98 protein-coding genes (1 of these 98 cut by a window edge) are annotated in these 113,422 nt (G+C 73.2%); 63 read left to right on the top strand and 35 right to left on the bottom strand.

Translation table 11 applies throughout. From position 1 onward, the window contains the following. Positions 1-407 carry the 3' portion of a FecCD family ABC transporter permease gene (locus ACZ4NB_RS29715; protein ID WP_467666129.1) on the top strand. It extends 679 nt beyond the left edge of the window, so only the last 407 of its 1,086 coding nucleotides appear in the window; its start codon lies off the left edge, out of view; it ends in the stop codon at positions 405-407. A 121-nt stretch (positions 408-528) separates the two neighbouring features. Beyond that, the gene (locus tag ACZ4NB_RS29710; RefSeq protein ID WP_467666128.1) at positions 529-1,398 is read left to right on the top strand and encodes an ABC transporter ATP-binding protein; all 870 of its coding nucleotides are present in this window, start codon (positions 529-531) and stop codon (positions 1,396-1,398) included. Here ACZ4NB_RS29710 and ACZ4NB_RS29705 read toward each other — a convergent pair. Then, positions 1,382-1,729, bottom strand: a complete 348-nt coding sequence (locus tag ACZ4NB_RS29705; protein ID WP_467666127.1) for a sterol-binding protein — start codon at positions 1,727-1,729, stop codon at positions 1,382-1,384. The genes ACZ4NB_RS29710 and ACZ4NB_RS29705 overlap by 17 nt on opposite strands. 74 nt (positions 1,730-1,803) lie before the next feature. Here ACZ4NB_RS29705 and ACZ4NB_RS29700 point away from each other — a divergent pair, with 74 nt between their 5' ends. The 3 genes from ACZ4NB_RS29700 to ACZ4NB_RS29690 are packed head-to-tail and all read left to right on the top strand — an operon-like array spanning position 1,804 to position 3,909. Then, on the top strand, positions 1,804-2,148 hold the full coding sequence (locus tag ACZ4NB_RS29700; RefSeq protein ID WP_467666126.1) for a hypothetical protein: 345 nt from the start codon (positions 1,804-1,806) through the stop codon (positions 2,146-2,148). Between the two features lie 7 nt (positions 2,149-2,155). Beyond that, positions 2,156-2,971, top strand: coding sequence for a TlyA family RNA methyltransferase (locus ACZ4NB_RS29695; RefSeq protein ID WP_393501446.1), 816 nt, complete (start codon positions 2,156-2,158; stop codon positions 2,969-2,971). Next, positions 2,968-3,909 (top strand): NAD kinase, encoded by a 942-nt coding sequence (locus ACZ4NB_RS29690; RefSeq protein ID WP_467666125.1) that lies wholly within the window; start codon positions 2,968-2,970, stop codon positions 3,907-3,909. The genes ACZ4NB_RS29695 and ACZ4NB_RS29690 overlap by 4 nt, the downstream gene beginning before the upstream one ends. 54 nt (positions 3,910-3,963) lie before the next feature. Here the strand turns inward: ACZ4NB_RS29690 and ACZ4NB_RS29685 are convergent, their stop codons facing one another. Both ACZ4NB_RS29685 and ACZ4NB_RS29680 read right to left on the bottom strand, forming a co-directional pair. Next, complete coding sequence (locus tag ACZ4NB_RS29685) at positions 3,964-5,523, bottom strand: S41 family peptidase (protein WP_467666124.1); 1,560 nt, start codon at positions 5,521-5,523, stop codon at positions 3,964-3,966. Between the two features lie 21 nt (positions 5,524-5,544). After that, positions 5,545-6,894, bottom strand: coding sequence for an FtsX-like permease family protein (locus ACZ4NB_RS29680; RefSeq protein WP_467666123.1), 1,350 nt, complete (start codon positions 6,892-6,894; stop codon positions 5,545-5,547). Between the two features lie 175 nt (positions 6,895-7,069). Between ACZ4NB_RS29680 and recN the strand changes: the two genes are divergently transcribed. From recN to ACZ4NB_RS29665, 3 genes are all read left to right on the top strand, one after another. Further along, positions 7,070-8,806, top strand: coding sequence for a DNA repair protein RecN (recN, locus tag ACZ4NB_RS29675; RefSeq protein WP_467666144.1), 1,737 nt, complete (start codon positions 7,070-7,072; stop codon positions 8,804-8,806). A 188-nt stretch (positions 8,807-8,994) separates the two neighbouring features. Continuing rightward, positions 8,995-9,789 (top strand): hypothetical protein, encoded by a 795-nt coding sequence (locus ACZ4NB_RS29670; RefSeq protein ID WP_467666122.1) that lies wholly within the window; start codon positions 8,995-8,997, stop codon positions 9,787-9,789. Positions 9,790-10,240: 451 nt separating this feature from the next. Further along, the gene (locus tag ACZ4NB_RS29665) at positions 10,241-11,404 is read left to right on the top strand and encodes a glycosyltransferase family 4 protein (RefSeq protein WP_467666121.1); all 1,164 of its coding nucleotides are present in this window, start codon (positions 10,241-10,243) and stop codon (positions 11,402-11,404) included. Between the two features lie 42 nt (positions 11,405-11,446). Here ACZ4NB_RS29665 and ACZ4NB_RS29660 read toward each other — a convergent pair whose 3' ends face one another. Both ACZ4NB_RS29660 and ACZ4NB_RS29655 read right to left on the bottom strand, forming a co-directional pair. Further along, on the bottom strand, positions 11,447-13,084 hold the full coding sequence (locus ACZ4NB_RS29660; RefSeq protein WP_467666120.1) for a PucR family transcriptional regulator: 1,638 nt from the start codon (positions 13,082-13,084) through the stop codon (positions 11,447-11,449). 82 nt (positions 13,085-13,166) lie between these two features. Beyond that, positions 13,167-14,243: a LacI family DNA-binding transcriptional regulator gene (locus tag ACZ4NB_RS29655; protein ID WP_467666119.1), complete on the bottom strand. Its 1,077-nt coding sequence runs from the start codon at positions 14,241-14,243 to the stop codon at positions 13,167-13,169. Positions 14,244-14,385: 142 nt separating this feature from the next. On the opposite strand from ACZ4NB_RS29655, the gene ACZ4NB_RS29650 reads away from it, so the two are divergent. Both ACZ4NB_RS29650 and ACZ4NB_RS29645 read left to right on the top strand, forming a co-directional pair. Further along, positions 14,386-15,450: a glycoside hydrolase family 16 protein gene (locus ACZ4NB_RS29650; protein ID WP_467666118.1), complete on the top strand. Its 1,065-nt coding sequence runs from the start codon at positions 14,386-14,388 to the stop codon at positions 15,448-15,450. Continuing rightward, the gene (locus ACZ4NB_RS29645; protein WP_467666117.1) at positions 15,447-16,622 is read left to right on the top strand and encodes a beta-1,3-glucanase family protein; all 1,176 of its coding nucleotides are present in this window, start codon (positions 15,447-15,449) and stop codon (positions 16,620-16,622) included. The genes ACZ4NB_RS29650 and ACZ4NB_RS29645 overlap by 4 nt, the downstream gene beginning before the upstream one ends. A 120-nt stretch (positions 16,623-16,742) precedes the next feature. On the opposite strand, the gene ACZ4NB_RS29640 is transcribed toward ACZ4NB_RS29645, so the two are convergent. Further along, on the bottom strand, positions 16,743-18,545 hold the full coding sequence (locus tag ACZ4NB_RS29640) for a glycoside hydrolase family 15 protein (RefSeq protein WP_467666143.1): 1,803 nt from the start codon (positions 18,543-18,545) through the stop codon (positions 16,743-16,745). A 412-nt stretch (positions 18,546-18,957) separates the two neighbouring features. Here ACZ4NB_RS29640 and ACZ4NB_RS29635 point away from each other — a divergent pair, with 412 nt between their 5' ends. The 10 genes from ACZ4NB_RS29635 (at position 18,958) to ACZ4NB_RS29590 (ending at position 31,469) form a co-directional block, all read left to right on the top strand. Beyond that, complete coding sequence (locus ACZ4NB_RS29635) at positions 18,958-20,613, top strand: CTP synthase (protein ID WP_467666116.1); 1,656 nt, start codon at positions 18,958-18,960, stop codon at positions 20,611-20,613. Positions 20,614-20,721: 108 nt separating this feature from the next. Further along, positions 20,722-21,348: an NUDIX domain-containing protein gene (locus tag ACZ4NB_RS29630; protein ID WP_467666115.1), complete on the top strand. Its 627-nt coding sequence runs from the start codon at positions 20,722-20,724 to the stop codon at positions 21,346-21,348. Between the two features lie 164 nt (positions 21,349-21,512). After that, positions 21,513-23,696, top strand: a complete 2,184-nt coding sequence (locus tag ACZ4NB_RS29625; RefSeq protein ID WP_467666114.1) for a tetratricopeptide repeat protein — start codon at positions 21,513-21,515, stop codon at positions 23,694-23,696. A 168-nt stretch (positions 23,697-23,864) separates the two neighbouring features. Further along, a complete protein-coding gene (gene ald / locus ACZ4NB_RS29620; RefSeq protein WP_467666142.1) occupies positions 23,865-24,980 on the top strand; it encodes an alanine dehydrogenase in 1,116 nt (371 codons plus the stop codon). Positions 24,981-25,472: 492 nt separating this feature from the next. Further along, entirely contained in the window at positions 25,473-26,489 is a 1,017-nt protein-coding gene (locus tag ACZ4NB_RS29615) for a ParA family protein (protein ID WP_393494890.1), read from the top strand. Then, positions 26,486-27,139: a hypothetical protein gene (locus tag ACZ4NB_RS29610; protein WP_467666113.1), complete on the top strand. Its 654-nt coding sequence runs from the start codon at positions 26,486-26,488 to the stop codon at positions 27,137-27,139. The genes ACZ4NB_RS29615 and ACZ4NB_RS29610 overlap by 4 nt, the downstream gene beginning before the upstream one ends. Before the next feature lie 184 nt (positions 27,140-27,323). After that, positions 27,324-28,484, top strand: a complete 1,161-nt coding sequence (locus ACZ4NB_RS29605) for a segregation and condensation protein A (RefSeq protein WP_467666112.1) — start codon at positions 27,324-27,326, stop codon at positions 28,482-28,484. Further along, positions 28,481-29,182: an SMC-Scp complex subunit ScpB gene (scpB, locus tag ACZ4NB_RS29600; protein ID WP_467666111.1), complete on the top strand. Its 702-nt coding sequence runs from the start codon at positions 28,481-28,483 to the stop codon at positions 29,180-29,182. The genes ACZ4NB_RS29605 and scpB overlap by 4 nt, the downstream gene beginning before the upstream one ends. Next, positions 29,182-30,303, top strand: coding sequence for a pseudouridine synthase (locus ACZ4NB_RS29595; RefSeq protein WP_467666110.1), 1,122 nt, complete (start codon positions 29,182-29,184; stop codon positions 30,301-30,303). The genes scpB and ACZ4NB_RS29595 overlap by 1 nt, the downstream gene beginning before the upstream one ends. A gap of 119 nt (positions 30,304-30,422) precedes the next feature. Further along, the gene (locus ACZ4NB_RS29590) at positions 30,423-31,469 is read left to right on the top strand and encodes an ADP-ribosylglycohydrolase family protein (RefSeq protein ID WP_467666141.1); all 1,047 of its coding nucleotides are present in this window, start codon (positions 30,423-30,425) and stop codon (positions 31,467-31,469) included. A gap of 14 nt (positions 31,470-31,483) precedes the next feature. Here the strand turns inward: ACZ4NB_RS29590 and ACZ4NB_RS29585 are convergent, their stop codons facing one another. Continuing rightward, positions 31,484-32,215 carry a nucleotidyltransferase domain-containing protein gene (locus ACZ4NB_RS29585; protein ID WP_467666109.1) on the bottom strand — a complete coding sequence of 244 codons (732 nt, stop codon included), beginning with the start codon at positions 32,213-32,215 and terminating at the stop codon, positions 31,484-31,486. 232 nt (positions 32,216-32,447) lie between these two features. On the opposite strand from ACZ4NB_RS29585, the gene aroH reads away from it, so the two are divergent. From aroH to der, 5 genes are all read left to right on the top strand, one after another. Next, positions 32,448-32,810 (top strand): chorismate mutase, encoded by a 363-nt coding sequence (gene aroH, locus ACZ4NB_RS29580; protein WP_467666108.1) that lies wholly within the window; start codon positions 32,448-32,450, stop codon positions 32,808-32,810. Further along, entirely contained in the window at positions 32,807-33,892 is a 1,086-nt protein-coding gene (locus tag ACZ4NB_RS29575) for a prephenate dehydrogenase (RefSeq protein WP_467666107.1), read from the top strand. Before aroH ends, ACZ4NB_RS29575 begins: the two co-directional genes overlap by 4 nt. A gap of 86 nt (positions 33,893-33,978) precedes the next feature. Further along, a complete protein-coding gene (gene cmk, locus ACZ4NB_RS29570) occupies positions 33,979-34,710 on the top strand; it encodes a (d)CMP kinase (RefSeq protein ID WP_467666106.1) in 732 nt (243 codons plus the stop codon). Positions 34,711-34,817: 107 nt separating this feature from the next. After that, positions 34,818-35,405 (top strand): lysophospholipid acyltransferase family protein, encoded by a 588-nt coding sequence (locus ACZ4NB_RS29565; protein WP_467666140.1) that lies wholly within the window; start codon positions 34,818-34,820, stop codon positions 35,403-35,405. Positions 35,406-35,499: 94 nt separating this feature from the next. After that, positions 35,500-36,960: a ribosome biogenesis GTPase Der gene (gene der / locus ACZ4NB_RS29560; protein ID WP_467666105.1), complete on the top strand. Its 1,461-nt coding sequence runs from the start codon at positions 35,500-35,502 to the stop codon at positions 36,958-36,960. 78 nt (positions 36,961-37,038) lie between these two features. On the opposite strand, the gene ACZ4NB_RS29555 is transcribed toward der, so the two are convergent. Together ACZ4NB_RS29555 and ACZ4NB_RS29550 are read right to left on the bottom strand one after the other, a co-directional pair. Beyond that, on the bottom strand, positions 37,039-37,383 hold the full coding sequence (locus ACZ4NB_RS29555) for a hypothetical protein (RefSeq protein ID WP_467666104.1): 345 nt from the start codon (positions 37,381-37,383) through the stop codon (positions 37,039-37,041). A 119-nt stretch (positions 37,384-37,502) separates the two neighbouring features. Continuing rightward, complete coding sequence (locus ACZ4NB_RS29550) at positions 37,503-38,312, bottom strand: hypothetical protein (protein ID WP_467666103.1); 810 nt, start codon at positions 38,310-38,312, stop codon at positions 37,503-37,505. Positions 38,313-38,596: 284 nt separating this feature from the next. Between ACZ4NB_RS29550 and ACZ4NB_RS29545 the strand changes: the two genes are divergently transcribed. The 5 genes from ACZ4NB_RS29545 to ACZ4NB_RS29525 all read left to right on the top strand — a co-directional run bounded on the left by ACZ4NB_RS29545 (position 38,597) and on the right by ACZ4NB_RS29525 (position 43,463). Next, on the top strand, positions 38,597-39,295 hold the full coding sequence (locus ACZ4NB_RS29545) for a transglycosylase family protein (protein WP_467666102.1): 699 nt from the start codon (positions 38,597-38,599) through the stop codon (positions 39,293-39,295). 157 nt (positions 39,296-39,452) lie between these two features. Continuing rightward, positions 39,453-40,706 carry a glycosyltransferase family 4 protein gene (locus ACZ4NB_RS29540; RefSeq protein WP_467666101.1) on the top strand — a complete coding sequence of 418 codons (1,254 nt, stop codon included), beginning with the start codon at positions 39,453-39,455 and terminating at the stop codon, positions 40,704-40,706. Further along, a complete protein-coding gene (locus tag ACZ4NB_RS29535; RefSeq protein ID WP_467666100.1) occupies positions 40,703-41,695 on the top strand; it encodes a hypothetical protein in 993 nt (330 codons plus the stop codon). The genes ACZ4NB_RS29540 and ACZ4NB_RS29535 overlap by 4 nt, the downstream gene beginning before the upstream one ends. A 126-nt stretch (positions 41,696-41,821) precedes the next feature. After that, positions 41,822-42,835 carry a helix-turn-helix transcriptional regulator gene (locus tag ACZ4NB_RS29530; RefSeq protein ID WP_467666099.1) on the top strand — a complete coding sequence of 338 codons (1,014 nt, stop codon included), beginning with the start codon at positions 41,822-41,824 and terminating at the stop codon, positions 42,833-42,835. Between the two features lie 412 nt (positions 42,836-43,247). Further along, a complete protein-coding gene (locus ACZ4NB_RS29525) occupies positions 43,248-43,463 on the top strand; it encodes an I78 family peptidase inhibitor (RefSeq protein WP_467666098.1) in 216 nt (71 codons plus the stop codon). 107 nt (positions 43,464-43,570) lie between these two features. Here ACZ4NB_RS29525 and ACZ4NB_RS29520 read toward each other — a convergent pair whose 3' ends face one another. After that, positions 43,571-44,608: a phosphatase PAP2 family protein gene (locus tag ACZ4NB_RS29520; protein ID WP_467666097.1), complete on the bottom strand. Its 1,038-nt coding sequence runs from the start codon at positions 44,606-44,608 to the stop codon at positions 43,571-43,573. A 288-nt stretch (positions 44,609-44,896) separates the two neighbouring features. Beyond that, positions 44,897-46,090: a hypothetical protein gene (locus ACZ4NB_RS29515; protein WP_467666096.1), complete on the bottom strand. Its 1,194-nt coding sequence runs from the start codon at positions 46,088-46,090 to the stop codon at positions 44,897-44,899. Between the two features lie 211 nt (positions 46,091-46,301). Between ACZ4NB_RS29515 and ACZ4NB_RS29510 the strand changes: the two genes are divergently transcribed. Next, complete coding sequence (locus ACZ4NB_RS29510; RefSeq protein WP_467666095.1) at positions 46,302-47,945, top strand: MFS transporter; 1,644 nt, start codon at positions 46,302-46,304, stop codon at positions 47,943-47,945. A gap of 129 nt (positions 47,946-48,074) precedes the next feature. Further along, positions 48,075-49,280 carry an acyl-CoA dehydrogenase family protein gene (locus tag ACZ4NB_RS29505; RefSeq protein ID WP_467666094.1) on the top strand — a complete coding sequence of 402 codons (1,206 nt, stop codon included), beginning with the start codon at positions 48,075-48,077 and terminating at the stop codon, positions 49,278-49,280. Between the two features lie 13 nt (positions 49,281-49,293). Here the strand turns inward: ACZ4NB_RS29505 and ACZ4NB_RS29500 are convergent, their stop codons facing one another. Next, a complete protein-coding gene (locus ACZ4NB_RS29500; protein WP_467666093.1) occupies positions 49,294-49,746 on the bottom strand; it encodes a cell division protein SepF in 453 nt (150 codons plus the stop codon). Between the two features lie 282 nt (positions 49,747-50,028). Between ACZ4NB_RS29500 and ACZ4NB_RS29495 the strand changes: the two genes are divergently transcribed. The 4 genes from ACZ4NB_RS29495 (at position 50,029) to ACZ4NB_RS29480 (ending at position 54,613) form a co-directional block, all read left to right on the top strand. Beyond that, positions 50,029-50,814, top strand: a complete 786-nt coding sequence (locus tag ACZ4NB_RS29495; RefSeq protein WP_467666092.1) for a DUF1684 domain-containing protein — start codon at positions 50,029-50,031, stop codon at positions 50,812-50,814. 270 nt (positions 50,815-51,084) lie between these two features. Next, complete coding sequence (locus ACZ4NB_RS29490) at positions 51,085-51,993, top strand: S1 family peptidase (RefSeq protein ID WP_467666091.1); 909 nt, start codon at positions 51,085-51,087, stop codon at positions 51,991-51,993. Positions 51,994-52,187: 194 nt separating this feature from the next. After that, the gene (locus tag ACZ4NB_RS29485) at positions 52,188-53,150 is read left to right on the top strand and encodes a slipin family protein (protein ID WP_467666090.1); all 963 of its coding nucleotides are present in this window, start codon (positions 52,188-52,190) and stop codon (positions 53,148-53,150) included. A 398-nt stretch (positions 53,151-53,548) separates the two neighbouring features. After that, positions 53,549-54,613, top strand: a complete 1,065-nt coding sequence (locus ACZ4NB_RS29480) for a S1 family peptidase (protein ID WP_467666089.1) — start codon at positions 53,549-53,551, stop codon at positions 54,611-54,613. A gap of 118 nt (positions 54,614-54,731) precedes the next feature. Here ACZ4NB_RS29480 and ACZ4NB_RS29475 read toward each other — a convergent pair whose 3' ends face one another. The 3 genes from ACZ4NB_RS29475 to ACZ4NB_RS29465 all read right to left on the bottom strand — a co-directional run bounded on the left by ACZ4NB_RS29475 (position 54,732) and on the right by ACZ4NB_RS29465 (position 57,052). Continuing rightward, a complete protein-coding gene (locus tag ACZ4NB_RS29475; protein ID WP_467666088.1) occupies positions 54,732-55,172 on the bottom strand; it encodes a subtilase-type protease inhibitor in 441 nt (146 codons plus the stop codon). A gap of 495 nt (positions 55,173-55,667) precedes the next feature. Beyond that, on the bottom strand, positions 55,668-55,991 hold the full coding sequence (locus tag ACZ4NB_RS29470; protein WP_467666087.1) for a nuclear transport factor 2 family protein: 324 nt from the start codon (positions 55,989-55,991) through the stop codon (positions 55,668-55,670). Next, positions 55,988-57,052, bottom strand: coding sequence for a DUF3533 domain-containing protein (locus tag ACZ4NB_RS29465; protein ID WP_467666086.1), 1,065 nt, complete (start codon positions 57,050-57,052; stop codon positions 55,988-55,990). Before ACZ4NB_RS29465 ends, ACZ4NB_RS29470 begins: the two co-directional genes overlap by 4 nt. A gap of 222 nt (positions 57,053-57,274) precedes the next feature. Between ACZ4NB_RS29465 and ACZ4NB_RS29460 the strand changes: the two genes are divergently transcribed. Both ACZ4NB_RS29460 and ACZ4NB_RS29455 read left to right on the top strand, forming a co-directional pair. Continuing rightward, positions 57,275-60,820, top strand: a complete 3,546-nt coding sequence (locus ACZ4NB_RS29460) for a DNA polymerase III subunit alpha (protein ID WP_467666085.1) — start codon at positions 57,275-57,277, stop codon at positions 60,818-60,820. Further along, complete coding sequence (locus tag ACZ4NB_RS29455; RefSeq protein WP_467666084.1) at positions 60,817-61,878, top strand: DNA polymerase Y family protein; 1,062 nt, start codon at positions 60,817-60,819, stop codon at positions 61,876-61,878. The genes ACZ4NB_RS29460 and ACZ4NB_RS29455 overlap by 4 nt, the downstream gene beginning before the upstream one ends. Here the strand turns inward: ACZ4NB_RS29455 and ACZ4NB_RS29450 are convergent. Beyond that, entirely contained in the window at positions 61,869-62,516 is a 648-nt protein-coding gene (locus ACZ4NB_RS29450; protein WP_467666083.1) for a pyridoxamine 5'-phosphate oxidase family protein, read from the bottom strand. The two genes, ACZ4NB_RS29455 and ACZ4NB_RS29450, sit on opposite strands and share 10 nt — an antisense overlap. Positions 62,517-62,822: 306 nt before the next feature. Here ACZ4NB_RS29450 and ACZ4NB_RS29445 point away from each other — a divergent pair, with 306 nt between their 5' ends. Further along, positions 62,823-63,725, top strand: a complete 903-nt coding sequence (locus ACZ4NB_RS29445; RefSeq protein ID WP_467666082.1) for an esterase/lipase family protein — start codon at positions 62,823-62,825, stop codon at positions 63,723-63,725. Between the two features lie 58 nt (positions 63,726-63,783). Here ACZ4NB_RS29445 and ACZ4NB_RS29440 read toward each other — a convergent pair whose 3' ends face one another. Beyond that, entirely contained in the window at positions 63,784-64,368 is a 585-nt protein-coding gene (locus ACZ4NB_RS29440) for a TetR/AcrR family transcriptional regulator (protein ID WP_467666081.1), read from the bottom strand. A gap of 143 nt (positions 64,369-64,511) precedes the next feature. Between ACZ4NB_RS29440 and ACZ4NB_RS29435 the strand changes: the two genes are divergently transcribed. Beyond that, positions 64,512-64,994, top strand: coding sequence for an SRPBCC family protein (locus ACZ4NB_RS29435; protein WP_467666080.1), 483 nt, complete (start codon positions 64,512-64,514; stop codon positions 64,992-64,994). A gap of 66 nt (positions 64,995-65,060) precedes the next feature. Here the strand turns inward: ACZ4NB_RS29435 and ACZ4NB_RS29430 are convergent, their stop codons facing one another. Beyond that, positions 65,061-66,344, bottom strand: coding sequence for an APC family permease (locus ACZ4NB_RS29430; protein ID WP_467666079.1), 1,284 nt, complete (start codon positions 66,342-66,344; stop codon positions 65,061-65,063). An 80-nt stretch (positions 66,345-66,424) separates the two neighbouring features. On the opposite strand from ACZ4NB_RS29430, the gene ACZ4NB_RS29425 reads away from it, so the two are divergent. Next, positions 66,425-66,892, top strand: coding sequence for an Lrp/AsnC family transcriptional regulator (locus tag ACZ4NB_RS29425; RefSeq protein ID WP_399144429.1), 468 nt, complete (start codon positions 66,425-66,427; stop codon positions 66,890-66,892). Between the two features lie 78 nt (positions 66,893-66,970). Here ACZ4NB_RS29425 and ACZ4NB_RS29420 read toward each other — a convergent pair whose 3' ends face one another. Together ACZ4NB_RS29420 and ACZ4NB_RS29415 are read right to left on the bottom strand one after the other, a co-directional pair. Beyond that, positions 66,971-67,984, bottom strand: a complete 1,014-nt coding sequence (locus ACZ4NB_RS29420) for a lytic polysaccharide monooxygenase auxiliary activity family 9 protein (RefSeq protein ID WP_467666078.1) — start codon at positions 67,982-67,984, stop codon at positions 66,971-66,973. Positions 67,985-68,508: 524 nt separating this feature from the next. Further along, entirely contained in the window at positions 68,509-68,964 is a 456-nt protein-coding gene (locus tag ACZ4NB_RS29415) for a hypothetical protein (protein WP_467666077.1), read from the bottom strand. 319 nt (positions 68,965-69,283) lie between these two features. Here ACZ4NB_RS29415 and ACZ4NB_RS29410 point away from each other — a divergent pair, with 319 nt between their 5' ends. After that, positions 69,284-70,024, top strand: a complete 741-nt coding sequence (locus tag ACZ4NB_RS29410) for a class I SAM-dependent methyltransferase (protein WP_467666076.1) — start codon at positions 69,284-69,286, stop codon at positions 70,022-70,024. Positions 70,025-70,034: 10 nt separating this feature from the next. On the opposite strand, the gene ACZ4NB_RS29405 is transcribed toward ACZ4NB_RS29410, so the two are convergent. After that, complete coding sequence (locus tag ACZ4NB_RS29405) at positions 70,035-70,964, bottom strand: GNAT family N-acetyltransferase (protein WP_467666075.1); 930 nt, start codon at positions 70,962-70,964, stop codon at positions 70,035-70,037. Positions 70,965-71,189: 225 nt separating this feature from the next. On the opposite strand from ACZ4NB_RS29405, the gene asnB reads away from it, so the two are divergent. The 7 genes from asnB to yczE all read left to right on the top strand — a co-directional run bounded on the left by asnB (position 71,190) and on the right by yczE (position 79,016). Beyond that, the gene (gene asnB, locus ACZ4NB_RS29400) at positions 71,190-73,040 is read left to right on the top strand and encodes an asparagine synthase (glutamine-hydrolyzing) (RefSeq protein WP_467666074.1); all 1,851 of its coding nucleotides are present in this window, start codon (positions 71,190-71,192) and stop codon (positions 73,038-73,040) included. Positions 73,041-73,248: 208 nt separating this feature from the next. Next, positions 73,249-73,644, top strand: coding sequence for a GntR family transcriptional regulator (locus tag ACZ4NB_RS29395; RefSeq protein WP_393494761.1), 396 nt, complete (start codon positions 73,249-73,251; stop codon positions 73,642-73,644). A gap of 64 nt (positions 73,645-73,708) precedes the next feature. After that, on the top strand, positions 73,709-74,485 hold the full coding sequence (ddaH, locus tag ACZ4NB_RS29390) for a dimethylargininase (protein ID WP_467666073.1): 777 nt from the start codon (positions 73,709-73,711) through the stop codon (positions 74,483-74,485). 69 nt (positions 74,486-74,554) lie between these two features. Next, entirely contained in the window at positions 74,555-75,517 is a 963-nt protein-coding gene (locus ACZ4NB_RS29385; RefSeq protein WP_467666072.1) for a pirin family protein, read from the top strand. A 501-nt stretch (positions 75,518-76,018) separates the two neighbouring features. After that, complete coding sequence (locus tag ACZ4NB_RS29380) at positions 76,019-76,477, top strand: hypothetical protein (RefSeq protein ID WP_467666071.1); 459 nt, start codon at positions 76,019-76,021, stop codon at positions 76,475-76,477. Between the two features lie 122 nt (positions 76,478-76,599). Beyond that, positions 76,600-78,255, top strand: a complete 1,656-nt coding sequence (locus ACZ4NB_RS29375; RefSeq protein WP_467666070.1) for an L-aspartate oxidase — start codon at positions 76,600-76,602, stop codon at positions 78,253-78,255. Between the two features lie 83 nt (positions 78,256-78,338). After that, a complete protein-coding gene (gene yczE / locus ACZ4NB_RS29370) occupies positions 78,339-79,016 on the top strand; it encodes a membrane protein YczE (RefSeq protein WP_467666069.1) in 678 nt (225 codons plus the stop codon). A gap of 58 nt (positions 79,017-79,074) precedes the next feature. Here the strand turns inward: yczE and ACZ4NB_RS29365 are convergent, their stop codons facing one another. From ACZ4NB_RS29365 to ACZ4NB_RS29355, 3 genes are all read right to left on the bottom strand, one after another. Continuing rightward, positions 79,075-79,893, bottom strand: coding sequence for an MmyB family transcriptional regulator (locus ACZ4NB_RS29365; RefSeq protein WP_467666068.1), 819 nt, complete (start codon positions 79,891-79,893; stop codon positions 79,075-79,077). 207 nt (positions 79,894-80,100) lie between these two features. Continuing rightward, positions 80,101-81,474 carry a cytochrome P450 gene (locus ACZ4NB_RS29360; RefSeq protein ID WP_467666067.1) on the bottom strand — a complete coding sequence of 458 codons (1,374 nt, stop codon included), beginning with the start codon at positions 81,472-81,474 and terminating at the stop codon, positions 80,101-80,103. Next, positions 81,471-82,274: an alpha/beta fold hydrolase gene (locus ACZ4NB_RS29355; RefSeq protein ID WP_467666066.1), complete on the bottom strand. Its 804-nt coding sequence runs from the start codon at positions 82,272-82,274 to the stop codon at positions 81,471-81,473. Before ACZ4NB_RS29355 ends, ACZ4NB_RS29360 begins: the two co-directional genes overlap by 4 nt. 167 nt (positions 82,275-82,441) lie before the next feature. Here ACZ4NB_RS29355 and ACZ4NB_RS29350 point away from each other — a divergent pair, with 167 nt between their 5' ends. Together ACZ4NB_RS29350 and ACZ4NB_RS29345 are read left to right on the top strand one after the other, a co-directional pair. Beyond that, a complete protein-coding gene (locus ACZ4NB_RS29350; protein WP_467666139.1) occupies positions 82,442-83,215 on the top strand; it encodes a DUF72 domain-containing protein in 774 nt (257 codons plus the stop codon). 58 nt (positions 83,216-83,273) lie between these two features. Next, a complete protein-coding gene (locus ACZ4NB_RS29345) occupies positions 83,274-83,558 on the top strand; it encodes an acylphosphatase (RefSeq protein WP_467666065.1) in 285 nt (94 codons plus the stop codon). 171 nt (positions 83,559-83,729) lie between these two features. Here the strand turns inward: ACZ4NB_RS29345 and ACZ4NB_RS29340 are convergent, their stop codons facing one another. After that, positions 83,730-84,842: a DUF5925 domain-containing protein gene (locus ACZ4NB_RS29340; RefSeq protein WP_467666064.1), complete on the bottom strand. Its 1,113-nt coding sequence runs from the start codon at positions 84,840-84,842 to the stop codon at positions 83,730-83,732. A 128-nt stretch (positions 84,843-84,970) separates the two neighbouring features. Between ACZ4NB_RS29340 and ACZ4NB_RS29335 the strand changes: the two genes are divergently transcribed. Further along, a complete protein-coding gene (locus tag ACZ4NB_RS29335; RefSeq protein ID WP_467666063.1) occupies positions 84,971-86,344 on the top strand; it encodes a xylan 1,4-beta-xylosidase in 1,374 nt (457 codons plus the stop codon). Positions 86,345-86,390: 46 nt separating this feature from the next. Here ACZ4NB_RS29335 and ACZ4NB_RS29330 read toward each other — a convergent pair whose 3' ends face one another. From ACZ4NB_RS29330 to ACZ4NB_RS29305, 6 genes are all read right to left on the bottom strand, one after another. Beyond that, positions 86,391-89,939 (bottom strand): lipopolysaccharide biosynthesis protein, encoded by a 3,549-nt coding sequence (locus ACZ4NB_RS29330; protein WP_467666062.1) that lies wholly within the window; start codon positions 89,937-89,939, stop codon positions 86,391-86,393. A gap of 51 nt (positions 89,940-89,990) precedes the next feature. Beyond that, the gene (locus tag ACZ4NB_RS29325; RefSeq protein WP_467666061.1) at positions 89,991-90,794 is read right to left on the bottom strand and encodes a polysaccharide deacetylase family protein; all 804 of its coding nucleotides are present in this window, start codon (positions 90,792-90,794) and stop codon (positions 89,991-89,993) included. Continuing rightward, entirely contained in the window at positions 90,791-91,870 is a 1,080-nt protein-coding gene (locus ACZ4NB_RS29320; RefSeq protein ID WP_467666060.1) for a glycosyltransferase family 2 protein, read from the bottom strand. Before ACZ4NB_RS29320 ends, ACZ4NB_RS29325 begins: the two co-directional genes overlap by 4 nt. 253 nt (positions 91,871-92,123) lie before the next feature. Further along, a complete protein-coding gene (locus tag ACZ4NB_RS29315; RefSeq protein ID WP_467666059.1) occupies positions 92,124-92,939 on the bottom strand; it encodes a glycosyltransferase family 2 protein in 816 nt (271 codons plus the stop codon). Positions 92,940-93,417: 478 nt separating this feature from the next. Further along, positions 93,418-94,512 carry a GNAT family N-acetyltransferase gene (locus tag ACZ4NB_RS29310; protein WP_467666058.1) on the bottom strand — a complete coding sequence of 365 codons (1,095 nt, stop codon included), beginning with the start codon at positions 94,510-94,512 and terminating at the stop codon, positions 93,418-93,420. Position 94,513: 1 nt separating this feature from the next. Then, a complete protein-coding gene (locus tag ACZ4NB_RS29305; protein ID WP_467666057.1) occupies positions 94,514-94,939 on the bottom strand; it encodes a hypothetical protein in 426 nt (141 codons plus the stop codon). 261 nt (positions 94,940-95,200) lie between these two features. Between ACZ4NB_RS29305 and ACZ4NB_RS29300 the strand changes: the two genes are divergently transcribed. Next, positions 95,201-95,896, top strand: coding sequence for a YoaK family protein (locus ACZ4NB_RS29300; RefSeq protein ID WP_467666056.1), 696 nt, complete (start codon positions 95,201-95,203; stop codon positions 95,894-95,896). A 95-nt stretch (positions 95,897-95,991) separates the two neighbouring features. Here ACZ4NB_RS29300 and ACZ4NB_RS29295 read toward each other — a convergent pair whose 3' ends face one another. Further along, complete coding sequence (locus ACZ4NB_RS29295; protein ID WP_467666055.1) at positions 95,992-97,230, bottom strand: S8 family peptidase; 1,239 nt, start codon at positions 97,228-97,230, stop codon at positions 95,992-95,994. Between the two features lie 328 nt (positions 97,231-97,558). Between ACZ4NB_RS29295 and ACZ4NB_RS29290 the strand changes: the two genes are divergently transcribed. The 3 genes from ACZ4NB_RS29290 (at position 97,559) to ACZ4NB_RS29280 (ending at position 99,808) form a co-directional block, all read left to right on the top strand. Then, positions 97,559-98,365, top strand: a complete 807-nt coding sequence (locus ACZ4NB_RS29290; protein WP_467666054.1) for an SGNH/GDSL hydrolase family protein — start codon at positions 97,559-97,561, stop codon at positions 98,363-98,365. A gap of 273 nt (positions 98,366-98,638) precedes the next feature. Then, positions 98,639-98,902: a hypothetical protein gene (locus tag ACZ4NB_RS29285; RefSeq protein WP_467666053.1), complete on the top strand. Its 264-nt coding sequence runs from the start codon at positions 98,639-98,641 to the stop codon at positions 98,900-98,902. A gap of 168 nt (positions 98,903-99,070) precedes the next feature. Beyond that, the gene (locus ACZ4NB_RS29280; RefSeq protein WP_467666052.1) at positions 99,071-99,808 is read left to right on the top strand and encodes a TetR/AcrR family transcriptional regulator; all 738 of its coding nucleotides are present in this window, start codon (positions 99,071-99,073) and stop codon (positions 99,806-99,808) included. A gap of 101 nt (positions 99,809-99,909) precedes the next feature. Here the strand turns inward: ACZ4NB_RS29280 and ACZ4NB_RS29275 are convergent, their stop codons facing one another. After that, complete coding sequence (locus tag ACZ4NB_RS29275; RefSeq protein WP_467666051.1) at positions 99,910-101,169, bottom strand: type ISP restriction/modification enzyme; 1,260 nt, start codon at positions 101,167-101,169, stop codon at positions 99,910-99,912. 166 nt (positions 101,170-101,335) lie between these two features. Between ACZ4NB_RS29275 and ACZ4NB_RS29270 the strand changes: the two genes are divergently transcribed. Beyond that, on the top strand, positions 101,336-102,727 hold the full coding sequence (locus ACZ4NB_RS29270) for an MFS transporter (RefSeq protein ID WP_467666050.1): 1,392 nt from the start codon (positions 101,336-101,338) through the stop codon (positions 102,725-102,727). Between the two features lie 18 nt (positions 102,728-102,745). Here the strand turns inward: ACZ4NB_RS29270 and ACZ4NB_RS29265 are convergent, their stop codons facing one another. Both ACZ4NB_RS29265 and hmgA read right to left on the bottom strand, forming a co-directional pair. Further along, complete coding sequence (locus tag ACZ4NB_RS29265; RefSeq protein ID WP_467666049.1) at positions 102,746-103,495, bottom strand: GntR family transcriptional regulator; 750 nt, start codon at positions 103,493-103,495, stop codon at positions 102,746-102,748. Positions 103,496-103,511: 16 nt separating this feature from the next. Continuing rightward, on the bottom strand, positions 103,512-104,837 hold the full coding sequence (gene hmgA / locus ACZ4NB_RS29260; RefSeq protein ID WP_467666048.1) for a homogentisate 1,2-dioxygenase: 1,326 nt from the start codon (positions 104,835-104,837) through the stop codon (positions 103,512-103,514). A 102-nt stretch (positions 104,838-104,939) separates the two neighbouring features. On the opposite strand from hmgA, the gene ACZ4NB_RS29255 reads away from it, so the two are divergent. From ACZ4NB_RS29255 to ACZ4NB_RS29230, 6 genes are all read left to right on the top strand, one after another. Continuing rightward, positions 104,940-105,584 (top strand): TetR/AcrR family transcriptional regulator, encoded by a 645-nt coding sequence (locus tag ACZ4NB_RS29255; RefSeq protein WP_467666047.1) that lies wholly within the window; start codon positions 104,940-104,942, stop codon positions 105,582-105,584. A gap of 168 nt (positions 105,585-105,752) precedes the next feature. Further along, positions 105,753-108,017: a molybdopterin oxidoreductase family protein gene (locus tag ACZ4NB_RS29250; protein ID WP_467666046.1), complete on the top strand. Its 2,265-nt coding sequence runs from the start codon at positions 105,753-105,755 to the stop codon at positions 108,015-108,017. A gap of 133 nt (positions 108,018-108,150) precedes the next feature. Continuing rightward, on the top strand, positions 108,151-109,596 hold the full coding sequence (locus ACZ4NB_RS29245) for a CitMHS family transporter (protein WP_467666045.1): 1,446 nt from the start codon (positions 108,151-108,153) through the stop codon (positions 109,594-109,596). Positions 109,597-109,603: 7 nt separating this feature from the next. After that, positions 109,604-110,884, top strand: coding sequence for an MFS transporter (locus ACZ4NB_RS29240; protein WP_467666044.1), 1,281 nt, complete (start codon positions 109,604-109,606; stop codon positions 110,882-110,884). Between the two features lie 78 nt (positions 110,885-110,962). Beyond that, positions 110,963-111,862, top strand: coding sequence for an NAD(P)-dependent oxidoreductase (locus ACZ4NB_RS29235; RefSeq protein WP_467666043.1), 900 nt, complete (start codon positions 110,963-110,965; stop codon positions 111,860-111,862). Positions 111,863-111,942: 80 nt separating this feature from the next. Further along, positions 111,943-113,361, top strand: coding sequence for an aldehyde dehydrogenase family protein (locus ACZ4NB_RS29230; protein ID WP_467666042.1), 1,419 nt, complete (start codon positions 111,943-111,945; stop codon positions 113,359-113,361). The last annotated feature ends 61 nt before the right edge of the window (positions 113,362-113,422 follow it).

Here is a 113,422-nt window from a genome sequence, read left to right as displayed (position 1 = left end):
CCGTCTGCGCCGTCTGCCTGCCGCTGGTGCTGTGCTACGGGCGGCCGCTGCGGATGCTGGAGATGGGCGACGACGCCGCCTACGCGCTGGGCGTACGGGTCGACCGGGTCCGCGTCGTGGTGCTGCTGGCCGCGGTCGTGCTCGTCGCCTCCGCCACCGCGGCGGCCGGGCCGATCTCCTTCGTCGCGCTCACCGCGCCCCAACTGGCGCGGCGGCTCACCCGCTCGCCCGGCCCCAACCTGGTGCCCGCCGCCCTGATGGGCGCCGTCCTGCTGGTCGCGGCGGACTGGTCGTCACAGCGGCTCTTCGGCGCCGACCAGCTGCCGGTGGGCGTGCTGACCGGAGTGCTCGGCGGCGGCTATCTGCTGTGGCTGCTGGCCACGGAGCGCCGGGCGGGGCGGATATGACACGCGGCGGCGCGGGCAGGGCACGCCCGAGGCGGTGCCTGCGGGCCGGTGCGCGTCCACCGTCACCGGACCGGCGGCAGCCGGGCAGCAGCAGCGACACGACAACACCAGGAGCTTCGAAGTGAGCCGTCTCACGGCCGAGAACGTCACCCTCGCCTACGACCAGCGGGTCATCGCCGAGAACCTCTCGGTCGCCGTCCCCGACCACTCCTTCACGGTCATCGTCGGCCCGAACGCCTGCGGCAAGTCCACGCTGCTGCGCGCCCTGTCGCGGATGCTCAAGCCGGCCTCCGGGTCGGTGCTGCTGGACGGCTCCGCGATCTCCTCGCTCCCGGCCAAGAAGGTGGCACGGACGCTGGGGCTGCTGCCGCAGTCCTCGACCGCCCCGGACGGCATCACGGTCGCGGACCTGGTGGCGCGCGGCCGCTACCCGCACCAGGGGCTGCTGCGGCAGTGGTCCGCCGACGACGAGCGGATCGTCCAGGAGTCGATGGCGGCGACCGGCGTCGGCGCGCTGGCCGACCGCTATGTCGACGAGCTGTCCGGCGGGCAGCGGCAGCGAGTGTGGATCGCCATGGCGCTGGCCCAGCAGACGCCGCTGTTCCTTCTGGACGAGCCGACGACATACCTGGACATCCAGCACCAGATCGAGGTGCTGGACCTGTGCGCGGAGCTGCACGAGGAGCAGGGGCGCACGCTGGTCGCGGTGCTGCACGACCTCAACCACGCGGCCCGTTACGCCACCCACCTGATCGCCATGAAGGACGGGGCGGTCGTCGCCGAGGGCGCACCGGCCGACATCGTCACGGCGGAGTTGGTGGAACGGGTCTTCGGACTGAGCTGCCAGGTCATCGACGATCCGGAGACCGGGACGCCGTTGGTGGTGCCGGCGGCGCGCAAACCGCGCAAACCCCGCACGCCGCGTACGGGCGCCGCGGCGGCGACCGGGAAGAGCGCGGCGGCCACCGCGGCGACTACAGCAGCGTCCTGAGGCGCAGCAGGTCGCGCAGGCCGGCCTCCAGCTTGACCCGGCCGCTGCCCCAGGCCCTGGCGAAGTTCAGCTGCCCGTCGACCAGCGCGACCAGATCGTCGCCGGCCATCGTCAGGCGAATCTCGGCCTTGCTCGGCGGCGGGCCGGGGACGCTGGTCACGCCCTGGATGGTGCCGCCGGCCAGCCGCCCGAGGAACGTCACATCGAGGTCGGTGATGCGGCAGCTGAGCGAACGGTCGAGTGCGGCGGCGCTGCGGACGCTGCCGTCAGCCGAGGACAGGTTCTGGGCCAGCCGGTCGAGCGCGGCACGGCACTGGTCGAGAGTTGCCATCGTGACCGACGATACGCCAGGTCGCGGGCGGCTCGTTCGTCCGCGACGCCGCTCGCCGAGGTAGCGTCGGGGGCATGGAAGAGCCGACGTCCGGCCCGGAGCCGGAGGTCCCTGCGGGGGCCGCGGGGAGCGAGCCAGCGGAGCCCGAAACGCCGGGGGAGCCCGAGCCCCCCGGGGAGCCCGAGACCCCGACCGCGCCCGCCGGGCCGCGGCCGCTGGGGGTGGGGGTGGTGCCCACCGGCCAGGCGGCGGTCGACGCCGGGCTGCGCCGACTCGCCGACGCCGATCACCTCCCGTCGAGCGGGCACCTCCAGGTGTACGAGGATGTGCACCGTGGGCTGCGCGATGTGCTGGCCGGTCTCGACCAGCACCCCGGGCCGTCCGCCCCTTCCTCGACGACGTACGACAACAGGAGCTGAACCACAGGTGGCAGGAGTGGCACGACGCCGACTCGACGCGGAGCTGGTGCGCCGCAAGCTGGCCCGTTCGCGCGAGCACGCGAGCCAGCTGATCGCCGCGGGCCGGGTGACCGTCGGCGGTGCGACCGCGACCAAGCCGGCCACCCAGGTGGAGACCAGCGCGGCCGTGGTCGTACGCGCCGACGAGAGCGACCCCGACTATGTCTCGCGCGGTGGCCACAAGCTCGCGGGGGCCTTCGCCGCCTTCGTGCCGCGCGGGCTGAAGATCGAGGGCCGGCGGGCGCTGGACGCGGGCGCCTCGACCGGTGGCTTCACCGATGTGCTGCTGCGGGCCGGCGCCGGTCATGTCGTCGCCGTCGACGTCGGATACGGACAGCTCGCCTGGTCGCTGCAGAGCGATGAGCGGGTCACCGTGAAGGACCGCACCAACGTACGCGAGTTGACGCTGGAGCAGATCGACTCCCGGCCCGTCGACCTGATCGTCGGCGATCTCTCGTTCATCCCGCTGGGGCTCGTCCTGCCCGCGCTGGTGGGCTGCGCGGCGCCGGACGCGGACCTCGTGATGATGGTCAAGCCGCAGTTCGAGGTCGGCAAGGAGCGGCTGGGCAGCGGCGGCGTCGTGCGCAGCGCGGAGCTTCGGGCCGAGGCGGTGCGCGCCGTCGCGAACCGCGCGGCCGAACTGGGACTTGGCGTACTTGGAGTAGTTGCCAGCCCGCTGCCTGGACCTTCCGGGAATGTCGAGTACTTTCTGTGGCTGCGCGCCGGGGCGCCTGCACTCGACCCGGCGGACGTCGACCGTGCAGTGGCGGAGGGGCCTCGTTGACCACTACCCAGGCAGTTGAAGGCAGCGCAGCACAGGAGAACACCGGAGCCGAGCGGACGGTGTTCCTGCTCGCACACACCGGCCGCCCCGCGGCCATCCGCAGCGCCGAACTCGTCGTCCAGGGGCTGCTGCGCAGCGGGATCGGCGTACGGGTGCTGGCGGAGGAGGCCGCGGATCTGCCGCTGCCTCCGGAGGTCCAGCGCGTCGACTCCGAGCAGTGCGCCGCCGTGGGCTGCGAACTGCTGGTGGTCCTGGGCGGCGACGGCACCCTGCTGCGCGGCGCGGATTTCGCCAGGACGTCCGGGGTGCCGATGCTCGGCGTCAACCTCGGCCGGGTCGGCTTCCTGGCGGAGGCCGAACGCGACGACCTCGACAAGGTCGTCGACCGGGTCGTCACCCGGGCCTACGAGGTCGAGGAGCGGATGACGCTCGACGTCCTGGTCCGCAACAACGGCAGTGTCGTGCACACCGACTGGGCGCTCAACGAGGCGTCGGTGGAGAAGGCCGCACGCGAGCGGATGCTGGAGGTGGTGACGGAGGTCGACGGGCGGCCCGTCTCGCGCTTCGGCGGCGACGGCGTGGTCTGCGCGACCCCGACCGGTTCGACCGCGTACGCCTTCTCGGCCGGCGGTCCCGTGGTCTGGCCCGAGGTCGAGGCGCTGCTGATGGTCCCGATCAGCGCGCACGCCCTCTTCGCCAAGCCGCTGGTCACCTCGCCCCGCTCCGTCCTCGCGGTCGAGGTGCAGCCCAAGACCCCGCACGGTGTGCTGTGGTGCGACGGCCGCCGCAGCGTCGAACTCCCCGCCGGCGCCCGCGTCGAGGTCCGCCGCGGCGCCGTCCCCGTGCGCCTGGCGCGTCTGCATCATGCCTCCTTCACGGATCGTCTGGTCGCCAAGTTCGCCCTCCCGGTAGCGGGGTGGCGGGGGGCGCCTCACTAGGCCCTGTCGTCGGGGCACCGGGGCCCGTCCGGTGCGGGCCCCACCCGGGGTGCCTCAGCGAGGGCTCCCCGGGGCCGGGCGGGCGAGGAGCTCCCTGGCGCGGGTGAGGGCGGAGTCGCGCCGGGCGGCGAGCTCCTCGTCGGTGAAGACCGGGGTGCGGACGGCCGGGGGTATGCCCGGACCGTCGAAGGTGCGGCCGTCGGCGGTCAGGAACTCCTCGTTGGGCAGGCCGAAGGTCCAGCCGTTGGGGAGCCTGCGGTCCAGAATGTCGGAGAAGACGCCCTGGGTGTTCTCGCCGATGCGGGTGGGGGCCGGGGAGCGGCCCATCAGGGACTGGGTGAAGGTCTCTCCCGCGCTGATGGTCAGCCGGCCGGTGAGGACCGCTATCGGTCCGGTGTAGACCGGGCCGCGATACGGGTGGATGCGGGCCGGCTGGGGGGTGGTGAACCTGCCCGGGTCGCGGGGGTCGTTGCGCGTCCGCTTGCGGTAGGCGAGAGAGGGGCGGTCGGTCAGCCGGGAGGCGATCCGCAGGCCGAGGGGGTCGGCACCGCCGCCGTTGAGCCGTACATCGATGATCAGGCCGCGCAGGGCCGTCGGGCCCTGGGTGCGGGCCCTGGTGAACACCGCGTTCAGGGCGCGGTCGAGTTCGGCCGTATCGCCGGCGTAGTCGCCCTTGGCGGTGTAGCCGGCGAACTGGGTGACGCGGAAGTAGCCGATGCGGCCGGGGAGATCGGCGTAGGACAGCTTGCCCTGGGCCCAGCGCCGCTGGACGGTGCCCGGGCCGAGGTGTGCGGCGAGCGCCCGGTCGATACGGGCGGTGGAGTCCGGGGTGGGCAGGACGGTCCCGGGGCGCTTGCCCGCGAACCAGCGGTCGGGGCCCGCCACGACCCTGGTGTGCGCGTCGTGCAGCGGCTCGATCATCTTCCGGAACACCGCGAGGAGTTCGTCGTCGGTGGTCCTTGCGGTGATACGGGGGCGGTAGCGGTCGCGGACCGCCGCCCAGTCGATCTTCTTCGCGCGGAAGAAGGGGTAGTTCTCGGCGTAGGTCTGCCACAAGACGTCGAAGACGGCCCGGGGGTCGCGCGACGGGCGCTGTGCGCAGCGGTCCGGGAGGGCGTCGATACGGTGCAGCGACCGCCGGCCGACGGTGTCCTCCATGGTCAGCCGGGCGCGGCCGGCGCCCGCCGGGGCCACGGTGATCGGGGTCGAGTCCGGGACCGAGAAGCGGCTGCGGCCGCCCGCGTCCGGGGCGCCGGCGCGGGTGCCCCGGACGGCCCCGGGAAGGCAGCTCACGGCGGTGGTCTCGTACGTCCGCAGGCTGCGGCCCTTGACCGTGACGAGGGTGCCGTAGCCGTCCATCCGCCAGACGCCCTCCAACGAGGCGGCAGAGGCGCGGTCGGGCCGGTCCGCCGCGGCGTCACCCGGGGCGGCGCCGGCGTCCGGGCCGGAGCGGTCCGTGCGGGCCGGGCCGGCGCAGGCCGTGGTGGCGGTCAGCGCGGCGGCGACGGCCACGGCGGCGAGCAGCAGCGGCGAGCGGCGCAGGCGCCTGGGGCGGCGGGGGTGGCAGGGGTGGCCGGGCCGGGATCGGTGGTCGGTGCCGGAGCGGTCGTTCATAGGGGTGTACCTCATGATGGGTCAGGCCGAGGCCAGGGTTTCCGTGGCGCGGCGGCGCAGGCTGAGGTGGACGGGCAGGCCGGTGGCGAGCAGCGCGAGCAGCAGGGTGCCGCCGGCTATCGCGCCGGCCGTCGTCCAGGGCAGATACGGCAGCGCGTCGCCGAACGCCTTCCGCAGCAGCGGGGCGAGGGTGAACAGCGCGATGGCCGTGCCGAGGACGAGGGCGGTGCCCGCGACGACGGCCGCCTCCCAGGCGGCCATCGCCCGCACCTGGCGCGGATGCGAGCCGACCAGGCGCAGCAGCGCCAGATCGCGGCGGCGCTCGGCGGTGATCATGGCCAGGGTGTTGGCCGCGGCGATGGCGGCGAAGCCCGCGTACAGGCCCGTTCCGATGTAGTCCAGCCACACCTCGCCGGCCGGTCCGGCGGATCCGGTCCGGTGCTGGGCGGTGGTGTGCACCGCGATCTTCGTCGTGCCGAACGCCACCACCAGGACCAGCGGGACGACGGCGGCGGAGAAGCGGCGGGACTGCGTCGTGACGTTCTGCATCGCCAGCTCGGCGGCGCTGCCGAACCGGCCGATCAGCCGGGACACCAGCCAGGCGGCCGGACCGATGAGGCGCGGCCCCAGCAGCCCCACACCCACGCAGAAGAGCAGCAGCACCAGGAAGGCCCCTTGGCCGGCGTCCTCCGTGGACCGGTCGGCGAGCAGCCGGGAGAGGATCACGCCTCCCGCCATCGCCGTGATCCCCAGGGGAAGCCGCAGCCGTCCCAGCTTCCGCCGGCCCGCCGCCGCCTCGTTGAGCGCCCGCGCGGGGCGCAGCGCCGCGAACCGGCTCGCCGCGAGCACTCCGGCGAGCGCGGAGGTCACCACCGCCACCGCCAGGCACACCGGCAGCGCGGCCCAGCTGAACCGGAAGGGAACCTCGCGCGGGACGAGGCCGTGGCCGACCATCCCGTCGAACCACCAGCGCGCCAGCACCCCGCCCAGTGCCCAGCCGGCGAGCGCCGAAGGGACGGCGGCGGCCACCGCTTGCGCGGCGGTCGCCCGCCGGATCTGCCAGGGGCGGGCGCCGATCGCTCGCAGCATCGCGAACTCGCGGTGCTGCTGGGCGACGGCCGTGCCCATCGTCGAGGCGACCACGAAAATCGACATATAGATCGAGCCGAGGAGCAGGACGATGGCCATGTCCCCGACGCCCTGGGCCGCCATCGCCCTCCGCGCGGCGGGCGGGACGCCCTCCGCGCCCGTCGCGGCCAGCATCGTCATCGAGGCGCCGACCACGGTCGCGGCGAACAGCGTCGCCACCGCCGTCCCCGTGAACGCGGGCCGGTGACCCCGCAGCGCCGCCCGCGCCAATCCGCTGGACATGAGCACACCTTTCGTTTCGCACTGTGATCAGCGTGCGGGCCGAGCGTGATCACGCACCATGAGGAATCCACCCGTCTTTGGGTGGGGTTTTCCGCAGTACGGGGCGAAGGAGGAAGGGGGAGGCCGTCGCGGGGCGCCCCCCGGACCTCGTAAGGTCTTATCCGTGTTGGAGGAGATGCGGATCCGGTCCCTGGGCGTCATTGACGACGCCGTTGTCGAGCTGTCCCCGGGCTTCACGGCGGTGACCGGCGAGACGGGCGCGGGCAAGACCATGGTCGTCACCAGCCTCGGCCTGCTGCTCGGCGGCCGCGCCGACCCCGCCCTGGTGCGGATCGGCGCCAAATCGGCGGTGGTGGAGGGCCGGATCAGCGTCGGCGCCCAGGCCCCCGCCGCGATACGGGCCGAGGAGGCCGGCGCCGAGCTGGACGACGGAGCGCTGCTGATCAGCCGGACGCTCTCCGCCGAGGGCCGTTCGCGCGCCCACGTGGGGGGCCGCTCCGTACCGGTCGGGCTCCTGGGGGAGTTGGCCGACGACCTGGTCGCCGTGCACGGCCAGACCGACCAGCAGGGCCTGCTGCGGCCGGCCCGCCAGCGCCAGGCCCTGGACCGCTACGCCGGCGACGCGGTAGCCGTCCCGCTCGCCAAGTACACCGCCGCCCACCGCCGGCTGCGCGCCGTCGCCACCGAACTGGAGGAGCTGACCACACGGGCCCGGGAACGCTCCCAGGAAGCCGATCTGCTGCGCTTCGGCCTCGACGAGATCGCGGCGGCCGAACCGCAGCCCGGTGAGGACACCGACCTGGCCGCCGAGGCCGAGCGGCTCGGGCACGCCGAGGCGCTGGCCTCCGCCGCGACCGCCGCGCACGCCGCGCTGGCCGGCAACCCCGAGGACCCCGAAGGCGTCGACGCCACCACCCTGGTCGCCGGTGCGCACCGCGCGCTGGAGGCCGTACGAAGCCACGACCAGGAGCTCGCCGCGCTCGCCGAGCGGCTCGGCGAGATCGGCATCCTGATGGCGGACGTGGCGGGCGAGCTGGCCAGTTACGCCGACGGCCTGGACGCCGACCCGTTGCGGCTCGCCGCGGTCGAGGAGCGCCGCGCGGCCCTGAACCACCTGACCCGCAAATACGGCGAGTACGGCAAGGACATAGTGGCGGTTCTGGCGTGGTCGGAGCAGAGCGCCGCCCGGCTCGCCGAGCTGGACGGCGACGACGACCGGATCGGTGAGCTGACCGCGGAGCGCGATGCGCTCCGGGCCGAACTGGGCGAGCTGGCCCAGGCGTTGACCGACGCCAGGACGGCGTCCGCGGAGCGCTTCGCGGCGGCGGTCACCGCCGAACTCGCCGAACTCGCGATGCCGCACGCCCGTGTGACCGTCGAGATCCGCCAGACCGAGGTCGCCGAGGACGCCGACGGCATCGAGGTGGGCGGCCGCACCGTGGCCTACGGACCGGCTGGTGCCGACGAGGTCGAACTGCTCCTCGCCCCGCACCCGGGCGCACCGCCGCGGCCGATCGCCAAGGGGGCGTCCGGCGGTGAACTGTCCCGGGTGATGCTCGCCGTCGAGGTGGTCTTCGCCGGTTCCGACCCCGTACCGACGTACCTCTTCGACGAGGTCGACGCGGGCGTCGGCGGCAAGGCGGCCGTCGAGGTCGGCAGGCGGCTGGCCAGGCTCGCGAAGTCGGCGCAGGTCGTGGTCGTCACACACCTTCCGCAGGTCGCGGCGTTCGCGGACCGGCAGCTGCTGGTGGCGAAGACGAACGACGGATCGGTCACCAGGAGCGGAGTCACCGTCCTGGAGGGCGAGGAGCGGGTCCGTGAACTCTCCCGGATGCTCGCCGGCCAGGAGGACTCCGAAACGGCCCGCGCACATGCGGAGGAACTGCTCGAAACGGCGCGCAAGGGCAGCTAGGGGGAACCCGCCGGCCCTGGACGCCGAGGAGTCCAGGCCGGTGGGCGAACGCACCTCACGCCCCTTGTGCGCCACCGGTCCGGACACAGGCCCGCACTCGCCCGCATACACCTCGGGGCCGGATGTTACGGACACCGCCTAGGGTGGCGGCAGTTGAGCGCGGCAGCGTGCCGGGCGAGGGGAGCGACATGGCGGCGGTGGCAGGCGGCAGGGTGCTGGGGCGGATCTCGGCGCTGCTCGGGGCGGCGGGGGCGACACGGGCCGCATACGGAGCGCTGCGGAACCGTCCGCCCGGTGGCGCCGTCCTGTGGGAGCGCAAGAACTACGCCGGTCGGACCGTGAACCTGCACGCGGGACTCGCGACGACCGCCGGCACCGCGCTCGCCGCCGCCACCGCGCCGGGCCTGCCCGCCCGCACCCGGACCGCGACGGCGCTGGCTGTACTGGCCGCCGGGGGCTGCGGGGCGTACGACGACGTCTTCGGTGCGGACGACCCCCGGCGCGGCTTCCGGGCGCACCTCTCGGCGCTGCGGGAACGCGAGGTCACCAGTGGGGCGGTGAAGCTGTTCGGGATCGGCGCGGCCGGGCTCGCGGCCGGGGCCCTGCTGAAGGAACGCTCGGCCGACAAGCTGCTGGCGGGCGTGGTGATCGCGGGCTCGGCCCATCTGGTGAACCTCCTCGACGTCCGACCGGGCCGGGCGGCCGGTGCCGTACTGGCCATCGGGGCGCCCGGGCTGCTGCGGCGCGGACCCGCGGGAGCGCTGTCCGCCGCCCCCATGGGCGCCGCGGCCGCCGTCGCCGGGGACGACCTGGGCGAGCGCACCATGCTCGGGGACGCCGGAGCGCATGCGCTCGGTGCGGCCCTCGGGCTCGCCATCGTGACGGCGAACGGCCGCCGCGGACTGGCCGCACACGCCGCCGGGCTGATCGCCGCCGCGGCCGCGGGGGACCGCGTCAGCCGGGCGGCGGCCGCGGCGCTCTGACGCCCCGAGTCCCTCCCCTGGACCGTCGATCGCCGTCGGTCGGCGGTCCGTCGGCCGCCGGTCGATCGATCGTCCATACGGACCGGGGCCGGACGCGCCCCGGGGAACGGCGTGCGCGCCCCATATCGCCGCGGCGGGCGCACTCCGGAGGGGCGACTCACCCATAGGGACCGTTGACTCGCGCGGGCGGTTTGTCGCCCATGTGGGTGATCCGGTGGGCGCTGGGGTGAGACTTCCCACCGGAACGGCGGGCGGACGGTGCCGAATTGACGCCGCCGGGCTGGCATCCTGGGGCGCGGTGCGCAGTTCCGCGTGCGTCCGCCGTGCCGCCGCCCGTCCGGGCGGGCCGGTGGCCGTCCGGACGCGTGCCGGCGTGTCCCGCAGCAGGGGACCGACCTGCCGGTTCGGTCCCTCCGACCCCGCCCCGACCCGACCCAGGAGCCCCGCCCACGTGATCAGCACCCCGACCTCGACGCACGGGCTGTCGCCGCTGCGCACGGTCCAGGTGCTGGGGCACGGCAGCGCAGGCAGCGCGGCACATGTCCGCTCGCTGGCCGAAGGGCTGGTCGCGCGCGGCGTACGGGTGACCGTCTGCGCCACACCGGAAGCCGAGGCGGCCTACGACTTCACCGGCGCCGGGGCGCGCTTCGTGCCCGTTCCGCCGCGGACGGACCCCGCGAGTGTGGCGCTGCTGCGCAGCGCGTGCTGGGATGCCGACCTGGTCCATGCGCACGGCCTGCGGGCCGGTCTGCGCGCCTCGATGGCACTGCGCGGACTGCGCGGCCCCCGGGGAGGGCGACGGGTTCCCCTGGTCATCACCTGGCACACCAAGGCGCACACCGAGGGCGCGCGGGCCGGGCTGGTGCATCTGATGGAACGGCGGGTGGCGCGGGCCGCCGCCGTGGTGCTGGGCGTCTGCTCCGACCTCGTGGACCGGGCGCGCGAGCGGGGCGCCCGCGACGCACGGCTCGCGCCGGTCGCGATTCCGCTCCCCCGGTCCGGTGACGCGCCGGCCGAGCCGGAGGAGCAGGACCGGACGCGCCACAAGGAGCGCGCCGAACTGGGCGCGGTGGACCGCCCGCTGCTGCTCGCGGTCGGCCGCCTCGACCGCAGCCAGGGCCATGACCTGCTGCTGGACGCGGCGCACGCATGGTGCGCGCTCGATCCGCAGCCGCTGGTGGCCATCGCGGGGGAGGGCGACCAACGGGCCGTGCTGCAGCGGCGGATCGACACCGAGCACCTCCCCGTCCAGCTGCTGGGCCGCCGCGACGATGTGCCCGGACTGCTCGCCGCCGCCGACCTGGTGGTGCTGCCCAGCAGGTGGGAGGCGCGCTCGCTGATCGCCCAGGAGGCGCTGCGCGCCGGGGTGCCGCTGGTCGCCACCGACACCGGGGGCACCCGGGAACTGGTCGGCCGGGCCGCGGAACTGGTCCGATACGGGGACGCCACCGCCATGGGCCGTTCCGTTCTCGCGCTGCTCGGCGATCCCGCACGCCGGGACGCCCTCGCGGCCGCCGGCCGTCTCCAGGCGGCCGGCTGGCCGAGCGAGAACGACACCGTCGCCCAGGTACTCAGCGTCTACGACGAGCTGACGCAGCCGGTTCAGCCCCTCTAGGGCCTCTCCGACGGGTCAGGGTCGGACAAGCCCTGGACGCCCTCACGCCCTGTCGGTATGGCGCCGGGCGCGCAGGGCCAGCCGCAGGCCCAGCACGGTCTGCGGGTCGTCCAGGTCCGTGCCCAGTAGTTGGGCGATGCGGGCCAGCCGGTCGTACAGGGTCTGGCGGTTGACGTTCAGGTCGCGGGCGGTCTCCGCCTTGCGGCCGGCGCTGGCCAGATATGCCTCCAGGGTGGGCAGCAGCGGCTGGCGGGCGCCGCGGTCATGGGCGAGCAGGGGGCCGATGGCGCGCTCCACGAAGTCGGTGAGCACACCCTGTTCGCCGTGTTCGCGCATCCGCCACAGCAGCAGCTCGATGTCGAGCCGGCGCGCGTCGTACCAGGGCTGTTCCGGCAGGCCCTGCGCCGCGGCCGCAGCCTCCGCGGCATGCCGCAGGCCGGGTCCCGCCGCCGCCCAGTCGCCCGCCGTGCCGATGACGACCACCGGGCGGTGCGCCGTCGGCCGGTCCAGGCCCGCTCGGACGACGCCGGCCCGCAGCGCCTCGGCGATCCGGTCGGCGAGCGCCTCGCGGTCCTGGCCGGCGCGCAGCGCCACGAGCACCGGCACCCTGCCCTCCACGGGACGTACCCCGAGGAGCACCGGCGCCCCGGGTGCGGCGAGCTCCTCCCGCAGGGCCTGGGCGAGCACGGCCCAGCTGCCGGGGGAGGGCAGGCCGGCGGGCAGCCGCATGACCACCGGGACGACGGGGTCCGAGCCGGGGCGGAAGCCCAGCAGACGGGCCTGCGCGGGCGCCTCGGCCGCGGAGATCCGGCCCTCCGCCAGGTCGGCGAGGAAGTCGCCGCGCCCCCGGGCGGCGAGCACCTCCTCCTGGCGGGACTGGAGCATGACGACGGCGAGCAGGTCGGCGGCGCGCTCGGCGGCGATCCGGTGCACCGGTGCCACGGGGGAGTTGACGGGCAGCAGGACGAGGCGGGCGCGGACCGCGTCGGGGCCGGGACCGCCGCCGGGCACATCGATGCGTACACCCGTGTCGCGCAGGCCCTCCCAGGCCAGCAGGGGGTCGGCGTCCGCGGGGCCGCCGCCCTCGGTGCCGGTTGCCGGGCCCGCCGCGTACAGCGGGCTGCCGTCGGGGGCCTCCAGGCAGAGCGGGTTGCCGGTGAAGACGGCCAGCAGCCGCAGCACCTCCGGGGCACCGCCGCCGCGCAGCAGGACGTCCGTACAGCGGCGCAGGATCTCGTCGGCACGCCGCAGCAGTGCGTAGTGGCTGTTGATGATCTCGGTGTGGATCGCCTCGGTCACCGTGACGTACGGGACCTCGCGGTGCAGCTGGATCAGCGGCAGGCCGCAGTCCCGGGCGGCGTCGACCAGCGCCGAGGGCAGCGATTCGAAACGAGAGCCCAGTTCCACGACGAGAGCGGCGATCTCGCGGTCGGCGAGCTTGCGGATGAAGGCCCGCTGCTCGGTGGGCCGGGCACCCAGCCCCAGGCCGGTGGTCAGCAGCAGTTCGCCGCCCTTGAGCAGCGAGGCGATATGCGGGACCTCGCCCGCGTGCACCCAGCGCACCGCGCGGTCCAGCCGGTCCCCGCCGGCCAGCACCTCCGGCAGCCCGCGCCGCAGTGCGGGCAGCTCCAGCGCCCTGCGTACCGTGATCTCGGCTTCGATCTGTGCTTCCGGCCCCATGGCCAGGAACGGTACCCGTAGTCCGCTATCCGGAGTCGTACGGTGCGGCGCGCCCCTCGCCCGCCGCCCCTCACCCGCCCCGTCACGTCGACTCCCGCACCACCAGCCGCGCCTGGGTGATCACCGGCGCGAGCTCCACCGCACCGGCGCCCGTGCCCTCCGCCTCCTCCGCCCCGCCCGCCCTGCGCGGATCCAGCAGCCGCAGCAGCAACCCGGCCATCAGCCGCCCCATCTCCTCCACGTCCTGGCGGACCGTGGTCAGCGGGGGGTCCGCCCAGGCCGCCGGCTCCAGGTCGTCGTAGCCGACCACGGCCACATCGTCGGGGACCCGGCGCCCGCGCGCCCGCAGCGTGCGCAGGGCGCCGTTCGCCATCAGGTCGGAGCAGGCGAAGACGGCGTCCAGGTCCGGTGCCGCGTCGAGCAGCCGCGCCATGGCGCGCTCGCCGCCCTGCGCGGTGAACCCGCCGTCCGCGATCAGCCGGGGGTCCGGCTCCGCCGCGCCCAGCGCCTCCCGGTAGCCGTCGAGGCGGTCCAGTGCCGAGGTCTGGTCGAGCGGCCCGGTGATCACCGCTATCCGGCGGCGGCCGCGGGCCCGCAGATGGCGTACGGCCTGGCGGGCCCCGTCGCGGTTGTCGGTGTCGACGTACAGCGGCCGCGGTGCCCGGTCGGCGCCCGCCCAGCCCGGCCGGCCACCGTAGACGGTGGGCAGCCCGGCGCGCTCGGCCATGGCGGGCAGCGGGTCGTCGCGGTGCAGCGAGAACATCAGCGCGCCGTCGACATGGCCGGCCGACAGATAGCGGCCGATGCGGTCGTAGTCGGCGCGGTGCTCGACGAACATCAGCAGGAGCTGGGTGTCGGCGGCGGCCAGCGCGCGGCTGATGCCGCGGAGCTGGCGGCCGAAGAACGGGTCGGTGAAGACCCGGGTCTCCGGCTCCGCGATGACCACGGCGACCGCTCCGGTACGGCGGGTGACCAGCGTGCGGGCCGCGCTGTTCGGTACGTAGCCCAGCTCGTGCACCGCCTGCCGGACCCGCTCCTGGACCACCGCCCGTACGCCCGCACCGCCGTTGACGACGCGGGACACCGTCGCGCGGGAGACCCCGGCGCGTGCCGCGACCGCCTCCAGCGTCGGCCGTGGGCCGTTCGGCTCAGACACCATCGAACTCCTTTTTCCACGCGGTGACTTGACGGTGTGCCGTCGAGTCGGCAGGGTTCACCGCACACGATATGAGAGCGCTCTCACGCCGGGTACCCCCCACGGAACTCCTCACGACCCCCCACTGTGACGAGGAGAGAATGTCATGAGCATGAGAAAGCGGTCCGGTATACGGGCCGGATACCCCACCAGAGCGGTGCTCTTCACCGCGAGCGCCGCACTCGCCACCACCTGTGCCCTCACCCTCCCGACGGCCTCCGCGGCGTCGTACGTGCCGTCCCGTGCCAAGACCGGGGGCGCCCCCGTGCGCTTCGTGGAAGTCTGGCGCACGGACTTCGACGGCGCCGCCGGATCGCGCCCCTCCGCCGACGACTGGATCACCGACACCGGTACCGGCTACCCGGGCGGCCCCGCCAACTGGGGCACCGGTGAGCGCCAGACCTACACCGACCGCCCCGAGAACCTCCAGCTCGACGGCGCCGGCCACCTCAAGATCACCGCGCTGAAGGACGGCGCCGCCTGGACCTCGGGCCGTATCGAGTCCCGGCGCACCGACTTCGCCGCCCCGGCCGGCGGCAAGCTGCGGATCGAGGCCCGCATCCGGATGCCCGACGTCTCCGGCGCCGAAGCGCTCGGCTACTGGCCGGCCTTCTGGACGCTGGGCGCCGAGTACCGGGGCAGCTACTGGAACTGGCCGGGCATCGGCGAGTTCGACATCATGGAGAACGTCAACGGGATCGACAAGGTCTGGGGCGTGCTGCACTGCGGCGTCAACCCCGGCGGTCCCTGCAACGAGACCCAGGGCAGGGGCGACTCCCGTGCCTGCCCGGACAGCGCCTGCCAGGCCGGCTTCCACACCTACGCGCTGGAGCTCGACCGCACCGACGGCGCCGCGGAGTCGCTGAACTGGTACGTCGACGGCCAGCGGTTCCACACCGTCGGCGCCTCCGAGATGCCCGCCGACACCTGGGCCAAGGCCACCCACCACGGCCACTTCCTGCTGCTCAACCTCGCGATGGGCGGTGCGTTCCCGGACGGCGTCGCCGGCTCCGCCACCCCCACCGACGCCACCCGGCCCGGCGGCTCGCTCCTCGTCGACCATGTCGCCGTCTCCGTGCAGCAGCCCGCGAAGGCACGTACGGGCGACCGGACCGACGCCGCGCCCGCCCCCACCGACCAGCGCACCACCCCGCAAGGAGTCAGCTCGTGATCACTCGCCGCAGCCTGCTCGGCGGCCTTGCCGCCGGCGCCGCGACCGCCTCCGGAATCGCCCTGGCCGGCCGCGCGATCGGCACCCCCGCCCCGAACGCGGCCCGCCGATCCGCCGCCTCGATGCCCCTGCACATCGTCAACGACTCCGGCGAGTACGCCAATTCCTCGGTCTGGATCTATATCGTCGGCAACGACGGCACCCAGCAGGTGCATGTCACCCCCGACGGCGAACTCAAGCCCGTCGCACTGGCCGACAACGGTTCGGACGGCTTCACCGACTACGCCATACCGCTCGCCGCCGGCGCCACGACGACCCTCCAACTGCCCCAGATGTCCGGCCGGATCTACACCGCGCTCGGCGGCAAGCTGAAGTTCAAGGCCGTCGAGGACGGCAACGGCAAGGCCGCGCTCGCCTATCCGGCGGGCTGGGTCGCCGGCGACCCCAACTACGACGTGCTGCACGACTGCGCGGAGTTCACGTACAACTCCGGCGGGATGTACTGCAACACCACCATGGTCGACATGTTCAGCGTCCCGCTGGCGATCAAGCTCTCCGGAGCCAGGGAGCAGACCACCGGCACGCTCAAGGACGGCGCCCGCGCCAAGGTCTTCTCCGACGTCAAGGCCGCCGAGGGCTTCGACCGCCTGGTCATCGACGACAAGCGGGTGATCGCCCCCGGTCACGGCCTGGACAGCGGGCTGTTCGCCAAGGACTACCTCGCCCCGGCCATCGACGAGGCATGGTCCGCCTACGAGACCAAGGACCTGACCGTCACCACCGACGCGGGCACCTTCACCGGCCGGGTCGGCGGCGGCAAGCTCGCCTTCCACGGCCCCGGCACGGTCTCCTTCGACAAGCCGTCCACCCGTGACGTCCTCTTCTGCGACGGCACCCTCGCCGCCCCCAACGACGGCACCACCGGCCCGGTGGCCGCCATCCTGGGCGCCGCCCTCAACCGCTCGACCCTGGCCTCGCACGCCGGCCAGCCCACCACCGACCCGGCCGCCTTCTACCAGCAGCGGCTGACCAACCACTACGCCAGGGCCATGCACGCCGCGACCCGGGACGGCAGGGCCTACGGCTTCGCCTTCGACGACGTCGCCGGCTTCGCCTCGTACATCGAGGACGGCGCCCCGAAGGAGATCACCCTCACCCTGACCCCGTTCTGAGCCCCGGCCGGTCCGGGCCCCGGTGGCACGCCCCGCCCCGGTCCACCGGCACCCCCGCGCAAAAACGGTGCCGCCCCCGAAGACTCCGGGGGCGGCACCGTACGGTCCGGGAGCGACCGGCTACCCGCCGTAGGCCCCGCTGGCCGTCAGCCGCAGGGCGGTGTCGATCAGCGGAACGTGGCTGAACGCCTGCGGGAAGTTGCCCACCTGGCGCTTGAGCCGGGGGTCCCACTCCTCCGCCAGCAGGCCCAGGTCGTTGCGGAGCGAGAGCAGCTTCTCGAAGAGCTTGCGGGCCTCGTCCACCCGGCCGATCATCGCCAGATCGTCGGCCAGCCAGAACGAGCAGGCCAGGAACGCCCCCTCGTCGCCCTCCAGGCCGTCCACGCCGACGCCCTCGCCGGCCGTCGGATAGCGCAGCACGAAGCCGTCCTCGGTGCCCAGCTCCCGCTGGATCGCCTCGATCGTGCCGATGACGCGCTTGTCGTCCGGGGGCAGGAAGCCCATCTGCGGGATCAGCAGCAGCGAGGCGTCCAGCTCCTGCGAGCCGTAGGACTGGGTGAAGGTGTTGCGCTCCTTGTCGTAGCCCTTCTCGCAGACGTCGCGGTGGATGGTCTCGCGCAGGTCCTTCCAGCGCTCCAGCGGGCCGTCGACGTCCCCGGACTCGATCAGCTTGACCGTGCGGTCGACCGCGACCCAGGTCATGACCTTGGAGTGGACGAAGTGCCGGCGCGGGCCGCGGACCTCCCAGATGCCCTCGTCCGGCTCGTCCCAGTGTTTCTCCACCCACTGGATCAGCTTCAGCTGCAGCAGCGAGGCGTAGTCGTTGCGGGCCAGACCCGTCATATGGGCCAGGTGCAGCGCCTCGGTGACCTCGCCGTAGACATCGAGCTGGAGCTGGCCGGCGGCGCCGTTGCCGACCCGCACCGGGCGGGAATTCTCGTACCCGGGAAGCCAGTTGAGCTCGTTCTCGCCCAACTCCCGCTCGCCGGCGATGCCGTACATGATCTGCAGGTTCTCCGGATCACCGGCCACCGCCCGCAGCAGCCACTCGCGCCAGGCCCGCGCCTCTTCGCGGTAGCCGGTGCGCAGCAGGGACGACAGCGTGATCGCCGCGTCCCTCAGCCAGGTGAAGCGGTAGTCCCAGTTGCGGACGCCGCCGATGCACTCGGGCAGCGAGGTCGTCGGCGCCGCCACGATCCCGCCGGTCGGCGCGTAGGTCAGCGCCTTGAGCGTGATCAGCGAGCGCACCACCGCGTCACGGTAGGGACCGTGGTACGTGCAGTGCTCGACCCACTCCCGCCAGAACTCCTCGGTGGCCTCCAGCGACCCCTCGGGGTCAGCCACGGCCGGCTGCCGGTGGTGCGAGGGCTGCCAGCTGATCGTGAAGGCGATCCGCTCGCCCGGCGAGACGGTGAAGTCGGAGAAGGTCGTCAGGTCCTTGCCGTAGGTCTCCGCCTCGGTGTCCAGCCACACCGAGTCCGGGCCGGCGACCGCGACCGTACGGCCGTCGACCTTGTGCACCCACGGCACGACCCAGCCGTACGCGAACCGCATCCGCAGCTCCGAGCGCATCGGGACGCGTCCGCTGACGCCTTCCACGATGCGGATCACCTGCGGTGCGCCGTCGCGCGGCGGCATGAAGTCGATCACCCGGACGGTACCGCGCGGAGTGTCCCACTCGGATTCCAATACGAGTGAATCGCCGCGATAGCGCCGGCGGTCCGCCGGCCGCGGTTCGGCACCGTTGACCGGCCCGATCCGCCAGAAACCGTGCTCCTCTGTGCCCAGCAGCCCTGCGAAGACCGCCGGCGAGTCGAAGCGGGGCAGGCACAGCCAGTCGACCGTCCCGTCCCTGCACACTAGAGCGGCGGTTTGCATATCGCCGATAAGTGCGTAGTCCTCGATGCGCCCGGCCACGTGCATCTCCCGTCGAACTGGAGTCACGCCCCCCATGGGACGTTGTGAATCGGTCCGTCCTGCCCATGAAACGTCGCCGAGCAGCGGGACCGGAAATCGGGCGGGGGTGGTGCCTTCCCGGACGGCTCGTTGCGAGTGTCCGAGCAGGATACGACGCACGCGGGTGATCCGCGCGACGCTCGCGACGAGTGAGGTGGTCCGATCGGGTGGCCTCCGTCACGTGACACGGTCACGTATGGGCCGCTCGGGATTGCCGCTGCGTGGCCGGGAGCGACCATGCCCGGTCGCTGATAGCCTGGTACCCCGTGGACCGGTGGGCACGAGAACCCCCGAACCGCAGCGACGGCACCCCTGAAAACTCCGGACGGCGCCGCCTCGCACCTCTCCACCTCGCGACCACGGGAGCTCCCTCTTGGCCATGCCGCCCAAATCCTCGACGACCAAGCACCTCTTCGTCACCGGGGGCGTCGCCTCCTCGCTCGGCAAGGGGCTGACGGCCTCCAGCCTGGGTGCCCTCCTGAAGGCGCGGGGCCTGCGGGTCACGATGCAGAAGCTCGACCCGTACCTGAACGTCGACCCCGGCACGATGAACCCGTTCCAGCACGGCGAGGTCTTCGTCACCAACGACGGTGCCGAGACCGACCTGGACATCGGCCACTACGAGCGGTTCCTCGACGTCGACCTCGACGGCTCGGCGAACGTGACCACTGGCCAGGTCTACAACACCGTGATCGCCAAGGAGCGCCGCGGTGAGTACCTCGGCGACACCGTGCAGGTCATCCCGCACATCACCAACGAGATCAAGCACCGCATCCGGCGGATGGCGACCGACGACGTCGACGTCGTGATCACCGAGGTCGGCGGCACGGTCGGCGACATCGAGTCGCTGCCGTTCCTGGAGACCGTCCGCCAGGTCCGCCACGAGGTCGGCCGGGACAACGTCTTCGTCGTGCACATCTCGCTGCTCCCCTACATCGGCCCGTCCGGTGAGCTGAAGACCAAACCAACCCAGCACTCGGTCGCCGCGCTGCGCAACATCGGTATCCAGCCCGACGCGATCGTGCTGCGCGCCGACCGCGAGGTGCCCACCGCCATCAAGCGCAAGATCTCGCTGATGTGCGACGTCGACGAGGCCGCGGTGGTCGCCGCCATCGACGCCCCGTCGATCTACGACATCCCCAAGGTGCTGCACGCCGAGGGCCTGGACGCCTACGTCGTGCGCAAGCTGGACCTGCCGTTCCGCGACGTGGACTGGACCCAGTGGGCGGACCTGCTCGACCGCGTCCACAACCCCGACCACGAGGTCAAGGTCGCGCTGGTCGGCAAGTACATCGACCTGCCCGACGCCTACCTCTCGGTCACCGAGGCGCTGCGCGCCGGCGGCTTCGCGAACAAGGCCCGGGTCAAGGTCAAGTGGGTCGCCTCCGACGACTGCAAGACCCCGGGCGGCGCCGCGGCCCAGCTCTCCGACTGCGACGCGATCTGCATCCCCGGCGGCTTCGGCGACCGCGGTGTGGACGGCAAGGTCGGCGCGATCACCTACGCCCGTGAGAACCGCGTCCCGCTGCTGGGCCTGTGCCTGGGCCTGCAGTGCGTGGTCATCGAGGCGGCCCGCAACCTGGCCGGTATCGAGGGTGCCAACTCCACCGAGTTCGACCCGGCCGCCGCCCACCCGGTGATCTCCACGATGGCCGAGCAGATGGACATCGTCGCAGGTGAGGGCGATATGGGTGGCACGATGCGGCTCGGTATGTACCCGGCCAAGCTGGCCGAGGGCTCGATCGTCCGCGAGGTCTACGGCGACCAGCCGTACGTCGAGGAGCGCCACCGCCACCGCTACGAGGTCAACAACGCCTACCGCGGTGAGCTGGAGAAGAAGGCCGGGCTGCAGTTCTCCGGCACCTCGCCGGACAACAAGCTCGTCGAGTACGTCGAGTACCCGCGCGAGACGCACCCCTACCTGGTCGCCACCCAGGCGCACCCGGAGCTGCGCTCCCGTCCGACCCGCCCGCACCCGCTCTTCGCCGGGCTGGTGAAGGCCGCGGTCGCGCGGAAGACGGGCGCCGCGAAGTAGGCGACGCGACGCGGATACGGTTGCCGGGGTACGGCCTCCTTCCTGGAGGCCGTGCCCCGGTTTCTGCGTTGGCCGAGGCTTGTGCACATACAGAGAGGACGTCGCGCCATGGCGATCAAGGACACCCCGGAGGAGTGGACGGTCACCGCGACCACGACGCCGTTCACCGGGAACAAGACCAGCGTGCGCACCGACGAGGTGGTCATGCCGGACGGCACCACCGTCACCCGCGACTACCAGGTCCACCCCGGCTCCGTGGCCGTTCTCGCCCTCGACGACGAGGGCCGGGTACTGGTGCTGCGCCAGTACCGCCACCCCGTACGCCAGAAGCTGTGGGAGATCCCCGCCGGGCTGCTCGACATCCCCGGTGAGAACCCGCTGCACGCCGCGCAGCGCGAGCTGTACGAGGAGGCGCACGTCAAGGCCGAGAACTGGCGGGTGCTGACCGACGTCTACACCACGCCCGGCGGCTGCGACGAGGCGGTGCGGATCTTCCTGGCCCGCGATCTGTCCGAGGCCGAGGGGGAGCGGTTCGAGGTCTCCGAGGAGGAGGCCGACATGGAGCTGGCGCGGGTGCCCCGCGAGGAGCTGGTGCGCGGTGTCCTCGCCGGTGAGCTGCACAACAACTGCCTCGTGGTGGGGGTGCTGGCGCTGATCGCCGCCGAGGGCGGCGCGGGGCTCGACGCGCTGCGGCCGGCCGACGCGCCGTGGCCGGCCCGCCCCTTCGCGGCCTGAGCGCCCGCTCCGGCCGCGTACCGGTCGGATGATCCGCCGATCCGATCGGGTGACCCAACCGACGTGCTCCGCACGGGACGTGACGGGGCGTGAACTACGCTCGACGGCGACCCCGTCCGCGCTCGCGGACGGGCTCGTACGCGCAGGTGGACGGAGCGTGACCGGTGACGGATCAGGCGGTGGGCGGGGAGCACCTCCCGCCGGAGACGGCGGACGTGCCCGCCGCGGCGGTACCGGGCCGGCGGGACGCGGGGCCCCGCCAGGACCTCGCCGCCGCCCGCCCGGCCGTCCCGGCGCCCCTGCCCGAGCCCGCCGCCCCGTCCGAGCCCGGCGGACCCCGGGCCGCCCGGTCCGCCACGGGCTTCGCCGGCCGCCGCCGCGAGCTCAAGGAGCTGCGCGCCGACATCGCCCGCGCCGGTCTGGACACCCTCTCCGGACGCAAGGGCGCGCGCAGCCGGGTGCTGCTGATCGCCGGACGCCCCGGTTCCGGCCGTACGGCGCTCGCCGAGGAACTGCTGCGCGAGCTGGCCGGCGACTACCCCGACGGGGTGCTGCGGGCCACGCTGACCGGGCCGGGCGCCCGGCCGGCCGACACCGCCCGCACCGCCCGCGACCTGCTGGCCGACCTCGGCGAGGAGGCCCCGCCGGGCGCCTCTGAGGACGAGCTGACCGAGCTGCTGCGCGGTGCGCTCGCCGGACGCCGGGCGCTGCTGTTCCTGGACGACGCCCCGGGCGCCGACGAGGTCGAGCCGCTGCTGCCGGACGCCCCGGACTGCCTGGTGGTGGTGGTCTCCCAGGGGCCGCTGACCGGTATCCCGGACGTCCGGCCGTGCGCCCTGGGCGGCCTGGACAGCGCCGCGTGCGTCGAGGTCCTGGCCCGCTACGCCGGACCGACGCGGATCACCGTCGACCCGCGGACCGCCGAGAGCGTCGCCGAGGAGTGCGGTGGCCAGCCCGCCGCGCTGGTCCTGGCCGGTGCCTGGCTCGCCGCCCGCCCCAAGTCCTCGGCCGCCGATCTGCGCCAGGCGCTGGGCGCCGTCCCGCTGCCGGAGGGCCTGCCCAGCGGGGCCCGCCCGCTCTTCCGCGCCTTCCACCTCGCCCATGCGGCGCTGCCGCCGCCCGCCGCGCGGATACTGCGGCTGACCACCCTGGCGCCGGCCGGCCTCGTGGACGCGCAGATCGCCTCCGCACTGGCCGGCTGCTCGGTGGCCGCGGCCGCCACGGCGCTGCGCGACTTCGCCGCGCTCGGCCTGCTGCGACCGCTGGCCGCCGGCGACGAAGCGGACTGTGCCACCCGTACACCCGACGCCGCGCTGCTCCCGCGGTACCGCCTCCCCGGCTGCCTCGATGCGCTGGTGCGCGAACTGCTCCACGCGCACGAGCGGCCGGCCGAGATCCAGCTGGCCCGCGCCCGGATGCTGGAGCGGACCGTACGGCTGCTGCAGTCGTGCCGGGCGATGGGCGAGCCGGACGGTTCCCCCGCCCGCCAGCAGGTCGCCGGGCTGCCCCGCTCGCTCCGCTTCAGCTCCCGGCAGGCCGCCGCGCACTGGCTGAGCAGCCGCCGCGGCGCACTGCTCGACGCCGCCCGCATCGCCGTCGCGGACGGTGAACTGGACACCCTGGACCGGCGGTTGATGGCCGCGCTGACCAGGACGCTGCTCGCGCACCGGGGCCCGAAGGGCGCGGCGCCCGACCTCTACGCGCTGCACGGGCTCGTCCTGCAGGTCGCCGAGCGGCGCGGGCTGGCGCGCGAGAAGGCCGCCGCGCTGCTGAACCTCGCCGATCTGGACGGCCAGGCGGGCCGGACCGCCCAGGCGGCCACCCGCTACCGGGGCGCGCTGGAGGCGGCCCGTTCGGTGAAGGACCCGGTGGCCACCGTGCGGGCGCTGGAGTCGCTGGGCGGCACCTACACCGACCTGGGCGACTGGCAGCGGGCCGCGGACTGGTTCGGGCGGGCGCTGGAGCTGCGGCTCGCCCGCGGCGAGGCCGAGGCGGTGGCGCGGCTGCACGGCCGGATCGGCGGGGTGTACGTCTCCGCGGGGCGGTGGGACGAGGCGCTCAAGGAGTGGCGGGCGGCGGCCAGGACGCATCGCCGGCTGGGCGAGACGGCCGGCCAGGCGCGCGCGATGGGGGAGGTGGCCCGGGTCCAGGAGTGCGCGGGACGGCCCGAAGAGGCGTTGCGGACCTGCCGTGAGGCCCTCGAAACCGCCCGGAAAGCGGACGACGGACGGCTGCAGGCGGTGCTCCAGCTGCGGATTGCGGACACCCTCGAACGGCTCGGCGACCCGGCAGCGGCAGGGGTCCATCGCGCCGTGGGGGAGCGCCTCCTCGAAGATCACCCGGATTGACCTGCGAAATCGGTAGTGCCTCTGGCAGAAATTAATGCTTTGCAAGGCTAGACAAGAGCAGGTCCTTCAATAGACTGGCTGGGCCGCGTACGGCGCGGTCAGTTCCGTCATGCATCGCATGAGGGGATAATTCCTCCTGCACCCTCTCATTCAAGGACCGTGATCGACGTGAAGGTCGGCATCCCCCGCGAGGTTAAGAACAACGAGTTCCGCGTGGCCATCACGCCCGCCGGAGTCAATGAACTCGTCCGCCACGGCCACCAGGTCTTCATCGAGAAGGACGCCGGCCTCGGCTCGTCCATCACGAACGAGGAGTACGTCTCCGCCGGCGCCACCATCCTCGGCACCGCCGACGAGGTCTGGGGCACCGCCGACCTGCTGCTGAAGGTCAAGGAGCCGATCGCGGAGGAGTACCACCGCCTCCGCAAGGACCAGACGCTCTTCACCTACCTGCACCTGGCCGCCTCCAAGGAGTGCACGGACGCCCTGCTGGAGTCCGGCACCACCGCCATCGCCTACGAGACCGTCGAGACGGCCGGCCGCCAGCTGCCGCTGCTCGCCCCGATGTCCGAGGTCGCGGGCCGGATCGCCCCGCAGGTCGGCGCGTACCACCTGATGCGCCAGGCCGGCGGCCGCGGTGTGCTGCCCGGTGGTGTGCCCGGCGTCGCCGCCGGCAAGGCCGTCGTCATCGGCGGTGGCGTCTCCGGCTGGAACGCGGTGCAGATCGCCGTGGGCCTCGGCTTCCACGTCACCCTGCTCGACAAGGACATCAACAAGCTCCGCGAGGCCGACAAGATCTTCGGCACCAAGGTGCAGACGATCGTCTCCAACGCCTACGAGCTGGAGAAGGCCGTCGTCGAGGCCGACCTCGTCGTCGGTGCCGTCCTGATCCCGGGCGCCAAGGCCCCCAAGCTGGTCACCAACGAGCTCGTCGCCAAGATGAAGCCCGGAAGTGTCCTTGTCGACATCGCGATCGACCAGGGCGGCTGCTTCGAGGACTCCCGTCCCACCACGCACGCCGAGCCGACCTTCCCGGTCCACAACTCGGTCTTCTACTGCGTCGCCAACATGCCCGGCGCGGTGCCGAACACCTCCACCCACGCCCTCACCAACGCCACGCTGCCCTACATCGTGGAGCTGGCGAACCGCGGCTGGGTCGAGGCGCTGCGCCGTGACCCGGCGCTGGCCAAGGGCCTGAACACCCACGACGGCAAGGTGGTCTACCAGTCCGTCGCCGAGGCCCACGGCCTTGAGCACGTCGAGCTGCGCACCCTCCTCGGCTGAGGCCGCGTCAACGAAGCGTGTCAACGCTGCACATCCGGCCGGGCCTTGGCGACAGGGCCCGGCCGGTCGCATGTGTGCCCCGCGAGGTGCGCCGTTCTGGAACGTCGTCTCTCAACTCGCCGCGAACGTAACCCTTTAACCGATTCGCGTACCCCCGAAACATCGGTCCGATACCGCTCGCGCCCTTGACATCGGGGGGTCCGGTTACCGACACATCGTGCCGGGTCCGGTGGATTGTGTTGCTGCGGACGCCCGACACGCCATAGAGTCGCCAACCGTCGGCATGGTGCCACGCTGACCTATCGATAAAGTTTCCTGGTCACGTCCAAGGAGGTAAGACGACTTGTGAATGAGTCGACATTTACTCCCGGAGGTGGTCACCCAGGAGCGGTTGCACGGGGCCAGGGTCCCTCGGGGCTCGAGGCTGTCGGCTCCGTCGCGGTCCACACCTTCGCAACGCACCAGAGCATTTCCACGACAGCCCACCAGAGTATGGACGGCCATCACGTGAACGCCATGGCCGGCGACCGGGGCAGTGGAGAACCCGCCCGTCTCGCCGACTACGACGACCTGCCCGAGGGGCACTTCTACGATCCGGACGCGGAGTACGAGCCGGACCCCGAATACGCCGCGACGCTCGCGCCGGACGCCGCGCGCCAGCGCCGCGAACGCGTCGGCCCGACCGGACGCCCGCTCCCCTACTTCCCCATCCCCGGCCCGCTCTCCGAGCACGGCCCGGCGAAAATCATCGCGATGTGCAACCAGAAGGGCGGGGTCGGCAAGACCACCTCGACCATCAACCTGGGCGCCGCACTCGCCGAATACGGACGACGGGTGCTGCTCGTCGACTTCGACCCGCAGGGCGCTCTGTCGGTCGGACTCGGCGTCAACCCGATGGAGCTCGACCTGACGGTCTACAACCTGCTCATGGAGCGGGGCATGTCGGCCGACGAGGTGCTCCTGAAGACCGCGGTCCCCAACATGGACCTGCTGCCCAGCAATATCGATTTGTCAGCGGCAGAGGTGCAGTTGGTCAGCGAGGTGGCCCGGGAGTCGACCCTGCAGCGCGCCCTGAAGCCGCTGCTGGCCGACTACGACTACATCGTGATCGACTGCCAGCCCTCCCTCGGTCTGCTCACCGTCAACGCCCTGACGGCGGCTCACAAGGTCATCGTGCCGCTGGAGTGCGAGTTCTTCGCGCTGCGCGGTGTCGCGCTGCTGACCGAGACGATCGAGAAGGTCCAGGAGCGGCTCAACCCCGAGCTGGAGCTCGACGGGATCCTGGCGACGATGTACGACTCCCGTACGGTGCACAGCCGTGAGGTGCTGGCGCGCGTCGTCGAGGCCTTCGACGACCACGTCTACCACACCGTCATCGGCCGTACGGTCCGCTTCCCCGAGACCACCGTCGCGGGCGAGCCGATCACCACGTACGCCTCCAACTCCGTCGGTGCCGCCGCCTATCGCCAGCTCGCCAGGGAGGTGCTCGCCCGGTGTCACGCCGAGTGAGTTTGCCGGGAGCCGACGAACTGTTCCGTACCACCGGGGGAGTGGGGCTGCAGCCCTCCAGCCCCCGTCGCACCACGAACGGTTCGGCGGCCGCGGCCAACGGCGAGGCGTCCCGCGTGCCCGCGCCGGCCGGCGAGCCCGAACCGGCGTCGGAGACGCCGGAGGCGGCCACCGCCGTCCGGCAGCGGCGCTCCGGCAGCGGCTCGGACGCCGCGGCGACGGCCGGTGACGGTGGACCGGCCACCCCGCCCCGGGTGCCCGCGGTCGGGCCCCCGGCCGAGCACGGCGGCCGCGAGGCGGACGGCGACGGGGCCAAGGGCCACCGCGCCCAGGCGGGCCAGTCCGGCCCGTCCGGTCCGGATGCCGCCGCGGCCGCCGTACAGGCCGGTGGCCAGGGCCGCCGGCGCGGCGGCGGCCGCGGTGCCAACCGCCGCCCCAGCGGCCGGGAACGGCACGACGAGAAGATCACCGTCTATGTCTCCGCCGAGGAGCTCATGGACCTCGAACACGCCCGCCTGGTGCTGCGCGGCGAGCACGGCCTGGCCGTCGACCGCGGACGGATCGTCCGCGAGGCGGTCGCCGTCGTCCTCGCCGACCTGGAGTCGCGGGGCGACGCCAGCATCCTGGTACGCCGGCTCCGCGGCCGCTGAGGCGGTACCCGGGCGGCATCGCCGCCGCGGTGCAAAAACGTCCCGCCGGGTGGGGCTCGGCCGCGTCGGGGCCGGTCGGCGGCGATTGCGCGGGCCACGCGGGATAGCCTGCCTTCTCCGCGGGTCATCCCGCGCGTGACCAGCCCGTCGCCTCCGGCGCGGGACCGCAGCACCATGGACCGCGATGCCGACGACCAACGACGACACCCCCGCGCCCCGCGCCCGCAGACCACTCGGACGCGGGCCGGGTGCGGGGCCGGTGGCGGCACAGGCGCCCGCGGAGCAGCCGGTGGCGGACGAAGCGCCAGTTGTGGAAGAAGCGCCGGTCGTCCACGAGGCGCCGGTCGCGGACGCGACGCCGGAAGCTTCAGAGGCACCGGAGGCACCAGGGGCACCGGAGTCGGCGGGCGTGCCGGAGGCGGTGGACGAGCCCGCGACGACGGCTGCACCGGATGCGGTGGACGAGGCCGAGGAGGCCGGCACCTCCGAGAAGGCCCGCCCTGAGGGCGGCGATGCGACCTTCACCCTGCGGCTCGACAACTTCGAGGGCCCCTTCGACCTCCTGCTGCAGCTGATCTCCCGGCACAAGCTGGACGTCACCGAGGTCGCGCTGTCCAAGGTGACCGATGAGTTCATGGCGCACATCCGGGCCATGGGGCCGGACTGGGACCTGGACCAGACCACCGAGTTCCTCGTCGTCGCGGCGACGCTGCTGGATCTGAAGGCCGCCCGGCTCCTGCCGGCCGCCGAGGTGGAGGACGAGGCGGACCTCGCGCTCCTGGAGGCCCGCGATCTGCTCTTCGCCCGGCTGCTGCAGTACCGCGCGTACAAGCGCATCGCGGACATCTTCAGCGGCCGGCTGGCGGACGAGGCGCGCCGCCACCCCCGTACGGTCGGGCTGGAGCCGCACCACGCCGAGCTGCTGCCCGAGGTCGTCATCAGCATCGGGGCCGAGGGCTTCGCCAGGCTCGCGGTCAAGGCGATGCAGCCCAAGGCCAAGCCGCAGGTCTACGTCGACCACATCCACGCCCCGTTGGTGAGCGTGCGGGAGCAGGCCGAGGTGGTGATGGCGCGGCTGCGGGAGGCGGGCGAGCGCACCTTCCAGGAGCTGGTCGCGGACGCGCCGGACACCCTGACCGTCGTGGCGCGCTTCCTGGCCCTGCTGGAGCTCTACCGGGAGCGGGTGGTGACGCTGGACCAGGAGGAGGCCCTGGGGGCGCTCACGGTGCGCTGGACGGGCGCCGAGGGGGCCGAGCCGGTGGTCACGGACGAGTTCGACCAGGAACCGTCGCAGCGCGCCGCCGAGGCGGAGCGGGGCGGGCGAGCGGAAGAGGAGCGGGTATGAGCGGCGCGGCCGGCGGCGAGGCGTACGACATCACGGAGACCGGCGCGGTCGGCGGCGGCCCCGAAGAGGGCTCCGAGGCGCCCACGGGGGCGCTGGGCGTCGCCGAGCTGGCGCTGAAGCCCGCGCTGGAGGCCGTCTTGATGGTCGTCGACGAGCCGGCGACCGAGGAGCACCTGGCCAGGGTGCTGGAGCGGCCCCGGCGCGCGGTCGCGCTCGCGCTGCGCGAGCTGTCCGACGACTACACCCGTGAGGGCCGCGGTTTCGACCTGCGCCTGGTGGCCGGCGGCTGGCGCTTCTACTCCCGTGCCGAGTACGCGGACGCGGTGGAGGGCTTCGTCCTGGACGGCCAGCAGGCCCGGCTCACGCAGGCCGCATTGGAGACTCTGGCCGTGGTCGCGTACCGTCAGCCGGTCAGCCGTTCCCGTGTCTCGGCCGTTCGCGGAGTCAACTGTGACGGTGTGATGCGCACGCTCCTCCAGCGCGGACTGGTGGAGGAGGCGGGGACGGAACCTGAAACAGGTGCGATCCTGTACAGGACGACGAATTACTTTCTGGAGCGGATGGGCCTGCGCGGCCTGGACGAGCTCCCTGAGCTCGCACCGTTCCTCCCGGAGGCGGACGCGGTCGAGGGTGACTCCGCGGAAGGTATCCCGTCGTTCGACGTAGACGACAGCGGCGACTCTCAGACGGATCATTGATGCGAAGCAGCGGCAGGAACAACAGGGACAGCGGGCGCGGCAACTACCGCGGCGCGGGCAACAAGAAGGACGAGAAGCAGCAGCGCGCCGGCCGCCCCCGTCCTGAGGAGCGCCGCTACGACGTGGGCGGCACCGGCGGGGCCGGCGGCTCCTCGGAGCGCAAGGACGAGCGCAAGGGCGGCGGCAGCCGGGGCGCGGCGGCCCGCGGCGGCGCCAAGGGCGGCCCCCGTACGGGCGCCGCATCCAAGGGAGCCCGTCCGGGCGGCAAGGGCGGCGGTCCGCAGCGCGGCCGCGGCCAGGCGCCCGCGCGTCCCCGCGAGTACGACGCCCAGGTCGAGGAGCGCAACCGCGCCCGGCACAACAAGCCGCAGGTCAAGACCCCCAAGACGTTCGGGGAGCAGGAGGGCGAGCGGCTGCAGAAGGTGCTGGCCAGGGCCGGTATGGGCTCGCGGCGGGCCTGCGAGGAGCTGATCGACCAGGCGCGGGTCGAGGTCAACGGCCGCATCGTCACGGAGCAGGGCGTCCGGGTCGACCCGGAGAAGGACGAGATCAAGGTCGACGGCCTGACGGTCGCCACCCAGTCGTACCTCTTCTTCGCGCTGAACAAGCCGGCCGGCGTCGTCTCCACGATGGAGGACCCGGACGGCCGCCAGTGCCTGGGCGACTACGTCACCAACCGTGAGACGCGGCTGTTCCACGTCGGCCGGCTGGACACCGAGACCGAGGGCATCATCCTGCTCACCAACCACGGTGAGCTGGCGCACCGCCTGACGCACCCGCGCTACGGCGTCAAGAAGACCTACCTGGCCGCCATCCAGGGCCCGCTCCCGCGCGACCTGGGCAAGCAGCTCAAGGACGGCATCCAGCTGGAGGACGGCTACGCCCGCGCCGACCACTTCCGCGTCGTGGAGAACACCGGCAAGAACTACCTCGTCGAGGTGAGCCTGCACGAGGGCCGCAAGCACATCGTGCGCCGGATGCTCGCCGAGGCCGGCTTCCCGGTCGACAAGCTGGTGCGGACGGCCTTCGGCCCGATCGCGCTGGGCGACCAGAAGTCGGGCTGGCTGCGCCGGATGACCAACACCGAGGTCGGCATGCTGATGCGCGAGGTCGAGCTGTAGCTCTCGCCGCCGGGGCCCGCCGCAGGGCCCCGTAGGCGACCCCGCCGCGCCGGGGCCGGCCTTGCGCCGCCCACCCGCCACCCCTTAACGTCATCATGACGATTAAGGGGTGGTTTTTGATGCAGTCCACGGGGGCGGCCCGGTCCACGGGAGCGACGGGATCCGGGTCGGCGGCGACCGGCGCGCTGATCGGGCTGGCGCTCGGCGACGCGCTCGGCTTTCCCACCGAGTTCAACGACGTGCCGGCCATCCTGGCCAAGTGCGGCCCATGGCGGCGGATGGCGCTGCCCCGGCCCGCCATCGTCACCGACGACACCCAGATGACGCTGGCGCTGGGGCGCGGGCTGCGAACGGCCCTGGCGGGCGGCGAGCCGGCTCCGGAGCGCCTCGTAGGACCGGTGCGCGAGGAGTACGTCGCCTGGTGGCGCTCGCCCGACAACAACCGGGCGCCGGGCGGCACCTGCCTGCGCGCCTGCGAGCTGCTCAGCACCCCGGACCGGCCATGGGCCGACGCCAGCCAGATCGGGTCGAAGGGCTGCGGCGCCAATATGCGGGTCGCGCCCATCGCCCTCGCACCGGGGCTGACCCCGCAGCAGCGCTCCGGCGCCGCCCAGCTGCAGTCCGCGCTGACCCACGGGCACCCCACCGCGCTCGCCGCGAGCGATCTGACCGCCCGCGCGGTGCGCGCCCTCGTGGACGGCGCCAGGCCCGCCGAGCTGACCGGCCTGCTGCGCGCGTACGCCCACGGCCGGCGCACCGTCTACCGGGAGGACTGGCTCGGCGATCTGTGGCGGCGCGGCCAGGACCCGTCGCCGACCGCGTTCATCGCCCGCGGCTGGGACGAGTGCCTGGGCGCCTTGGACCGGCTGGAGGCCGCGCTCGCCGCACCGGACGCGGAGGCCGACCCCTGCCTGGCCACCGGCGCCGGCTGGATCGCGGAGGAGGCGCTGGCCACCGGGCTGCTGTGCTTCCTGCTCTTCCCCGACGAGCCGCTCACCGCGCTGCGCCGGGCCGCCTGCACCTCCGGCGACTCCGACTCGATCGCCTGCCTCACCGGGGCCTTCGCCGGGGCCCACCTCGGTGCCGGCGCCTGGCCCGAGGAGTGGGCCGCCCGTATCGAGTACCGCGAGGAGCTGCTGGCGCTCGGGGCGGCCTGGGACGCCTGAGGCCCCGGGCCCGTTCAGGCGGCCCCGGGGGCCGAGGAGCCGCCTTGGCCGAGTGCCGAGGCCCGCCGGGCCCGGAACAGGAAGTCCGCGATCCGGGCCCGGTCCGGCTCCGCCGGCAGCGGTGAACCGGACACCGCCGCCTCGGCCTCCTCGGACAGCCGCGCCATCCGCCGCTCGACCACGTCCCAGGCCACCTCGCCGCGCCGGACCGCCAGCAGCTCCTCCCGGTCGCCGCCGACGTCCAGCGTCAGCGCGCCCGTACGGAGCAGGTCCCGCGAGCTGGCCAGCAGGCGCAGCAGATGCATGGCGTGCTTCCAGCGGGGCGCGCCGTGCCGCCGCAGATCGGCCCGCAGCTGTTTGAGCTGCCCGGCGGCGTAGCCGGCGAAGGTGCGGTGGACCTGGCGGGACAGGAACGCCTCGCGCAGCGCGAGCAGCTCCCGTCCGGTGCCGTCGAGGCGCTCGACGAGCGGGGAGTGCAGGCACTCCAGGACGGTGGGGTTGGCGCGCAGCGCCAGCTGGCAGAAGCGTTCCAGCTCCCAGGAGAACTCCTCCTCGCGGGGCCCCTCCACATGGGTCGGCGGCTTCTCGAAGCCCCAGAAGAGCCTGGTCGGCGCGAGGAACACCCCGCGCCGGTCGGTGTCGCTGCTCGCGGTGGCCAGCCCGAAGGCGCGCGAGCCCATCACGCACGCGTAGATGGTGTGCTCGGCGACCAGGGAGTGGCCCGATTGGCCGGTGGCTGCGGACATGGCGGCGATTGTGGCCGGGGGAGGGGCGATGTGTCACCAGGTTTGCGCGCCGGTCCGTGGCCGGCGGGAGACCGGTCACCGCCGGTGCCCGGCCGGTCGCCGCACCCGCGCACGGGCGTCCCGGCCCGTCGTGCGGTCACCCGTCGTGTACGGAATGTCAGTGCGGCTGGTTACGCTGATCAGTGCGTGCACAGGTGCGTGAACGCGGCACACGACGCAGGGGAGCAGTGACGTGGCGGTACGAGCGGTCCGCGGGGCCGTCCAGCTGGAGCGGGACGACGCCGGGCATATGCAGGAGCAGGTCGGCGAGCTGCTCACCGCCCTTCTGGAGCGCAACGGTCTGATCGTGGACGACCTGATCAGCGTGTGGTTCACCGCCACCCCCGATCTGCACAGCGACTTCCCGGCCGCCGCCGCGCGCGCCCTGGGCATCACGGACGTCCCGCTGATCTGCGCCCAGGAGCTGGCCGTCACCGGCGCCATGGAGCGTGTGGTGCGGGTGCTCGCCCATGTCGAGACCGGGCTGTCCAAGGCCGGGATCGCCCATGTCTACCTCGGCGCGGCCGGGGCGCTGCGAAAGGACATCGCGCAGTGAGGACCGCACTCGTCATCGGAACGGGCCTGATCGGCACGTCGGCCGCCCTCGCGCTCAACGCACGGGGCGTGCAGGTCTTCCTGGAGGATCACGACCAGGCCCAGGCCCTGACGGCCGCCGCGCTCGGCGCGGGCGTCGCCGAGGCGCCCCCGGGGCCGGTCGATCTGGCCATCGTGGCCGTGCCGCCCGCCCATGTCGCGGCGGCGCTGGCCGACGCCATAGGGCGCGGCGCGGCCCGCGCCTACATCGACGTGGCCAGCGTCAAGGGCGGCCCGCGCCGCGAGCTGGAGGCGATGGGCTGCGACCTGGCCGGCTATCTGGGGACGCACCCCATGGCCGGCAAGGAGCGCTCCGGCCCGCTGGCCGCCACCGCCGACCTCTTCGAGGGCCGCCCCTGGGTGCTCACCCCGACCCGCGACGGCGACACCGAGGTGCTCAACCTCGGCCTGGAGCTGGTCGCGCTGTGCCGGGCCGTCCCCGTGGTGATGGACGCGGACGCCCACGACCGCGCCGTGGCCCTGGTCTCGCACACCCCGCAGCTGCTCTCCAGCCTCGTCGCCGCCCGCCTCAAGGGCGCCGACGAGACCGCCGTGCGGCTGTGCGGCCAGGGCATCCGCGATGTGACGAGGATCGCGGCCTCCGATCCGGCGATGTGGATCGACATCCTGTCCGCCAACCCCGGCCCGGTCGCCGACGTGCTCGCCGAGATCGCCGCCGACCTGGACGAGACCGTACGGTCCCTGCGGGCCCTGGAGTCCACCGACGAGGAGAAGCGCGGCAGCGGCGCCGGCGGCATCGAGGACGTGCTGCGGCGCGGCAACGCCGGGCGCGAGCGGGTCCCCGGCAAGCACGGCGCCGCCCCGGCCGCGTACGAGATCGTCGCCGTCTACATCGGCGACCAGCCCGGCGAGCTGGCCCGGATCTTCGCCGACGCCGGCCGCGCCGGGGTCAACATCGAGGACGTCCGCATCGAGCACGCCACCGGTCAGCAGGCCGGCTTCATCCAGCTCATGGTCGAGCCGCAGGCGGTGCCGGGGCTGACCGCGGAGCTGCGGGAGCGGGGCTGGTCCATCCGGCAGTGACACCGTGGACGGCGCCGTGCGGGTGAGCCAGTAACCTTGTGCGAGGCCCTTATGGCCTTGGACCCCCGCCCCGTGTAACAAGAAAGGTGTTCGTCACCGTGGAAACCGCCGCTCGGACCGCCCCGGCTGCAGTGATTGTCGCCATCGACGGCCCCGCAGGCACGGGCAAGTCCAGCACGTCCAAGGCCGTCGCCGCCAAGCTGGGATTCGGCTACCTCGACACCGGTGCCCAGTACCGCGCGATCACCTGGTGGATGCTGAACAACGGCATCGACGTCCAGGACGCGACCGCCGTGGCCGACGCCGCCGCCAAGCCCGTGATCGTCTCCGGCACCGACCCGGGCGCCCCGACCATCACGGTCGACGGCCTGGACGCCGCGGGACCGATCCGCACCCAGGAGGTCACCTCCGCGGTCAGCGCCGTCAGCGCGGTCCCCGAGGTGCGGGCCCTGATCACCGACCTGCAGCGCTCCATCGCCGCCGCGGCCCCGCGCGGCATCGTCGTCGAGGGCCGGGACATCGGCATCACGGTCCTGCCGGACGCCGACCTCAAGATCTTCCTGACCGCCTCCCCCGAGGCCCGGGCGGCCCGCCGCAGCGGCGAGCTGAAGGGCAAGGAGGCCACCGACCTGGCCGCCACCCGCGAGGCGCTGATCAAGCGGGACGCCGCCGACTCCTCCCGCAAGACCTCCCCGCTGGCCAAGGCGGACGACGCGGTCGAGGTGGACACCACCGAGCTGACGCTGGAGCAGGTCATCGAGTGCGTGGTCACCCTCATCGAGGGCGTCAGCGCCGAAAAGGCGGGACTCGCGCGGTGACCGACCGGGGCGGGGCGCCGGGCACGGCCGGCGCCGGGGCCGGGCAGCGGTCCGGCATCCCGAGCGCCGCGGGTGCCGCGGTCGGCCGGCGGATCGGCATCGGCCTGATGTACGGGCTGTGGCGGCCGCGGGTGCTGGGCGCCTGGCGGGTGCCGTCGTCCGGCCCGGTGATCCTCGCCGTCAACCACTCGCACGGCATCGACGGCCCGATGCTGATGGGCACCGCGCCCCGGCCGGTGCACTTCCTGATCAAGAAGGAAGCCTTCGTCGGCCCGCTGGACCCGTTCCTGCGGGGCATCGGGCAGCTGAAGGTGGACCGCTCATCCGCCGACCGCAGGGCGATCACCGACGCGCTCGGGGTGCTGGAGCGCGGCGGGGTGCTGGGGATCTTCCCGGAAGGCACCCGCGGCGAGGGCGACTTCGCCTCCCTGCGGGCGGGCCTGGCGTACTTCGCGGTGCGCTCCGGGGCGCCGGTCGTGCCGGTGGCGGTGCTCGGCGGCAAGGACCGCCGCAGCCGGCTGACCTCGGCGGTGCCGCCGCTGCGGGCCCGTATCGACGTCGTCTTCGGCGACGCCTTCGAGGCGGGCGACGGCACGGGGCGGCGCACCCGCAAGGCGCTGGACGCGGCGACGGTGCGCATCCAGGAGCGGCTCACCGCCCACCTGGCCGAGGCACGGCGCCTGACCGGGCGCTGACCCACACTTGAGTGGTGGACCGCGGAGCGCGGCCCGCCACTCGCGAAGACCACGCGGCGGCAGCCGCACATTGAATGCGTGAGGAACGGACTTCATGAACGACCAGATCCCCACCGGCGACGAGCACGGTGCGCTTGGCGACGCCGAGTACGCGGAGTTCATGGAGCTCGCCGCGGAGGAGGGCTTCGACCTTGAGGAGGTCGAGGGCGACATCGCCGCGGCCGGCCACGGCCCGCTGCCCGTCCTCGCCGTCATCGGCCGCCCGAACGTCGGCAAGTCGACGCTGGTGAACCGCATCATCGGCCGCCGCGAGGCGGTCGTCGAGGACAAGCCGGGCGTCACCCGCGACCGCGTCACCTACGAGGCGGACTGGAACGGCCGCCGCTTCAAGGTCGTCGACACCGGCGGCTGGGAGCAGGACGTGCTCGGCATCGACGCATCGGTCGCGATGCAGGCCGAGTTCGCCATCGAGGCCGCCGACGCGGTCGTCTTCGTCGTCGACGCCAAGGTCGGCGCGACCGACACCGACGAGGCCGTCGTCAAGCTGCTGCGCCGCGCCGGCAAGCCGGTGGTGCTGGTCGCCAACAAGGTCGACGGCCCGTCCGGCGAGGCCGACGCCGCCATGCTGTGGTCGCTGGGCCTCGGCGAGCCGCACCCGATCTCCGCGCTGCACGGCCGGGGCACCGGCGACATGCTCGACGCCGCGCTGGAGGCGCTGCCCGAGGCGCCCGCGCAGACCTTCGGCGCCACCGTCGGCGGCCCCCGCCGGATCGCGCTCATCGGCCGTCCGAACGTGGGCAAGTCCTCGCTGCTGAACAAGGTCGCCGGGGAGGAGCGGGTGGTGGTCAACGAGCTGGCCGGCACCACCCGCGACCCGGTCGACGAGATGATCGAACTGGGCGGCAAGACCTGGAAGTTCGTGGACACCGCCGGTATCCGCCGCCGGGTGCACCTCCAGGAGGGCGCCGACTACTACGCCTCGCTGCGCACCGCGGCGGCCGTGGAGAAGGCCGAGGTCGCAGTCGTCCTGATCGACGCGGCGGAGTCCATCAGCGTCCAGGACCAGCGGATCATCACGATGGCCGTGGAGGCCGGACGCGCCCTGGTCATCGCCTACAACAAGTGGGACAACCTCGACGAGGAGCGCCGCTTCTACCTGGAGCGCGAGATCGAGCGGGACCTCGTCCAGGTCCCGTGGGCGATGCGGGTGAACGTCTCCGCGCGCACCGGCCGCCACATGGAGAAGCTGGTCCCGGCGATCGAGACCGCGCTGGCCGGATGGGAGACCCGCATCCCCACCGGGCGGCTGAACGCCTTCCTCGGTGAGATCGTGGCCTCCCACCCGCACCCGATCCGCGGCGGCAAGCAGCCCCGCATCCTCTTCGGCACCCAGGCCGGCACCAAGCCCCCGCGCTTCGTCCTGTTCGCCTCCGGCTTCCTGGAGGCCGGCTACCGCCGCTTCATCGAGCGCCGCCTGCGCGAGGAGTTCGGCTTCGACGGGACGCCGATCCACATCTCGGTGCGGGTGCGCGAGAAGCGCACCAAGAAGAAGTAGCGAGCGGGGCGTCCCGGCCTTCCGGGACGCCCCGGGCGCCGCAGCGGCCGCCTGGCGGGACGCCGGCCCGGGAGCGGGTCAGCGGCCGTGCCGGCGGCCGTCGCGCTGTCCGGGGGGCAGCGCCGGGACATGGCCGCGCGGGGGTTGGTACGGCTGGCGGCCCACGACCTCCCAGTGGCCCGTGGAGGCCGTCGTACGGCCCCAGTTCCCCGTGCCGCGCAGCGTCTCCGAGGTCTCCGGCTCGTCCGAACGGTCCCCGGGCAGGGCCCGGAAGGAGCGGCGGTACTCGGCGTACAGCGCGTCGTAGATCGGCGTGGCCGAGCCGCGGTCGGTCGTGTGCGTCGGCCCGTGTTCGTGCGACGGGCGCATGCCGGGGATCTGGTGGGAGTACGGGGCGCGGGAGGAGGGGTCGTATGCGTGCACGTATGTGCCAACGACCCCGATGGCCGTGGGATGCGGCTTTCCTGCGGAAATGGCCGATCGCGGGGGCATGACCGGCCGAATCGGCGGTCCTGCCCCCGCGATCGGGTGGCGCGGGGCGGTCAGGTGCCGGCCAGCGGCATCGCGGCGGCGACCAGGGCGTCCCGGGCGGCGGCCTCCTCCAGCGCCTGCCGCATCAGGTCCTCGCGGGGCTGGTGGCCGATGGTGCCCGCGGGCGCGGCGTACATCAGGACCGTTTGGGCCTTGTTGGCGGCGGCGCGCCAGCCGTCGGAGACCGCCAGCGGCTGGTGGGCCTGCCACCAGGCGGCCTGGTTGCCGGCGCTGCCGGGCTGCAGGACGGCGTGCAGTTTGCCCATGGCCAGCAGCGCGGACCAGCCCGGGTTGAGGGTGGGGAGCCGGTTCATGTCCTTCACCGGCTGGAAGCCCTGCTCCATCAGCAGCGGGAGGAAGTCGTCGGTCAGGCCGGCCGAGCCGGGGCGGGCGATCGGGCCGTCCGGCTCGACCACCAGGGCGGGGCGCAGATCGCCCTCGATCAGCACCAGACCGCAGGTGATCCCGAGGGTCGCCTGGCGCTCGTTGCCGGGGGCCGGGCCGGTCGGCGCGGCCCCCGGTGCGGGAGTACGGGGGGCGGCGTCCTCGCCGGTGATGGAGCGCACGGCTCCCTGGAGCTGCTCCTCGGACACCGGGACGACCTGCGAGGGGATGCATGTGGCATGGGCGAACGCGAGCACCGCGGTCTCCTCGCCCACGAACAGGACGGTGCTGGTGCGCTCCTGCTCGCTGTCGCCTGGGGTGCGGCAGGAGGTGCAGTCGTAGCTGCCGGGGGCGTCGCCACCGGCCAGCAGGCGGTCGGCTTCTTCGTCGCCGATCTCGGCGCGAACGTCGTCGCTGACGTCGAGCATGCGCGGCACGGGTGGCTCCTCGATCTCTGTGCGTCTGCCGGGCGGTCTCCCGGCTCGTACAAGGACAACGGGTGACCTGCGGCAGGAGTCACGCGACGACGGGAACAGAATCGAACCAATCCCCGCACAGCGGAAAACCAAGGAAAGGCGCCCAGGAACCGGTCACTTACCGCCAGCTTTCGTGTAGAACGTGGCGCAGTTGGCGGCGTTTTGTACACCGGAGCGGGTGGGACCGGGGCGTGGAGGGCGCGGCGCGCGGGTCGGCGGCGGACGGCTGCCTACCGTCACCGGCTATGTCGGACAACTCTTCGGCGCCGCGGCGCCGCGCGGGATCCGCCGGGCTGCTCCCCGCGGTGGCCGCGGTCCTGGTCCTGTGCCTGCCTGGTGGCGCCGCCGCCGGCGCGGGGCCGGACGGCGGCGGCGGCGGCGGCGGTGGCGGCGGTGGCGGCGGCGCGAAGAAACGTCACGCCTGCGCCGACGACCAGTGGCCCTGGGGCTGTCTCGCCGAATGCGAGAGCAGCGGCGACTGGCGGACCAACACCGGCAACGGCTACTACGGCGGACTCCAGTTCTGGCAGCCCACCTGGGAGGCGTTCGGCGGCCTGCGCTACGCGCGGCGGGCCGACCTCGCCACCCGCGACGAGCAGATCCACATCGCCAAGAGGGTGCAGGCCGCCCAGGGCTGGGGCGCCTGGCCGGTGTGCGCCAGGCGCTACGGCCTGATCGCCAAGGGGCGTACCTATGTGGTGCGGCGCGGGGACACGCTCGGCGAGATCGCCCGCACCCACCACGTCAAGGGCGGCTGGCGGACGCTCTACAAGGCCAACAAGCCGCTCGTGGGCGGCAACCCGAACCGGCTGCGGGTCGGCACCAAGCTGCTGCTTCCCGGACCGGCCGCCCCCGGGCGCAAGGGGGAGCACCAGCATGCGGCATCGGACGAGGGATGGGAATTGTGGCCCGAAGGTTCCCTGCTCTCGCTACCGATGCCCTAACTTTTTCGGAACATCTTGGCGAAAGCGCCCAACCGGGAACCCCGTTTCGCGGTCTTCCCCTGCAGTGAACAGGACGCGTCGTGCCTTCGCGAGGGGAGCACGACGCCGTCCGCGGGCAGCGCGGGAACGACCGGAAGACCAGGGGACGCGGGGACGGATGCACATCTCATTCCTGATTCACAACGCGTACGGGATAGGGGGGACGATCCGCACGACGTTCAATCTGGCCCGCACGCTCGCCGAACGGCACGACGTCGAGATCGTCTCCGCGCTGCGCCACCGCGACGCCCCGGTCTTCGACCTCGGTCCCCGCGTCGCGCTGCGGCACCTCGTGGACATCAGGGAGTCCGGCCCGGACGGCGCCGACCCCGCGCACGCCCGTCCCGCCAGGGTCTTCCCCGCCGCCGAGGGCCGCTTCGCCCAGTACAGCGAGCTGACCGACCACCGGATCGCCCAGCATCTGCGGCGCACCGAGGCGGACGTGGTGGTCGGCACCCGGCCCGGACTCAATGTGCACATCGCCCGGCAGACGCGCCGCGGGCCGGTCCGCATCGGCCAGGAGCATCTGACCCTGGACACCCACAGCCGGGCGCTCAAGCTGGCGCTGCGCGGCGCCTATCCGCGCCTGGACGCGGTCACCACCGTCACCGAGGCCGATGCCCGCGCCTACCGCAGCAGGCTGCGGCTGCCCGGAGTGCGCATCGAGGCGGTGCCCAACAGCGTGCCCGCGCCCGCCCTCGCGCCCTGCGACGGCAGCGGCAAGTGGGTGGTCGCGGCCGGCCGGCTCGCCCGGGTCAAGCGCTACGACGTCCTCATCCGGGCCTTCGCGCAGGTCGCCGCGGAGCGCCCCGACTGGCGGCTGCGGATATACGGCGGCGGGACCGAGAAGGCCGCGCTGCGGGCCCTGATAGACGAACTCGGCCTGTACAACCACGTCTTCCTGATGGGCCCGGCCAACCCCCTGGAGCCCGAGTGGGCCAAGGGCTCGATCGCCGCGGTCTCCTCCAGCCTGGAGTCCTTCGGGATGACGATCGTCGAGGCGATGCGGTGCGGTCTGCCGGTCGTGGCCACGGACTGCCCGCACGGGCCCGGCGAGATCATCGCCGACGGGGTGGACGGCAAGCTGGTGCCGGTCGGCGATCCGCAGGCGATGGCCGGCTCGCTGCTCTCGCTGATCAACGACGACGACGCCCGCAAGCGCATGGGCCGCGCCGCGCTGGCGGCGTCCGCCCGCTTCGACCCCGACCGGGTCGCCGGGCGCTATGAGGCCCTCTTCGACGAGCTGCTGGCCGCGCGGCGGGCCAACCGGCTGCGCGGCGGGCTGCACCGTGCCCGGGGCGCGCTGCTCAGCGGCGCCTACGCCACCAAGGACGCGGCCCGCGCCGCGCTGGGAGGGGTGCGGACGGCATGACCGGGTCGAGCCAGTTGACCGCGACCGGAGACGAGACGAAGGAGTCGGCCGCCATCGATCAGGAACCCACGGCCGCGGCGGGCGCGGGCCGCGAAGGCGGCGAGCGGCGGTCCGCCGCGCCGCGGGGGCGGGCCGGCGGCGCGGGTGCGCCCGGCGAACTGCGGGCGGACTGCATCGCCGACTCCGCGGGCGGCCTCACCTTCGATCTGACCGCCCCCGAGGGCACCCCGGCCGGCTGGAGCGCGGCACTGGTGCTGCGGCTGCGCGGCGGCGACGGGGCGGACGACGAGGTGCGGCTGCCGCTCGGCCCGAACGGCGCCGGCCGGCTGCGCGCCGTGCTGCCCAGCACCGTCGCGCTCGCCGAGGGCCGCTGGAACGCCTATGCGGACCTCGGCGACGGCCAGGACCCCCGGCGGCTGCTGCCGGGCGTCAACGACCTGCGCTCGCTGGTGGACCGCCGTCCGCTGGCGGGCATCGGCCGGCTCGGCGTACGGATCCCGTACGCGACCAAGTACGGCAACCTCGCGCTGCGCAGCTGGCTGCGCGGGCCGCACGCCGAGGCCGGCGACATCCTCGTGGGGCCCGACGGCATGACGGTCTCCGGCCGGCTCTACGGCGCCGTCCCGGCGGCCGGCGCCCAGGCCGAGGCGCGCGCCCGGCGGATACCGGGGCGGCCGGGCGACGTCCCGCCCGCCGTCACCGTCCCACTGGCCGTCGACGGCTCGGAGTTCACCTTCACGCTGCCGTACGGGGAACTGGCCGGCCACTGGGAGCGGGGCAGCGAGCCCTGGGACCTGTGGCTGCGCCCCGCCGACGGCGCCCGGCCGGTCCGGATCGCCCGCCTGCTGGACGATGTCGCGGACAAGAAGCAGGTCTTCAGCTACCCCGCGCTGCCGGTGGACTGCGCGGCCGGCCAGGTCAGAGTCGGCCCGTATTACACACTCGACAACGACCTGGCCGTACGGGTCGCCGGACCGGACGGGAGCTGACGGGGCGTCCGCCGCGGCGGACGCTCCCCGGACCGGGCGGCCCCGCGGCGGCCGGCCCTCGTACCGGACGGCCCCGTATCGGGATCGAGGACCGCCGCCGTCCGCGGACACTGCGAGACTTCGGGCATGTTGGAGACCTCCGCACGCCTGCTCCGTCTGCTCTCCCTGCTGCAGGCCCACCGGGAGTGGTCCGGCGCGGACCTCGCCGCCCGGCTCGACATCACCCCGCGCACGGTGCGCCGGGACATCGACCGGCTGCGCGAGCTGGGCTACCCCGTCCACTCCGCGCCCGGGACGGCCGGCGGCTACCGGCTCGGCGCCGGCGCCGAACTCCCCCCGCTGCTGCTGGACGACGAGGAGGCGGTGGCGGTCGCCGTCGGGCTGCGCACCGCGGCCGCCGGTGGCGTCGAGGGCATCGAGGAGACCTCCGTACGGGCGCTGGCGAAGCTGGAGCAGGTACTGCCGCACCGGCTGCGGCGCCGGGTCGGCGCGCTGAACGCCTTCACCGTCCCGATGCTCGGCGGCCGCGGCCCCCGCGTGGACCCGAACGTCCTCACCGAGCTCGCGCACGCCTGCCGCGACTCCCAGCGGCTGCGGTTCGCGTACGAGGCGCACGACGGCACGGTCACCGGCCGCACCGTCGAACCGCACCGCCTGGTCTGCGCCCAGCGCCGCTGGTACCTCGTCGCCTGGGACACCGACCGCGGCGACTGGCGCACCTACCGGGCCGACCGGATCACCCTCACCCCGCCGCACGGGCCCCGCGTTCCGCCCCGCACCCCGCCGGCCGAGGACCTCGCCGGGTATGTCTCGCAGGGCGTCTCCACCCGCGTGTACACCGAGCGGGCCACCGTGCTGCTGCACGCCTCGGCGGAGCAGGCCGCGGCGCGCATCAGCCCGTCCGCCGGGGTGCTGGAGGCGGTCGACGCGCACCGCTGCCTGCTGCGTACCGGGGCGCACAGCCTGGAGGCGATGGTGGTCCACCTCGTCCTGACCGGATTCGACTTCGAGGTCCGTGAGCCGCCGGAGCTGCTGGCCGGTATCCGGGAGATCAGGGACCGGCTCTCACGGGCGCTGGCACCGGCACCGCCCGCCGCCGTGCCGCCGGGCGACCCGGATCCGGAGTCCGGGGGCCGGTAGCCGGACGGGCGGGCCGACGGGCGGATGCCGGGGGAGCGGCGGCCGGGAGGCGCCCTGGGCGATGTGCGGGAAATGTGTGCGGAATGTGTCTCGTCGGTCGATTTTCGGACGGTCGATAAACGGCCTCGGGTAAAGGGAATCCGCCGTTGACGGCGGGTTGATTTCCGAACCGGTGTGCGTCGCGTCGCCCGCCGCGGAGGCGTTCGTTCCGTATTTGATCAAGGCGGAATTGGGGCGGTTTTATATTCCACCCGGTTGCCCCATCGCACGGCGCGTACGGGTGACGGAAGTTCCGGCAAACGCCCGAACGTATGCTGTGACACAAGTGTGACCATCGACGGACCGGAAAGACACCGGGGTGTGCGCCGGCCGGGCCTTCCGCGGGCCGGAACGGGCGCCTACGGTGGCTGACATGTCTGATCTACCGAACCTTCCGAACAACCCGCGGGACGACATCGGGACGTATGTCGGCCTCGACCGGCAGGACGCCGAGGAGCGGGCCAGGGCGCGCGGCTGGACCACCGTCCGCTCGCTGCCGCCGGGCGCGATCATCACCATGGAGTACCTCGCCGGCCGGCTCAACTTCGAGGTCGAGGACGGTACGGTGCACCGCAGCTGGCAGGGCTGAGCCCGCCGCGTGGACGACCAAGGCCCCGGCCCGCTCCTGGTGGAGCGGGCCGGGGCCTTGGCTGCGGGGTGGGTGTGTGCGTACCGTCCCCGCTGTCGGTGGGGCGGTCAGCCGCCCGAGTTGCGGCCGCGCCCGGACGTCGGGCTCAGCGGCGTGGTGCGCGGGACGCGGTCCGCGTGCGGCGGCCGCCGGCTGCCGCCGGCCGGGGTGACCGGGGTGCGCTCCGAGCGGATGGTGTACGGGCGTGACGGGTGGTGCGGCCAGCTGTCCGGCGCGTGGGCGGCGGAGCGGCCGCCCGTACCGGCGCCGATCGTCTCGCGTACGAGCACCTCGCCGTCGGGGGCGATGCGCTGGCGGGAGACCCCCGGGGCCAGCGAACCGGCCGGCAGCGGGCCGCGCAGCGAATCGGGGCGCAGCCGCAGCCACAGCCGCAGCAGGATGCCCATGAGGCGGTCCTCGACCCAGGTGACGCCGGGCTCCAGCCAGGGCATCGCCAGCAGCACCAGCAGCCCCGCGGCCCAGCCCAGCAGCACATCGCTGACCCAGTGCGTACCGAGGTAGACGGTCGTCATGCCGACGCCCAGCGCGCCCAGCGCGGCGATCACCGACAGCGTGCGGCGGCGCAGCGGGGTGGTCGCCAGGTAGGCGAGCACGCCCCAGGTGACCACGGCGTTCGCGGTGTGGCCCGAGGGGAATATGTCGCCGCCCAGCCACATTTCGTTGGCGCCGACGGTCGTCGCGTAGTGCGGGCCGAGCCGGCTCATGCCGAGCTTGGCGGCGCCCACGGTGATGTTGAGCAGCAGCAGGGAGGCGCCGAGCACCAGCAGCGGGTGGAGGTTGCGCTGGCGCCAGCAGCGCCAGCCCAGCCAGGCGGCCACCGCCACCGCGGTCGGTCCGCGCTGCCCCAGGACGACGAAGTAGTCGAGGAAGGCGTGGATGTCCGGCCACTGCTTGTACGGCCTGAAGAACATGACTTGCCAGTCGAAGGTGACCAGCCATGAAGTGGTCAGCACCCCGGCCACGATCGCCGCGTACACCGCCAGTGTTCCGCCGAACAGCCATAGGCGGGTCCGGGTCATCTGCGGTGGCCGGGCGCGATCGGTGGGGCGCTCCTCCATCTGGTCGAGCTTCTCATCGGTACGCACTCAATCGACGTTACCGCGTGTGATGTAGCCGCTTGGTCAAACTGTGCGCTTTGTAATGACGATGTGATGTGGAATGCGTCTCAAACGAGGCGTCGCCTCGGGGATTTGGATGAGAATTCACGGCGATTCTCAATCCCTTCCGGACGGACTCGTGTCGTCGCGCTCAACGCCTTATCTGCTTTTCTCCCGCGGAGTTTATCCGTCATTTGCCCGGGCGCCGTGTGATGTTTCCCCCGGGGGGCGCCGGCCACGGAGCGGGATCTTCCGGTCGGCGTGACCGGAAGATGATCACGGGGGGCCCGATCCGTTCAGCCAGAACGCCCCGTAGACCGCGGAGCCCACCGCCACCAGCCCGATGACCAGCCGGCGCGGCGCCGGGCGCCAGTGCGCGAGCCCCGCCGCCAGCGGCAGCAGCAGCGGATAGGCCGGCATCATCAGCCGCGGCTTGGACCCGAAGTAGCCCTTGGCGGTCAGCGCGAGCAGCAGCACCGTTCCGCCGTAGACCGCCAGCGGCAGCGGCTGGCCCCGCCGTACGCCGCGCACATACAGCCAGACCACCAGGCCGACGCCGGCGGCCAGTCCCAGGCCGGCCGCGAACCCGGGCCCCGACAGCAGGTCCGCCACGAAGGCACCGAACGCGACACCGCCGTCGAAGCCGTTGCCCCAGCCCCCCTGGACGTCCAGATAGCCGGTGACCGAGCCCTGCCGGACGCCCACCCACACGAAGTAGCCGCACCAGCCGAGCGGTGCCAGCAGCACGCCCGTCGCCATTCCCCGGTGCTTGCGCAGCGCCGTGCGCAGCCGCACACCGCCGGCCCGCTCCTGCCGCAGTGTGACCGCCGCGGTGATCCACACGGCCGCCACCACCGCCGCGCCCACCGGCCGGGTCAGCCCGGCCAGCGACGCCAGCACCCCCGCGCACACCCACCGCCCGGTGAGCACGCAGTACAGGCCCCAGGCGGCGAGCGCGGTGAACAGCGACTCGGAGTACGCCATCGACTGCACGATCCCGACGGGCAGCGCGGCCCACAGCGCCGCCAGCGCGATACCGGCCCGCGGTCCGTGCAGCCGCTCACCGGTCGCGTACAGCGCCCAGGCCGCGCCCAGCGACGCCAGCCACGCCACCGCCATCCCGGCGTCGGCCGGCGACAGCGGCGAGAGCGCCGACAGGCCCCGCTCCAGCCACGGCAGCAGCGGGAAGAAGGCCAGGTTGGAGTGGACGTCGCCGTTGGGCAGCTGGACGGCGTAGCCGTAGCCCTGCTCGGCGACGCGGGTGTACCAGAGGGAGTCCCAGCGGGCGGTCAGCAGGGTGTGCCAGTTCTTGCCGTCGGCGGCCGACCAGAGGGCCAGCACGGCCAGGCCCAGCAGCCGGATCGCCGCGTACGCGGCCAGCGCGGGCGCGGCGCGGCGCAGGGCGGCCCGTACGGCGGGGCCCTCGCGCAGTATCCGGCCGGGAACCCCGACCGAGGCAAGATCGTTCATCCGGACGATTATCCAGGTGGCCGAAGAACGTCCACCGACCGCGGGTGGCGGAACGGACGGCGCTGCGATGAGCGTCTCATCGTGAGGTGAGCCACGCGGCACCATGGGCGACTCGCGTAGTCTGACCTCTCAACTCGCCCGTGCCGCCGGTTCTCCCCGGGGCGTTTTTCGCGCCCTGATCCGTGGCCGCGAGAGCATGACTGGAGGTGCTATGTCCGGGACGACCGCGTCCGGCAGTGGACGGACGGCTGGTGTTCCCCGGCTTTCAGGCGGCGGTGTGAACCGCTGGACCGTGTTGATCGTGCTGTGCGTCAGCCTGCTCTTCGTCGCGCTGGACACCACGATCCTCTACGTGGCCGTGCCCTCCGTCACCGAGGACCTGCGGCCCGGACCGGTCGAGCTGCTGTGGATCGTGGATGTCTATCCGCTGATCGCGGCCTCCCTGCTGATCCTCTTCGGCACCCTCGGCGATCGCGTCGGCCGCCGCCGCGTCCTCCTGCTCGGCTACGGCCTCTTCGGCCTGGCCTCGGCCGCCGCGGCGCTCGCGCCCAACCCGCAGATCCTCATGGTGGCCCGCGCCCTGCTCGGCATCGGCGGCGCGATGATCATGCCCGCGACGCTGTCGATCCTGCGGCAGGTCTTCCCCGACCGGCGCGAGCGCGCGGTCGCCATCGGCGTCTGGAGCGCGGTGGCCGCGGTCGGTGCCGCGGTCGGCCCGGTCCTGGGCGGCTTCCTCGTCGAGAACTTCTGGTGGGGCTCGGTCTTCCTCATCAACATCCCGATGATGGCCGCGATGCTGCTGATAGGCCGGTGGCTGCTGCCGGAGTCGCGCGGTGAGCGCAACGGCCCCTGGGACGTGATCGGCGCGGTCGTCGCGGCGCTCGGCGTGCTGGGCATCGTCCTGGGCGTCAAGCGGATCGGCAGCGGTATGGCCGTGCTGGGCCCGACCACGCTGCTGCCCATCGTCCTCGGCACCCTGCTGCTGATCCTCTTCGTACGGCGCCAGCGCCGGCGCGCGCACCCGCTGATCGATATGCGGCTGTTCACCCGGCCCGCGTTCGGCACCTCCGTGGGCTGCATCGTGCTGGCCATGCTCGCGCTGGTCGGCCTGCAGCTGATCGCCGTCCAGTACCTCCAGCTGGTGCTCGGCCTCAGCCCCCTGGAGACCGGGCTGCGGATGCTGCCGCTGGTCTTCGCCGCGATGGCCGCCGGCCTCACCGGCTCGAAGATGCTGCAGGCCCTCGGCCCGCGGGCGATGGTCTCGCTCGGCTTCGTGCTGACCGCCGTGGCGGTGCTGTGCCTGACCGCGATGAGCAGCCAGGACCGCCCCTGGCTCCTGGCCTGCGGCTTCATCATGCTGGGCTTCGGTTTCCAGTCCACGCTCTTCGGGGCGTACGAGTCGATGCTCAGCGAGGCCCCCGCGGAGCAGTCCGGCGGCGCCGCCGCCATCGGCGAGACCTCCTACCAGCTCGGCGCCGGCATCGGTGTCGCCCTGCTCGGCAGCGTGATGAACGCCGCCTACGCCCCGGGGCTGGCACATGTCGACGGTGTCCCCGGCAAGGCCGCCGCCTCGGCCGCACACTCCCTGGGCGAGGCGTACAAGGTGGCCGCGGGCCTGGGCGGAGCCGCCCGGGAAGCGCTGCGCGAGGCCGCCCGTGACTCCTTCGTGCGCGGGCTGCACGTCACCCTCGTCGCCAGCGCGCTGCTGCTGCTGGTCGGCGCCGCGATCGCGCTGCGGCTGCCGCGCCGGGCCGCGGAGTCGACCGAGCGCGCGGAGACCGAGGGCGAGGCCACCCAGAGCGAAGGCGCCGTGTCGGCCGCCGGCGAGCCCGCCCCGGCGAGGTCCGGCAGCTGATCCGCGTGGCCTCGGCCGCGCCGCGCGGCGGTGACCCTTGCCGCGCGGCACCCCGGGCCGTACCGTCGGAGCGCAATAACTACCACTGCTAGTTTTTCGCGCGAGCGCTGAACCCGCCGGAGGCCCGCCATGTCCGCACAGCCGTCCGCACAGTCTTCGACGGTCCCGCCGTTCGACCCCGGCGACCCCCTGGGCATCGACGATCTGCTCACCGACGAGGACCGCGCGGTCCGCGACACCGTCCGCCGGTGGGCCGCCGACCGCGTCCTGCCGCATATCGCCCAGTGGTACGAGGCGGGCGAGCTGCCCGGCATCCGCGAACTGGCCCGCGAGCTCGGCTCGATCGGCGCGCTGGGCATGTCCCTGAAGGGCTACGGCTGCGCCGGCGCCTCCGCCGTCCAGTACGGACTGGCCTGCCTGGAGCTGGAGGCCGCCGACTCCGGCATCCGCTCGCTGGTCTCCGTCCAGGGCTCGCTGGCCATGTACGCCATCTGGCGCTTCGGCTCCGAGGAGCAGAAGCAGCAGTGGCTGCCCCGGATGGCTTCCGGCGAGGTGATCGGCTGCTTCGGTCTGACCGAGCCGGACCACGGCTCCGACCCGGCGGGGATGCGTACCTACGCCAAGCGCGCGGGTACGGACTGGGTGCTCAACGGGCGCAAGATGTGGATCACCAACGGCTCGGTGGCCGGTGTCGCGGTGGTCTGGGCCGGGACCGACGAGGGCATCCGCGGCTTTGTGGTCCCGGCCGGTACCCCGGGCCTCTCCACCCCCGAGATCAAGCACAAGTGGTCCCTGCGCGCCTCGGTGACCAGTGAACTCGTCCTGGACGACGTGCGGCTGCCGGCCGATGCGGTGCTCCCCGAGGTCACCGGCCTGCGCGGCCCGCTCGGCTGCCTCAGCCACGCCCGCTACGGCATCGTGTGGGGCTCCATGGGCGCCGCGCGCGCCAGCTTCGAGGCGGCGCTGGACTACGCGAAGGTCCGGGAGCAGTTCGGCAAGCCCATCGGCGGCTTCCAGCTCACCCAGGCCAAGCTCGCCGACATGGCCGTCGAACTGCACAAGGGGATCCTGCTGGCCCACCATCTGGGGCTGCGGATGGACGCGGGGCGGCTGCGCCCCGAGCAGATCAGTTTCGGCAAGCTGAACAACGTGCGGGAGGCGATCGAGATCTGCCGCACGGCGCGCACGATCCTCGGCGCCAACGGCATCTCGCTGGAGTACCCCGTCATGCGGCACGCGACCAACCTCGAATCGGTGCTCACCTACGAGGGCACCGTCGAGATGCACCAGCTGGTGCTGGGCAAGGCGCTCACCGGTCTGGACGCCTTCCGGTGAGCGGCCTCGCCCGCTAACTCTGGTTGAAGAACCCGCCGTTGCGGTGGTCGTGGGTCTCGCCGCTGAGCACTCTGTAGTCGGCGGGGGTGAGCAGGAAGACCCGGGTGGCCACCCGCTCGATCGAACCGCGCAGACCGAAGGTCAGGCCCGCCGCGAAGTCCACCACGCGCTTGGCGTCGGCGGGCTCCATGGACGTCAGATTGACGATCACCGGGACGCCGTCCCGGAAGAGTTCGCCGATGCCGCGGGCGTCCCGGAAGCTCTCCGGCGTGACCGTGGCGATGCGGGTCCCCTGGTCCTGGGCGGTCGCGTCGGCCACCCGGACCCGGGGGTCGGTCACCCAGGGGTTGCTGCCGCCCGAGTCACCGGCTTGGGGTCCCTCGGCGTAGTCGTCGTCGTAGTAGCGCTCGTCATCATTGTCGTCGACGAGGCCAAGCCAGGCACTCGCCTTGCGCACCGATCCCATTGACGCCTCCTCTCACCCGCGGTGTCTGCGTGTCCGCCCCTATCGTCGTCCATGAGGCGGAGGGTGTGCCAAGTGGATAGCCGCCGCACGGGGGGTTCGTGACACATCTGGTGCAAAGAGGGTGGCGCGCCATCAGCTTCCGCGCCCCGTACGGGAACTGACAGTATGAAGAACATCACGGTCGGTACCCGATCGAGTGAAACCGAATGATGTCGGCAATTGGCCGGTGCGCGAGGGGCGCCCGAATCGCCTGGCGTACGACCTGTGGAAGGGTTGGCGGCCATGAGCACCCACGTACCCCAGGAGTGGCGGGACTGGCACGCCCGGCGCGTCGCCACCGTCTCCGGCCCCTACGGCCCGCTCGCCCTGACCGGGACGTACTGGCTCGCCGACCACCCCGGCGGCCGGATCGAGGGCCTGCCGGGTCTCTGGACCGAGCGGGGCGACGGGGTCGTGCTGCGGGCCGCGGCCGGGGACGGTCTCACCGTCGACGGCGAGCCGGCGGACGGCGAGTTCCACCTCGGCCAGGACGGCGACCCCACCGCCACCCGCGTGGCGACGGGCGAGCGGCATCTGCTGGTGCTGCGGCGCGAGGACCGCTGGGCGGTGCGCGACTACGATCCGGCCGCGGCCGCCCGTCGCGCCTTCGCCGGCTTCGAGGTCTACGAGTACGACGAGCGCTGGGTGCTGCCGGGCCTGTTCCGCCCGTACGCACAGGGGTGTACGGTCCAGGTGCCGCACGCCGACGGGCAGCGGCGCGGCCTCGGCCTCGCCGGTGAACTCGCCTTCACCGTGGCGGGGGACGAGCACACCCTGCGGGTCGCGGTCGAGGGCGACGGCTCCCTGTGGGCGGTGCTCGCCGACGACACCAGCGGCACCGACAGCTACCGCTTCCGCTTTCTGCGGCCGCCGGCCCCCGCCGAGGACGGCACCGTCACCGTCGACTTCAACCGCACCCTGCTGCCGCCGTGCGCGTTCTCCGACCACTTCCTGTGCCCCTTCCCGCCGCCCGGCAACACCCTGCCGCTCGCACTGCGCGCGGGGGAGCGGAACCGAATCGTCCACTGATTCGTCCCATCGCCCGACCGAGGGGGTCAGCACCGCCCCGGCAGCCGTCAACGGGGCTGCCGGGGCGGAGTGTTGGGGGCGGCGGTACAGCGGACGGCCGGTGAGACATTCGTGACGCCCTCTTGCGCCGCGGGGGCGGGGCGCCCGAAACTCCGCTCAGCGCTTGTCAGGGGCACGCTGAAAATGAACGTGCGGATTCCCGCGTGCCCTTCGGCTGCGCCTCACGGGGCCGCTCACCCGCGGCCCCCCCGATCCCCCTCGGAGGAATCAGTGAGGAACGAGCGCACCACCCCCCGCAGCGGCGTAGCGAGACGCACCCGGCTGATCGCCGTGGCGTCCGGACTGGTGGCCGTCGGAGCCATCGCCATACCGACCGCCAACGCCCAGGACCCCGCCCCCGCCCGGACGTTCAGCGCCGCCCAGCTCACGGCCGCCGGCAACGCGGTACGCACCGCGGACGTCGCCGGCACCGCCTGGCGGGTCGACAGGGCGACCGGCACCCTGGTCGTCACCGCCGACCGCACGGTCTCCCAGGCCGAGATCGCCAGAATCGAGCGGGCCGCGGGCGGCAACGCCGCGGCGGTCCGCATCGACCGGATCGCGGGCACCTTCCGCAAGTTCGTCTCCGGCGGCGACGCCATCTACGCCCCCAGCTGGCGCTGCTCGCTGGGCTTCAACGTCCGCAGCGGCAGCACCTATTACTTCCTGACCGCCGGCCACTGCACCGACGGCAACCCGCCCTGGTACACCAACTCCTCGCACACCACGAGCCTCGGCCCGACCGCCGGCTCCAGCTTCCCGGGCAACGACTACGGCATCGTGAAGTACACCAACACCTCCGTGGCCCACCCCGGGACGGTCGGCAGCCAGGACATCACCAGCGCCGGCACCCCGAGCGTCGGCCAGACGGTCACCCGCCGCGGCTCGACCACGGGTATCCACAGCGGCAAGGTCACCGCCCTGAACGCCACCGTCAACTATGGCGGCGGCGACATCGTCTCCGGACTCATCCAGACCACCGTCTGCGCCGAACCCGGCGACAGCGGCGGCCCGCTCTACTCCGGGACCACGGCGCTCGGCCTCACCTCCGGCGGCAGCGGCGACTGCACGTCCGGCGGCACCACCTTCTTCCAGCCCGTCACCGAGGCGCTCAGCGCCTACGGCGTGAGCGTCTACTGACGCCGACCGGCTGATATCCGCTTCTGCGCACCGCCGCGATCCCCGGGCCCGGGGCCGATGGTGCGGGGCCCCCGTCCGCCGGCGGACGGGGGCCCGACCGCGTCCGCCGCACGCCTCGACCCCCCTCCGGGCCGGGCATACCATGGAAAGCAAGCCCGAATCGGACGGCATACGGCAGACACCAGGGAGCCGTGATGGTCGAAGAACTGGTGACGGCGGGGGTGGGTCTGGTGTGCGCCGGCGCGGTGTATTTCGTCGCGGCGGCGCGCGTGGTCAAGCAGTACGAACGCGGGGTGGTGCTCCGGCTGGGGCGGCTGGCGTCCGCGGTGCGGGAACCGGGCTTCACCATGATCATTCCGGGCATCGACCGGATGCGTAAGGTCAACATGCAGATCGTCACGATGCCGGTGCCCGCCCAGGAGGGCATCACCCGCGACAACGTCACGGTCCGGGTCGACGCGGTGGTCTACTTCAAGGTCGTCGACGCCGCCGACGCGGTCGTCCGGGTCGAGGACTACCGCTTCGCGGTCTCCCAGATGGCCCAGACCTCGCTGCGGTCGATCATCGGCAAGAGCGAACTGGACGATCTGCTGTCGAACCGCGAGAAGCTCAATCAGGGGCTGGAGCTGATGATGGACAGCCCGGCCATCGGCTGGGGAGTCACCGTCGACCGGGTGGAGATCAAGGACGTCTCGCTGCCGGAGACCATGAAGCGCTCGATGGCCCGCCAGGCGGAGGCGACCCGGGACCGGCGTGCCCGGGTGATCAACGCCGACGCCGAACTGCAGGCATCCCGGAAGCTGGCCGAGGCCGCCGCGGCGATGTCCGACCAGCCCGCCGCGCTGCAACTGAGGCTGCTGCAGACCGTGGTGGCGGTCGCCGCCGAGAAGAACTCCACCCTGGTCCTGCCCTTTCCCGTGGAGCTGCTGCGGTTCCTGGAGCGCTCCGGGCTGCAGGCCCAGGCGCAGACCGCGCAGGCCGAGGCGGCGGCCGTACGGGAGGGCGGGCGGCAGCCGGCCGGCCCGGCGGCCCCGAAGGGGGCGCGCACCGCTGCCGAGGAGCCGCGTCCGCCCGCCGCGGACGGCGTCGACGCCGAGGCCGACCGGGTGCTGTCGGCGCGGCTGGAGGAGCTCCCGGAGGCGGAGGAGCTGCCGTGAGCCGTAGCGCGCGCCCGTAGGCACGCTCCCGTAGAACGGGCGGCGCCCTGGCCCCCTCTCATGCGAGAGGGGGCTCTTTTTTGGCCAGACCGGGTCCTCACACTTCGCTCACCGCCGCGACCCCCGCATGCCCGCTGATGTCCGCACTCAGGAGCGAAGTGCGCGCATATCGGTGTGGTGACGATGTGATGAACTCGTGAACTCCCGCACGTGAGACCGGAACTCGGTCTTGTGCACGAGTGAGGCGGATGGGAATACTCGGCTCCGTACGTTGGCATGGACGCGACTCCCCCGAGGCGCTGCGCCGTGGGGCGGATCCGCCCGTGTCCCGAACCTCACTCTCCGGGCCCGTGCCACTCCCCACAGTCCGGGCCCTTCCCCCCACGGGAGGCTCTGAGTTGAAGCACCGACGCATACCCAACCGGCGCGCCGTCATGGCGGCCGCGGGAGCGCTCGCGCTCGCCGCCACCGCCACCGTCACCCTCGCCAACGCCAACGCGGCCCCCGCCCCCACGGTGGCCAAACTGGGCTCCGCCGCGGCGACCACCCTCGCATCCCAGCTCAAGACCGGTACGGCCGGGGCGTTCTACGACGCCAAGGCCAAGAAGCTGGTGGTCAACGTCGTCAACGAGACGGCGGCCGAGACCGTCCGCGCCAAGGGCGCACAAGCCAGACTCGTCAAGCACACGCTGGCCCAGCTCGACTCGGCCCGGCAGACGCTGAAGTCCAAGGCGACCATCCCCGGCACCTCCTGGGGCATCGACCCGCGCAGCAACAAGGTCGTGGTGACCGCCGACCGCACGGTCAAGGGCGCCGAGCTGGACCGCCTCACCCAGGTCACCAAGGCCCTCGGCGACAAGGTCGAACTGCGCCACAGCAAGGGCGAGTTCAGGCCCTTCATCGGCGGTGGCGACGCGATCTGGGGCAGCGGCGCCCGCTGTTCGCTCGGCTTCAACGTCGTCAAGGACGGACAGCCCTACTTCCTGACGGCCGGCCACTGCGGCAACGCCGTCCAGAGCTGGTCCGACAAGCAGGGCGGCTCGGAGATCGCGACCACCGAGAAGTCCAGCTTCCCCGGTGACGACTACTCCATCGCCAAGTACACGGGCGACACCCCGCACCCGAGCGAGGTGGACCTCTACAACGGCAGCACGCAGAAGATCACCAAGGCCGCGGAGGCCACGGTCGGCGAGAAGGTGCAGCGCAGCGGCAGCACCACCCAGGTGCACGACGGCACCGTCAAGGCGCTGAACGCCACCGTCAACTACCAGGAAGGCACGGTCGAGGGCCTGATCCAGACCGACGTCTGCGCCGAGCCCGGCGACAGCGGCGGCGCGCTCTTCGACGGCGAGTCCGCGCTCGGCCTCACCTCCGGCGGCAGCGGCGACTGCTCCGGCGGCGGCGAGACCTACTTCCAGCCGGTGCCGGAGGCCCTGGAGGCATACGGCGCGCAGATCGGCTGACAGACGGGGCGCGCCGTGCGCACGGCATGGCAGCGGCCCCCGGACACCGCTCGGTGTCCGGGGGTCGGTGCCGCCCCCGGGCACCGCCGTCCGGTGCCCGGGAGCTGGCCCGCATCGGTCAGAAGACGAAGACCGAGCCACTGCCGGCGTTCATCGCACAGGAGTTGGCGAAGGTGTAGGTGTAGGACACCCGCTTGCCCTGCCACACGCCGTCCGCGGTGACCAGTACTGGTGCCCACTCCTTGGTGCACAGCCGCTCCGACGTGGTGTTGACCACCGCGCCGAAGTCACCGGCGACCGCGCGCAGTTGGGCGCAGGCGGCCTTCGGGGCCGGGTGGCTGCCGGTCGCCACCGGCGTACAGCTGAGCGTCACCGCGCGCTGCACCGTGGCGGTCGCGCGGCTTTCGCCCTGGCCGACGGTCAGCACCAGTTCGGACGGCGCGTAGAGCCCACCGGACCGCGCGGGCTGCGCCGGGGCGGCGACGGCCTGTGCGGTGGTGGCCAGCGTGCCGAGAACCAGCGCCGCGCCGAACGCGACCGCCCCAGTGATGTACCGCATGACGAACACTCCTTTGCTCGAAGGTGCAGATGCCGGACCGGAGTCTGGCCCAACCGCGCACCGAAAAGCATCCTGATCGTGCATCGGGCGATCGCTTTGAGTCGTTGAATGAAAGCTGAGGGTAATGGCGCGAAACGAGTCGGAGGTGGGCGAAGGGGGACGGGTCGACCGGTGCGCGGCCAGGGGGGATGCCCCGCCCGGCATGCTCGTGGCATGAGCCGTTAGCGGCCGGAAGGAAGGGATCCGGCCGCCGACCGGTCGTTCGGGAGGGTTTCGATCTCCGCCGATTGGCCGAAGTGGAGGGCCGGAGGCCGCCTCCGGGCAGCGTGTGGCGGCGGCCGGGGTAAGAGGCGCCCGGCCCGGGGCCGGCTTACCCCCTCGGCCGGTGCCGCCTCACCCGCCCTCGATCCGGGGGCGACGCACCCGTCCGGCAGGCGCCGACCGCCCGTGCCCGCCCGTCCGGCGCCGCCCGCCCGCGCCCGCCCGCGCCCGCCCTCAGGCCTGCCCGGTCTCGAACCGGCTCACCTTGCCGTCCGACACCGTGAACGACCAGCGCGTACGCATCGCCCCCCAGGTGTCGTTGCGGTAGTTCGCCACCAGGGACCGCCCGCCGTCCGACTCCGACTCCACGTCCATGTGCCCGCGCGACCCGAAGATCTCCCGGTCGGACCACTGCCGCAGATCGCGGTCGGAGCCGTCGTCGGACATCGTGGCGTCGGGGGTGAGCGCGGCGAAGAACGCCTGCTCGTCGTTGCTGTTGAGGGCGGTGACCAGGGCGCGCACCGCGGGGTCGGACAGCTGGTCGGCGGGGATGGTCATGGCGCTGCTCCTTGGTCCGGGGAGGGCTGTGCGGGCTTCCGGTCGGGCTTGCGGAGGACGGAGAGGATCAGGGTGAGCGCGGTGCCGGCCACCGCCCAGGCGGAGAGCACCAGCAGCGGGCAGGTCACCGCCTCGCCGCGGAAGTAGGCGAGCGAACGCGCCGTCCAGGTGCCCGCGCCCGGGGGGAGGGCGGGGCCGATGGCCCGCCAGAACGGGGGCAGCAGGGGGTAGGGGTAGGCGCCGCCCGCGCTCGGGTTGCCGAGGATGACGATCAGCAGGATCGCCAGGCCGATGCCGATGATGCCCAGCAGGGCCTGGCAGGCCAGGGTGGTGGCGCCGACCGCGAAGACGACCAGGGCCCCCAGGCCCCACAACCCGAAGAAGGTGCCGGGCAGGGCGCCCAGGACGGGCCCGACGACGATCGTGCCGGCCAGCCCGGCGGCGATCGCGTACACGGCCAGCGCGGTCAGCCGGATGACCGCCCGGTGCCCGTTGGAGGGGCGCGCCCCGGAGCTGATCGCGAGGATCGCGGCGCACAGGTAGCCGCCGACGCACCAGCCGACGACGAGGTAGAAGGACGACAGGCTGCGGGCGTCGCGCCGGTCGGCGGGGACCACGTCCACCGTGCGCACGGTGCGCCGCTCGGCCTTCTCGGCCGCGCCGACGACCATCTCGACCGCCTGGGAGAGGGAGGCGCCGCCGCCGCTCGCCACCAGGAGCCGGTCGGTGCTGCCGCGCGGGTCGACGATCAGCGCGCCGTCGATCGTCCGGTCCTCGATCTGGCGCCGCGCCGTGCGTTCGGACGCCGCCGGGCGCGGGTCCAGCGGCGAGCCGGGCAGCCGGTCCAGCTTGTGCACCAGCTGTCCGGCGGCGGGCGGGGGAGCGACCACGGCGAACGGCACGTCGACCGGCTTGGGCTGGTGGAAGGCGCCGGCGTAGGACGCGATGAACGCGATCATCAGGCCCAGGACGCCGAGCACCAGCAGCGAGGCGTGCGGTGTCACCGCGCTCCTCACCTCCCCGAGGAAGGTGGTGCGGATGCCGTCCTCCGTCGTGGGCATGCGTCGCTCCTCGCCACACCTGTGCCGCCGTTATGAGGCTTTTGCTCACTTATCTTGCGGTGAGCGGCGGGGGTGTGCAGACCGGGTGGGGCTGATCGGCGGACGGCGAGGGGCGGCCCCGGCGTGGCGTTCGTACGAATGTTCGATGCCCGGGTTATGGTGGAGAGGAGGAACGAGGGACACAGGGTCGGCCGGGGGGCGGATGAGGTGCAGGAGGTGCGGATGCCCGGGTTCACGCATCTGCACACCGCTTCGGGGTTCTCCCTGCGCTACGGCGCCTCCCATCCGGAGCGGCTCGCCGAGCGCGCCGCCGAGCGCGGTATGGACGCCCTCGCGCTGACCGACCGGGACGGGCTCTCCGGCGCCGTACGCTTCGCCAAGGCCGCCGCCGGGGCCGGTGTCCGCCCGCTGTTCGGCAGCGAACTCGCCGTGGCGGAGCGGGCGCCGGACCCCGCGGCCGGCCCGGCCACCGCGCGGCGGCGCACCCCGGTGCGCGGCGGCGCCTTCCTCGACGAGTCCGCCGCCCGCGCCGTCTTCCTGGCCCGCGACGGGGCGGCCGGCTGGGCCGCCCTGTGCCGGCTGGTCTCGGCCGCCCACGCGGACCGGGCCGAGCAGCCCGTCCTCCCCTGGAGCGCCCTGGAGGCCGCCCCGGCCGGACTGACCGTGCTGCTGGGCCCGGACTCCGAGGTCGGCCGGGCGCTGGCCGCCGGCCGCCCGGACCGCGCCGCCCGGCTCCTCGCCCCCTGGCGGGAGCTGTACGGCCGGGCGCTGCGCCTGGAGGTCGTCGACCACGGCCGGTCCGGCAGCGGCCCCGGCTCCCCGCGGCTGGCCGCGCGCACCCTCGGCTTCGCCGTCGACCAGGGCGTCTGCGCCGTGCTGACCAACGCGGTCCGCTACGCCGACCCCGGCCAGGGCCCGGTCGCCGACGTCCTGGACTCCGCCCGCCGCCTGATGCCGGTCGACCCGCACCGCCCCGAGACATGGGACGGCGGCGAGCGCTGGCTCAAGGACACCGCCGCGATGAGCCGCACCGCCGAGCGGATCGCCGAGGCGGCCGGCTTCCGGCGCGGTCTGGCGCACCGCCTGCTGACCATGACCGAGGAGACCGCGGGCGAGTGCCTGGTGGATCCGCAGGACGACATCGGGCTCGGCCGGATCCACTTCCCCGAGCCCCGGCTGGTCGGCGCGGAGCACCGCACCGCCGCCCGAGTGCTGCGCTCGCGCTGCGCCGCCGGCATGGTGCTGCGCGGCTACGACCGCGACCGCGGGCGCTGGGCGCGGCTGCACGACGAACTGCGCACGATCGAACGGCTCGGCTACCCCTCGTACTTCCTGACGGTCGCCCAGGTCGTGGACGACATACGGGAGCGGGGCATCCGGGTCGCGGCCCGCGGGTCGGGTGCCGGATCCCTGGTCAACCACCTCCTGGGCATCGCACACGCCGACCCGGTCGCGCACGGGCTGCTGATGGAGCGCTTCCTGTCCGAACGGCGGGCGGCGCTGCCGGACATCGACATCGACGTGGAGTCCGCCCGCCGGCTGGAGGTCTACCGCGCGATCTTCGACCGCTTCGGCGCGGAGCGGGTCGCGACGGTCTCGATGCCCGAGACCTACCGCGTACGGCACGCCGTACGGGACGTGGGCACCGCCCTGGGCATGGACCCGGCGCGGGTGGACCGGCTCGCCAAGGCATTCCCGCACATCCGCGCCCGCGACGCCCGGGCGGCGCTGGCCGAGCTGCCGGAGCTGCGCGGGGTGCGGGAGGCCGGCACCGAACGGCTGTGGCGGCTGGTCGAGGCGCTGGACGCGCTGCCGCGCGGGATCGCCATGCACCCGTGCGGGGTGCTGCTCTCCGACGCCACGCTGCTGGACCGTACGCCCGTCGTGCCCACCAGCGGCGAGGGCTTTGCGATGTCGCAGTTCGACAAGGACGACGTGGAGGAGATGGGGCTGCTCAAGCTCGATGTGCTGGGCGTGCGGATGCAGTCCGCGATGGCGCACGCGGTCGCCGAGATCGGCCGGGCCACGGGCCGCCGGCTCGATCTCGACGACCCCGCGCAGGTGCCGCCCGGCGACCCGGCCACCTACGACCTGATCCGCTCGACCGAGACCCTCGGCTGCTTCCAGATCGAGTCGCCGGGCCAGCGCGATCTGATCGGCCGGCTGCAGCCGGCCACCTTCCACGACCTGGTCGTCGACATCTCCCTGTTCCGGCCGGGGCCGGTCGCCGCCGACATGGTGCGACCCTTCATCGCGGCCCGGCACGGCCGCGAGCCGGTCCGCTATCCGCACCCCGACCTGGAGGAACCGCTGCGCGAGACCTACGGGGTGGTGGTCTTCCATGAGCAGATCATCGAGGTGCTGCGGATCATGACGGGCTGCGCGCGGGACGAGGCGGACGAGAAGCGGCGCGCGCTGTCGGATCCGGAGCTGCGGGGCCGGGTGAGCGCCTGGTTCGCCCGGTGCGCCGAGCGGCGCGGGTACGCCCCCGAGGTGATCGCCCGCACCTGGGAGATCGTCGAGGCATTCGGTTCGTACGGCTTCTGCAAGGCGCATGCGGTGGCCTTCGCGGTGCCCACCTACCAGTCCGCCTGGCTCAAGGCGCACCACCCCGCGGCCTTCTACGCCGGGCTGCTCACCCACGACCCGGGGATGTACCCCAAGCGGCTGCTGCTGGCGGACGCCCGGCGGCGCGGGGTGCCGGTGCTGCCGCTGGACGTGAACCGGTCGGCGGTCGCCCATCGGATCGAACTGGTGTCCGATGCGAGGGGTTCCCGCGGCGTCTGGGGGCTGCGGCTCGCCCTCGGCGACGTCCACGGCATGAGTGAGGCCGAGGCGCACCGGATCGCGGCCGGAGCGCCCTACCGCTCCCTGCAGGACCTGTGGCAGCGGGCCCGGCCGTCCCGCCCGGTGGCCGAACGCCTCGCCCGGGTGGGCGCGTTGGACGCCTTCGGCGCCAACCGCCGCGATCTGCTGCTGTACGTCGCCGAGCTGCACCCTCACGGGCGGCAGACGTCCGGCGGCCAGCTGACGCTGCACACGGAGCAGGAGGGGGCCGATCCGGTCCAGCCGGTGGGGCTGCCCGACCTCGGCGACGTCGAACGGCTCAGCGCCGAGCTGGGCGTCCTGGGGATGGACGCCTCCCGCCATCTGATGGCCGACCACCAGGAGTTCCTCGCGGAGCTGGGCGCGCTGCCGGCCCGGCTGCTGCGAAGCGCCGGGCACGGCGAGACGGTGCTGGTGGCCGGCGCCAAGGCGGCCACCCAGACACCGCCGATCCGCTCCGGCCGCCGGGTCATCTTCACCACCCTCGACGACAGCACGGGGCTGGTCGACTGCGCCTTCTTCGAGGACAGCCACGAGACCTGCGCACACACCGTCTTCCACTCCTGGCTGCTGCTGGTGCGGGGCACGGTCCAGCGGCGCGGGCCGCGCAGCCTCAGCGTGGTCGGCGCGGCCGCCTGGAACCTCGCCGAGCTGGCCGAACTCCGCCGCGAGGGCGGCCTGGAGGCGGTCACCGCCCGGCTCGCCGAGGGGCCGGACCGTCCCCCGGGCCCCGTCCGGGCGGAGGCGTCCTCGGAGACCGGGGCGGACGAGGGCGCCGGCGGAGCACCCGGCAAGGAGACCGAGGCGGTCGGCGCCCCGGGCCGCACCATCCGGCTGGAGACCGGCTACGAGCTGCACCCCTGGGCCGACCTCCAGCCCCCGGGCGAACGCGCCGCCACCGGCCGCAAGTTGTGGCACTCCAGCCCGGGGAGCGCGGGATGACCCCCGGTGCAGGCACCGGCTCGACCGGAGCGGCCGGCGCCGCGCGGCCGCCGGGACTGCTCCATGTACGGTTCAGGGCCGCCGGCGACACCCCCGTCGGCGCCGCGGAGTTCGAGCGGCTGCTGGCACTGCTGGCGCAGTTCACGCCGATGATCGAGGCGCTGCCTCCGGACGCCGCACTGGCGGACGTCCGCGGTGCGCTGCGCTACTTCGAGCGGGACGCGGCGGGGATCGCCGAGCTGATCCGGCTGCGCGCGCTGGTCTGGCACGGTGTGCGCTGCACGATCGGGGTCGCCGCCAACCCGCTGCTCGCCCGGATGGCGGCCCAGGGGGCGGCGCCCGGGCAGATCCGGGTCGTCCCCGACGACCCCGCGGCCGTCGCGGCCTTCCTCGACCGCCGCCCGGCGTCGGCGCTGCTCGGCGTCGGCCCGGCGACCGCGCGCACCCTGTCCGCGTACGGGCTCGACAGCGTCGGCCGGATCGCCGCCGCACCGCCCGCGACCCTGCGGCGGATCCTCGGCGCGAAGACCGGCCGGATGGTGTACGAACGGGCCCGCGGTATCGACCCGACACCGGTCGCGCCCAATGCCGCGGCCCGCTCGATGGGCGCCGAACACCGCTTCGTCCACGACGAGCTGGACCCGGACAGGCGCCGCCGGGCGCTGCTCTCGCTCGCCGACGGCCTCGGGGCCCGGATGCGCGCGAGCGGGCAGGTGGCCCGCGCGCTCACCCTCACCGTCCGCTACGCCGACCGCTCCACGACGACCCGCACCCGGCGGCTGGACGAGCCGACCGCTCACGGGCCCGCGCTGACCGAGGCGGCCTACGCGCTGCACACCGCGCTCGGGCTGCAGCGGGCCCGGGTGCGGTCCGTGGCGCTGCGCGCCGAGGACCTCTGCCGCGCCGAACTCGCCTCGCGGCAGCTGACCTTCGACCCGTCCGACGACAAGGCGCACCGCATCGAGGCGGCCGTCGACCGGGCCAGGGCGCGCTTCGGCACCGGGGCCGTACGGCCCGCTGCCACCCTCGGCGGAGCCCGCCGCGGGCCTCAGCCGTAGAGCCGCTCCGCATACCGCGGGCCGTAATGCTCCATCAGCTCCTCCATGGACCTCTCCTGGTCCTCAAGGCTCCGGACGATCCGGGCCCGCGAGGGCAGCGCGTCCGGCTGCCAGGTCTCCGGCTTCCACAGCTCCGAGCGCAGCAGGGCCTTGGCGCAGTGGTAGAAGACCTCCTCCACCTCCACCAGCAGCGCCAGCCGCGGGCGGTGGCCCTTGACCGTCAGTGCGTCGAAGAACGGGGCGTCCCGCAGCAGCCGGGCGCGGCCGTTGATGCGCAGGGTGTCACCGCGCCCCGGAACGAGGTAGTTCAGCCCGACCCGGGGATTGGCGAGGATGTTCAAGAAGCCGTCCGCGCGCTTGTTGCCGGGGCGGTCCGGGATCACCAGGGTGGTGTCGTCCAGGACATGGGTGAAGCCCGCGGGGTCGCCCTTGGGTGAGACGTCGCACCAGCCCCGCGCGTCCGCGGTGGCCATCATGCAGAACGGTGAGCGCGCCAGCCACTCGCGGTCGAGGTCGTGCAGCCGGTGGCGGGTCTTGTTGGCGGCATGGGGCGTGGGCTCGCCGATCAGCGCGCGCAGTTCCGCCTCCGACGAGACCTCCTCGATCCCGGTCAGATCCGCCGCCTGTGCGGTCTCCATCTGCGAACCCCCTCGTCGACTTCTTGGTCAAGGCATCACCGACTGTAGGCGACGGCACTGACAGTCGCGCCGCCGCGGCAGGGGAGTGAGGTACGGGACACGGTGTGCGCGGAAGGCCGGTGTCGGGAGATCTGCCCATACAGTGAAGATTGCGTGCCGTTTCCTTCACCGTCACACCGCTGGCACACCCTGCTTACTCGGCCGTAACTTACTTGCCAGTCAACTGCGTTGGCCCTTGCGATCCGGATCGCAGGTGAACGGCTCACGGAGCACTTCGGAGTCCCCTCACCCCGCAAGGAGCATCGTATGAAGCTGCGCTGGTCGCGGACGCTCACCCTCCTCCCCGCCCTCGCCCTGGCCCTCGGCGTCACCACCGCGCCGGCCGCTGCCGCCCGCCCGTCGCCCGCCGCCACCCCGGCCGGAGACGCTTCGCCCGACCCCTCCCGAATGGCCGTCAGCAGCGGCTGGAACAACTACTCCTGCAAGCCCTCCGCCGCCCATCCCCGGCCGGTGATCCTGGTCCACGGCACGTTCGGCAACTCCGTCGACAACTGGCTCGGCCTCGCGCCCTACTTGGTGGCCCGCGGCTACTGCGTCTTCTCCCTGGACTACGGCCAGCTGCCCGGCGTCCCGCTCTTCCACGGCCTCGGTCCCGTGGACGCCTCCGCCGGGCAGCTCGCCTCGTACGTCGACCGGGTGCTGGCCGCCACCGGGGCGAGCAAGACCGATCTGGTCGGCCACTCGCAGGGCGGCATGATGCCCCGGGTGTACCTGAAGTTCCACGGTGGCGCGAAGAAGGTGAACGCGCTGGTCGGGCTGGCTCCCGACAACCACGGCACCGACCTGGACGGCCTGACCCGGCTGCTGGACCAGTTCCCCGGTGCCAAGGACCACCTCGAAGGGCTGACCCCCGGTCTGACCGACCAGATCGTCGGCTCCGACACCCTCAACCGCCTCAACGAGGGCGGCGACACCGTCCCCGGGGTGCACTACACCGTGATCGCCACGAAGTACGACGAGGTCGTCACGCCCTACCGGAGCGGCTTCCTCGACGGCCCCGACGTGCACAACGTCCTGCTCCAGGACCTGTGTCCGATCGATCTGTCCGAGCATCTGGCCATCGGGCTCGCCGACCGCCTCGCCTTCCACGAGACGGCCAACGCCCTCGACCCGGCGCACGCCACCCCGACCACCTGCCTCTCCGGCTGACCGGAGCCGGCCCGGCCCGCGGGCCGGGCCGTCCTCTCCGGCGGCGCCGGAAGCGATGTCAGAAGTTCAGCAGCGCCTCGGCGCACTCCTCCGCCAGCTCCTCGGCGTGCGGCGGCAGCGGCGTTCCGCCGCGCAGATGGCGGCGCACCAGCGACAGCGGTGCGTCGACGACCGCGAGCGACACCCGGTCCAGGCTCTCGGTGCCGTGGACGCCCAGGGCGCCCGCGAGCGCCGCCAAAGAGGCCCGCACCCGCATGTTTCCCTCGTTCGCGCGCCGCAGATGCTCGTCCGACCAGTCGTCCCGCCCGAACTCATGGGCGCCGTACAGCAGCAGCGCGGCCTCCCGCGGGTGGGTGCGGCTCCACGCCACGACGTGCCGGGCGGCCGCCCGGCCCCCGGCGCGCGGGTCGTTCGACGACTCCAGGGCCTTGAAGTACCCCTCCTGGAAGCCCTCGACCGTCCGCAGCCACACCTCGGCCAGCAGCGCCGAGCGGCCGGCGAAGCGGTGGTAGAGCGAGCCGCTGGGCGCGCCGACGGCCGCCGCGACCGCGGACATGGTCACGCCCGCGGGTCCGGACTCGGCCGCCAGCGACACGGCGGCGTCGAGCAGCTGCGGGGTCTCGAAACGGGATGGCCTGGCCATGTTCTAGAGGGTACTCTCCACTATATTGGAGGACAGTCTCTAGAAAGGTCTCTCTGAAACCTCTCGCGGGAACGCGGCGGCGCGGCGTGCCGATGCCGCGCGGTGCCGGAACGGCGGACGGGGAGATCGGAAAGGTCTGCGCCATGGGCGTCTACAACGTGCACGAGCGGGAGCTGCCGGTGCCCGCGGTCGAGGCCGGTCTGCTGATCGACGGCCTGTCCGGCGACGGCGACCGCCTCTGGCCGCGCCGCGACTGGCCCCCGATGCGGCTCGACGGGCCGCTGGCGCCAGGGGTGGCCGGCGGCCACGGCCCGGTCCGCTACACCGTGGCGGCGTACGTACCGGGCCGGTGGGTGCGCTTCGCCTTCAGCGGGCCGAGCGGCTTCGACGGCTTCCACGAGTACACCGTCCATCCGCTCGCACCGGACCGCACCCTGCTGCGCCACACCCTCGCCATGCGCGCCCGCGGCCTCGCCCGGCTCACCTGGCCGCTGGCCTACCGGCACTTCCACGACGCGGTCCTGGAGGACAGCCTGGACGGCGCCGAGCGGGCCTGCACGGGCACCGTCGCCCGGCCCGCCCGCTGGAACGGCTACACCCGCCTGCTGCGCCGTCTGAGCCGCTGACCCCGCCGCCGCGCGGGACCGCCGGTGGGCCCCGGCGCGGCGGCGGGACCGCCCGGCCCGCCGGCCCTACCGCAGGCCCCGGCGGAGCGTCAGAAAACCGCAGGCGGCGCAGGCGAGAACGGCCGGGATCACCAGCAGCCATCCGGAGAAGGCCAGTACCGCCGCGGTCAGCAGCGAGCTCGCCACCACGCCGCACCACAGGGGAGTGCGGCGCGGGAGCAGCACCAGCGCGGCGGCCAGGCCGGCGAGGGTCACCGCCGCCAGGCAGGTGGCGGTGGCCCTCATCAGCAGGTCCAGGTCGGCCCCGCCGAACCCGGCCGCCACCCCCACCGCCACGGCCGTCCCGCCCAGTACCGCGAGCGAGCGCCGCGGCACCTCGCCCGGCGCACCGCCCTTGGCCAGCAGGCGCGGCGCCGCACCGTCCCGGCCGAGCGCCGCACCGAGCCGGGAGGCCCCGGCCAGGTACGAGTTGACCGCCCCGAAGGTCAGGAAGAGCGCGGCCGCGGCGGCCACCGGGCGGGCGGCGGAGCCCATGCTCCGGGCCAGCAGTTCGGTCAGCGGGGTGTCGGTGTCGGCCGCCGCCGGGCCCAGCACACCGATCGTGACCACCGCGAGCCCCAGGTAGAGCACGGTGATGACCAGGAGCGTACGGCGCGTCACCCGTGGCAGATCCCGCCGCGGATCGGCGAACTCGCCGGACAGATGGCTGGCCGCCTCCCAGCCGGCGAACGCGAAGAACAGCACCGAGGCCGCCGACCCGACCGACGCCCAGCCGCCGGGCAGGAACGGCGCGAAGTGCGCGGCGGACACCTGCGGCGCGCACGTCAGCACCGCGCACAGCAGCACCGCCGCCAGCAGCCCGCCGAGCAGCAGCTGGACCCGGCCCGACATCCGCAGCCCGACCGCGTTGGAGACCAGCGCCCCCGCCAGCACCGCACCGGCGACGGCATACGCGCCCGCCTCCCCCCAACCGACCGCGTCGGCCACGTACTTCCCGCCGATCCAGGCAGCCGAGACCACGCCGATCGGCACCGCACCGTAGAACCACCACCCCACCACGGCCGCGGCCCGCGGCCCGATCGCCCGGTGCACATACGTGGCCACGCCCCCGCCGTCGGGGAACCGCGCGCCGAGCGCCGCGAAGGAGGCGGCCACCGGCACACACATCGCCAGCAGCACCACCCAGGCCAGGATCGAGGCGGGGCCGGCCGCGGCGGCGGCGAGGGACGGCAGGGTCAGGACTCCGGGGCCGAGCACCGCGCCGGCGCACAGCGCGGTACCGCTGCCGATGCCCAGCCGCCGTATATCCGCCCGTTCAGGAGCGGCAAGGGATGTTTCTTGTACGGTCACAGTCGCAGAAGGTAACCGTCTGGCTGATCTTTATGGCCTCCTGTCGAACTAAATTCGGCAGGTGCGCCACCATGGTCCCCATGGACGACATTGATTCGGCGATTGTCCGCGAACTGCAGCGCGATGCACGGCAGACCAACCGCGAGCTGGCCCGCATGCTCAACATCGCGCCCTCCACCTGCCTGGAGCGGGTCCGTGCGCTGCGCGCCCGCGGCGTGATCACCGGCTATCGCGCCAGGGTGGACCTGCGCGCCCTCAACCGCCCCGTACAGGCGCTGCTGACCATCCGCATCCGCCCCATGAACCGCGAGGTCATCGAGCGCTTCAAGACCTTCCTGACCTCGCTGCCCGAGGTGCTCAGCGTCTATGTCGTCGCGGGCGGCGACGACTTCCTGGTCCATGTCGCCGTCCCGGACGTCGACCGGCTGCACACGCTCCTGATGGACCAGGTCTTCAAGCGCCGCGAAGTCGTCGACTGCCGCAGCTCCTTCATCTACCAGCACGTCGCCAACGACATCATCGAGCCGCTGCCCCAGGACGGACCGTAACGGCGCGACGCCGCCCCTGGTCCAGCAGGGACGGCGTCGCTTCCCCGGAGGGGGCGGTACCGGGGTACGGAGACCGGGTCAGCCGCGGTGGCGGGCGGCCCGGCGGCGGGAGGTGGCGAACAGCACCCCGGCGCCCGCGGCCAGCACGGCCGCGCCGGCGACGGCTATCGGGGCGGTCGAGCTGTCACCACCGGTCTCGGCCAGGTGCTGCCCGGCGAGCGGCTTGGCGCCGCCCTCGGGCCGCGCGGCGTTGCCGTGGTGCGCGGCGTCGGTGTCACCGGCGAGCGCCGGCCGGTCGGCGCCGGCCTGCGGTGCCGCCTCGCCGTGACCGCCCGTGCCGCCCCCCATGTGGCTGTGCCGGCGCAGATCCGCCGACGCCTTCTCGGCGCCCGCCGCGATCTGGGTGTCCGTCGGCGCGGAGGCGGTCGGCGCGGGGGCCGCAGCGGAGCCGCCCGCGCTCTTCCCGAAGACCACGTCCGAGCAGGTGTAGAACGCCTCGGGGCTGTCCGACCGCTGCCAGATGCTGTAGATCAGATGGCGCCCGGACCGCGCCGGCACCTTTCCGTCGAAGACGTACTCCCCGTTGGTCAGCGTCGGGTCGGTCACCTTCGCGAAGGGCTTCGCCTCCAGGTCCGACCACTTCAGCGGCTTGGTCGGGTCGTAGCCGGCCTTGGTGATGTACAGCTCGAAGGAGCCCTTGTGCGGGGCGGTGGCCTTGTAGTGGAACGTGTGCTTGCCGGCCCGCATCTTGGAGGACGGCCAGTCGGCGCGCGGCAGGTCCAGGCCCTTGAACGCGGCGTCGCCGCCGCTGCAGAGCTTGCCGTCGGGGATCTTCTCCTTCGACTTGCCGCCGGCGTTGCCGTCCCGGACCCCGTTCCAGTCGTAGAACGCCTGCGCCCCACCCACCTGCACGGCGGCCTTGCACGCCGCGGACCGCGGGCTCTCCGGCCCCTCTGCGTAGCAGGCGAAGACCCGGCTGACCGGATCCGACATCGAGCCGTGCGCGGCCGCCGGGCTCGCGGTCAGCACGGTGAGCGCGAGGGGGGCGATACCGACCAGCGCGATCCCGGTGGCCTTGCGACGAGCGGTCATCGTGGGGGTCTCCTTCATCAGTTGCGTCGAGAGGGGGCAAGGGGCGGCGATGTGGTGGGGGGTCGGGATGCACGCGCCCGCGCCGTCCCCCGGAGTGCGGCGCCGACGACTGGCAACGCCGCCTTGCGAGAAGCACGCTAGCCCCGCTGAACAGCGGACTTGAGGCCCGAAGGCCGATCCTGCGGATCTTTATGGTGGGCTTAAGGAGCGGCTAAGCGGGGGCACAGGAAGGGGCGCCCAAAGCGGGCTTCCTGAGCTGGAGTTGCCCCCCTGTCGGTCCGTGACCGTCCGGGAGGGTCCGCCCGGATGTGCCGTCGGCCTTCCGACCCGTAGCTCTATCCGGATCGGTCGCTGACGGTCGTACCGGCCGCTGGACCCTCTATGAGGCGCGTTGCCGGAGGACGGATGCGATCTTCTTCTTGCGCAGACCCACCTGCGACTCGGCTGTCGGTGATTGTCGGCGTCGGTCGTCGTCGAGCATCGTTCGACGACCCCCACACGGCCCCGGCCGGGCGCGGTCGTAGTCACCGGCCATGCGCGAAGATGACCAGCGAGAGGGCGGCGCCACTTGCTGCGACGCCGACATGTAGCGCGATCCACAGAGCATAGAGACGCACCTTGAAGACCTTTGGGAAGCGAAGACGCTGTTGTGCGTGCAGCTCTGCCCAGCCGTCGTCGATGAGGAGTGACGGTAGGCGATCCTCGATGCGAGAGCTGAACAGGCGAGCCGCTCTGTGATGCAGGACGGAGCGTTCGTGGTACTTGAGACACGCGAGCACTCCGTAGACCCCTAGGCCGACCAGCGGCAGCGTGACGACCAGCATGATCATTTCGAGGCCGTGTTGAGCAGTGAATCCCAGGGCGGCAGAGGCAATGACAATGATCAAGTTGGTGAGGGTGGCTCGCTGGGTTTCGAGCTGTCGAGCCTGGTCATGCTGCTCTCGGTACATCTGAAGCAGCACTTCGACATCGTCAGCCATCGAGCCCCCCAGGCATCTGCCAGTCGTCCAGTGGTGGTTACCCACGCCGTTCGTCGACCACGCGGTCGGCGTAGCGGCTTTGGGCTGGAGCTGCTTCGGCGCGAGTGATCACGGCACCGTAGGCTTCCGGCGCGTCGGGCAGTCTGTGGACCTGCCCGGTACAGCACGACGTTGGTGTCATGATCTTCCAGGCTCACGCCAAAGTGGCTGCTCAAGACACCGCTGAGCGGGGCCACAGACGGGCGGGGAGGCAGCGGGCATCGGGGCGGTGGGCGCCGCGGCGCCGGCCGTTGTCAGTGGTGCCCGGCATCATCGGGGCATGACCACCCACGCCCCCGCCGACGAGCCCGCGCGGACCACCGGCCGCCCCTGCGGCCGGACCGCCGAGCAGCCCTTCAACGCCCCCTCGTGCGCGGCGCATTCGCCCCTTCCGGTCGTCGCCGCCGCCTACTGGGAGGCGGCCGCGGACACCTTCGACGACGAGCCCGATCACGGCCTGCGCGACCGGGCCGTCCGCGCCGCCTGGGCAGCCCGGCTGCGGTCCTGGCTGCCGGCCGGGCCCGTCGACCTGCTGGACCTGGGGTGCGGCACCGGAAGCCTGGCCCTGCTCGCCGCAGAGCAGGGCCATCGCGTCACGGGCGTCGACCGCTCGCCCCGCATGATCGAGCGGGCCCGCGCCAAGCTCGCGGGGCGGGACGCCGTCCTGCTGACCGGTGACGCCGCCGAACCACCCGTGGGGGAGCGGAGGTTCGGTGCCGTCCTGGTGCGCCATGTCCTGTGGGCGCTGCCCGATCCGGCGGCCGCGCTGCGCCGGTGGGCCGGTCTGCTGCGGCCCGGCGGGCGGCTGGTGCTGGTGGAGGGCCGCTGGGGCGAGGCCGACCCGATCGGCCTTGCCGCCGCCGAACTGGCGCTGCTGATAAGGCCCTTGGCGGCGCGCATCGAGCTGGCGGAGCTCTCGGGCGACCCGGCGCTGTGGGGCAAGGAGGTCCATGACGAGCGGTACGCCCTGATAGCCGACCTCGCGGCCCCGGTGCGCGCGAGCGTGCCCGGCGCCCCGTGAGCCGGCGGCCTCAGCCCCGCCGCACCTGCCGTACGTACCGCCACTCCTCGGCGAACGGGCGGTAGCCGAGGCGCCGGTTGACCGTGAGGATCGGGGTGTCGGCGGCGTCGTTGCCGGTGAACGCCTCGGTGCAGCCGTGGTCGCGGGCGCGCTGGAGGGAGGCGGTCTTGGCCAGGCGGGCCAGGCCCCGGCCGCGGAAGGCCCGGCGGGTGCCGGTCATCGCGCAGGCGCAGCGGCCCAGGCCGTCGGTCGCCGCCAGGCTGAAGGAGGCGATCTCGCCGTCGACGGTCACCACCGAGGTGAGGTCCAGGTCGATATGCGGGTGCTCCCAGGTGTGCCGCAGCCAGTCCTCGTAGGCCGGCGTCCCGCTCGCGGTATCGCCCGGCTCGTCCGCGGCGGCCTCGGTGTACGCCGCGTACAGGGGGCGCGGGTCGGCCTCCAGGTCCGCGCCGGTGAGCAGCCGGACGCCGGCCGGCAGGGCGGCCGGGAGCGGTGGCGGCCCGGCCGTCGCGAGGTCGAGGCGCAGGTGGCGGGCCGGGCGGAGGCGGCGGTAGCCGTGGCGCCGGGCGAAGGAGTGCGCGCCGGGTTCGTCGACCGCGCGGGCGACGAGGCGTTCGGCGCCCGCCGCCGCGAGATGCTCCTCGGCGGCGGCCAGCAGGGCCCGGCCCGCGCCCCGGCCGCGGTGGCCGGGGTGGACGTGCGGGGTCGCCGCGGCCCGGCCCGGGAGGCCGCCGCCCGGCAGCAGCGCCGCGCGGACCGCGCCGGCGATCCGGCCATCCAGCTCGGCGACGAACAGCCGCAGACGCTGCGCCGCGCAGGCGGTGGAGACCTCCCGGGCGACGCCCTGCGGGGTGCTGAGCAGATAGGGCGCGCAGGCCCGTCGCAGATCGGCGACGGCCTTGGCGTCGGCGGGGCGGAAGTCGCGCACGGTAAGCGTCATGGAGGCGGACGGTACGCGCCGAAGCTCCGTTTTGCCGCTCCTTTTCCGGTGGCCGGGGCGCGGTTTGCCTCCGCTTTTCCGCACTGCGGTAAGCGGGGTGGCTCGTTCCGGACGGACCCGGCCGAACATAAGTGGCCGATGCATCTATCTGGGCGTACGGTGATCGAGCGGGCCGCCGCCGGGACGAGGCCGACCCGCCGCCCACGTATGGAGGGAGCCGCGAACATGTGCGGAATCACCGGATGGATCTCCTACGACAACGACCTGACCACCCAGCGGCGGACGCTGGAGGCGATGACCGCGACCATGGCCTGCCGCGGCCCCGACGCGGCCGGCAGCTGGTTCGCCCGGCACGCCGCGTTCGGCCACCGCCGGCTCGCCGTCATCGACATCGACGGCGGCGCACAGCCCATGACCGCCGAGCACGACGGCCGCACCCTGGTCGTCACGACGTACAGCGGCGAGGTCTACAACTACCGCGAACTGCGCGCCGAGCTGGCGCGGCTGGGCCACTCCTTCCGCACCGACAGCGACACCGAAGTGGTGCTGCACGCCTACCTCCAGTGGGGCGAGGCGTGCGCCGAGCGCCTCAACGGGATGTACGCCTTCGCGCTCTGGGACCCCCGCACCGAGGAACTGCTGCTGATCCGCGACCGGATGGGCATCAAGCCGCTCTACTACCACCCCACCCCGGACGGGGTGCTCTTCGGCTCCGAGCCCAAGGCGATCCTCGCCCACCCCGCCGTGCGCCCCACCGTCGACGCCGAGGGCCTCGCCGAGCTGATCGGCTTCACCAAGACGCCGGGGCACGCCGTCTACCAGGGCATGTACGAGGTCCGCCCGGGCCATCTCGTCCGGGTCGGCCGCGGCGGGCTGACCGTCAAGCGCTACTGGGCCCTGGAGGCCCGCGAGCACACCGACAGCCTCGACACCACCGTCGCGCACGTCCGCGAGCTGCTCGACGACATCGTCGCCCGCCAGCTGATCGCCGATGTGCCGCTGTGCACCCTGCTCTCCGGCGGCCTGGACTCCTCCGTCATCACCGCGCTCGCCGCCGGCGAGCTGGCCGCCCAAGGCAGCGGCCCGGTGCGCTCGTTCGCCGTGGACTTCGCCGGCTACACCGAGCACTTCCGGCCCGACGACCTGCGCGGCACGCCCGACGGGCCGTACGCCCACGCCCTGGCCGAGCACGTCGGCTCCGATCACCGCGACATCGTCCTGGACACCGCCGCCCTGATGGACCCCGGCCACCGCGCCGCGGTGCTCGCCGCCCGCGATCTGCCCAACGGCTTCGGCGACGGCGACACCTCGCTGTACCTGCTGTTCCGGGCCGTCCGCGAGCAGTCCACGGTCGCCCTGTCCGGCGAGTCCGCGGACGAGGTCTTCGGCGGCTACCGCTGGTTCCACGACCCCGCGGCCGTCCACGCCGACACCTTCCCCTGGATCGCGGCGGGTATCGGCAGCCGCTTCGCCGGTGGCGACACGGCCCGCGAGGCGCTGCTCGCCCCCGGCCTGCTCGACAAGATCGACCTGCCCGGATACCAGGCGCGCCGCTACCGCGAGGCGCTCGCCGAAGTCCCCTACCTCGACGGCGACACCGGCCTGCAGCGCCGGATGCGCGAGATCAGCTATCTGCACCTGACCCGCTTCGTCCAGGTCCTGCTCGACCGCAAGGACCGGGCCAGCATGGCCGTCGGCCTGGAGGTCCGGGTCCCCTTCTGCGACCACCGCCTCGTCGAGTACGTCTTCAACACCCCCTGGTCGATGAAGACCTTCGACGGCCGGGAGAAGTCGCTGCTGCGCGCCGCCACCCGCGACGTGCTGCCCGACCTGGTCGCCGACCGCGTCAAGAGCCCGTACCCCAGCACCCAGGACCCGCGCTACGCCGAGGCGCTGCGTGCCGAGCTGAAGGACCTGGCCGCCGACCGCGACGCCCCGGTCCGCCCGCTGCTGGACACCGGCGCCCTCGCCGAGGCCACCGCGGACGGCGCGACCGGCGACATCCGCTCCGCGGCCGAACTGGCCCTCGGCATGAACGCCTGGCTGCGCACGACCGGTACCACTCTCCGGCTTTAGGACCGCTCCGACCCCGCCCCGACGGACAGCCCGCACGGCGTGTCCACAAAGCGACAGGCCCTGGAACCTCCCGGCACGCCCGGCGCTCCTGGCGCACAATGAATGAGACAAACACGCGCACCAACGGGTACGAGCGCGCCGCGCATCCGGGCTCCCCGGGACGTGGCCCCGCACCCGTCCGCCACACCACCAGTACCAGGAGCGCCCCGTGTCCCCGCAGGTCTCGACCCTCGTCATCACCATCGACCCGGCCTCCGCCGTCGCGCCGTTCGAGCAGGTACGCACCCAGATCGCGGACCGGGCCAGGGACGGCGGACTGCCGGTCGGCTACAAACTCCCCACCGTCCGCGGCCTCGCCGAAGACCTGGGCCTGGCCGCCAACACCGTCGCCAAGGCATACCGCGCCCTGGAGACCGACGGCGTGATCGAGACCCGCGGCCGCAACGGCAGCTTCATCGCCGCCGCCGGCGAGGCCGCGGACCGCGAGGCCGCCGCGGCCGCCGAGAGCTACGCCCGCCGCGCCCAGCGGCTCGGCCTGGACCACCGCGCCGCCCTCACCGCCGTCGAGAACGCGCTGCGCGCCACGTACGGCGCCGGCGCCTGACCGCCCTCGCCGGACCCGCCCTCCGGCCCGGCGCCCCGCCCGCCCCGCATCCGAACGGAGCCGTATGCCCGGTAAACAGGCCCTCGTCCGCCGCCCCGGCCCCCGCCTCGCCGACGGCCTGGTCACCCACATCGACCGGCGCCCGGTCGATCCCGCGCTCGCCCTGCGCCAGTGGGAGTCCTACGTCCAGACGCTGCGCGACCACGGCTGGCGGACCACCGAGGTGGCCCCCGCCGACGACTGCCCCGACGCGGTCTTCGTCGAGGACACCATGGTCATGTTCCGCAATGTCGCCCTGCTCGCCCGCCCCGGCGCCGACCAGCGCCGATCCGAGGTGCCGGACGCCCGCGCGGCCGTCGAGGCGCTGGGCTGCTCCGTCAACGAGATCCGCTCGCCCGGCACCCTGGACGGCGGCGACGTGCTGAAGGTCGGCGACACCGTCTACGTCGGCCGCGGCGGCCGCACCAACGCCGAGGGTGTACGCCAACTCCGCGCAGCCTTCGAGCCGTTGGGCGCCCGCGTGGTCGCCGTGCCGGTGACCCGCGTACTGCACCTGAAATCCGCGGTGACCGCACTGCCGGACGGCACCGTGATCGGCTATCCGCCCCTGGTCGACGACCCGTCCGTCTTCCCCCGCTTCCTTCCCGTCCCCGAGGCGTCCGGCGCCCATGTCGTGCTGCTCGGCGGCGGCAGGCTGCTGATGGCGGCCGGCGCGCCCAAGAGCGAGGCGCTCCTCGCCGACCTCGGCTACCGGCCCGTCGTCGTGGACATCGGCGAGTTCGAGAAGCTGGAGGGCTGTGTCACCTGCCTGTCCGTTCGGCTGCGCGAGCTGTATGAATGACGGGCCGTCGGGCCGGGCGGCGCGTGCGCCTTTCCCGGCCGCGCACCCCGCCGCGCCTATCGTGACGCCATGAGCAACCTCGACCTCAGACCCTCGCCCAGCCTGTGCGGCGGCACCGGCCGCACGGGCCCGGTGCGCGACCTCCAGCCCGGCAAGCAGGTGCCGCTCGGCGAGTCCACCGTCGTGCGCAGGCTGCTGCCCAACCTCGGCCGGCGGATGGTCGGCGCCTGGTGCTTCGTCGACCACTACGGGCCGGACGACATCGTCGACCAGCCCGGAATGCAGGTGCCGCCGCATCCGCACATGGGCCTGCAGACCGTCAGCTGGCTGCACGACGGCGAGGTGCTGCACCGCGACAGCCTCGGCAGCCTGCAGACCGTACGCCCGCGCGAACTGGGCCTGATGACGTCCGGCCGGGCCATCGCCCACTCCGAGGAGTCCCCGCACGGCCACGGCCCCCTGTTGCACGGCGCCCAGCTCTGGGTCGCCCTGCCCGGCGCCCACCGCGACACCGCCCCGCACTTCGAGCACCACACCGACCTCCCGCTGATCACCGGAGGCGGCGGCCTGGCCGCCACCGTGATCCTCGGCGAACTGGACGGCGCCTCCTCGCCCGGCACCGCCTACTCCCCGCTGGTCGGCGCCGACCTGACGCTCACCGCCGGCACCGAGGCCCGGCTGCCCCTCGACCCCGACTTCGAGTACGCGGCCCTGACCATCTCCGGCGAGACCGAGGTCGACGGCGTCCGGCTGGCCCCCGGCGCCCTCCTCTACCTCGGCTGCGGCCGCCGCGAACTCCCGCTGCGCGCCCATTCCGACAGCGGTCTGCTGCTCCTGGGCGGGGAGCCGTTCGAAGAGGAGATCGTCATGTGGTGGAACTTCGTGGGACGTTCCCACGAGGACATCGCCCGGGCCCGCGACGACTGGTCCTCCGGCACCCGCTTCGGCGAGGTCCTCGGCTACGACGGCGACCGGCTGTCCGCCCCGGAGCTTCCGCCCGGCCCCCTCAAGCCGCGGGGGCGGACGCGCTGATCCGGCAGGAGTCCCGGGAGTTCAACCCATTGCGGATTTTGGGCAGTTGAACTCTCCACGAATCGCGGAAGTCCGACGGTCGCTTCTCCCGGCATCGGGAGGTGCAAAAATTTGCCGATTCGGCGTGGCAACAACCGGCAATTTTTTGCCGGTTGACATCGGGCAGTACCGGCGCCAATACTCTCCGGGAAGATCATCGAGGCGATATCAAGATCGAATCCCACGCTATTAGTGGTTGGAGTTCCTTTGGATAGCGTCGGCTTACCGGCGGACTCTTCGGCGCTGCAGAGCAGGCCGCATGCCTTCGACGCATCGGCGGCCATAGGCGGCTGTCCCGGATTGATGACGGCTTTTCTGCTCGTGCCGTGCGCACCCTACGGGTCGGTCGGTTGTGCGGATACGGAGCGCAGGGTTCTCACCCGCCTCAGGGCGAGCCACCAAACGGAAGAATCCATTCGGGAAAACCCGCTGTGGGAGAGCTACCGCGCTTTCTACGCGGCGATGAACGTCAAGCCCAGCAGTGTCTCGACCCCGCTGAAGCAGGCGCTACGGATCATGCGCCGGGACGCCTACCGGCCGATCCACCCCGTCGTGGACGTCTGCATGGAGATCGAGTACTCGACGCTGTGCAGCTTCCAGGTCTATGACCGCGACCGCATCGGCAGCCGCGTCGTCTACGGACCGGCCGACGGCCCGGGGGCGGACGACGGGATGCGGCAGGTGCGCCCCGGGGAGCTGGTGCTGTCCGACGAGCACGGCATCATCCACTCGCCCACCTGCGGCAACGGCGCCGGGCGGCTCGTGGGCGACACCTCGGGCGCGGCCCTCGTCCGCGTCCTGAGGATCCCCGGCATGGCCGCGGACACCTTCACCGGCGCCGTCGAGGAAGCGGCCAGGCGGCTCTCGGCCGCCGACGTCCTCGTATTGAGCGCGGATTCCCCGACCGGAAAGTGCGGCTGAGCCGACTTTCGCGCCCGGCGCCCGCGGGGTCCGGCATACGCCTCTTTTCACCCTCTCTCGCACATTCGGGCATGCAGTCCTGCCCGCGCACAGCGCGAACTCTCGACGAAGGAAGACTTGGTATGGGAACGGTCATTGTGGTCGGCGCGGGTGGTTCTGGTCTCAGCGCGGCCATTGAAGCAGCCGACAACGGCGCCGACGTCATTCTGGTGACCAAGACGCTGTACGAGAGCCAGAAATACAAGTGGGCCTCCACCGGCGGATGCACCTGGAAAACCCACGCCTTCAATGCCGCCGTCGCGGCCGGCGACAGCGTGGCGGCGCATGTGCACGACACGATCGTCGGTGGCTCGCAGGCCAACAACCCCGAGCTGGTGGACACCTTATGCAGAGGCGCCCGCGACCTCGTCCACTGGCTTGAGGGGCTCGGCCTGGCCTTCGAGCGGGATGCCGGCGGGGAATTCGCCACCCGCCCGTTCGGCGGCTGCGGAACTCCGCGCGGCGTCTATCTCGAAGACCGTCTCGGCTACCACATCCAGAGCGTGCTCACCGCCCGCCTCGGCGAGCTGGTGGCCGGCGGCCGTATACGCATCGTCTCCGGTGTGCGTGCCTCGAAGGTCCTCCGCGATGCCGACGGCCAGGTGAACGGCATCGAGGCCACGGCCGTGGACACCCTGGAACGCATGGTGATACCCGGCGCCGCGGTGATCCTCGCGGACGGCGGCGGCGCCTCGATGTACGCCCCCTCCGCCGCCTCCATGGACAAGTCCTGCGACGGCATCGCCCTGGGCCTGGCCGCCGGGGCCGCCGTCATCGACATGGAGTTCCTCCAGTTCCACCCCACGGGCCTGGCCTCCGGAGTCCTGACCTTCGACGGCAGCCTCGTCGAGGAGGCCCTCCGCTTCGACGGCGCCCTGCTGCTGAACCGTGACGGCGAGCGCTTCATGCTCGACCACGACCCGCGCGGCGAGATGGCGACCCGCGACGTGGTGTCCCGAGGCATCTACCGGGAGATCATCGAGGGCCGGGCGTTCGACGACGGCGCCGTCCGGCTGGACATCTCCGCCTGCGCCCACCTCATCCCCACCACCTACCCCGCGCTCGACGAACGGCTCATCCAGGCCGGCTTCGACCCCCGCGACGTCACCTCGCTCAAGATCCGCCCCACCGCGCACTTCCTCATGGGCGGCCTGCTGATCAACTCCCGTTCCGAGACCACCGTCCCCGGCCTGTACGCGGCCGGCGAGACCGCCGGCGGCGTCCACGGAGCCAACCGGCTCGGCGGCAACGGCCTCTCCGAGTGCCTGGTCTTCGGCCGCATCGCCGGCCGCAACGCCGCCGCCGAGTGCCGGGACCTGGCCGCCGGCGGCGAGATCAAGGTCGTCGGCTCGCTCAACCTGCCCTCGTACAAGGGCGGCGACACCCCCGAGACGGTGCTTCAGGACCTGCGGGCCGCGATGTACTGGCACGCCGGTCCGGTGCGCACCCGGCGCGGTCTGACCACCATGCTCGGTCTTTTGGAGACCTTCGAAGAGCGGGCCGGGCGGCTCGCGTTCACCACCGGCTCCCGCGCCGCCGGCCAGGTGCAGACCGCGACCGACCTGTCCAACCTGCTGCTGGCCTCCCGGCTGATCGTCGAGGGGGCGCTGATGCGCGAGGAGTCGCGCGGAGCGCACTACCGCGACGACTTCCCCCAGCAGTCCGACGACTTCATCGGCTACAGCGCGGCCCTCAAGGAGGGCCGGCTGGTCTGGGCCCCGTACATGCACACGGCCTGACCGCGCCTTCGCCCCCCGTTCCGCCCCTCCTGTGCCGCCGCAGCGGCGGCACAGGAGCACTCACCCCACCCGGAAAGCATCAGATGGCCGCGACCGGCAAGAACACACCACCCCTCGCCTATGTCCGCTTCGGAGAGAATCCGCTCCGGCGCATCCCCCAGCTGTTCATCGGCCTGGCCCTGTACGGGTTCAGCCTCTCCGTCATGGTGCGGGCCTCACTCGGGGTCAATCCCTGGAGCGTGCTGTACGAGGGCCTGGAGAACTACACACCGCTCAGCTTCGGCGCCATCAGCGCCGTGCTCGGTGTCCTTGTCCTGCTGACCTGGATACCGCTCAAGCAGAAGCCCACGTTCGGGACGATCGCCAACATCATCGTGCTGGCGTTCTCCTCCGACCTCGGCCTCTCCCTCATCCCGGAGGACCTCGGCCTTCCGGTGCGCATCATGCTGCTGATCGGCGGCATCGTCCTCAACGGGCTGTCGATCAGCATCTACGTGGGGGCGCGCTTCGGCCCCGGACCACGCGACGGCCTGATGACGGGGGCCTCGGCCACCTCGGGCAAGTCCATCCGGCTCATCCGGACCCTCATCGAGATCACGGTCCTGATCATCGGCTGGCTGCTGGGCGGCAGTGTGGGAGTCGGCACCGTGCTCTACGCGCTGTGCGTCGGCCCGGTCACCCAGTTCTGCCTCCCGTGGTTCGCCTACCGGGCCGTCGACGAACGCCGGCCCGCCGCGGAGGCGGCCCCGGCCGTCGCGTAGCCGGCGCGGCCCGTCCGCGGTGCCGCGGAAACGGGGGCGGCCGGCGCCTCTTCGGGCGTCAGCCGCCCCCGCCGCCTTCGGCGCAGGTGAGGACGACGAACCGCAGATCCTGGTGGTAGGCGGGGACCAGTACGTGGGACACGATGCTGATCTGCTGCCGGCCGAAGCGGGGCAGCCGCAACGCAAAACGATGGCCGTCTCCATAGGCGACGACGCGCGGCTCCTCTTCCCACAGCCGCCGGCACTGCGGATTGCGCAGGAGTTCGTCGCGGAGCGCGCCGAGTTCCGCATTCCCGGGCGTCGCGGCGAGTGCGAACCGCAGCTGTGCCAGATAGGTCGCGGCGTGCTCGGGCCAGTGGACGAACTGCTCCCGGGCCTCCCGGGAAGCCAGTGCCCAGCGCAGGAGGTTCGCTCGCGGCTCGTGTACCCAGGGAAACCACTCTTTCATCGCCTGATTGCATGCGACGAGGTCCCACACGCCGTCCGTGCAATAAGCGGGGTACGGCATCTGCATATCGAGAAGGGCCTGCAGAGAACCGGTCGCAAGAGCGCCGGACGCGCGCGTCGGCGCTCGGCCTCCGGCGACGAATCGCCGCAGCGCCATCCGCTCGTCCGGTCCCAGTAACAGCACTTCGGCCAGGCGGTCCGCGGTGGCGGGCGACAGGCGGTCCGGCGCACCGCGCTCGACATCGCGGTACCACCGCACGCTCACGCCCAACTCGGCCGCCACCTCGGCCTGTGTCAGCGGCTTTCCCCTGCCGAGTGTGCGTCCCGCCTCCGCCCGCCAGGCGCGGAGCAGCCCCGGGATTTCGAGTGCGGCATGGGGTCTTGGGGGAGCCGACTCCTCGTGGGCGAGAGCCGATAACTGATCAGACATCTTCCGAATTGCCATGCATGCGATTCGCCCCCCGTGCCTCATGTCAAAGAATGGGCTTCAGAGTACGCCATGACCTTGCACGATGAATGTGAGCCATTTCTCCCCACGACGCCTTGGCCAGGAGCGGGATGCGGATATCGACGCCGTAGCCCGTCAGGCTTTTTACGTTGATTTAATGGAGTGGATACGCGGCCATGACGGTCGCCTCTAGGGCGTGGCCGCGTCCACGGCGGCCGCCGCGTCGACCCGCAGCGGCAGCGACTTCAGACCGTGGATGAAGTTCGACACCAGCCGCCGCGGCGGAGCGGCGACCGCCAGCGCGGGCAGCAGCCCGGCCGTCTCCTCGTACAGGACCCGCAGTTGCAGGCGGGCGAGGTGGGCGCCGAGGCAGACGTGCGGGCCGTCGCCGAACGAGACATGGGGATTGGGGGTGCGGGCCAGGTCCAGCCGGTGCGGATCGGTGTGGACCCGCTCGTCGTAGTTCGCCGAGCCGTGGAAGACGACGACCTTGTCGCCGGCGCGGATCGGCCGGCCGGCCAGCTCGGTGTCGTACGCCGCGGTCCGGCGGAACGTGAGCACCGGCGGGTGCCAGCGCAGCAGCTCCTCCACGCAGGTCGCCGTACCGACCGCCCCGGTGCGCAGCGCGCGGTACGCGTCCGGGTGCCGGGCGAGTGCCAGCAGGCCCCCGGGGGCCGCGCTGCGCACGGTGTCGTTGCCCGCGATGGTCAGCAGGAAGAAGAACATCTCCAGTTCGGGGGCGGTCAGTTCGCGGTCCGAGGCGAGGACGGTCAGTACGTCGTCGCCCGGGTGCCGCCGCTTGTGCGCGGCCAGCTCCCGCGCGAAGGCGAACATGTCCTGCAGCATCGCCGGAGAGCGCGGATCCGCGGGGCGGCCGTCCGGGCCGGACGCCGCGGGGCCCGCCTCGTCGGGGTCCTGGTAGCCGATGACGCGCCGGGTCCAGTCCAGGAGCAGCCCGCGCTCCCCGGGCGGTACGCCGAGCAGATCGGCGAGGTTGAGCAGCGCGTAGTCGTCGGTGACGGAGGCGACCAGGTCGCAGACGCCGTCCCCGCCGCGCGCCGTATCGACCGCCGCGGCCAGCAGCCGGCGGGCCCGCTCGCGCACCACCGCCTCGAAGCGGTCCACCCGGCCGCGGGTGAAGGCCCGGCTGACCAGACGGCGCAGCCGCCCGTGGTCGTTGGGGTCCTGGCTGCTCGGTGGAGAGCCTGGGGAAGGGTCCTGATTCAGCATCATCCGGCGGATGAACGGCAGGTCGGCGGGGTCGGGATCGCGGATCTGGGTGGCGCCCAGATAGGAGGAGAAGGTGCGCGCGTCCTTCAGGACCCGTACGACGTCCGCGTGCCGGGTCACCGCCCAGAAGCCGGGGCCGGCGGGCCAGCCCAGCACCTCGTGCTCCTCCTGCCAGGCCACCGGGTACCGGTCGCGCAGCAGCCGGTACGCGGCGTGCGGCAGACCGTCCGCGTAGCCGCGCGGATCGAAGACGTCCGGTACCGCCTCCGGTGCGCCCGAGGACGCCGGCGCACCGGAGGCGGTACCGGCATCCGGATCGGCGGCCCCGGTCATTCCGCCGCCGTCCGCCCGCCGTTGCCGTCGCCGACGTCGGCCCGCAGGAAGTCCTCCACCGCCCGGATCAGCTCCAGCGGCGTCTCGTCCATGGCGTAGTGCCCCGCCCCCGGCAGCTCGACCAGCTCGGCGCCGGCGAACCACCGCAGCCAGGTCTGCCGCATCAACTCGGCGCTCAGCGCGGGGTCCAGCGCCCCGGCCACCGCCAGTGCCGGCACCGCCGAGCCCTCGACCTCGTCGGCGAACCCCTCCCCGGCCCAGGAGTCCAGCCAGGTCCGGAACGCCTTGGCCTCGCTGCGCTCCAACGACCGCCGCACCATCCGGTCCAGCCAGGCGGCCGGGCGCCGCCCGCCGGAGGTGAGGTCGATGATGGCGCGCCGGTTCTCCGGGGTGTGCTCCGCGGCGGAGAACAGCTCCCACTGCTCGGGCGGCATCGGGAAACCGGAGGCCGGGACCGGCGAGACCCCCACGATCCGGCGTACCCGGTGCGGTGCCGCGGCCAGCACCCGCTGGGCGACGCTGCCGCCCATCGAATGGCCGATCACCGAGAACCGCTCCCAGCCCAGCCGGTCGGCGAGGGCCAGCACATCGGCCGCGCCCTCCGTCGTGGTGTACGCGCCGTCCGCGCCCCGCGCCTCGCCGTAGCCGCGCAGATCGACCAGCGCGTACTGGAAGGCGTCCCGGTCGAGATCCGGCAGGACCGGGTCGAAGGCGGACCGGTCGGCGAACCAGCCGTGCACGGCGAAGACCTTGTGCGCGCCCGAACCGTGCAGGGTATGCGGCAGTACGAAGGAAGCCACGCTCACTCCAGAGGTGTGACGGAACGTCGACGCCCCCGGCCACCACCGGTGGTCACGGGGCGATTTCCGACCACATTGGCCGTAACCTCCCCGCCGTGCAAGACCCCGCCCCGGCGACACGGCGCGGGCCGGTACGGCCCGCCCGGGACCGGGCAGGCATCCCGGACATGACCGTCCTCGTCGGAACCTCCGGTTGGCAGTACAAGGACTGGCGCGGAGTCCTCTACCCGCCCGACCGGCCGCAGCGGCTGTGGCTGGAGGAGTACGCGCGGCACTTCGCCACCGTCGAGAGCAACGCCGCCTTCTACCGGCTGCCCGAGGAGCGGACCTTCGCCGACTGGCGGGAGCGGACCCCCGAGGGCTTTGTGATGGCGGTCAAGGCGAGCCGCTATCTGACGCACATCAAGCGGCTGCGGGATCCGGCGGAGCCGGTCGGGCGGCTGATGTCGCGAGCCGCGGCCCTCGGCCCGCGGCTCGGGCCCGTCCTGCTCCAGCTGCCGCCCACGCTGCACGCCGACGCCGCGCTGCTGGACGACTGCCTGGGCTGCTTCCCGGCCGGTACCCGGGTGGCCGTCGAGCCGCGCCACCCTTCGTGGTGGACCGGGGAGATCCGCGCCGTACTGGAGCGCCGGGGCGCCGCGCTGTGCTGGGCGGACCGGGGCTCCCGGCCGGTGGCACCGCTCTGGCGGACCGCCGACTGGGGGTACGTGCGCTTCCACGAGGGCCGCGCGGAGCCCTTTCCGCGCTACGGACGGCAGGCGCTCGCCACCTGGGTGCGGCGGATCGCCGACACCTGGCCGGACCGGGCCGAGGTCTATGCGTACTTCAACAACGACCTCGGCGCGGCGGCCGTCCTCGACGCCGCCCGCTTCGCCCGCGCCGCCGAGGCCGCGGGCCGCTCGGTGAGCCGTACGCCGTCCGGGCGTGGCGCCGCCCACTGAGCGCGGGCCGGGGATATATCTGCGCGTACCGCTGGGCGAGCTGACGAGGTGACATACGGTGATCCGTAGACGGGTGGTGGTCTCCGGGGACGTGCAGGGCGTGTTCTTCCGCGACACCTGCCGGCGCACGGCGGACGCGCATGCGGTGGCCGGCTGGGTGCGCAACCTCCCGGACGGAACGGTGGAGGCCGTCTTCGAGGGCGAGCCCGAGCGGGTGCGGCAACTGGTGGACTGGGCGCACCAGGGCCCTGCCACGGCGCTGGTCGACGCGGTGTCCGTACGGGAGGAAGCGCCGGAGGGCCTGCGGGGCTTCGAGATCCGGCCGACGCCGGGAGGGTTCTAGGGCCTGTCCGATGGGTCGGGGTCGGAAAGACCGCGGCGTCTGGTGCGGTGCATCGCAAGGCGCCGGAGCGTCTCGATAGCGGAGCTATCGGGATCATTCGGCAACGCCGCGAGGTGCCGTGCCAGACGCCGCGGGCCCGGCCAGGACCCATCGGACAGGCCCTAGGCTCCCTCAGAGGTACAGCCCCGCGTCGGCGCCGGAGTCCTGGGGCGGGACCGACGCGGGCCGCGTGCCGCGCCGGAGCGCGTACAGCTCGGCCAGGGTGGCGCCGTCGCGGCCGATGCCGCGGTCCGCGCCGAGCCAGTTGACCGCTTCGGGACGGGTCAGCGGGCCGACCTCGATACGGGCCAGACAGCGGCCGGGGCGCACCACGGCCGGGTGCATCCGCTCCAGGTCCTCGTTGGTGGTGACGCCGACCAGGACGTTGCGCCCCTGGCCCAGCAGCCCGTCCGTGAGGTTGAGCAGCCGCGACAGCGCCTGGCCGGCGGCGTGCTTGGCCTCGCCGCGGATCAGCTCGTCGCAGTCCTCCAGGAGCAGCAGCCGCCAGCGGCCCTTCCCGGTGGAGTCGTCCTCACCGATCGCGATGTCCATCAGATAGCCGACGTCGTTGAACAGCCGCTCCGGGTCCAGGACGCAGTCCACCTGGCACCAGTCGCGCCAGGAGCGGGCCAGGGTGCGCAGCGCGGAGGTCTTGCCCGTACCGGGCGGGCCGTGCAGCAGGAGCAGCCGGCCGGCGATCTCCGCGGGCACCACCTTCATCAGCCGGTCCATCGCATCGGCCACCGGCGCGGTGTAGTTGGGCCGGATCTCCTGCCAGGTCCCGGCGGAGATCTGCCGGGAGGTGCGGTGCGGGCCGCGGCGCGGGGAGAAGTACCAAAAGCCCATCGGCACGTTCTCCGGCTGCGGCTCCGGTGCGTCCTCGGCGCCGTCCGAGGCCTGGTCCAGCACCTTCTCGGCCAGTTCGTCGGTGACGGCGGTGACCGTCACGTCGGCGCCGCGGTTCCAGCGGGAGACCAGCAGGGTGTAGCCGTCGCCCTCGGCGAGCGTGGCGCTGCGGTCCTCGTCCTTCGCCGAGCGCAGCACCCGCGCGCCCGGCGGCAGCAGCGTCAGCCCGGACTTCACCCGGTCCACCGACCGGCTGCGGGAGTACGGCTGCTCGCCCTTGGTGAACCGTCCCAGGAAGAGCGCATCGATGACATCGGACGGCGAATCGCTGTCGTCCAGGGTCAGGCGGAGCGGAAGAGACTCCTCCGCGACGGTCGGCTGGACATGATCGGCACACATGACGCCATGATCTGCCACCGCCGCCCGCCGCGTACACGGATTATCCCCACCGGTGTTTCTCCGTACGGAACGGGACCGGTAACCCGAAAACCGGGTTTACCGGGCGGTTGGGTCGCTAATCTCCCTTTGTGCGACGTCATGGTGGGGAACGTCAGACAACGGCCTTCGTGGTCGTGGCAGGGGTGCTCGCGCTGGCACTGGGCCTGATCGCGCTGGTCATGTGCACCGCTCCGGGGCAGCCGGCCCGCGACGCCAAGGGGCGTTCGCCGTCGCGGGCCGCCGGACCGGCCGTGGGCTGGGGGTTCACCCACACCCAGTTCAGCGCCGACCAGGGCGCCGAGGAGGCCCAGGACCGGGTCGCACGGCTGCTGTCCGACCACCCGATGCCGCAGAACCAGCACATCATGGGCTGGGGCGCGCAGAACCCCGAACCGAGCCCGGGCCGCTACGACTTCGCCGACCTGGACCGCCGGATCGCGCTGATCCGGCGCACCGGCGGCACCCCCGTGGTGACGCTGTGCTGCGCACCGGACTGGATGAAGGGCGGCACGGCGGGCGGGACCGACTGGGACGCCCTGGAGAAGGCCCCCGACCCGGCCCACTACGCGGACTTCGCGGCCCTCGCCGGAAAGGTCGCCCGGCGCTATCCGGACGTCCGCCACTTCGTCGTCTGGAACGAGTTCAAGGGGTTCTTCGACGACGCGAAGGGGCGCTGGGACCACGAGGGCTACACCCGCCTGTACAACCTCGTCTACAAGGAGCTGAAGGAGGTCGACGCCCGAAACCAGGTGGGCGGTCCCTACCTGGTGATGGACAGCCATGTGCCGGGCGACGACACCTACGCGTCCCGCCTCAAGGGCCCGTGGGGCAGCATCGACCGGCGCACGCTCGACGCCTTCGACTACTGGAACCGGCACAAGGCCGGCGCGGACTTCGTGGTCGTCGACGGCTCCAGCTACAGCAAGGACGACCGCTTCGCCCCCGGCCCGTTCACCGCCGCCCGGAAGTTCGCCGACGTGGGGCGGTGGCTGCGCGAGGAGAGCGGGCTGCCGCTGTGGTGGGCGGAGTGGTACGTCGAGATCACCGACGACGGCGCGCGCGACGGCGGGGGCGAGCGGGCCGCCTGGAGCGAGCGGCGGCGCGTCGCCGCGCAGGCCACGGCCCTGGTCGAGATGGCGGCGGGCGGCGCCACCAGCGGGTTCTACTGGAACCCGGAGACCGACGGTGCCAAGGACTGCCCCGGCTGCCTGTGGACCGGCACCGAACGGGACGACGGCGGACGGGAGCTGCCGATGATGACGCTGCTGTCCCGCTTCTCCCGTGCCTTCCCGCCGACGGCCCGGCCGCGGGAGATCGACACCGGCGGCACGAGGATCCTGGGGCTGGCCGACGACCGGACGGCGCTGCTGGTGAACACCGCCGACCGCCGCGGCAGGGCGACGGTCGACGGGGCGGACCTCACCCTGGACGGGTACGAGGTGCGCTGGCTCGACCGCTCCTGAGGGCCGAGCACGAGCAGCCGGCGGCCCGCCCCGGCCCTCCCCGTCCCTACGACAGCGTCGTAAACCGCTGCACCAGCGACGCCAGGAACACCAGCAGCAACGGCATCGCGAACCAGAACATCCCCTGGACCCAGTGCCGTCGGCGCACGCTCGGCGAGGCCGCGACCCGGAGCACCTCGCGGGCCGCCAGCACCGCGACCAGTGCCACCAGCGCCAGCGCGCCGAGCACCGACCACGGCGTCCAGGTCACCTTCGGGCCGGGCGGCCCAGGGCGGGGCGGGGCGGCCTCGCCCGCCGGGCGCCGGGCCGGCTCGTACACCGCCGCATGCTCGTTGGCGAGCACCCGCCGGAGGTCGCCACGCCGGTCCAGTGCGGTGCGCAGCCGCCCCTCCCAGCCCGCCGGGTACCCGGAGTCCAGCCGCAGCGACTCCGCCTGGCCGTGGTTGACGATCAGATACGACTGCGGACCGGCGTCCCGCAGGGCGGTGACGAGCGGCCCCACCCGGGCCGGATCGCGCGGTGCCAGGGTCGGCTCGTACTGCACCCGCTCCATGTCCCGGGCGCCCCAGGGCATCGCCGGGGTGACGCTGCCGACGGGGTCCTGGCTCGGCCACAGCAGCCGCACCGTGGGACGGTCGTGCGCATAGACGTAGTCCATCGCCGCGACCTCACCGGGCCGGATCCGCTCGAAGGGCTCGTTGCCCCAGCGGGCGACGAGGAAGCCGACGGCCAGGAGCAGCCCCGTCAGCAGCGCGGCGAGCGGCCCGAGGCCCCGCGGGGTGTCCGTACCGCGGGGGAACAGCGCCAGCGCCGCCAGCACACAGGCGCCGGGCAGCGCGAACAGAAAGACCCGCAGCGCCATCTCGCCGCCGTAGGACTGCATCCCGAAGGCGAGGAAGGGCACGAACGCCAGGGTCGGCAGCGCGCGTTCGGTGAAGCCCGCCGCCCGCCGTCGCAGCACCCCGAAGCAGGCCAGCGCCAGCACCCCGCCCGCCAGCGCCACCCGGGCGTACAGCACCAGCTTGTGGGTGGGGTCGCCGCCCCCGATCCGGTCCGTCACGGACGAGGAGACATTGCCGCCGATGCCCCCGAGCCCGCCGAACAGCTCGTCGAAGTGGCCCGACCAGTACGGCTCGGCCAGGAACCCCACCCACGCCGCGACCAGGACGCCCAGCAGCAGCGGCAGACCGCGCAGGGTGCAGCGGCCGACGAGCACCAGCACGGTCAGCACGCCGAGCATCACGAACGGAGTGAGCTGATGGGCCGCCACCGACGCCGCGAACAGCGCGATCAGCGTGGTGAGCAGCACCGCGAGCCGGCCGCGGCCCGCCGGATGCGGCTCCGCCTCGCCCGGCCGCCGCCCGGACCCCGCCGCCACGGCCGCCGGCCGGGTACGGAACCACACCAGCAGGATCGCCACGAACGCCAGGTAGAGCAGGTAGGTGAAGCCCTGCGGCGAGAAGTAGTCCTGGCCGACCCAGCCGCACAGCGCGAACAGCCAGGCCGCGCACCACTTCGCCCGCCAGCTCGCCCGTACGGCCCTTAGGAGCAGGAACAGCGGTGCCAGGTACAGCAGTTGGATGGCCGTCGGCCACCAGCGCAGGACCTCGGTGAAGTCGGTGACACCGCACGCCTGGGCGAGGAACTGCACCCCGGCGAAGAAGCCCGGCCAGCTCCAGCGGGCGTCCAGGTCCGGTACCGCGGTGCCGGTCCGGCCGACGTGGTCGAGGAAGCCGAGGTGCTGCCAGGCCGTGGGGAAGCGCGGTTCGGTCTCCAGGACGGCCGGCAGCGCGTGCAGGGCCACCACCGTCAGCACCAGTACGGTGGTGAGCAGGGCGCGGCGCGGAGTGCGCAGCCAGAGCGCCCAGGCGTACGCCCCCACCAGCAGCACCACGCCGGCCAGTGTCGCCGCGGGCAGCACCGAGATCAGGCCCAGCCCCGACATGCGGTCCAGGTCGGCGTCGCCCCTACCGCGCAGCGGCAGCCAGAACAGCGCCAGGGCGGCGGCGAGCAGCGCCCAGCCGACCGCGGTGTGCCGCCTGCCCGCGCCGGGGGCGGCCGAGGTGGCGCTCGCGCGTGGCGCCTCCCGCGGCCCGCCCCCTCCTGTGAGGTCTGAGGTGAAGGGGGGCGCGCCGCCGCCGGAAGCCTTGATGAGCGGGGGCTCTTCGCCGTCGGCCCTGCCGAACGTCCGCACGCCGTCGCCGAGATCCCCGTACACCGCCAGATCCGCCAGGTCGCCGTCCGGTGCCACACCGTCCGCGGGGGTCCGGACCGCCGGTGCGGCCGCCCCCCAGCCGCGCAGCACCCGGCGCAGCCGTCCGCTCGCGATCGCGACGATCACCGCCAGGCTGGCGACCTCGGCGACGCCGGCCCCGGCCAGCCCCATCCGCGGCAGCAGCACCAGCGTCAGACCGAGCACCAGCACGCACAACAGGCCCTGCAGGGCGGCCAGTCCGGACGTCCGGCTCTGGGCGCGCAGCACCGCGAAGTGCACCTCCATCACCACGCGCAGCGCGGCGCCCACCGCGAACATGCGCAGCAGCGGCGTGGCCGCCTGTGCGTACCCCGGCCCGAAGACGCCGAGGAGGTAGGGCGCGCAGACGAACAGCGCGAGGCAGACCGGGACCATGATGCGGGCCATCCGCCGCAGCGCGGCCCGGGTGTGGTGGGCGAGCCGCGCCGGATCGTGGGCGCCCTCGACGGTCAGCGAGGCGCCCATGTTGAGGGCGAGCAGGTTGACCGTGCCGCCGATGGTGGTGGCGATGTAGAAGTACGCGTTGTCCGCCGCGCTGACCTGGGACGCCACCAGGACCGGGACCAGGTAGACCACGGCGAGGGAGAACAGCGAGCCGGTGTAGTCGCCGGCCAGGAAGCGGCCCATCTCCCGCGGCGACGGGGGGCCGGCGGGGTGCCGCGTGGTCCGTACGTGCCGGGGGATCAGCCGACGGAACACCAGCCAGGCGAGCGGGACGACGGAGACCGCGATCGCGGCGACCCAGGAGACGAACACCCCGGCGGTGGGGACCGCGGCGGCGAAGACCACCAGCAGCCCCAGCTTCACCGCGGAGAAGGCGAGATTGCCCACCGGCACCCACAGCGCGCTGCGCAGCCCGGTCAGCACCCCGTCCTGGAGCGTGAGCAGCGACCAGGCGACCACGGCCAGGAGGAAGCCCAGGCCGTTGAGGGGGCCGTGCAGAAAGCGGTAGGAGGGCCCCCAGAGGTCGAGGGTGAGGAGGAAGGCGGTCGCGGCGACCGCCACCACGACCGAGCTGCCCCCGTACGTCCGCAGCACCAGCCATCGGGTGGTGTGGCCGGCCACCGGGATGAAGCGGGCCAGCGCGCCGGTCAGGGTGACCGCGGTCAGCCCCGCCAGCAGCTTCATCGCGGCGATCGCCGCCGAGCCCTGGCCGACCGCGGACTCCGTGTAGAAGCGGGCCGCGACCAGCCAGAACGCCAGCCCGAGCAGCCCGGAGACACCGGTGTTGAGCATCAGCGCGTAGGCGTTGCGGAACAGCGGACTGCCGCCGCCCCGCCCGTCCGGCCGCGGTGGCCTCTCCTCCGCGCGCTCCTCGGCCCTGGTGGTGGTCTCGGACACCGGCTCAACTGCCCCTTCTTCCGCCGCGGGGAGGCCGCGGCGGGCTCGGCGTCAGCGGCCCGTCGCGCACAGCCGGACCGCCTGTCGTGATCTGCGGACCACCGCGTACCCCTTGGTGAGCACCCGGTCCCGGGTGAAGGCGCGGAGCAGCCCGCGGCCCTCGACGATCCGGGCGAACTCCTCGGTGCCGGTAGCGCGCCGCACCGTCAACCGCGCCAGCGCGTACGGCCCCTGACGGCGGGCCGCCAGGGTATTGCCCACCGCGAGCGCCTGCCGGAACCCCAGCCCGCGCACGGTGTGCCGCACCCGCCGGCCGGAGTGGCCGTAGGGGTAGGCGAAGGACTCCGGTGCCGTCCCGACCTCGTCGGCGATGATCTCCTTGCAGCGCAGCACCTCGTGCCGCAGCCGCGCGCCGCCGAGGTCGTCCAGCGGGGGGTGGCGGTGGCTGTGCCCGCCGATCTCCACCCCGGCTCCGGCCAGCTTCCGCACCTGGTCCCAGTCGAGCATGGCGTCCGGCGCGCCCCCGGTGCCGTACGGGCCGCGCAGCCAGCCCGTGGTGACGAAGAGGGTGGCCGGGAAGCCGTGCCGGGCCAGGGCCGGCAGCGCATGCCGGTACACGCCCTCGTAGCCGTCGTCGAAGGTGATCAGCACCGGTCGCTCCGGCAGCGGGCCGCCGCCCCGCCAGGCCGCCGCGAGCGCCGCGGCGGTCAGCGGGGTGAAGCCGCCGTCGGCCAGGACCGCCAGCTGCTCCTCGAACGCGGTCGGCGTCACCGACAGCTCCCGTACGGCGGGTGTCGGGGCCACCGCCACCGCGTGGTACATCAGGATCGGCACCGCGCCGGGGCGGCCGCTCATGCCGCCGCTCCCTCGTGCGCCGCGGCCGCCGCCCCGTCGCCGGGCCCGTCGACTCCGGTATCGGCAAGGGGCGTTCGCCTCCGGCGGGCCCGCAGCGTGCCCCAGGCGTAGCCGGCCGCCGCGGCCGCCGTGCCGGCCACGATCGCGCCCGCCCGGCCGGCCCCGCCGGGCCTTCCCCGCAGCGCGTCCCGTACCCCGCGCAGCACCCCGGCGGGCAGCACCCGGGCAGTGTGGCGGCGCTCGGCCGCCAGCCCGTCCCGCGCGCCGACACTCCGCGCCACCAGCGCCTTGGACAGCCCCTCGGCGTACGCCCGGCTGCGGAAGTAGCCGAACCGCTGCCGCCCGGCCGGCACCCGGTGGTGGATCACCGACCGGTCGTCGATCAGCAGCACCGCGTCCGGTATCAGCCGCGAGATCCGGATGCACAGCTCGGTCTCCTCGCCCCCCAGCGGCCGCCGGTCGCCGTCCCGGCCGATCCCGGTCGCGAACCCGCCGACGAGGTCGAACGCCACCCGGCGGAAGGAGGCGTTGCCGCCCAGCACATTGCGCACCCGCACCTTCCCCGGCGGCAGACCGCGGTAGGTGCAGCCCACCACCCAGTCGAACTCCTCGGGGAACCACACCGGGCGGCGGCCGGACTCCCAGGCCGGTTCGGTGCGGCCGCCGACCGCCATCACCGCCGGGTCGGCGTACGCCGCCGCGAAGTGGCGCAGCCAGTCCCGCTCGGCCACCGCGTCGTCGTCGAGAAAGGCGATGACCTCGCCGTCGGCGGCGGCGATACCGGTGTTGCGCCCCGCGGAGAGTCCGCGGGGCCCCGAATTGGCCATGATCAGCAGCGGAGTAGACGGAGCACTCGGTGCGTTCGCGCCCGTGCAGGCGCCCTTGAAGTGCGCCCTGAGCCGGTCGAGCAACCGCTGGTGGTGGTCCACCACCAGCAGCAGCTCATGGGCGGGATGGGACTGCCCGCGGACGGACTCCACCGCGGCCAGGATGTCCTCCCACCGGTCCTCGGTGTGGACGCAGACGACGACGGAGATCCGCAGCGCCGGGCCGACCGCCGGTCTCCGAGGGTTCACCGAACCTCCCGGAGAATCCGGCTTCCCGTGGAATGGGGCAGGGCAGGCCGAATCGCCGCCGGGCGATTCGGCGTCCGCCCTCCGCGCCGGTGAGGGGCACCGCAAAGATCAATAGGGCTCAACTGTCAGTCCTCCCGGGGAGGTTCGGTACATGACGGCAGAAGCGACGACGGGGCACGCCGGGCCCGCCCGGTACCCCCGTGAGCGGGGATCCCCCCTCGTTTGCGAGGAGGAGGAGGAGGAGGAGGAGGAGTCACAGCGCGTCCCCGGTGATCAGCGCCGGCCGGGCCACCCGCTTGCGCCGGGTGCCCCGCTCGCGCAGGATCACCCGCAGCACCCGCAGACCGTCGCGCACCGCCCGCAGATTGCTGACGCCGTGGATGCGGTGGTACTCGTGGCTGGGGATCTCCTGCACCCGCAGCCCGGCCTTGACCACCCGGATGTTCATCAGCGTCTCGACCTCGAACCCCGCGCAGTCCAGGGCGATCTGGTCCAGGCAGTGCCGCCAGAAGGCGTTGTAGCCGTAGCACAGATCGGTGTAGCGGGCACCGAACTTGGCGTTGACGACGGCGGTCAGCACACGGTTGCCGAGCTTGCGGATCGGGGTCATGTCGTCGGTGCCGCCGCCGTTGGCGAACCGCGAGCCCTTGGCGAAGTCCGCCCCGGACACCAGCGCCGAGACATAGCTGACGATCTCGCCGCCGTCGGCCGACCCGTCCGCGTCGACCATCACGATGATCTCGCCGCTGCAGGCCGCGAAACCACTGATCAGTGCGTCGCCCTTGCCCTTTCCGCGCTGCGGTACGACGGTGACGTCCGGTCGCAGTTCACGGGCGACGCGGACCGTGTCGTCGGTGGAATTCCCGTCGACCAGGATTACTTCGTGAATCCAGTCCGGCAGGGTTTTGAAGACGTATGGAAGGTTCTCCGCCTCGTTCATCGCCGGAATGACGACGCTCACCGGCGGTGCGATGGCCAGATGTGAGGAAACAGGACGGTAGACGGCCTGGTCCGGCAGCAGCGTCAGCGGCGGCTCTTCCGCGTCGGCCGGGCGAAGGAACGAGCTCATGGGTTGATTTCCCTCTCGTCCGGTGGACCGCCCACCCCCGGGCGGTCCGTGCTGGATATCCGGGTCGAAAGGGGGGTTCACACCCCGCTGCGCACGGCGGAACCGCCGTGCGAACAGGGCGAGCTGGCATGCGTGTCGGCGAACGCGCGGCTCGTGCTCCGGACCTCGTCGAGCCGTGACCGGCAAGCCGGGACCGGGCGCACGGGACCCCCCAACCGCGCACCGCACCGGGCGCTTCATCGTGTCGCCGAGCCCTCCCCTGGAGCCGCCTTGCGATGATCGTCCGATGCGGGTGGATGTGCGACGGTATTGATGAATGGGACTGTAAGGCAAGACGTTCCACGTCAAATACCGTTTGGCGCAATTGGCCGGTACGCACTGATGTACGCCAATATTCATGCACCGGCGTACGCCCCTATTGCGCCGTCTCCATTGCGGCGGGAATTCCGGGTGCGCGGGGGCTCATGCAATCGGGCGCTCAGTGCCCCGACCGGATTCGGCCCATCCGTTTGAGCAGGCGGTCCGCCGGCTCGAACAGCTCCGGCCGGGCGAGCACCGCGTTGCGCAGCGCACGCACCGGCGCGCGGCGGGCCCGGTGCCCCAGTGCGACTGGATGGCGCCGCATCACCCATCCCTCGGACACCAGGAGTTCACGGGTCTTGAGGGAGTCCTTGTAGTCCTTCGTCCCGCGCCCCAGGTCGAGATAGGCCAGCGCGTCCGCGGCCGCCGCCTGCGCCATCCGCAGATGCAGCACCAGCCCCGGCGAGTACTTGGCGAACCGCGGGTCGTAGGCCGGGAACCAGCAGGCGAGCACGGACGGCGAGCGCAGCCCGAAGTGCGCCGCGACCGGCCGCTCGCCGGCGTAGAGCACCGACAGCAGCCCGGCGAAGGAGTCCGTACGGCTGTGGAACAGCCGCTGCACCAGCCGGACGATCCAGGCGTGCGCGAAGCGGTCGCCGCGCCCCGTCCTGCGGTACTGGGCCGACTTCCAGCGCATCAGCGTGCGCAGCGCCGCCGGGTCGCGCTCGTCGTGGACATAGCGCAGCGGCCCGACATCCCGGCCGAGCCTGCGCTCCTTGGCGAGAGTGGTGCGGGTGAACTTCGGCGACCGCGCCCGCAGCCCGGCCAGATACGCCTCGAAGCCCTGGTCCACGTCGATGACGGGCGAGGCGTGCCGCCCGAACGAGGGCGTCTCGAAGGCGGGCTGGCCCGCCACCAGATGGTCGAACTCCAGCACCGACAGTCCGCAGGCCCGCAGCAGCTCCTGGGCGTTCCACCCGAATCCGGGCCGGTGCACCAGCCCCTGCGCGTCGGAGACGCCCAGCCCGATCGCCCGCCCCACACCGAGCGCCGAGCGCTGGAAGGGCAGGAACGCCGCCGGGGCGCCGTCCTCGTGCACCACGGCGATGCGTACGCCGCCCCGGGACCGGTCCACGGCCAGTGCGAACTCGGGGGCGAGGAACGGGTTCGCCAGCTGCGGCGCCCCCAGGGACCGCGCCTCGGCCTGCAGCGCGGTCCAGGCGCCGCGTTCGGCCTCGGTCAGCCGGCCGGGGCGGTGGACCGCGAGATCCACCTCAGCCCGCCCGCCGTCCGGGCGTCCGGCCGGGCCGCCGCCGCAGCGCGCTCCACAGCAGCACCGCGCCGCTGAACACCGTCACCACGAGCACTCCGCCGCGTACCGACCACAGATGCAGCGCGAGCATGGTCTGCGCCACCAGCAGGTCGACGGCGAGCGCACCGGCGCCGGCGACCACCGCGCGGCCCAGCGGATCGGTCCGGCCGAGCGCGCCGGCGATCGCCGCGGCCGGCGCCATCAGCAGGAAGAAGAAGGTGAACGGCGCGCGCAGCGGTGAGCCGATGTCCGCGAGCGCCAGGACGGCCCCCACCCCGGCGATCCCGGCCGCCACTCCGGCCAGCAGCGAGAGGCCGGTGCCCGCCGGCCGCTCCTCGGGCGGTGGCGGCTCGTAGGAGCCCTTGTCGTCGATGGTGTCGGTGCGCATTGGCAGCTCTGCCCCCCGTACGGCCGGATGCCGGGCCTCAATGTCGCGCAACGCCGAGAGCACCGTCAAGACACGAAGAAGGCCGGAAACCTACGCAACCCGACAGCGGGTGCGGGAACCTGCGGGCCGCCCACAGACGGCGCAATGGCGGGCCGGCGGACCGGCCGTCCGGAGACTGGGGGAACCAGAGCGGGGGCCGATCCGACCCTGATCCACCGGACATGCCCCCAGGTCGAGAGCCCGGTGGAAGGAGTCGCGTCGGTGGAGACGCCGAGTGGGGGCGCGCTCACGGTGATCATGGTCGGGCTGACCGTGGCCACCGGTGTGCTCGACGCGGTCAGCTTTCTGGCGCTCGGTCAGGTCTTCACCGCCACCCAGACCGGCAATCTGCTCTTCCTCGGGTTCGGCATCGCCGGGCAGGGCGGGCTGCCGGTGGCCGCCACGGCGGTCTCGCTCGCGGCCTTCCTACTGGGCGCGGCGCTCGGGGCCCGGCTGGAGTCGACGCTGGCCGTGGGGCAGCGCCCGTGGTTCCCGGCCGCGCTCGTCGTGGAGGCGGCGCTGCTGTTCGCGGCGGCCTGGGAGGGCGGGCCCGGACCGGTGCTCGGCCGGCGCCATGTCGTGGTCGCGCTGATGGCGGTGGCGATGGGCATGCGCAATGTCACCAGCATGCGGGCCGCCGCCCCGGACCTCACCACCACCGTGGAGACCCGGGCGATGGCGGCCCTGGTCAGCGGGTCGCTGCTGGGGCACGACGAGAAGCCGGGGTACGGCTCCCACGCCGGGGCCCGCCGGCTGGCCTCCGTGACCGCGATGTTCGCCGGCGGTCTCCTGGGGGCCGGTCTGCTCGGCCTGGGGACCCGGCCGACGCTGGTGATCCTGCTGGTGGCGGTGTTCGTCGCGGCCACCGCCTTCCTGATGTACGGCCTCGTCCACGGCCCCCGCCCCAACGGGGGCTGACGCCGCGCCGCCCGCGCCCGCCGCCGCGGCCGTGCCGGGCCCCGGACGGCGCACCGCCGCCCGGGGCCCTATGGGCACGAAGGGTCGCACCGCCCCTACGGGACGATCTTCAGCAGCTTGTTGGGCGAGCCGCTGCCCGGGTTGGTCACCACCCCCGAGGTGGCGCCGTTCGTCAGGGCCGTGGCGACCTGCGCCGGGGTGGCGGTCGGGTGCCCGGCCAGGTAGACCGCGGCCGCACCGGTCACATGAGGGGTGGCCATCGAGGTGCCGGAGATGGTGTTGGTGGCCGTGTCGCCGGTGTTCCAGGCGCTGGTGATGGAGCTGCCGGGCGCGAAGAGGTCCACCCGTGAGCCGTAGTTGGAGAAGGACGAGCGGGCGTCGGAGGACGTGGTCGAACCGACCGTGATGGCCTCCGGGACCCGGGCGGGGGAGTAGTTCTGGGCGTTGGCCCCGGAATTGCCGGCGGCGACGGCGTAGGTCACCCCGCTCCTGATGGAGTTCTGCACGGCGGTGTCCAGGGCCGCGTCCGGGCCGCCGCCCAGCGACACGTTGGCCACCGAGGGGCCGCTGTGGTTCCTGGTGACCCAGTCGATGCCCGCGACGACCTGGGCGGTGGTGCCGGAGCCAGCGTCGTTCAGCACCCGCACCGCCACGACCTTGGCCTTCTTGGCGACGCCGTACGCCGTGCCCGCCGCGTTCGCCGCGACATGGGTGCCGTGGCCGTTGCCGTCCTGCGCCACGTTGTCGTTGTCGATCGCGTCGTAGCCGTTCACCGCCCGGCCGCCGAAGTCCTGGTGCGTCACGCGGACGCCGGTGTCGATGACGTAGACGGTCGCGCCGGCGCCCGCGCTGTCCGGGTAGCTGTACTTCTTGTCGAGCGGCGGCTCGGCCTGGTCGATCCGGTCCAGGCCCCAGGACGGCGGGTTGGTCTGGGTGCCCAGGGCGTGCACGGTGCGGTCCTGGAAGACCTTGTCGACCGCCGGGTCGGCGGCCAGCGCTCCGGCCTCCCGGGCGGAGAGCCTGGCGGCGTAGCCGTTGAGCGCGGCGGTGTAGGTCCGCCGCACCGTTCCGCCGTACTCGGATATCAGGTCTCTGCCGTCGGCCGAGGCGGCCTTGAGGCCGGCCGAGCGCTTCAGCGTGACGATATAGCTGCCGGGCACCGCGTCCGGGGCGCCGGCTCCCACGACGGTGCCCTCGGCGGGCGCCGCGTGGGCGGGGAAGGCGAGCGTGCCGAGGGCGGCGGCCGCGGTGGTCGCGGCCAGCGCCGTGGCGATCCGCAGCGTGGTCGAACGCCGCGCGGAGGTGCGGGGGGTGGTGGAACGCATCACTGCCATCGCGAGGGAGTCCTCCTCATCGGTGGCGCGCCGTGGTGCGCGCGCAGGGGGGTTGCGTACGGGGTCGTACGCACCTGGGGGGCGGCGGGGGAGTCCGTTGAACCGTTGACCGCCCGTCAGAGAGATTCGCGGGCCTCGAACACGGACGGCAAGGGTTCTGTCGGGATGTCATATGCACGTCACGGCAATGCAATGACATGGCAGTGAACATCCGCCCGGATCGGCAGATTTACCGTGAACTGCGCCATGACTTTTGACATGAACACTTCCGACTGTCCGTGAACCTTGCTACGACGGATAGGGCAGAGATCCTGCTAAGGGAGGTTCCATGAGACTGTCCCGATTCGCGGCCTTGACGTCCGCCTTCTTCGTCACCACGGCGCTCGCGCTCACCGGCGCGAGCGCCGCCGCGTCCGCCCAACTCCCCACCGCAACCAGCTATGTGGCCCTCGGCGACTCGTACTCCTCAGGCGTCGGGGCCGGCAGCTACGACGGCACCAGCGGCTCCTGCAAGCGCAGCAACCGGGCCTACCCGGCCCTCTGGAACGCCGCGCACACCCCCTCCTCGTTCGCCTTCACCGCCTGTTCCGGAGCCCGAACGGGTGATGTGGTGAACAATCAGCTCGGCCCGCTCAACGCCTCCACCGGCCTGGTCAGCATCACCATCGGCGGCAACGACGCCGGTTTCGCCGACACCATGACGACCTGTGCGCTCCAGGGCGAGAGCGCCTGCCTGGCCCGCGTCGCGCAGGCCCGGACCTATATCGACAACACCCTGCCCGGCAAGCTCGACACCGTGTACGACGCGATCGACCAGAAGGCCCCGAACGCGCACGTGGTGGTCCTGGGCTACCCGCGCTTCTACAAACTCGGCGGAAGCTGCGTGGGCGGCCTCTCCGAGAAGTCCCGGACCGCGATCAACGCCGCGGCCGACGCCATCAACGGCGTCACCGCCAAGCGCGCCGCCGACCACGGCTTCGCCTTCGGCGACGTCACCACCACGTTCTCCGGCCATGAGCTGTGCTCCGGCAGTGCCTGGCTGCACAGCGTGACCTTCCCCGTCGACGAGTCCTACCACCCCACCGCCGCCGGCCAGTCCGGCGGGTATCAGCCGGTGTTCGCCGCCACCGCGTGACGACCCGCACACCGGGCGCCGGGGAGAGTCCGTGAGATCCCGGTCTCTCCCCGGGCGTTCCGGCCCCCCGTCGGCCGCCTCCGGACAGCCCGGCCGAAGCCCGACGGTCCCTCAACTCGCCCTGGTACGCGCCTTGTACGTGACATTCCGTATGGTGTTCGTCAACGTCAAGGCGAGGCAGGTGAATCCGTTGACCGGTCTGCACGCGTGTCCGCCAAGAGAGATAGGGTTACCCTGCCCGGGCCGGGTGCCCTCGTAAGGGTGGGGAGATTCATGGAACAGATAACAGTGCGTAGCAGGGCGAGAGTCCCTGCCATCAATTGCGGGAGCAGTGCGTCCAGCGCGCGTCTCGACCGCCATCTCGCGGTGCTGGGTGGCCCCGCCATCCCGCACCGGGAGACGGAGGGCGCGACCTCGCTGATGCAGGAGCTCACCGCGCGCGATCACGCGCGTACGAGGAACGGCCGCGGCGCCAGGGTGTCGCTGTTCGCGCCGCTGCGCAGGCTGCGGCGTTCGCTGTTCGGGGGGCACGGCTGACCCGCTTCACCAGCGGCTTACCGGGCGGCCGGCCCGCCCCCGCCCGACCGGTCCGCCCAGCACCACCCGTCACGTCGTGACGGGTGGTTTTTTCGTGTCCGGGCGGCCGCCTCCGCATCTCACTGCGTACGCTGTACGTAACGAGGAGGGTGGCGAGGTGATCGATCCATGGCGGCAGGCGGCCGTGCGGCCGGACCCGAGGTGATCTGGGCGCGACCCGAGCGGGCGGGCCGCGGCCCGAGGCCAGCCTTCACCCGCGACCGGATCGCGGAGGCGGCGGTGCGGATCGCCGACGAGTCCGGGCTCGCGGCGGTCTCCATGCGCCGGGTGGCGACCGCGGTCGGCTGCGCCACCATGTCGCTCTACAACTACGTGCCGAGCAAGGGCGATCTGGTCGACCTGATGGTCGATCGGGTCGGCGGTGAGTACCGGCTGCCCGACCGGCCCTCCGGGGACTGGCGCGCCGATCTGCTCGACCTCGCCCATCAGGAGCGGGAGATGATAGGGCGTCATCCCTGGATGCCGGGCGCCGTGCTGTCGCACCGCTTCCTGGGGCCCAACGCCCTGCGCTACATGGAGTACTGCCTCGCCGCGCTGGAGGGCTCAGGTCTGGACGACGGGCTCAAGCTGGAGCTGATCTCGCTGGTCAACGGCACGGTGCTGGCCATGGCCTCGGCCGAGCAGGCGGCCGCCGAGCGGGCCAAGGAGTCCGGCCACAGCCCCGAGGCGCGGCTCGCGGCACAGACCGGCTATCTGCGCACGGTGGTCGGCACCGGGCGGTATCCGCTGGTGGCCCGCGCCCTGGCGAAGGGCGCACCGGCCGGCGATCCGGACGAGGTCTTCGCGCGGCTGATCGGGCGGGTGCTCGACGCCTACGAGGCGTCCGCGGCCGGCGGCACCGGCTGACGGGCGGTAGGCGCCGCCCCCGCGACGTGTCGTGCCGGGCCGCGGCGTACGGCCCGGCGGTGCGCAGGCCCACCAGGCGACCACGAGGGGAAAACCCGCGCTCACAGCAGCGCGAACTGGCCCTCCGGGCCCTCCTCGTGGTGGTCGAGGACGGATGCCGGGCGGTAGGCGGAGACCGGCGCGGGCAGCACGCCGTCCGCCCGCAGACCGTCCGCCGTCAGCTGCGGGCCGTCCTCCGTCCGCCGGTTCAGCTCCTCGTGCCGGGGCCGGAGTTCGGCCAGCAGTGCCAGGACGGTAACCAGCTCCAGCAGCTCCGAGGTCCACTCCTGGCGCCAGTCGGCGGGACGCAGCGCGGCCAGCGAACCCGCCTCGGGCGGCGGTGCCCCGTCCGCCGCCGCTCCGGTGCGCTGGGCGAACCACGCCGCAAGGACGCGTACGCCGCCCGCGTGGAACTCCCACGCTCCCTTCGGCACCGGCGCGATACGGCCGTCGCCGAGCAGCAGCGCCTCGCCCTCCGGCTCGTAGCCGAGGGTCTCGGGCAGCCCGCGGGCGGGCAGCGCCGAGCGCACGTACGGGCGGCGGCCGCCCGGCATCCGCGGCCGCTCACCGGAGCCGGCCGGTCCGCCCCCGGGCACGTGGCCGCCCCGGGTGAACAGCCACAACAGCCGGGTGCCGAGCGCGACCCCGCGGTCCCAGACCTCCGGGTCCGCGGTCAGCGGCACCACCGTGCCGTCGGGGGAGTGGCGGGCGGCGGCGAGGATCCAGGCGAGCAGGTCCTCCGGGCCCGCCGGCCGGTCCAGTCGGCGGCCGAGCAGGGCGAGCAGGCCCGGGGGCAGGTTCGGCTCCTGTCCGCCGGGGCGGCGGTAGAGCGGGTGGATCCGCCCGGGGCGGCCGGCGGGCGCGCTTCCGTCGGGCAGCAGCGCCGAGCACACCACCGCGGGGCCGGCCGGCTCCGGCACCGGCCCCGATCCGACCGCGTACAGCTGGTGCTCGTCCGCCACCCGCCACAGCTCCGGCCGGGCCGCGTCGATCAGCCGGTGGTCGGGCAGCAGCCACTGCTGGTCGAACGGGCCGTGCAGGATCCGCACCGGCTCGGGGCACGGCCCGCTCGCCCGGTACAGCCGCCCGGTCCCGGTGGCCTGGCCCGGCAGCTGGCCGACGGCGGAGTGCAGGGTGCGGGCGCGGGACGGCCGGAAGAGCCGCTCGCGGGCCGCCGCGTCCTCGGCGTTCACCAGCGCCGCCCAACGGGCGCGCAGGGTGGCCGGATCCGGCGCCCGCACCCAGGAGCGGCCGAGCCGCAGCGGCGGCACGGACCACGGCATGAGATCCGACAGCCGTGGCGCGTCCTGCTTCGCCGTCACGCGGAGCCCCTCCCGGACCGTTCGGTTGACCCCGGCATGGTATCCACGGGCCCCGCGGCCGCGCCGGGCCCGAGGCCCCACCCGCCGCCGAGGCGGTCTTCCGCCTGCTGATCTTGGCGGAGTACGGTCCTGAGGCGTACGCCCGGCATGCTCAGGGAGGACCGTTTTGACGGACACCGCCTCACCCACGCCCGAACGGCGCGGCGGACCACCCGTCGGCCACCGGGTCGCCGCCCGGCTGGACCGGCTGCCGCCGTCCCGCTGGCACCGCCGGATCACCCTCGTCGTCGGCATCGGCGCCTTCTTCGACCTCTACGAGATCTTCCTCGGCGGGGTGCTGGCGGCGGTCCTCGCCGAGCAGTGGGATCTGGGGCACACCGCCAAGTCCGGTGTGATCGCTGCCGGGTTCCTCGGCATGTTCGTCGGCGCGAACGTGCTGTCGGTGCTCGCCGACCGGTGGGGGCGGCGCCGGCTGTTCCTGGTCAACCTGGGGCTCTACGCGGCGTTCTCGCTCGGGTGCGCCTTCGCCCCGGATCTGCGCTGGCTGCTGCTCCTGCGCTTCCTGTCCGGGCTCGGGCTGGGCGCGGAGCTGGTGCTGGTGGACACCTACCTCGCGGAGCTGCTGCCGCGGGCGGTGCGCGGCCGCTACCTCGCCTGGGCCTACACCCTGGGATTCGTCGGCGTCCCGGTCGCCGCGCTGCTCGGCGCCCGGCTGGTGGCCGCCCACCAGCCGCTGGGCATCGACGGCTGGCGCTGGCTGCTCGCCGCCGGTGCGCTCGGTGCCGCGTTCGTCCCGCTGATGCGGCGCCGGCTGCCGGAGTCGCCGCGGTGGCTGGCGGTCCACGGGCGTGGCGCGGAGGCCGAGCGGATCGTGGCCGGCATCGAGGAGCGGGTGGCGCGGGAGACCGGTACCAGCCTGCCGTCGGTACCGGAGGCGGAGACCCTGCCCGAGCGGAGGGTGCCGCTGGGCGAGATGTTCCGGGGCGACCAGCGGCGGCGGACGGTGATGTGGTGGATCTTCCAGGTGCTGCAGACCGTCGGCTACTACGGCTTCGCCTCGCTGGCGCCGGTGGTGCTCATCGCCAAGGGCCACACCGTCACCGAGTCGCTGCTGTACGCGGCGCTGAGCTTCTGCGGCTATCCGATCGGCTCCGCGCTGTCGATCCCGCTCATCGACCGGTTCGAGCGCCGTTCCCTGATCATCGCCTCGGCGCTCGGTATCGCCGGCTGCGGTCTGGCCTTCGGCTTCGCCTCCGCCCCCTGGGCCGTCGTCGCCTTCGGCCTCGCCCTGACGGTGTGCAGCAACGTCTTCTCCAACGCCTTCCACGTCTACCAGACCGAGATCTTCCCGACCGGACTGCGCAGCAGCGCGATCGGTATCGCCTACTCGCTGTCCCGGATCACCTCGGTCGTGCTGCCGTTCGTCGCGCTCGGCGTGCTGAGCGCCCTCGGCCCGGCCGCGGTGTTCACCGGCTCGGCCGGGCTGATGCTGCTGCTGTGCCTGGACGTGGCGCTGCTGGGCCCGCGCAGTACGGGGCGGAGCCTGGAGCGGATCTGAGCCCGGGGCCGGGCCGGGTCAGTGCGCGTCCAGCGTGACGGTGAAGGAGAAGCGGTCGCCGCGGTAGTGGATCAGGGCGACGTCGACCACGCGGCCGGCCTCGTCGTAGGTGACGCCCGTGTAGTGCAGGATCGGGCTGAGCAGCGGGACCTGCAGCAGGCGGGCGGTCTCCGGGTCCGCCAGCCGCGCCTCGACGGTGTCGGTGATGCGGCTGATGCGCACCCCCACCACGTCCCGCAGCACCTTCGTCATCGGCCAGCGCACCAGGTCCGCCGGATCGATCCGGGCGGCGATGTCGGGCCGTACGTAGTTGCGCGCGTGGTTGGTCGGCTCGCCGGTCTCCTCGTCGCCGCGCAGTCGGCCGAATCCGGTCACCTCGGTCATGTCCGGGAAGTACTCGGCCAGTTCGGAGGGGACCGGGACCGGCCCGTGCTCGGTCAGTGCGGTGCTCATCCCGGACTGCTGGGCCACGATCGTGTCCACCGAGCCGAGCAGCCGCACCGGCGCCCCGCGCCGCGCGCTCGGCTCGATGAACGTTCCGCGGCGCCGGTGCCGGCTGATCAGGCCCTCCGCCTCCAGTTCCTTGAGGGCCTGGCGCATGGTCAGCACGCTCACGCCGTAGTGCGCGGCGAGCGCGTCCTCCGTGGGCAGCCGCAGTGGAGCGTCGGGGGAGCGGCCCAGTATGGAGGCGCGCAGCGACTGCGAGACCTGGTACCACAGCGGCAGCTTGCGGTTCAGGTCCAGCGAGTCGGGAGCGAAGGTGGTCACGAGCGTTCCCCGGGTGTCACAGGCGGAAGTGGCGCTGGAGACCCTGCCATACGCCGTCGTAGCCGCGCTGGAGATGGCCGGCATCCCGGGCCTGGGCGGTGAGCGTCAGCGGCCAGCGGGTCTCGAACATGAACGCCAGCCCGTCGTCGATCTTCTGCGGCACCAGCTCGGCGGCGCTCGCCCGGTCGAAGGTCTCCCGGTCGGGCCCGTGCGCCGACATCATGTTGTGCAGCGATCCGCCGCCCGGGACGAAGCCCTCCGCCTTGGCGTCGTAGGCGCCCTCGATCAGGCCCATGTACTCGGTCATCACATTGCGGTGGAAGTACGGCGGCCGGAAGGTGTCCTCGCCGACCAGCCAGCGCGGCGCGAACACCACGAAGTCCACCCCCGCCAGGCCCGGGGTGTCGGACGGGGAGGTGAGCACGGTGAAGATCGACGGGTCGGGGTGGTCGTAGCTGATCGAGCCGATGACGTTGAAGCGGCGCAGGTCGTAGACGTACGGAACGTGGTTGCCGTGCCAGGCGACGACGTCCAGCGGCGAGTGGTCGTAGGTCGCCGTCCAGAGGTTGCCGCAGAACTTGTTGACGACCTCGACGGGGCCCTCGACGTCCTCGTAGGCGGCGACCGGCGCGCGGAAGTCCCGGGCGTTGGCCAGGCCGTTGGCGCCGATCGGGCCGAGGTCGGGCAGCTGGAAGGGGCGGCCGTAGTTCTCGCAGACATAGCCCCGGGCGGTGGCGTCCAGCAGCTCGACGCGGAAGCGCACCCCGCGCGGGATCAGCGCCACCTCGCCCGGTTTGGCCCGCAGCAGGCCGAGTTCGGTGCGCAGCAGCAGTCCGCCCCGCTCGGGCACGATCAGCAGCTCGCCGTCCGCGTCGCTGAACACCCGGCGGTCCATGGCGGTGTTGGCGTGGTACAGGTGCACGGCCATGCCGGTGCGCTGGGTCGCGTCGCCGTTGCCGCCCAGCGTCCACAGGCCGTCGAGGAAGTCCGTCGGGCCCTCGGGCGCGGGCTGGGGGTTCCAGCGCAGCCGGTTGGGGTCGGGGGCGCAGTCGGCGAACGGCGCCGAGCGCAGGGCGTGCTGCTCGGCGCGGACGAACGGCGGGTGGGCGGCCGAGGGACGGATGCGGTAGAGCCAGGAGCGGTGGTTGTGGTCGCGCGGTTCGGTGAACGCCGACCCGCTCAGCTGCTCGGCGTAGAGGCCGAGGGGTGCCCGCTGGGGGGAGTTGCGGCCCACCGGCAGTGCGCCGGGAACGGCCTCCGAGCTGTGCTCGTTGCCGAAGCCGGTGGTGTACACCAGCCCCTCGGCCGTCTTCCTCGCCTGCTCGTTGCCCGTGCCTGCCATCGCGTGCTCCCGCCGCTCAAGGAATCCTATGCAAGACCTTAGGATTGACTGAGGGGGTCGTCAACGGAGACTCTCGGCCGCAAGGGCAGGCAGGATGGTCGGGTGCAGCAGCCGACATCCCGCCCCGCCCAGCCGCCCACCCCGCTGCGCTGCGCCCCCGTCCAGCGGCGCAGCGCCCAACGCCTGGCCAGGATCCTCGACGCCTGTGCCGAAGTGCTGGAGGAGACCGGATACGAGGAGCTGAGCACCCGCGCCGTGGCCCTGCGCGCCGGTGTCCCGATCGGCTCGGTCTACCGGTTCTTCCCCAACAAGCGCGCCATGGCCGAGGCGCTCGCCCGGCGCAACCTCGACGCCTACGCGGACCGCATCACCACCCGGCTGACCATGCCGGACGGCGTCCCGCTGGAGTGGCGGCGCGCGATGGACGTGGTGGTCGACGAGTACCTGGCCATGAAGCGGACGGTCCCGGGCTTCGCCCTGGTGGAGTTCACCGTCCCCGCCCCGACCGGGCCCCGGCAGGCCAACTACCTGGTCGCCGACCGGCTGCTGGTGCTCTTCGCCGGGCCGCTCGGCCTGGACGCCGCCGACGAGCGGCTGCGGACCGCGTTCCTGGTCGGCGTCGAGACGGCCGACGCGCTGCTGCAGCTCGCCTTCCGTACGGACCCGGCCGGCGACCCCGCCATCGTCACCGAGGCCAAGCTGCTGCTGCGGTCGTATCTGGCGCGGTATCTGGACGCGCGGGAGTGACGCGGGCGGCCGCCCGGGTGCCGTGAAACGGGCGACCGACCGGCGGATTTCCGCCAGGGGGCTGCCCTCATGCCTACCGGTCGGTATGGTCAGGCGGTACGCAACCCTCCCCCCAGCTCCCGTGCGAGCCGGGGGTACCCCCGCCGGCACCGTCCCCGGGAGGGACCGATGACCCGTACCGCCCTGCGCATCTGCCCGCTCTGCGAGGCCACCTGCGGGCTGACCGTCACCCTCGACGGCGACCGGATCACCGCCGCCCGCGGCGACCGCGACGACGTCTTCAGCAAGGGCTTCGTCTGCCCCAAGGGCGCCTCCTTCGGCGAGCTGGACGCCGATCCCGACCGGCTCGTGCGCCCCCTGGTCCGGCGCGACGGCCGGCTGACCGAGGCCACCTGGGACGAGGCGTTCGCCGCCGTCCAGGCCGGACTGCGCCCGGTGATCGACGCGCACGGCCCCGACTCCCCCAAGTTCTCGGCTTCGCTCGAACAGGGAGGGGCCCCCATCGCCGTGGTGCTCGGCAACCCCAACGTGCACACCGTCGCCGGCGCCCTCTACCCGCCGGTGCTGCTGGCCGGCCTGCGCTCGCGCAGCGTCTTCACCGCCTCCACCGTCGACCAGATGCCCAAGCACGTCTCCAGCGGACTGCTCTACGGCGACCCGCTGGCCATCCCCGTACCGGACCTGGACCGCACCGACCACCTCCTGGTCATCGGCGCCAACCCGATGGACTCCAACGGCAGCCTGTGCACCGCGCCGGACTTCCCCGGCCGGATCAGGGCGCTGCGCCGCCGCGGCGGGCGGCTGACCGTGATCGACCCCCGGCGCACCCGTACCGCCAAAGTGGCCGACGAGCACCTCGCGATCCGGCCCGGCACCGACGCGCTGCTGCTCTTCGCGATGGTGCGGGTCCTGTTCGAGGAGGGCCTGGTCGACCTCGGGGAGCGGGCGGGGCACATCGCCCAGGTCGACGAGGTCGAGCAGCTGGCGGCGGACTTCACGCCCGAGGCGGTGGCCCCGCTGTGCGATCTGCCCGCCGAGCGGATCCGCGGGCTGGCCCGCGAGCTGGCCGCCGCCGAGACCGCGGCGGTGTACGGCCGGATCGGCTCGACCACCGTCGAGTTCGGCACCCTGACCAGCTGGCTCGTCGACGTGATCGCCGTCCTCACCGGGAACTTCGACCGCCCCGGCGGCCTCATGTTCCCGCTGTCGGCCACCGGCCCCGCGCCCCGCCCGCCGAAGCCCGGCCGCGGCTTCGCCCTGGGCCGCTGGCGCAGCCGGGTCTCCGGCCACCCCGAGGCCAAGTCCGAGCTGCCGATCGCGGCGCTCGCCGAGGAGATCGACACGCCGGGGGAGGGCCGGGTGCGGGCCGCCATCGCCATCGCCGCCAACCCCGTGCTGTCCGTCCCCGACGGCGACCGGCTCGACGCCGCGCTGTCCTCCCTGGACTTCATGGTGAGCGTCGACCCGTACCTCAACGAGACCTCGCGGCACGCCGATGTGGTGCTGCCGCCGCCCCCGCCCTCCCGCAGCGCCCACTTCGACTACGCCTTCAACGCCCTGGCCGTGCGCAATCAGGCGCGCTACACCCGCCCGGTCCTTCCGCTCGCCGAGGGGCAGCCCGACGAGTGCGAGATCCAGGCCCGGCTGATCCTGTGCGCGGGCGGGCAGGACGGCGCGGACCCCGCACTGGTGGACGCCATGGTGATCGACGCGGCCCTGGCCAAGGCCGTCGCCGATCCGCACTCCCCGGTGCACGGGCGCCAACCGGCCGCACTCGCCGCGGAGTTGACCGGAGAGAGTGGCGCCGAGCGGCGGCTGGACATGATGCTGCGGCTCGGCCCGTACGGCGAGGGCTTCGGCGCCGACCCCGAGGGGCTCTGCCTGGCGCGGCTCCTGGAGCATCCGCACGGCATCGACCTGGGCCCGCTCACCCCGCGGCTGCCGGCCGTACTGCGGACACCCAGCGGCGCCGTCGAACTGTGCCCCGGGCCGATCGCCACCGAGGCGGCCCGGCTCCGCGGCCGGCTCGGCGGGCTGCCCGACGGGGTGCTGCTCATCGGCCGCCGCCATCTGCGCTCCAGCAACAGCTGGCTGCACAACGTCCCGGCCCTGATGGGCGGCAGCAACCGCTGCACGGTCCATGTGCACCCCGAGGACGCGGCGCGCCTGGGACTGACCGACGGCGGTGCGGCCCGCCTGAAGGGGGACGGCGGCGAGGTGGAGGTGCCGGTGGAGATCACCGACTCGGTACGGCCCGGTGTGGTGAGCCTGCCGCACGGCTGGGGCCACGACCGGCCCGGCACCCGGCTCACCGTCGCCGCCGCCGACCCCGGCGTGAACGTCAACCAGCTCAACGCGGGCCGGCTGCTGGACCCGCTCTCGGGGACCGCGGTGCTCAACGGACTGCCCGTTGTGCTCACGCCCGTCCACTGAGATCCCTATTGACCTGGGGTTTTGCTCTTATTGCTCGCGCGTCAAGACCTTGTTAACAAAACTTTGCGGCACCTAACGTCACCTCGACCGCCACCCCCGGCCGATGTTCAAGGGCGAACGTGAGGTACCCCTAATGCTGACAATCCTCGGATTTGTCATGATCGCCACCTTCCTGGTGCTGATCATGATGAAGAAGATGTCACCGATGGCAGCGCTCGTGCTCATTCCCGCGCTGTTCTGCGTCCTGGTCGGACAGGGCGCGAGCCTGGGCGACTACGTCCTCAAGGGCATCGGTGACCTGGCCCCCACGGCCGCCATGCTGATGTTCGCCATCATCTACTTCGGGGTGATGATCGACGTCGGCCTCTTCGACCCGATCGTCCGCGGCATCCTGAAGTTCTGCAAGGCGGACCCGGTGCGGGTGGTGGTCGGCACCGCGCTGCTCGCCGCGATCGTCTCGCTCGACGGCGACGGCTCCACCACCTTCATGATCACCGTCTCGGCGCTCTACCCGCTCTACAAGCGGCTGAAGATGAGCCTGGTCGTCATGACCGGTGTCGCCGCCACCGCCAACGGCGTGATGAACACCCTTCCGTGGGGCGGCCCGACCGCCCGCGCCGCCACCGCGCTCAAGCTCGACGCCGGCGACATCTTCATCCCGATGATCCCCGCCCTGGCCGTCGGCCTGGTCGCCGTCTTCGCCCTCGCCTACGTCCTGGGCCGGCGCGAGCGCAAGCGGCTGGGTGTCCTGACCCTGGGCGAGACCCGGATCGTCGCCGAGACCGCGGAGGAGAAGGAGACCGAGCAGGTCCTGGTCGGTGCGGGCACCGGCGCCAAGGGCGGCGCGCCCGCCGCAGACGGGCGCCCCACCGGCGGTGCCGCGCCCACCGGCGGTGCCGCGCCCACCGGCGGTGACGGCGATCCGCGCGACCTGGACCTGCAGGGCCTGGACCCGCAGCGCGCCACCCTGCGCCCCAGGCTCTACTGGTTCAACGCCGCGCTCACCGTCGCGCTGCTCACCCTGCTGATCCTCCAGACACTGCCCATCCCGGTCCTCTTCCTGCTCGGCGCGGCCCTCGCGCTCACCGTCAACTTCCCGCAGATGAAGGACCAGAAGGCCCGCATCGCCGCGCACGCCGAGAACGTCCTCAACGTCGCCGGCATGGTCTTCGCCGCGGCCGTCTTCACCGGCGTGCTCACCGGAACCGGCATGGTCGAGCACATGGCCCGCTGGCTGGTCTCCGGCATCCCCGACGCGCTCGGCCCGCACATGGGCATCGTCACCGGCATCCTCAGCATCCCGCTGACGTACTTCATGTCCAACGACGGCTTCTACTTCGGCATCGTGCCGATCCTCGCCGAGGCCGGGGCCGCCCACGGCGTCGCCCCCGTCGAGATCGCCCGCGCCTCCCTCGTCGGCCAGGCCCTGCACATGTCCAGCCCGCTGGTGCCCGCCGTGTACGTGCTGGTCGGCATGGCCAAGGTCGAGTTCGGCGACCACACCAAGTTCACCGTCAAATGGGCCGCCCTCACCTCCCTCGTGGTCCTGGGAGCCGGTCTGCTCTTCGGCATCATCTAGGTCCCGGATGACCGCGACCGACACCCGAGGGCCCGGCAGGAGCTGGCTGCTGCGGCTGGTCATCACCTTCTCCTTCGCACAGGGAGCGGTGAGCATGGCCAGACCGGCCGTCTCCTACCGGGCCCTCGCCCTGGGCGCCGACGAGCGCGCCATCGGCGTGATCACCGCCTGCTACGCGCTGCTGCCGCTGCTGGCCGCCGTCCCCCTCGGCCGCCGTACCGACCAGGGCCGCTGCGCACCCCTGCTGGTCGTCGGGGTGGCGCTGATCGGCGGCGGCTGCGCGCTCGGGGGCCTGGCGGAGTCGCTGCCGGCGATGGCCGCCTGGAGCGGGGTGATGGGCCTGGGGCATCTGTGCTTCGTCATCGGCGCCCAGTCGATCGTCGCGCGCCGCAGCGCGCCGGAGCACCGCGACCGCAACTTCGGCCACTTCACCGTCGGGGCCTCGCTGGGCCAGCTGATCGGCCCGGTCGCCGCCGGTCTGGTCATCTCCGAGCACGACGGCCGGATGGCGCCCACCAGCGCCACCGCCCTGATCGTCGCCGGCGCGGTCGCCGCCGTCTCCTACGCCTCGCTCTGGCGGCTGGAACAGCGCCCCCGCCGGGCGCCGGCCGCCGGCGATCCGGCCCCCGCGGCGCGCGCACCGGTCCCGGTGCGCCGCATCCTGCGCACCCGCGGCGTCCCGGCCGGCATCTTCATGAGCCTGGCCGTGCTCTCCGCGACCGACGTGCTCACCGCCTACCTCCCCGTCGTCGGCGAGGACCGGGCGATCGCCCCCACCACCATCGGCCTGCTGCTCAGCCTGCGCGCCGCGGCCACCATCACCTGCCGGCTGGTGATGACGCCGATGATCCGGTGGCTGGGGCGCACCGCGCTGATGGCCGGCAGCTGCGCGCTGGCCGGACTGCTGTGCGGGGGCCTGGTGCTGCCGGTCCCGGTGTGGGCGCTGGCGGTGATGCTGAGCGCGCTCGGCTTCTGCCTGGGCGTCGGCCAGCCGCTGTCGATGACCACCGTCGTCCAGGCGGCGCCCGAGCGGGCCCGCAGCACGGCGCTGGCGCTCCGCCTCACCGGCAACCGGCTCGGCCAGGTCGCCGCCCCGGCCGGCGCCGGTCTGCTGGCCGGCCTCGCGGGCACCGCCGCGCCCTTCGTCCTGCTCGGCGCGCTGCTGCTGGCCTCCGCGGGGCTGGCGGCCCGTACGGGAGGCGAACGGGACGGCGGGAGCACGCCGGTGGCCGGCGGGGGTGAGCGGCCCGCCCGAAGGGACCGTAAGCAGACCCGAAGGGAACCGTAAGCGCAGGTCGGCAGGGTGGTGCGCACAGCGGGACCGGCAGTGGGCCGGGCCCCGACGCGAACGACGCGGAGCATCTCGATGAGCACCTCGCAGCAGCACACCCCCACCCCCGTGACCGTCCTCGGGCTCGGCGCCATGGGCCGCGCGCTGGCCGACGCCTTCCTCCGGGCCGGGCACCCCACGACGGTCTGGAACCGCACGCCGGGCAAGGCCGACGAGCTGGTCGAGCGGGGCGCGGTCCGCGCGGACACGGTGGCCGCGGCGGTGGCGGCCGCCCCGCTGGTGATCGTGTGCGTGGTCGACTACGGCGCGTCCCGGGAGATCCTGGAGCCGGTCGGCGCGCAGCTGTCCGGCCGGGTGCTGGTCAACCTCACCTCCGACACCCCGGAGCGCTCGCGGGCCGCGGCCGCATGGGCCGCCGGGCACGGCATCGACTACCTCGACGGCTCGATCATGGTGCCGACGCCGGTCATCGGGCAGGACGAGGCGACCATCCTCTACAGCGGTGCGCGCGACGCTTTCACCACGCACCGGGCGGCCCTCGAGGCGCTCGGCGGGCGGGCGGTGTACCTGGGGGAGGACGCCGGGACGGCGGCGGTCTACGACCTCTCCCTGCTCGGCTTCTTCTACTCGGCGATGGCCGGGCTGGTGCACTCCTTCGCGCTGTCCGGGACCGAGGGCATACCGGCCAAGGAGTTCGCGCCGTTCACCGAGGCGATCGTGGGCATCCTGCCGGCGATCGCGGCGGACATGGCCGAGGACCTGGACCGCGGGGTGTTCTCCGGCGACCAGGACAACATCGTCATGGAGGCGGCGGGCCTGGCCCACATCATCGAGGCGGCCGAGCACCGCGGCGTCAACACCGAGGTGCTCACCGCCGTCAAGGGCCTCGCCGACCGGACCATCGCCGCGGGCCACGGCGGTGCGGGATTCGTCAGCGTGACGGCGGAGATGCACAAGCGGACTCCCCGGGCGTGAGGGGATCCGGCCTGGCGGCGCAAAACTACCGGCGCTAGTTTGGGGGCGATGACCAGCAGCCGGCTCTGGAGGACGACGAAGTGAAGCACCACGACGCGATGTTCATCGACGGCACCTGGCGGCCCGCCGCGGGGGCGGGGACGATCGAGGTGGTCAACCCGGCCGACGAGCGGGTCATCGCGACCGTCCCGGCCGGCACGGAAGAGGACGTGGACGCCGCGGTGCGCGCCGCCCGTGCCGCGCTGCCCGGTTGGGCCGCCACCGCCCCGGCGGAGCGCGCCGCCCGGCTGACCGCACTGCGCGACCAGCTCGCCGCCCGTACGGAGGAGATCGCCCGGACCATCACCGCCGAGCTGGGCGCGACGCTCGGCTTCAGCCGGCGGGTGCAGGCCGCACTGCCGGTCGTGGTCACCGGCTCGTACGCCGAACTGGCCGCCTCCTACTCCTTCGAGGAGCGCATCGGGAACTCCACCGTCCTCCACGAGCCGGTCGGCGTGGTCGCCGCGATCACGCCCTGGAACTATCCGCTGCACCAGGTCGTCAACAAGGTCGCCCCGGCGCTCGCCGCGGGCTGCACCGTCGTCCTCAAGCCCGCCGAGGACACCCCGCTCACCGCCCAGCTCTTCGCCGAGTGCGTGGCCGCGGCGGGCGTACCGGCCGGCGTCTTCAACCTCGTCACCGGGCTCGGCCACGTCGCGGGCCAGGCGCTGGCCGAGCACCCGGATGTGGACCTGGTGTCCTTCACCGGCTCGACCGCCGTCGGCAGGAAGATCGGCGCGATCGCCGGCGGCGACGTCAAGCGGGTCGCCCTCGAACTCGGCGGAAAGTCCGCCAACGTCATCCTCCCGGGCGCCGACCTGGACAAGGCGGTGCAGGTCAACCTCGCCGACGTGATGCGCAACTCGGGCCAGTCCTGCAACGCGCTGACCCGCATGCTGGTCCACGCCGATCAGTACGAGGAGGCGGTCGCGCTCGCCGCGCAGGGCCTGGCCGCGTACGTCGTGGGCGACCCGGAGGACGACGCCAGCCGCCTGGGCCCGGTCGTCAACGCCAAGCAGCGCGACCGGGTGCGCGGCTACATCGAGCGCGGTGTGCAGGAGGGCGCGCGCCTGGTGGCGGGCGGACCGGACGCGCCCGAGGGCCTTCAGCGGGGCTACTTCGTGCGCCCCACCGTCTTCGCCGACGTCACGACGGACATGGCCATCGCGCAGGAGGAGATCTTCGGCCCGGTCCTGTCGATCCTGAAGTACGAGAGCGAGGAGGAGGCGCTGCGCATCGCCAACGACTCCGCCTACGGGCTGGGCGGGGCGGTGTGGGCGGGCGACGAGGAGACGGCGGTCGCCTTCGCCCGCCGCCTGGACACCGGGCAGGTCGACATCAACGGCGGCCGTTTCAACCCCCTCGCCCCGTTCGGCGGCTACAAGCAGTCCGGCGTCGGCCGGGAACTGGGCCCGCACGGACTGACCGAGTACCTCCAGACCAAGTCGCTCCAGTTCTGACCGTGCCGCGGGGGAGGGGGGGGAAGCGGGCCCGCGGCCGGGGTGTACTTCCCTGTCCTCC

The sequence above is a fragment of the Streptomyces sp. NPDC026575 genome (genome assembly GCF_055567415.1).
The sequence above is the reverse complement of the archived record's forward strand: the minus strand, read 5'-3'. Positions and strand labels throughout refer to the sequence as shown.

What these genes read in the sequence shown, in the direction of transcription:
- ACZ4NB_RS29705 (WP_467666127.1), bottom strand. Translation starts at nt 1,729, where the DNA reads ATGGCAACTCTCGACCAGTGCCGTGCCGCGCTCGACCGGCTGGCCCAG.
- ACZ4NB_RS29700 (WP_467666126.1), top strand. Translation starts at nt 1,804, where the DNA reads ATGGAAGAGCCGACGTCCGGCCCGGAGCCGGAGGTCCCTGCGGGGGCC.
- ACZ4NB_RS29685 (WP_467666124.1), bottom strand. Translation starts at nt 5,523, where the DNA reads ATGAACGACCGCTCCGGCACCGACCACCGATCCCGGCCCGGCCACCCC.
- ACZ4NB_RS29680 (WP_467666123.1), bottom strand. Translation starts at nt 6,894, where the DNA reads ATGTCCAGCGGATTGGCGCGGGCGGCGCTGCGGGGTCACCGGCCCGCG.
- recN (WP_467666144.1), top strand. Translation starts at nt 7,070, where the DNA reads ATGCGGATCCGGTCCCTGGGCGTCATTGACGACGCCGTTGTCGAGCTG.
- ACZ4NB_RS29670 (WP_467666122.1), top strand. Translation starts at nt 8,995, where the DNA reads ATGGCGGCGGTGGCAGGCGGCAGGGTGCTGGGGCGGATCTCGGCGCTG.
- ACZ4NB_RS29660 (WP_467666120.1), bottom strand. Translation starts at nt 13,084, where the DNA reads ATGGGGCCGGAAGCACAGATCGAAGCCGAGATCACGGTACGCAGGGCG.
- ACZ4NB_RS29655 (WP_467666119.1), bottom strand. Translation starts at nt 14,243, where the DNA reads ATGGTGTCTGAGCCGAACGGCCCACGGCCGACGCTGGAGGCGGTCGCG.
- ACZ4NB_RS29650 (WP_467666118.1), top strand. Translation starts at nt 14,386, where the DNA reads ATGAGCATGAGAAAGCGGTCCGGTATACGGGCCGGATACCCCACCAGA.
- ACZ4NB_RS29640 (WP_467666143.1), bottom strand. Translation starts at nt 18,545, where the DNA reads ATGCACGTGGCCGGGCGCATCGAGGACTACGCACTTATCGGCGATATG.
- ACZ4NB_RS29635 (WP_467666116.1), top strand. Translation starts at nt 18,958, where the DNA reads ATGCCGCCCAAATCCTCGACGACCAAGCACCTCTTCGTCACCGGGGGC.
- ACZ4NB_RS29630 (WP_467666115.1), top strand. Translation starts at nt 20,722, where the DNA reads ATGGCGATCAAGGACACCCCGGAGGAGTGGACGGTCACCGCGACCACG.
- ACZ4NB_RS29615 (WP_393494890.1), top strand. Translation starts at nt 25,473, where the DNA reads ATGGACGGCCATCACGTGAACGCCATGGCCGGCGACCGGGGCAGTGGA.
- ACZ4NB_RS29605 (WP_467666112.1), top strand. Translation starts at nt 27,324, where the DNA reads ATGCCGACGACCAACGACGACACCCCCGCGCCCCGCGCCCGCAGACCA.
- scpB (WP_467666111.1), top strand. Translation starts at nt 28,481, where the DNA reads ATGAGCGGCGCGGCCGGCGGCGAGGCGTACGACATCACGGAGACCGGC.
- ACZ4NB_RS29595 (WP_467666110.1), top strand. Translation starts at nt 29,182, where the DNA reads ATGCGAAGCAGCGGCAGGAACAACAGGGACAGCGGGCGCGGCAACTAC.
- ACZ4NB_RS29590 (WP_467666141.1), top strand. Translation starts at nt 30,423, where the DNA reads ATGCAGTCCACGGGGGCGGCCCGGTCCACGGGAGCGACGGGATCCGGG.
- ACZ4NB_RS29585 (WP_467666109.1), bottom strand. Translation starts at nt 32,215, where the DNA reads ATGTCCGCAGCCACCGGCCAATCGGGCCACTCCCTGGTCGCCGAGCAC.
- ACZ4NB_RS29565 (WP_467666140.1), top strand. Translation starts at nt 34,818, where the DNA reads ATGTACGGGCTGTGGCGGCCGCGGGTGCTGGGCGCCTGGCGGGTGCCG.
- der (WP_467666105.1), top strand. Translation starts at nt 35,500, where the DNA reads ATGAACGACCAGATCCCCACCGGCGACGAGCACGGTGCGCTTGGCGAC.
- ACZ4NB_RS29545 (WP_467666102.1), top strand. Translation starts at nt 38,597, where the DNA reads ATGTCGGACAACTCTTCGGCGCCGCGGCGCCGCGCGGGATCCGCCGGG.
- ACZ4NB_RS29540 (WP_467666101.1), top strand. Translation starts at nt 39,453, where the DNA reads ATGCACATCTCATTCCTGATTCACAACGCGTACGGGATAGGGGGGACG.
- ACZ4NB_RS29535 (WP_467666100.1), top strand. Translation starts at nt 40,703, where the DNA reads ATGACCGGGTCGAGCCAGTTGACCGCGACCGGAGACGAGACGAAGGAG.
- ACZ4NB_RS29530 (WP_467666099.1), top strand. Translation starts at nt 41,822, where the DNA reads ATGTTGGAGACCTCCGCACGCCTGCTCCGTCTGCTCTCCCTGCTGCAG.
- ACZ4NB_RS29525 (WP_467666098.1), top strand. Translation starts at nt 43,248, where the DNA reads ATGTCTGATCTACCGAACCTTCCGAACAACCCGCGGGACGACATCGGG.
- ACZ4NB_RS29515 (WP_467666096.1), bottom strand. Translation starts at nt 46,090, where the DNA reads ATGAACGATCTTGCCTCGGTCGGGGTTCCCGGCCGGATACTGCGCGAG.
- ACZ4NB_RS29510 (WP_467666095.1), top strand. Translation starts at nt 46,302, where the DNA reads ATGTCCGGGACGACCGCGTCCGGCAGTGGACGGACGGCTGGTGTTCCC.
- ACZ4NB_RS29505 (WP_467666094.1), top strand. Translation starts at nt 48,075, where the DNA reads ATGTCCGCACAGCCGTCCGCACAGTCTTCGACGGTCCCGCCGTTCGAC.
- ACZ4NB_RS29500 (WP_467666093.1), bottom strand. Translation starts at nt 49,746, where the DNA reads ATGGGATCGGTGCGCAAGGCGAGTGCCTGGCTTGGCCTCGTCGACGAC.
- ACZ4NB_RS29495 (WP_467666092.1), top strand. Translation starts at nt 50,029, where the DNA reads ATGAGCACCCACGTACCCCAGGAGTGGCGGGACTGGCACGCCCGGCGC.
- ACZ4NB_RS29485 (WP_467666090.1), top strand. Translation starts at nt 52,188, where the DNA reads ATGGTCGAAGAACTGGTGACGGCGGGGGTGGGTCTGGTGTGCGCCGGC.
- ACZ4NB_RS29475 (WP_467666088.1), bottom strand. Translation starts at nt 55,172, where the DNA reads ATGCGGTACATCACTGGGGCGGTCGCGTTCGGCGCGGCGCTGGTTCTC.
- ACZ4NB_RS29470 (WP_467666087.1), bottom strand. Translation starts at nt 55,991, where the DNA reads ATGACCATCCCCGCCGACCAGCTGTCCGACCCCGCGGTGCGCGCCCTG.
- ACZ4NB_RS29465 (WP_467666086.1), bottom strand. Translation starts at nt 57,052, where the DNA reads ATGCCCACGACGGAGGACGGCATCCGCACCACCTTCCTCGGGGAGGTG.
- ACZ4NB_RS29460 (WP_467666085.1), top strand. Translation starts at nt 57,275, where the DNA reads ATGCCCGGGTTCACGCATCTGCACACCGCTTCGGGGTTCTCCCTGCGC.
- ACZ4NB_RS29455 (WP_467666084.1), top strand. Translation starts at nt 60,817, where the DNA reads ATGACCCCCGGTGCAGGCACCGGCTCGACCGGAGCGGCCGGCGCCGCG.
- ACZ4NB_RS29450 (WP_467666083.1), bottom strand. Translation starts at nt 62,516, where the DNA reads ATGGAGACCGCACAGGCGGCGGATCTGACCGGGATCGAGGAGGTCTCG.
- ACZ4NB_RS29445 (WP_467666082.1), top strand. Translation starts at nt 62,823, where the DNA reads ATGAAGCTGCGCTGGTCGCGGACGCTCACCCTCCTCCCCGCCCTCGCC.
- ACZ4NB_RS29440 (WP_467666081.1), bottom strand. Translation starts at nt 64,368, where the DNA reads ATGGCCAGGCCATCCCGTTTCGAGACCCCGCAGCTGCTCGACGCCGCC.
- ACZ4NB_RS29435 (WP_467666080.1), top strand. Translation starts at nt 64,512, where the DNA reads ATGGGCGTCTACAACGTGCACGAGCGGGAGCTGCCGGTGCCCGCGGTC.
- ACZ4NB_RS29425 (WP_399144429.1), top strand. Translation starts at nt 66,425, where the DNA reads ATGGACGACATTGATTCGGCGATTGTCCGCGAACTGCAGCGCGATGCA.
- ACZ4NB_RS29420 (WP_467666078.1), bottom strand. Translation starts at nt 67,984, where the DNA reads ATGACCGCTCGTCGCAAGGCCACCGGGATCGCGCTGGTCGGTATCGCC.
- ACZ4NB_RS29415 (WP_467666077.1), bottom strand. Translation starts at nt 68,964, where the DNA reads ATGGCTGACGATGTCGAAGTGCTGCTTCAGATGTACCGAGAGCAGCAT.
- ACZ4NB_RS29410 (WP_467666076.1), top strand. Translation starts at nt 69,284, where the DNA reads ATGACCACCCACGCCCCCGCCGACGAGCCCGCGCGGACCACCGGCCGC.
- ACZ4NB_RS29405 (WP_467666075.1), bottom strand. Translation starts at nt 70,964, where the DNA reads ATGACGCTTACCGTGCGCGACTTCCGCCCCGCCGACGCCAAGGCCGTC.
- asnB (WP_467666074.1), top strand. Translation starts at nt 71,190, where the DNA reads ATGTGCGGAATCACCGGATGGATCTCCTACGACAACGACCTGACCACC.
- ddaH (WP_467666073.1), top strand. Translation starts at nt 73,709, where the DNA reads ATGCCCGGTAAACAGGCCCTCGTCCGCCGCCCCGGCCCCCGCCTCGCC.
- ACZ4NB_RS29385 (WP_467666072.1), top strand. Translation starts at nt 74,555, where the DNA reads ATGAGCAACCTCGACCTCAGACCCTCGCCCAGCCTGTGCGGCGGCACC.
- ACZ4NB_RS29380 (WP_467666071.1), top strand. Translation starts at nt 76,019, where the DNA reads ATGAACGTCAAGCCCAGCAGTGTCTCGACCCCGCTGAAGCAGGCGCTA.
- ACZ4NB_RS29375 (WP_467666070.1), top strand. Translation starts at nt 76,600, where the DNA reads ATGGGAACGGTCATTGTGGTCGGCGCGGGTGGTTCTGGTCTCAGCGCG.
- yczE (WP_467666069.1), top strand. Translation starts at nt 78,339, where the DNA reads ATGGCCGCGACCGGCAAGAACACACCACCCCTCGCCTATGTCCGCTTC.
- ACZ4NB_RS29365 (WP_467666068.1), bottom strand. Translation starts at nt 79,893, where the DNA reads ATGTCTGATCAGTTATCGGCTCTCGCCCACGAGGAGTCGGCTCCCCCA.
- ACZ4NB_RS29360 (WP_467666067.1), bottom strand. Translation starts at nt 81,474, where the DNA reads ATGACCGGGGCCGCCGATCCGGATGCCGGTACCGCCTCCGGTGCGCCG.
- ACZ4NB_RS29350 (WP_467666139.1), top strand. Translation starts at nt 82,442, where the DNA reads ATGACCGTCCTCGTCGGAACCTCCGGTTGGCAGTACAAGGACTGGCGC.
- ACZ4NB_RS29340 (WP_467666064.1), bottom strand. Translation starts at nt 84,842, where the DNA reads ATGTGTGCCGATCATGTCCAGCCGACCGTCGCGGAGGAGTCTCTTCCG.
- ACZ4NB_RS29325 (WP_467666061.1), bottom strand. Translation starts at nt 90,794, where the DNA reads ATGAGCGGCCGCCCCGGCGCGGTGCCGATCCTGATGTACCACGCGGTG.
- ACZ4NB_RS29315 (WP_467666059.1), bottom strand. Translation starts at nt 92,939, where the DNA reads ATGAGCTCGTTCCTTCGCCCGGCCGACGCGGAAGAGCCGCCGCTGACG.
- ACZ4NB_RS29305 (WP_467666057.1), bottom strand. Translation starts at nt 94,939, where the DNA reads ATGCGCACCGACACCATCGACGACAAGGGCTCCTACGAGCCGCCACCG.
- ACZ4NB_RS29295 (WP_467666055.1), bottom strand. Translation starts at nt 97,230, where the DNA reads ATGGCAGTGATGCGTTCCACCACCCCCCGCACCTCCGCGCGGCGTTCG.
- ACZ4NB_RS29290 (WP_467666054.1), top strand. Translation starts at nt 97,559, where the DNA reads ATGAGACTGTCCCGATTCGCGGCCTTGACGTCCGCCTTCTTCGTCACC.
- ACZ4NB_RS29285 (WP_467666053.1), top strand. Translation starts at nt 98,639, where the DNA reads ATGGAACAGATAACAGTGCGTAGCAGGGCGAGAGTCCCTGCCATCAAT.
- ACZ4NB_RS29280 (WP_467666052.1), top strand. Translation starts at nt 99,071, where the DNA reads ATGGCGGCAGGCGGCCGTGCGGCCGGACCCGAGGTGATCTGGGCGCGA.
- hmgA (WP_467666048.1), bottom strand. Translation starts at nt 104,837, where the DNA reads ATGGCAGGCACGGGCAACGAGCAGGCGAGGAAGACGGCCGAGGGGCTG.
- ACZ4NB_RS29250 (WP_467666046.1), top strand. Translation starts at nt 105,753, where the DNA reads ATGACCCGTACCGCCCTGCGCATCTGCCCGCTCTGCGAGGCCACCTGC.
- ACZ4NB_RS29245 (WP_467666045.1), top strand. Translation starts at nt 108,151, where the DNA reads ATGCTGACAATCCTCGGATTTGTCATGATCGCCACCTTCCTGGTGCTG.
- ACZ4NB_RS29240 (WP_467666044.1), top strand. Translation starts at nt 109,604, where the DNA reads ATGACCGCGACCGACACCCGAGGGCCCGGCAGGAGCTGGCTGCTGCGG.
- ACZ4NB_RS29235 (WP_467666043.1), top strand. Translation starts at nt 110,963, where the DNA reads ATGAGCACCTCGCAGCAGCACACCCCCACCCCCGTGACCGTCCTCGGG.